Below are 115,343 nucleotides of genomic sequence, written 5' to 3'. Positions count from 1 at the left end.
GGGTTACCAATTCGTAGCACCTGATCCAAGCGACCCTACCGATACTAGCAAATACACCCCAGGTTTAGGGGGTGATAATACGCTAATCGGTTACTACGGCGACCCTCGCACTGTCGCTTTCACCGTAGGTTACCGTTTCTAAATCCTTGTGTGAGAAAGGTTTGCCTGATACTTCCCCTCAGGCAAACCTTGTTTCCAACTGTAAAATCACTTATAACATAACGCATTGGAGAATCGAGGGAATGTCTTTAGCTGTGAACACCATAATCGCCGATGATCATCCGTTATTTAGAAGTGCACTTCGTCAAGCGGCCGCAACATCTGTGCCTGAAGAACACATAAAAGAAACCAGTGATATTGATGGCTTATTTACATTATTAGCCGCTCACCCAGAAATTGAGCTGATTTTTTTAGATCTCACCATTCCTGGTGCAAATGGTCTGCAGGCCCTGTCGCAATTGCGTAATCACTACCCCGATATTTTAGTCATTATGGTCTCAGCCAATGAAACACCCGCCATTATTAAACAAGCAATGAGCCTAGGTGCAGCTGGCTATATTCCTAAGTCATCGTCTCTTGATGTGATCAGCGAAGCAATTAGTCATGTGCTAAATGGCGATACGTGGTTACCTCCTGAAGTTGATTTAACCGATGTGGTAATCAATGATGAGCAGAGTGAGTTTGCTCGTAACCTTGAAAAACTCACCCCACAACAATACCGCGTGCTGGCGATGATTGCCGATGGTTTACTCAATAAACAAATTGCTTTTGAAATGTCGATTCAAGAAACCACCATTAAACAGCATGTATCAGCCATTTTACGCAAACTCAATGTGTATAACCGTACTCAGGCAGGTATTTTATTTAATCAGCTTTCGCAGGTTGGTAAAATAGAAGACAACTAAAATAGAAGACAACGAGTACTGTACTAAACCCACATTAATAAACCACAGCAATAAACGCGACTCCCGTTTTTATTTAAAATTCCCATTAGTGGGAATTTACCTTCCGCATTAAAAACAAAACACTATATATTTTAATAACTTAAATCTTGGCACACTCCTCGCTTATGTGTTCGTAACAAGCATATACCGATAAAAATGAACGCTAAGGATAATCACGTGTACTCAACAAGCAAAAAGCTTAGACAAAAACTCATACTACAAACTATCACCTTTCTTACCATCACATTCAGTGCTTTTTCTGTGCATGCAGACGAACTCGACCAATGGATCGTTGAGTTAATGCAAAAAAGAAATATCCCTGGGTTGCAGCTAGCTGTCGTGCAAAATAATAAAATAACCAAAACTGCCAGCTATGGCACTGCGAATATTGAAGATAATATTGCCGTTGATTCAACTACTTTATTTGCTATTAACTCAGTCACCAAAGCGTTTGTCGGCGTAGCCCTAATGCAACTGGTTGAGCAAAAGAAACTAAACCTTGATGCGCCTATTTCCACTTACCTACCAGACCTCCCTAAACAGTGGCACCCAATCACAACAAGGCAACTAATGAGCCACACGTCTGGTTTACCTGAGATTTTAAAAGATGGCATTGGTAATTTAATCTCCGATCAAGGCCCTGATCACGCGTGGCAACGAGTACAAACTATGCCATTAGAATTTAATACAGGTACTCGTTTTAAATATAACCAAACAAATTACGTTATTGTCGGTCAGCTTATTAACAAACTCTCAGGCATGCCTTTTCAGGAATTTATTCAAAAAAACCAGTTACAACAGGCCGAAATGAACAGAACAATTGAAGCAGGCTTTAACAACCTCAATAACGTCGTAAAACACTCAGCGAGACGATACGAAAACCAAGGCAATGACCTTTTAAACTCTAGAGAAGCGATTTTTTCTCCTCTATTGCAAACAGCCGCGGGCATGGCTTCTACAGCAACTGAGCTGGCACATTGGCTAATTGCATTACAAACAAATCAATTAATGGGGGCTGATAGTGTGCGCAAAATGTGGACCCCTACTCGTTTATTAAATGGCAATACGCAAGGGTTTAACCAACGTTTAAATGGCTATAGCCTCGGCTGGCCTGTAATGGCGAGAGAAGAACACCCTGCGATAGCTGCTGTAGGTGGCGATAGAGCAGGTGTGTTTGTTTACCCTGAAGATAATATGTCAATCGTCATTTTAACCAACTTAATTGGCGCACTTCCCTCGCAGTTTGTTGATGAAATTGCCGGTTTTTATATCCCTGAAATGAAACGTGAGAATGGCTTTGGTTTAAGCAAAAATCTTAAAAAACTATGGCAAGTACTTGAAGTTCAAGGCTATGAAAATGCAATTGAAGCAGCACACATATTGAGCCAAAAAGAGCACATCCAATTTGATGAAAAAAATATTAACCAGTGGGGCTATTCACTTATCAATCAAGATAAGCTCAATGAAGCATTAGCCATTTTTAAACTCAACACACACCTTTTCCCAAATAGCTACAATACCTTTGATAGCTTGGCAGAAGCTTACTGGTATTTGGGTTACCACAAACACGCAATCGCCAACTATAATCATGTGCTTACGCTACAACCTGATAACGCGCATGCGAAAAAGCAACTGGCTAAGCTTGCAAAATTAAATCAATAAACGCCGTTTTTATACGCTGTCCCACTTTTGATTTATTAATCCCGAAAGTGGGAATTTCCGCATTCACAAGAACATAAAAATCAATATAATTCATAAGCTTAAATATTGGCATGTTCCTCGCTATTGTATTTATTAATTAAAAACACAATGAAACATAGCCAATGGATTTAGATAGCACCTTAAAATCTAGCAATAAGCCAAGTCAGCGTAAAAAGTTGATCATTGGCGTCTTAATTATAAGCACGTTGCTTGTAATGTGGTTGGTCAAATCATGGCTCGCCCCCACGACGCTCTTGGCCAAGCAACTGCAAATCGCCACCGTTAAAAAAGCCGATTTTATAGTGAAGATACGCGGTTTTGGTCGTTTAAAACCCAAATTCCAACGCTATTTAACCAATACCGATACTGCCATGGTCGAGGCTATCCATGTTTACCCTGGCACCTTAGTGACTAAAGACACGGTTATACTCAGCTTAATAAACCCGCAACAAGCACAACGTTTATCGGTTGCACGATTAGAACTCGCCCGCCAAAAAGCCAGTGTCAATGAGCAACAAATTAACCAGCAAAGTGAACTACTTGAACGCCAAGCTAACCTCGCGATTTTAAAAAGTGAATTACAAAGTGCAGAGCTTAGAGCCGATGCCGAAAGCAAATTAGTTGAGCAAGGTATTGTTTCAAGCTTAGATTACAAACGCAGCTTACTCAGTGTCGCACAACTAACCGAACGCGTTAACATCGAAAAGCAACGCCTTATGCAACTAAAAGAAATGCACCTACAGCGCGATAAAATTCAGCAAGAGTTATTAAGCCAATTTGAGCTGAATTATCAGGTAGAACAACACGCATTTGATGAACTGCAAATCAAAGCTGGTATCGATGGCATGCTGCAAGAGCTCAATGTAGAACTTGGACAAAACCTCATGCCGGGCACCCGCCTTGCTGTTGTGGGTTCAAATAAAGCACTCAAAGCTGAGCTCAGTGTACAGCAAGCCGATGCAGAAAAAGTGGCACTTAATATGACAGCTAAAGTAAACACCTTTAGCCAAGCGGGTCAGGGAGAAGTAAGCGCTAAAGTGACCCGAATTGACCCTATCGTGACCGACGGTCGCGTGATCATAGAACTTGATTTAGAAGGGACGCTGCCTGCCAATGCTCGACCCGACTTAAGCATCGAAGGCTATGTAGTGAGTAATATCATCCCCGATGCATTAACCATTAATGTACCGCAAAGAGCAACGGCGCACAGCCATGCCACTCTTTTTAAACTCAATCCAAGTACTCAGTTAGCAGCGCCAATTAATATCGAATTTGGTACACTCAGTGACAACCAAATTCAACTTTTGAGCGGCGCCACTGAGGGCGAACAGCTGATCATTTCAGATCTTTCTAAATGGCAGCATTTGGCAACAATAAAAATCGAACAGGACAGTTTATGAAAACCAATACGCTTATCTCATTAAACAATATCGCCAAAGTCTATCGCGGCCAAAATGTTGAAACCTATGCATTAAAAAACATCAGTCTGAACATTAACCAAGGTGACTATATTTGCATTAGCGGCCCCTCAGGCTGTGGTAAATCAACGCTGCTTTCACTACTGGGCTTGCTTGATAGCCCTACAGGTGGCGACTATTTCATTAAAGATGTCGACACTAAAACCCTCGATATGGATAAACAAGCAGAGTTGAGAAATCTACATATTGGCTTTATTTTTCAGTCGTTTAATTTAATTGATGAACTATCTGTATTCGATAACGTTGCACTACCTCTCACCTATAGAGAGCCCGCAATGAGCCAAAACGACATTGAAGCGGCAGTAAAGCAAGCACTCGATGAAGTAGAAATGGGCCACCGTGCTCAGCATAAACCCAATCAATTATCGGGTGGTCAACAGCAGCGCATTGCTATCGCCCGTGCGCTGGCTGGTAAACCCAGCATTCTATTAGTGGATGAGCCAACGGGTAACTTAGACTCAAAAAATGGTGATGCGGTTATGGACTTGCTCGATGAGCTGAATAAAAAAGGCACCACGATTTGCATGGTTACCCACGACTTACGTTACGCAGGACGTGCCAAAACCCAGCTAAAACTACTCGATGGCGAAATTATTTCCTACTCAGAGGCGCGTCAAGCCTCAGATCACTTAGCAGCCACTGAACACAATGAAGAAAGTGCAGAGGTGATCTAACATGAAACTAACCAAAATACGCACTCAATTGAGTTTAGCGTGGGCATCTCTGATGAATGCCCCCGGCTTTGTAACGGCGGTTATCGCAACATTAGCACTCACCCTCGCCACCTTGTTTGTGGTACTCAGTTTAGTAAACAGCTACTTTTTAAAGCCACTGGATGTCTACGATGAAAATCGCATGGTGGTCGTTGAACAATCCCTTACCTATGATGACTACGACGCCACCGGCTTTCAAAGCTATCAGTCGATGGTGCATTGGCTCAAGCATAATCAAAGCTTCGAGCAAAGTATGATGATCAATGCTGGCGAGGAAATCTTTGCCAACCTCGATGGCCAACCAAAAGAACCGGTACTTTATGTGGGCGGCAATTATTTTGACTTGTTGCACACCCCATTCTTACTAGGGCAAGGTTTTGACCTTGGCGAAACACTAGAAACACCCGACGATCGCGTAGTGATTTCAGCCAACTTTTGGCGCAAGCATTACAGCAGCGATCCGAATATTATTGGTAAGACACTCTCAGTAATGGCCGGTAAAACCGATTATGTTCACCGTATCGTGGGGGTTGTTGATGATTCATTTAGCCCACCTTATATGTTTAAAGCAAGTGATGTTGAAGTGTGGTTTCCATCAAGCGCCGACCGTCGTTTTTTTCACAATGAAGACTGGCAAAGCCCGTGGACAAACACCTTTAAAAACTTAAAGCTAATTGCCGTTTTAAAACCCGGCGTAACAATTGAGCAAGTTAAAGTCGACTTAAAACAACAAATTGACACCATAAAATCAGAATGGCTCAACAATGGCGGCATTACCGATGTAAAACCCGAAGTAACCGCCTATCGCGACGTTGAATTAGGCAAAAATGATGACTTAAGCTTAATGATGCTTGCAGGAGCCGTGGGCTTATTAATCATTGCGGTGCTGAACGTCAGTACTTTATTTTTCTCGCGTGCGCTGGCGCAACATAAAACCCTCGCTTTGCAAGCAGTGCTCGGTGCTAAACGAAAAACCTTGTTTAATAGCATATTCTTACAGTCACTGATTCTAATGACTTTGTCGGTCAGTATTGCACTGTTTTTAGCAGTCTGGGGCATTCGCTTATTTAAAGTATTGGCCGAAGGGCGTTTACCCTTGGTTAATAGCCTTGCTGTTGATAGTACACTGGTGATCGTTGCAGTGCTTTTATGTATTGCACTTGCCACTATTTTCTCACTGATAACAGCGCGTTTAGTGAATTACAAAACCCTAAACACGCAAATGCAAAACAGTGGTAAAGGCGGTGTATCACAAGTATCTGGCCGTACGGTACGCATTTTAATTGGCTCACAAATGTTTGTTGCCGCCCTACTCGTTAGCTTTTCGGTAATGGTTGTAAGCAAAGCCCTCGGTACGATTAACCGCCCTTTAGGCAGTGACACTGAGAACCTCTATTTTGCCAACCTGTTCCAGCCAAATAATCAAATGTCATTGGCTGAGCGCTACGAACACATGCTGCAATACAAGCAAGTTTTACTTAATAGCGAAGGCATTGAAGATGTGGCTCTCGGTCACAGCCCGGTGTCGCCAAGACAAAACGCCAATACCCTGACTGATGTTAATGGTAAAAGCTCAATTTTCTTCCCAAGTCAGTGGGTGGGGCCTGATTACTTTGCTTTAGTTAACACGCAAATTCTCGCGGGGCGCACTTTTACTGAGCAAGCAATACGCGGTGAAACCAACGAGATACTGGTGTCACAAAGCGTGGCAGAAAACTTATTACCCGATCAAGATTATCGCAATATTATTGGTAAATCTTATCAAGGCCTGGAAGAAAAAATGTTTGAAGTGGTCGGCGTAACCGAAGACTTTAATCACCCAAAATACTACGACGAATCGTTTGGCCGTCATATTTGGTGGCCGGCCCAGCCGTATAGCTATATGTTCACAATTAAAGCCTCTGAAGGCGTCAAGCTGACCAATAAACAAATACTTAATACACTAAAAGAAAAGAACAGCGACTTAACCATGTGGCAGTTTAATGACTTACAACACGAGTACGACAATTTACTGTATATGAGCCGACTAACTGTGGTTCTGTGTAGTACCTTAGCGCTATTTACTCTATTATTAGCGGCAATCGGTATTTTTGGGGTACTGAGCTACAACCTTGGTCTGCGCCGTTATGAATTCGGTATACGTATGGCTTTAGGTGCTAAAAAAGCACGTTTATTCAAGCTGATGAGTGTTGAAGCGATTATCCCTGTTTTAATTGGTTTTAGTGTCGCGTTGGCTGCTGTGATTGCTGGTTTTTACTTATTACAAGGGCAGCTAATGTCTTGGCTGGTACTTGATGTAAGGCTGCAATTACTCGCTTGGAGCATTACCTTATGTATTGCCCTATTCGCTTGCTTTAGGCCTTTGGTTTTACTGCTTAAAGCAAAACCTATGGCTGCACTGCGTAACGATTAACAGCACAAAACGGTGGCTTAAGTGCTAACTTAAGCCACATCAACAGGACAAAAAGAAAAACATCATGGACAAAATCTTAGTCATTGACGATCAAGCTGATGTGCGTCTGGCTGCAACCGTTGCATTACAACAACTCGGCTTACAATGCCTTGAAGCGGAAGGCCCTGAACACGCTTTTGACGTGTTGAAATCAGAGCATATTAGCTTAATTTTACTCGACATGAACTACAAACTCGACACCACATCGGGTGAGGAAGGACTGCGTTTTTTAAAGCAACTAAATACGTTAGGTTCAACCATTCCCGTGATCGTAATGACGGCGTGGGCAAGCATTGATGTCGCCGTTAAAGCCATGCAATTAGGCGCGGTCGATTTTGTCGAAAAGCCATGGAATAATTTGCGCTTAACAGCGGTGGTGCAACAGCAGTTAAAACTAAAACAAAGCCACCATGATAATGCCTGCTTAAAAGCACTTACCAATAACACACACGCTAGCTATATAGCCCATTCTGAGGTAATGCAACAACTACTCGCCAAAGCAGAGCGCGCCGCAAAAACCGATGCCAGTATTTTAATTACCGGCGAAAATGGCACAGGCAAAAGTTTACTGGCCAATTATATCCACCAGCATTCTATACGCAGTGACAAACGCTATGTAAGCGTAAATATAGGCGCCATTGCGCCATCACTCTTTGAAAGCGAATTATTTGGCCATAAAAAAGGGGCGTTTACTGACGCCAAAGAAGATCGCTTAGGGCGTTTTGAAATTGCCGAAGGGGGCACTTTATTTCTTGATGAGATAGCCACTTTGAGCCTTGAACTACAAAGCAAAATGCTGCGCGTGCTCGAAAGCAAAGAATTTGAGGTATTAGGTTCAAGCCAGACCAGAACAGCCGATGTTCGGATTATTTCGGCAACCAACTCAGAACTTGCAACGGCGATTGAGCAAGGTGAATTCCGCCGTGATTTACTGTTTAGACTCAACACCATTGAGCTACATATTCCTGCGCTTCGCGACAGAAAAGCGGATATTGCCCCCTTAGCGGAGCATTTATTACTCACTCATGGTAAAAAATACCAACGTTCAAATATGTCGCTAAGTAACTCAGCCATCGAGGCATTAGAACAATACAGTTGGCCGGGTAATATTCGTGAACTGAGCCACTGCATTGAACGTGCTGTGATCATGAGTGACAACATCAATATTCAAGCAAGCGATCTCATTTTAGATCAACCTAGCTGCGAGCAACCAAATAACAGTGCAGATAAAACGCTGCCCTTATTGCCCCTTGAAGAGCTTGAAAAACAGATGATTCAAAAAGCATTGCTGCAATTTAATGGCAATGTGATTGCTGCTGGCGAATTTTTAGGGTTAAGTAAATCAGCTATTTATCGTCGCATTGATAAACACCAACTTGACCTAAAAGAAGTAGACCGTTAAATGGGTGCAAAGCAATCGTTAGAGAAGCGTGTAAAACGTTATTATTCTGTGGTGTTAATTGCCCTATTCACATTGGGCATCGCACTCACATTGAGCCTAAAGCTCGACTGGTTCGCCAGCATTAGTCTACTGCTGCCTTTTATTGGCGTAAGCGCATTCGCATTAATTAAAAGCTACCGCCTGATCACCGATGTCGTAGAGCGTTTTGGTTTACAGCTTGACGCACTCGCCAACGACGAGAGCAATAGCTGGCATTTAGCTTTTTATGAAAGTGGCCGGGTTGCCTCACTCAAAAACGACTTTGCTAAGCTGAGCGATAAAATAGCGAAAAACAAACGCCACTATATGCAAACCGAAGAGTTTGTCTTTGAATTTGCGAGCATGCTAGATTTACCCATTGTGATATTAGACCCACATAGCTTGGTATATTTTAGCAACCGTGCTTTTTTAAACAGTATACAAAATAGCAATATAGAAGGTAAAACTGCCAGTGAGCTGGGGTTAACACTTCAAGATGGGCAATGGCAGCAGCAAAAAAGCGCCCCCTTTACACAGCGCTTTCAGATAGCCTCTCAAACTTTTTGGCGGGCTGGCAGAAGCTTTGAATTACTGACCTTTTTTTCTATCGAGAAACAACTTCGCGAAAACGAGCAGCTTGTCTGGCAGCGCCTCATTCGGGTATTAAATCACGAAGTTCGTAACTCCCTCACCCCGATTTATTCAATGAGCCAATCGCTGCAAACCATGAAGCGTCAGGGACAAATAAGCAATCACGATGATCTTGCCCAAGATATGCTGCAAGTCATCGAAAAGCGCGCCCAGCACTTGTTAGACTTTGTGAGCAGTTACAGCGCCTTTGCAAAACTACCACCTGCAAACAAACAACCGATAAGCAACGAGCAATTAAATACGCGTTTAACAGCTATCTTCCCTGAACTCGTTATAAATAGCAGCGAAAAGCTGCATTTTAGTGCCGATTTAGGGCAACTCGAACAAGCCTTAATCAACCTGATAAAAAATGCCTTTGAAGCAGGTAGCAATTCTGCTCCTAGCCTCACTTGGTCAAGACAAGGTGATAACTTAAATATTGAAATTAGCGACCAAGGTTGTGGCATTCAAAACCCCGACAACCTATTTGTGCCATTTTACTCAACCAAAGCTAACGGCACAGGCATAGGACTGATAATCACCCGCGAACTAATACGCAATCAAGGTGGCGAGCTTACTTTAACGTCGCAGCCAGCGCATGGAACGCAAGCAAAAGTGAGCGTGCCCTGCAGCACTATTTAACAAATGTTGCTTTAACACGCTGAGATAAAAGCATATAGGGGCCCCAAATTAAGGCTTGAATAACTCCCCTTATCAGCATAGTTTTCATTTCACTATCAAAAATGGTGACACTCGGCACAAGTAAGCTCACAACAAAAGCATCAAGCACTATAAATGCGAGGCCGCCGAGTAAAATAGCTAAATACCAGCTAACAAATGCTTTTTTATGCTTAAAGAACAACACAATCAAATAAAGTGATGCAAAAAATAATGTAACATTAAAGAGTATCTCAATAATTAAAAGAGGCTCCCACAACGGGTGATACATATCACCAAATTGTGAGGTTAATCTTTGCCACATATCAGTAGTAAAGATAGGTTTAAATGTGTTGATACTTTCATAAAAAACCCGAAGTGGGCTGATAACCACTCCAATAGCAACCAGAATCAGCCAACCTTTTATACCGACTAAATCCTTATCTCCTTGAACATCGGCTGTTTGAGTCGCGCTTTGTTGTTTAACCTCTTCCATGACATCTCCTTTTTATTATTTTTTCACTATACGCCGATTTTTGAAGAATCCTATTTCCACCTCACACTATTTAAACATCATCCACTCTTCATTTTCACCAAATGCCTTTATAACTAAAAAAGAGACAAAAAAGGCTAATTTTGGTTGGCTAATACTGTTTATTTCAGTAATTTGTCATATAAAACTAAACGTAATTAGAAAATAATAATGAAATGGACGCACCTATACCTCACGTTATCATCGCTTTTTTTACTTTTTATAAGCTGCTTGGTAGTTGCTGATGATTACCAGGTTACGCCAGCGGATAGCTGGGTCAAACAGCATGAACTACTAACACCGAATATCCCCAATGAGCATATTAAAGATGGGACCTTCTATCTTATGCTCGATACACAGTTTAAGGTGACTGAACAAGCACCACAGCAACGTTTTACTCGAACGGTTATGCAAGCTGCCAATCAATCTGGAGTAGATTATATTAGTCAACTCAATATTGATTTTGACCCTAGTTATCAATCACTTTCGCTCAATAGTTTAGGGATTATCCGTAATGGTGAATATATAGACAAACTGGGTAGTGCTCAGCGACAGGTTTTACAACGTGAGACCGACCTAGCAAGTCGAATATACAATGGCACATTAAGCCTAAATATCATTATTGATGATATGCGTGTCATGGATATATTAGATTACAGCTATACGATTTCGGGCAGCAATCCGGTTTATCAACACTTTAGTACAGCGAGAACTCTTAATTGGTCTGTGCCCGTTGTGCAGCAATTTATGCGGGTTCTATGGCAAAAGCCAACCCCTTTACACATCAACTTTGTCAATGGCGAATCAACTCTTATCAGTACTCCCCTAAATATAGGATTTGACTACCAAATAAACCAACACAATGAACCTACAATGATCTCAGCAAGTGAAGTACCTTATTGGTACTCACCGTATAAACAAGTTTATTTCTCTGAAGTTAATAACTGGCAAGAGGTCATTGATTGGTCACTGCCACTTTACCAATCAGCCATTGAAATTAGCCCTGCTATTGAAACTATTACTCGTCAAATCAAGTTGCAGCATACTGATTTAGAGTCACAAATAGTTGCAGCACTGCGTTTCAGTCAAGACGAAGTTCGTTACTTGGGGCTCGAAATGGGCACCAACTCGCATCGGCCAACTCCGGCATCAGAAACCCTTGCACTGCGCTATGGTGATTGTAAAGACAAAACAGTACTGCTTATTTCATTGTTAAAAGCACTGGGCGTTGACGCCTATCCAGCATTGGTAAATACAGAAGAAACACAGCGTTTAGCGAGTTTACCTGTCGCCCCAAACTTATTTGATCACGTCATTGTCACCCTAGAGCACCAAGGGAAGCGCTATTGGCTTGATCCTACCACGTCATATCAACGCGGCGACTTAGCGCATTTAGCACAACCAAACTATGGCGTGGCTTTAATCGTTAAAGAAGGTGAAACAGGCTTTACAGACATGCTTACTAAGCCTCTGGTCAAGCGTGTTCAAGTCTTTGATAGCTACTCAATCCCCGAAAAGGTAGATGATGCCACCCACTTTACAACTCGCTATGAATACGGCGATTTTGAAGCGATAAGCCGCCGTAGTTCAATAGCAAAAAATAGCCTTAAAAGCACAGAAGATGATTACAGAGAATATTATCAAGACTCTTTCAAAGGTTTAAAAACAGCTAAACCCATGACCGTAGATACCCTTGATGACACAGGTCAACTAATTACAAATGAATACTACACAATTGATAATTTCTGGAAACCTGACAATAAAGGCTATCGCAACGATTTTTATGCCAGCGAAATTCAAAACAGCGTTTATAAACCAGAACAGCTAGAGCGTAATGCCCCCATGTGGTTTCGGTATCCAAATGATATTGAAACAACAATTCAAATCGCATTCTCAGAGCCTAATTGGGAATTTGAGGAAGAACAACTCAGTATCGACAATCCCTTTTTCCATCTGGAAAAACGCGTTACCTTCAAAGACTCTATACTTACCCTTTACTTTGATTACAGTGCGAAGCAAGACCATATTCCTGCAGACCAAATAGAGCAATACCTCAACGCGAGGAAAAAACTAATTAACGAAACGCAATATGGCATTATCAAATATGGTACTAACACTGCGACTACCATGCAGGTAGATGAAGAAACCAATTGGTATAGCGTTTTTATTTTAAGCTACTTAGCGGCAATCATCTTTTTCATCGCGGCTTGGCGTTTTGAAGTTCGAAAACGTCCAGAATTTGAAGGTACGCAGTTCTACCCTGTCAGTAACAGTAAGTTTGTTATTTACAGCTTATTGAGCTTAGGAATATTCATTAACTACTGGAGCTATCGCAACTGGAAAGCGATAAAAGAGCAACAACAAAGCCATATAATGCCGATTGCCCGAGGTATATTTGCACCACTGTTTTTTATTCCGTTGTTACTTGAGCTTTGCAAGCACAGCGAACAAACCTTTGGCAAAAATAAGATCATGCCCGTTGCGGTTGGGTTCGTGTTATGGCTGGCGATTATCATTTCTGAAGTCGTAAGCTATAACTGGGAATATGGTACCTGGCTGTTTTTAGTTACGCCTATTTTATGGTTGCCTCTAGTTAATTACATTCAAAACCTCAAGCAACCTGAACAAGCTCTTGAGTACCATTCTCAATGGCGAGCGAGGCAGGTTATCATTTCGATATTCATGCTGCCTTGGCTATTTTATGGCTTAATTTATGAGCTATATTTGTTGCCAAATTCAACCATAGTAACCGGCGATAAGCTATGGTCGTATCAAGTTAACTTCTTAAAACGAAAAGAGATCATCCCAGCAAATGAGAATGTGCAATACTTTTATAGTGATGCCTTTGTTGATTTTAAAACTGATGGAAACGGCATAACTGAAAACACCATTTTTAGTTACTGGGAAAATGAGCACGGTGTGCTTGAGAAAGATCAGCGCCGCTTTAGTGACATTAAAAAGCTCAACGTTGATTATGCTAAAAGCGCCCTACTAACCACCACGCTAACGGTCATTGACCACAATGGTGATGAAATGCTGTTATTTTTGAGCCATGAAGATGACTTAGATAAGAAGTTTGTCGCTGAGGTAGAGCGCTTAATTAAAGCCAATACCCCAGCAACTGAGCAAAACGCAGATTAAGTCAGTCGCTTAATCATACGCTTTAATGCGGGCGCTTTCAGTGGCTTATAAAGCAACGGATAGCCCGCATCGAGCACCAGCTCGCGTATACCCTCGTCATGGTTTGCGGTATTTACAATTGCAGGCAGTGTTGTTAAGCCTGCTTGCTCTATGACCTCAAGACCCGTAACACCATCATCAAGTTGATAATCAATGATCAGCAACTGCGGCAAGGGCTGCTCAGCTTTTAATTGTTCCAGCTCAGCTAAGTTAGTTGCCGTAGAGATTTCGCATCCCCAGTTTTCAAGTAACTGCTTTAACGCCTCTAATACATTGCTATCGTTATCCAGCAGCCAAATCCTTAATTGCCCAAGCTCTGTTTCTTGCGATATTTCAGCATGTTGTGCCTGCTTTGGTGCAGTGCTAACTTTGCATGGTAAGGTTAAAGTAAACTGTGTACCTTTGCCCAGCTCAGAGCCCATTACGAGCGGTATTTTTAATAAGTCGCAAATACGTTTTGTAATGGCAAGACCTAACCCAAGTCCTTCAGCACTCGGTTTAACACCCAACTGCTTAAACTCTTGGAATATGGTGTGTTGATCACCGGCAGCAATACCAATCCCTGTATCTTCAACAATAAACGATACATGGTCATCATCGTGATGCATTTTCAGGCGAACTTCGCCGTGCTCGGTATAACGAATTGCATTGCTGAGTAAATTGCGAAGCACACGACGCAATAATGCTTTATCTGTATGCAAACGGACATCACATGTTTCTAAAATGAACTTTAACCCTTTGTCACTTGCTAACGCTTCGTAATCATTGCGCAATGGTTCAACCAAACTACTGATGGCAAATTCACTCATTTGCACTTTAAATGATCCCGAATCAAGTTTAGTTAACTCTAAAATACTCGATAACAATTCTTCAGCACTGCCGAGCGAATTCTTAATATTCATTGCCAGTTCTTTAAGTTCTGTGTCTTGGGCTTTTTCATTCATTAAGGAACAAAATAAGCTCGCAGCATTAAATGGCTGTAATAAATCATGGCTGGCAGCTGCAAAAAAGCGCGTTTTACTGACGGTTGCTTGCTCGGCGACTTGTTTTGCCATTGATAGCTCTTGGTTCGCTTGAGTGAGTGCTAAGGTCCGTGCCGCCACTTTTTCTTCAAGGCTCACATTGGCCTCTGTGAGTGCTTTTTGTTGTTTTACAAATTCAGTAATATCTGTGTAAGTCGTTACAAAGCCACCACCTGGCAGCGGATTACCTTGCATTTCAAACACGCGGCCATCATTGTGTGAGCGCTGATATTTATACGCACTGCCTTGGCGCAAATACGCCAAGCGTTTTTCAACTTCACTGGTCATACTTTCACCGCTAAACAAGCCGCGCTCAGCATTAAAGCGAATAATATCGGCAACCGGACGACCGATATACAAGGCATCATCTGGGTAAGCAAACATGTTTTTGTAGCCTTGATTCCAAGCAACTAAACGCAGTTCACTGTCGACTACACTGATACCTTGTTGAATATTTTCTATGGTTGATTGCAACAAGTCACGATTAAATTTCAATACTTGGCTTGCTTCATCAACAAATTCAGCAACTTGCTCAAGAGGTTGGCGCTGCTCATTTTTGGCAACATCCAAAATAAGCCGTGCTGAAGCGCCCCCGATGACCGCCGACATTTCACGCTCTACGAGTAACTCAAGTTCAACATTTGCGGGCCGCTTCCATTTACTTTTATCTTCAGGAAAATAGTGATTTACCAGCGATTGCCCCGCTTCTTTTTCAGCAAAGCGCTGCAATAAAGCCCCTAAATCGTGATAACTTAAAGGCTGCAAATGGTTACTTACACGAGATTCATTTCCTTGAGCAACAAACTTATTACTTTGTAAACGCTCAGCCAGTGTTGCACGACTAAACAGAGGCACCAAAAAGTACACCAAACAATTCGCACCCAACGATAACAATAAAGCCTGACTGATACTTTCAAGACCCAGCGAAAATAAATCAGTCGGTGCAAGCCAGCTAATGTGCCAAGGGCCATCAACCAACCATTGGCTATCGTTACCTAATCCGCCCGCTAAATTGGGCAGTAATAACGTGTAACCCCAAATAATAAAGCCACTCAAAATACCCAGTTGTGCACCCCGGCAAGACGCTTGTCGCCACCATAAACCAATGATCATGGCCGGTGAAAATTGGGCGACCAACGTAAACGACATCAAACCAACATTAGCTAAGGTAGTGCTTTCGCCTAAAACCCGATGCGTGAAGTAACTTAATAATAAAATCAGTACGATAACGATTTTACGCGCATGCAAAAGGTTATTTTTATCCAAGCCTCGGCTACTCGACGTGAGTTGTGAGCGGCGTAAAATGAATTGGTTAATAAAGTCATTGGTGATCATCACCGAGAGTACAATTGCCGACACAATCACCATACTCGTCGCCGCTGAAAAGCCGCCTAAAAAGGCCAACAATGCAACAAAGGCATCGTCTGCGGCCATGGGTAATGCCAATACAAAGGTATCGTAGCCTACGTCTTGTCCTTGAAAATAAATAAGCCCGGCATACGCAATCGGCAAAATAAACAAGTTGATAAGTAATAAGTAAATAGGAAACAGCCAACGTGCTGAAGCCAGTTCTTTATCGTTATTTTTTTCAATAAAGCTCATATGAAACTGACGTGGTAAGCACAAGGTAGCCAAAATACCCAAGAGAGTATGTGCAACATACACATAGGTCGGACTCTTTGAAGCCGCAACTTGTTGGTCAATATTTAATTGTTGTGCCGTTTCAAAAAGAGCGATGGGACTGTCGAATAAAACGAAGCATACGTATAAACCAACCGCTAAAAATGCCAGAAGTTTCACCACCGACTCAAAGGCAATACTGGCGATTAAACCGGGGTTATGTTCACTGGGTTTTAAGCGTCTTGCACCAAATAAAATTGCAAATAACGCCAACAAGAGCGTGATATAAAAAGTACTGTCGGCCCATACCTCACTGCTTTGTGTCACTGCTCGGTCGGTTAGTAAATTAATACTTTGTGCGGTCGCACTGAGTTGCAACGAAATATACGGTACAATAGCAATCACAGAAATTAGCGATATTAAGCCCGACAAGCTTGATGATTGACCATAACGAGTCGCGATAAAGTCAGCCATGGAAGTGATTTTTTGCTGTCTACAAATATGGGCAATTCGGCAGTAAATCTGCCAGCCAAAAATAAACAGCAGAATCGTGCCAGCGTACGTTGGTGCTAACCACCAGCCGTTATAAGCTGCTTGCGCCGTAGTGCCAAAAAAAGCCCACGACGTACAATACACGCCCAACGACAAACCATAAGTTAAGCCTTTAAAAGGCAACACCTTTCTTTTATCAGCCCAGCCTGCAACAGCAAATAAAATTGCTAAATAAACAATCGCAAGTAGGCTTATTGACCAAATTGAAAACATCGCATGTGATTTTTTTAATTATTATGGCACCAGCATAGTTTTTATTGGCGCTAATTTACAGCCTAACTTTAGTGCTAATGCGTGTAATAGCTATACTTTGAAGAAAATAAAAATTAAATGAGAATTATTTGCAATAGAGTGTTGACAGATATCTAAATCTAATTGATAATCAATATCAACAAGACGAAAAAAGCATTACGGATTGTAATAGCTGTTCGCTTAATTACGTATTTTGGCGAATTGTTATCGGAATAAACTGATTTGTTTCTCGACCCTGAAACACGTGTGGCCCACGATAAAGCTAAGATCGCTTGTTGCTAACCGCAGCGCCCCTTGATGTTGGCAACAGGCGATCGCCCTACTTATTTTACTTGCTACATTGCTCATATCGGTGACGGTAGATATGAAACTAAAAAAGCCCTTACGGGCTTTTTTTATGTCTGCAAATAAAGTGTGATTAACGGCGGTTTTTACGAGCACGCGCTCGGCGCTGTTTTTTCTCTTCTTCTTTTGCTGCTTTTTTAGCTTCTGCCGCAGCGCGAAGCTCTGCCACCATGCGCTCTTCTTCTTCACGCATTGCGGGGGTTTCCATGGTAATTCGACCAATAATGCCATCACGTAATTCATTTATCAGAATTTCTGACATTTTATAGGTATCAATTTGATTCCCACCACGGATACAGCCACGCTTTTTACCGGCCATTTCAACAAATTCCCAGTCAGACTCAGGTAATTCGTCAATCTTATAACGACTTTTTAAAAGCTCAGGGTATGCGTGCAATAAATACTCCGCCGTGTAGCTTGCCACTTCCTCATAATCAATCGCAGTATCACGAATCGCACCTGTTGCACCTAAACGATAACCTGAGTTTTCGTTTTCTACTTTTGGCCACAACATGCCTGGCGTGTCGTACAACATAATGCCATCATCAAGTTTAATGCGTTGCTGGGCTTTGGTTACAGCAGGCTCATTACCCGTTTTTGCAACGATTCGGCCAGCTAAGGTATTGATTAGCGTTGATTTACCTACGTTTGGAATACCCATTATCATGGCTTTTATTTGCTTATCTGCACCCACTTTATGCGGCACTAACTTTTTACAAAGCTCATTAATACGATGCACTTCACCCGCTTTATCATTACCAAAATCAATTGCTTTAACACCGCTTTGTTGTTCAAAGTAGTCTTTCCACGCTTGCGTGAGTTTAGGATCAGCAAGGTCAGCTTTATTCATGATTTTTATAACGGGTTTATCACCGCGAAGCGCTGTAACCATCGGGTTTTCACTACTATAAGGAATACGGGCATCAAGCACCTCAATGATCACATCCATTTGTGGCATGATTTCTTTAATTTCGTTACGGGCTTTGTTCATGTGACCCGGGAACCACTGGATTGCCATGTTTTACTCCTACAAGATAATTTCACGGTATTTTAACTGGCTCAGCAGTTAATTGCGCTATAATGACGCAAATTTTTTCAAGTAAGCAGTTATGGCTCTTAAATCAACCATTATAAAAGCACACATATCGCTGAGCGATATGGACCGACACCTGTATCAAGATTTCAATCTAACCCTTGCACAGCACCCATCAGAGACCGAGCAGCGCCTGATGATCCGCTTGCTGGCATTTGCACTCAATGCCCGTGAAGGGTTGGAGTTTACCAAAGGCTTGTGTGCTGATGATGAACCTGAGCTTTGGCACATAAACTACAGCGAAGAAATTGAGTTATGGATTGAGCTTGGTCTACCTGATGAAAAGCGTTTGAAAAAAGCCTGTAACAAAGCTAAACAGGTTATTTTGTATACTTACGGCGAAAATAACCAAACTATTTGGTGGCAAAAGCATCAACCTAAGTTGTATGATTTTAAAAACTTAAGTATTTTTAGCCTCGATTATGCTGCGACTCAAGCATTAGCCGCACTGGCAGACCGTAATATTAAGCTTACGATTACGATTCAAGACGGTGAGGTATGGGTGAGCTCAGACACAGCAAATATCGAAATTAAACCTCAGCAACTCATGTAAGGAATGCGATGGCAATTAGGCAGGTTGTAGTATTACACGGACTTTATATGTCGGGCTTTGTGATGCGCCCTCTGTGCGCACGTCTTGAGAAATCAGGGCTTAATATACTCAATTTGACCTACAATACGCTGTCGCCAAATAGAACGGCTATTTTTGACAAGATTGACCGCTTTATTAATGGCAAACCCACAGCAATGGTGTGTCATTCAATGGGCGGTTTAGTCGCCCGAGCCTACCTTGAAGCAAACTCTCTACAAAGCAAACATGTTGAAAAAGTTATTACCTTAGGCACGCCTCATAAAGGCAGCCATATTGCTAAGCAAATGCAGCAAAAAGGCTTCGATATGTTACTTAAAAATAGTGTCGAGTTTTTGTTGTCTGAAAATGGCGACTGGCCGTTTAATGCCAAGCTTTATAGTATTGCAGGCGACTTACCCATTGGATTAATGCCGCTCATTGCTAAAGGCAGTGCCTCCGATGGCACAGTGCTTATAGATGAAACCAAACTCAATGGCATGGCAGAGCACAAGGTGTTTCATTTAAGTCACACCAGTATGATCTACTCACGCCAAGTCATGGATTACATTATTAAGCTTATCAATCAACGTTAGCTGTATTTTATTTCTCAGCACTTGCGGCAACTTTGTAAGAAATTAATACAATAATCCCCAGAATCAGCGGCACCGGCGCAGCGATATAACCAAAGGTGTCAAAATTAGCAAAGCTTGCCCCTGCAAGATGACCAACTAAACCGATTACAAACGCAAGTAATGCAATCACAACAACCACTATTTCTGCTTTGTTTTCTTTTACTGTTTTACCGTCCATTTTTGTTCTCCTAGCTAAATGCGGTAAAGGTATTATGCGCTTCTGTTGCGTTGATTTTTTGACCTAAATCAAGTTCTAAATCGGCATGTATATTAGCTAAAGCAAAACTTGTTTTAGATCATATTTTGACCTTCATTAAAAAATAATCACTTTTTATGGTGGTTTTTTGCGTCATTTGCCCCAAGTTTATAAAAGAGTACTTCAAGGTTATGCTGATAGTGGACGACTGATTCAAAATGCGCATTGATAGCTAAAACCTATCACCCTGTTCGAATTAAACCATTTTACAGATTAATAAAAATGGCCAATACTTGATATCACGCACTAGCAAGTAACCTATTCACGATTATTTTTAAGGAGCTAATCTATGTCACAGGTAAATGCAATTGGTTTAAACAGCGCAAAAAGTGAAGATATCGTAAAATCTCTCAATACTTTATTAAGCTGCTACCAAATTCAATATATGAATGCACGTGGCTTTCATTGGAATATTAAAGGTCGTAACTTTTTTGAATTACACCTTAAATTTGAAGAAATTTATAACCTACTTCTTGAAAAAGTAGATGAAATTGCAGAGCGTATTTTGACACTTGGTGGCGCACCTGTTCATGCGTTTTCAGAATACCTCGAAGCAAGTAAGATTAATGAAGCGAAGAACATTACTGAAGGCACCGCAGCCGTTGAAAACCTATTAGCAGGTTACAGCACGCTTATTCAAATGCAGCGCGAAATTTTAACAGAAGCTGGCGATGCTGATGACGAAGGGACTGCATCACTAATGAGTGATTACATTAAAGAACAAGAAAAACTTGTTTGGATGTTAAAAGCTTACTTAGGCTAGGCTCTTACTTTACATCACTTGAAAAGCCCTCTATGAGGGCTTTTTTATTTTAACCACTTTCTCAGGTGACTGTATTCTGGCCTGTCTTCAAAAAAGCTATCAGCATTGTGATGGAAGTTAATATCCATATCGACACCCGACCATATTGTCTCGAGTAAATTGCGCGCAATTATATTTGCTTTGATATAGTCAACGCGTTTGTAACCACGTGCTTTTATAGCTTGAAAATACGCCTTCGCGGTTTCAATACTATCTGCCGTTGCTAATTCAAATTGCGCTAAATTAACAACAGCATACTGAATTGAGTGCTCAGGGTATTTCATTATTTCTTGAGCAACTTCAACACTAAACGAAGCAACAGCTTCCTTATTAAAACTGCCACTTATTTCCACATAAATCACTGGCGGTTCAATAAAGTAACGCCAATCACCGTGGGCTTTAAACATGCTCACCCCTTAAAATACAACTTAAGTTTTGTGCTTATAGGTGTTATCTAAGCTTTAATTCGATAATAAAGCAATAAAAAATGCGATTTCGAGTGCCTTTTCTTCAAGGCTTTTAAAACGACCCGACGCACCACCATGACCTGCATCCATATCTGTTTTAAAGACAAGAATGTTGTCATCTGTTTTCATCTCGCGAAGTTTAGCCACCCATTTCATGGGCTCCCAATACTGTACTTGTGAATCATGAAAGCCCGTCGTCACTAAAATATTAGGGTACGCTTGCGCCTTAATATTGTCATACGGAGAATAGGCCTGAATCACATCATAATACGCGGGGTCGTTCGGGTTTCCCCACTCATCATACTCGTTAGTCGTCAGCGGAATGCTTTCATCTAACATGGTCGTCAAAACATCTAAAAATGGCACATGACAGCCAATGCCTAAATAAAGCTCGGGTGCTTGGTTAACGACGGCGCCCATTAATAGACCTCCAGCACTGCCACCTGACGCACAGACTTTTGCAGGGTGTGCGTACCCTTGCTTGGTTAACGCTCGCGTAATATCGATAAAGTCATTAAAGCTATTTTGCTTGTGCTGTTTTTTGCCTTGTTCGTACCAACTACGCCCCAGCATTTCACCACCGCGAATATGAGCAATCGCATACACGAAGCCACGATCGAGTAAGCTCAATGAGCTACTAGAAAAGCTCGGATCGATAGTAATGCCATACGCACCATACCCATATTGCAGCAATGGATTTGTGCCGTCTTTTTTAAACTTATCGATGCGGTAAACCAGTGATACAGGTACCTGTTCGCCATCTCTTGCCGTCACCATGATACGTTCTGAACGGTACTTTTCTGGTTTAAACTCACCCAACACTTGTTGTTGTTTTAATAAGGTTTTTTGCCCTGTATTTAAATCAACATCATACAGTGATCCCGGTGTCGTCAGACTCGAATAATAAATACGCGCAGAGCGTACGTTGGGTTCTGGATTCATTGCAATTGCAGCGTAATAACAGGGATCATCAAACTCTAAAGTGAGTCGCTCACCGTGCTTATTCACCACAACAAATCGTGTTTGTCCTAGCTCTCGCTCAGTTAAAATTAAATAATCATCAAATATCTCTACACCTTCTAGTAACACATTGTCGCGGTGTGGAGTGTGTTCTTGCCAAAGTGATTTATCTGCGATTGTACTTAACGTAGCCGTCATTAAACGAAAGTTTTTTGCCTGCCAGTTAGTCACGATATAAAACGTATCACCTAGCTTATCTACATCAAACTCATGGCCTTCTTCACGTGGTGTTAACGCACTAAATTCACCACATGGATTGTTGGCATCAAGCACCCATGTATCACTGGTTTCTGTGGTCGCAAGATCAATGATAATAAGGCTTTCATCACGGCTTTTGCCAAGTCCCATAAAAAAGCTTTTATCTTGCTCTTCATACACCAATACATCGTCGGCCTGAGGCGTGCCTAACACATGGCGAAAAACCTGAAAACCAAGCAAGGTTTGCAGATCTTTTTTCACGTAAAATACGGTGTTACTGTCGTTTGCCCACACGACTTGCCCTTCGGTGTTTTCGAGCACATCAGTAAACATGTCACCTGTGGCAAGGTGTTTAAATCGTACCGTATAAACACGTCGGCCTTCAGTATCCTCTGAGTAAGCAAGCAACTGCTCATTTGGACTAATGGCCACTTCGCCCAGCTCGTAAAACTCAAACTCACCGGCTAATTGGTTTACGTCTAATAGTAACTGCTTATCATGGGCGTCAATTGAGCTACTGCGGTAGTGGCGGGCATATTCATCATCGCCACGCACTTCTGAATGATACCAATACGTTCCATCTTTTACGGGTACGGTATTATCGTCTTTTACAATACGCCCTTTTAGCTCATCAAATAGCTGCTCACGAAGTGGCTTTATACCTGCAAGCTGCTTTTCACAATAATCATTCTCGGCATGCAAATGAGTTAATACTTCGGTATTTTGTCGTTCATCATCGCGCATCCAATAGTAATTATCGATGCGAGTAAACTGATGAGTGCTTAAGGAATGAGGCTGTTTTTTAGCAACCGGCGGATGCGCTAATAATGACAATGAATACGAACTTGATGACACAAAGAAACCACAATTAAAAAACGAATTAAACCGAGTTTACCATAGAAGCTTGGCCAATTCGCTTAACAAATGGGTATAAAAAAGCCCACTCAAATTGAGTGGGCTAAGCAATGCTAAAATAGCATTTAGGGGGAAAACGGTTAATGCGATATCTGCTGCCATGCCATGGCCCAACTTTTGCCAACTCCCGGTTCAAACAACGGGTTGTGTGAATCTTTAACACGACAAAATTCACTAAATGGCCAAGGCTTACACATATAAATGTGGCCTGTTTTAGGCTGTAGCACTTTTACACCAGCACTGTAATCACTGCATGCCTGTGGGTAAACATAATCATAATCTTGTGGATTATCGACCGCGCGTTCTTTACATTTCGCGATGCAGTTAAACGCCACTTTTGCATGTGTTATGCCCGAATCTTCAAGGGCATAAATTTGGTTTGAACGGTATGCAACCACCAAACCTTGTTCGGTCATTTTTCCGGCCTCAACCAGTGGAATGTGCACGTTTATATGCTCGGCAACTAAACGTGGCCAATTATGAGGCTCACCTTCATCCGTACTGGTGATCCGGTAATTGAATGATAAATCGACTAGCTCTCCTTGCATGTCATAAAAGGTTACGACCACCGTATCCCCAACAAAAAGCTGAGTATGATGGTTCAAGCAACCAATCGGTAACCACTTTCCAGAGGCCAATGACGAATGCATAAACAAAGTAACACCCTAAGAACAACTAATAGGTACTATCCAACAATAACCGAACAAAATAAATACATTTTTTAGTTTGAGGCAAAAGATCCAAAGCCCGAAGAATATGCGCTTATCGGCGGCCCCGCTATCATAGTTTTGTTAACAAAACCTTAGACCGGAAACTTTGCGTCCTAACTTTTCAGTTAGTTTGCCAAAAACTGAGTTGAGTATAATCGCGACCGGAAAACAAATCAAACAAAAGAATGTAACCAAAACATACATATAACTATTAAGTACTAGCAAATGCAGATACAAAAAAGCCAACCCGGAGGTTGGCTTTTAAACATTATCTTAACTTAATCTCTTACTGGCTTAGCGCTTGGAAATAACTCACGCACCGAGCGAAAGAAACGTAAGAATACGTGCCCAACGTCACTCATCACAATGTATAAGCAAGGGACAAGCACTAAGGTAATCAACGTTGCAAACATCACAGCAAAACCCAGTGCGACCGCCATCGGAATAACAAACTTCGCTTGTAGGCTTGTTTCGAACATGATCGGCAACACACCGGCAAACGTTGTAATAGAGGTTAGGGTTATAGCCCTAAAACGTGCACACCCCGCCTCGATAACGGCTTGACGAGTTGAAATGCCTTCTCGTCTCGCTTGGTTTACAAAATCTGTCATTACTAAGGAGTCATTAATAACCACCCCAGCAGCTGCAATTAAACCAAAGCCCGACATTAAACTAATGTCTAGGCCAAACCAAAAATGACCCCATATAGCGCCTGTTAAGCTAAATGGAATAACTGACATCACAATCAACGGCTGTGAATAGCTCTTAAGTGGGACTGCAAGCAAAATATACACAAGTATCATACCGCCAATGAAGAACATTAATTGCTCGTTTGCTTGCGCTTGTTGCTCTTCAATTGAGCCTCCTAACTCAGTTTTCACTGATGGGTACTCTTCTTTTAATTGTGGTAATAAAGTGTCTTCAACTTGTTTAACAACGGCACCCGGCTCAATGGCTTCTTCATCAATACTGCCGTAAATATAAACCGTACGATAACCGCCTTCGCGGCGAATATAGCTGATGCCCGGTTTTTCGGTTAGTTCAACCACGTCACCTAGCATAACTTCTTTACCCGCAGGGGTTGTGATTACAGCATGCTTTAAAGAGGCAAACGCTTCACGTGTGAGTTTAGGGTAACGCACCATTACACGCACCTCTTCACCACGACGAATAACACGTTGTGCTTCACCACCATAGAAGCTTGCGCCGACTTGATTAGCAATATTTGCTAAGTCTAACCCTAAGTCATACGCCACAGGTTTTAAGCTGAGCTGTACTTCTTTACTGGCTGGGTCGATAGTCGAGCTAATATCAAACAGCCCTTTTTGCTGTTGTAATAACTGAATAAAGCGACGCCCTGCATCATTTAAGGTATCAATATCTGGGCCATAAAGTAGATAACCAAACTCGCCATCACTGCCACCGCCATTCACGTCATCGTAAATTTGCAAAGACTTAACCCCCGCAATGCTTGGCATTTGTTCACGCCAGCGGCGTGATAGCTCAAAGGCATTATATGGACGAAGGTCTTCATCAACCAACGGCGCTAAAATTTGTGCTTCAGTTCGGCCTTGATTAAATACCAAAATATCGCGGATCAGTTTTTGGCCAAACTCACGCTCAGTTTCCTGATCAACTCTTAACACCATGGCTTCAATTTCACGAACCGCATCAATTGTTTGAATGTCCGACGCATTTTCGTTCATCTCTAAACGAATTTGCGGGAAATCATGAGGTACCTTTGGTGTTGGCACCACGCGCACTTGATTAGAAGAAATCAGGCCAAAGGTTAAAATTAATAGGCCAATGAATGAAAACAACACAAACCAGCGCCACTCTACACAACGTACGATAAATGCTTTATATGGGCCGTTTACAAATTTGAAAAAACGCTTATTAAAACGGGCACGCCAGCTATTTGGGTTAATAGGTGGAAACTTCGTGTGCGCAATGTGAGCCGGTAGAATCAGTTTAGATTCAATTAAGCTGAATATTAAACACAGTATAACCACCACTGCGATACCAAAGAAAAACGCACTTTCGGGGCCACTTGATAATGTAAACGGTGCAAACACCGCGATGGTCGTTAATACGCCAAAGGTTGCTGGTGTTGCAACTCGCTTAGCACCATTCACCACATTAATAACGCCTCCCCCTTTTTTCTCAATTTCGGTGTAGGCGCTTTCCCCTATGACGATGGCATCGTCGACCACGATCCCCAGTACCATAATGAAGGCAAATAACGACACAATATTAATACTGATCCCAAAGAGCGGCATCATCATCATCGCCCCTAAGAAACACACGGGTAAACCAATCATTACCCACAATGCTAACTTAAAGCGTAAGAAAATCGACAACATAATGGCAACCAAAATTGCCCCTTGGATCAGGTTGGTTTTCATCATGTCTAAACGCGCATTAAGATAGTAGGTCATATCCATGAGCGGTTCTAGGCGCAAACCAACTGGCAGCTCTTTATTTTTCTTTTCTATAAAGGCTTTAACAGAGTCTGCAACGGGGATCATGTTCTGCTCTTTCGTTGCTTTTACCGATAAATAAACCGCATTCTCGCCATTAAATTTAAAGTAGCGTTCACCTTCGATAAATTGATCTTTAATTACGGCAATATCTTGCAACAGGACTTTCGCACCATTTTCACCAATTTTAACGGGAATTTGGCGGAATTCGTCACCGCTGTAATATTGATTTTCAACACGCACAGAAATAATACCTGCATCTGTGCGTAATTGACCCGCCGAAATGTTAGCCGAGTAACGACGTACCGCATTAGCAACATCGCTTAATGTCAGGTTGTATTGACGCAACGAATCAGGGTCTATTTCAATCGCAATCTCATCAAGTGGCACATCGTTTTGTACCAAGGACACATTCGATAATTGCAGTAGCTCATCTTCAATTTGATTAGCAACCGGTTTTAACTCATTCAGCGGAATATCACCGACCAAGGTCATACCAATGACGTCTTGACGAAACTCGACCTGACTAATAGTAACGGGTTCCATACCTGCAGGAAATGTTGCAATACCGTCAACACGCAGCTTTACTTTATCAAGTACATCTGTGAGTTCTGCATCGGTATTAATCTCTAAACTTGCTCGTCCATTGTTGCGAAACGCACGATACACACCTCGTTTGATTTCGGTGATGTCTTTTAACGATTCTTCTATCTTGATCAGAATACTTTCTTCAATTTCTTGCGGTGATGCACCCGGATAATTGGCTTGTATCTCAATGTAGTTAATTTCGACATTCGGGAACATCTGACGCTGAATCGTAAAATAACTAATAATCCCCATGATAACGATAAAGACCATCATGAGGTTCGCAGCAACCGAGTTATTGGCAAAGTAGGCAATAATGCCAGACTGTTTTTCTGTGTTTTCGTCTGTCATAGCGCCACCTTAAAGCTTTTCAACCGCTGCAGTATTCTCTGCATCGCTCGTCATTTCTTTCATGCCTGCAATTTTCACTTCCATACCCGCTTGCGGGTATTCCGGTAATGTAAGCACCAATTGATCATTAACTTGTAAGCCGTCACTGATATAGAAAAACTCACCTTCTTCACGCACTACCGTGACTTTACGAGGCTCAAGTTTTTGCTCGTCATTTACAACCCAAACCGTTTGATTATTAACAAGTGATTGCGGTAAACGGTAAATATTTTGCAGTGTTTCACCCGCGAAGCTAACTTGCACATAAGCACCAAACTTAATCGGCTGTACGTCATGCTTGAGACCATATGGATCGTTCACTCGTATCACCAAATTACTCATACGCGTCGCATTATCAACAACCCCTAGATCGCGGTCTATCACCGCTTCACGTGTAAAGCTGTTTAAACCTTTATTAATAATCGTCGCCTTAACACCTTTAAGGCGTTTCGGTAAAAACACACTATCAAAACCAGCAATAGGAACAATGATTTCGGCACTTTCAATGTTATTAAGTTCAGCAACTTGGCTTCCCACGTTAATGTATTGACCTACACCAATCTCACGGTTAATGACCAATGCATCGTAAGGTGCTCTCACTTCACAGCGAGCAAGGTCACGCTCAGCGCGTTTCAATGCAGCTTGTGCTGATTTTACAGCCGCTTGGGCACTTAATACTTGCGGTTTACGAAGGAATAAGTCTGTGCGTTCACGCTCTGGGTAACGTTTTGCTTCATCCTGTGCAACCTTTGCTTGTGCTTGCTCTTCAATCAATGCCGCTTGCGCACTTGCAAGCGAAGCCTCTGCTTGTAATACAGCAGCTTCGTAGTTATCTTTTTCAATAGTAAATAACACTTCACCACGCGCGACGATTCCGCCCGCAACAAAATTTGGATGCCAACTGGTCACTTCACCTGCAACTTGCGATGCAATCAGGGTACTTTCAAGTGGTTTCACTTCACCGTAACTGTTAATAATCACTTGGTGATCATCACTAGAAACAGCTTCAACTTTCACGAGAGGACGCACATCTACTTCATCCTTATCTTGTGGCTCTTGGGCAATCGCATTGATCCCCATAAAACCAGCAATACCAATGAATAAAGCGATAATAGGTAACGTCCATTTTAATAAATTCGTGCGCATAACTTACACCTTTAATATTTTAACTGGTCCTATCATACCAAAGCTGACAGAAACATTAATGTGACATTTGTAAGTAACTGTTACAAACAGACATAGAATGATGCCGTTCAGATTAAAGTGACGTATAAAACAATTTGTTACAAAGAAAATCATTTTAATTTCAGCTGGTTAAAAACACAATTTCACATTTGTTAACATATCACCTTTTATCAAGACGTTATTTCATTAAACTGCTCTATGACATAGTTTAAGGACATTCTAACAGTGAAAATAACAAATATTGCGCTAGCGTTAAGCCTAGCATTGACAGTCAATGGTCATGCCATTGCAGCAAAAAAAGAAGAAAAAAAGCCAGAAACACTGGCTGAGATGATCAAAGATAAAACCGAATTTATCGGTATTTTTACACTTTACCAAGATGCCAAAACGGGTAAAAACTTAATGGTCATCAATGAGTCACAGCTTAATACCCCGTTTGTGTATTTTGCACATACCGTTGATGGCGTGACAGATGCAGGCCACTTTCGAGGCTCATACCGAGAGACCAAACTCATAGAGTTTAGAAAGCATTTTGATCGTATTGATATTGTAAGCAAAACACCACGCTATAAGTTTGACGAAAACTCAGCGCTTGCCCGCTCTGCAGATGCCAATATCAGTGAAGCCGTTCTCGCAAGTATCAAAATAGACAAAGAAGAAGACGGCAAAATAGCCTTTGACGTTGATAAGCTATTTTTAAGCGAAGCACTGCATAAAGTGTCTCCATGGGTTAACCCTGACGATAAAAACGCTAAAAAACGCTTCAAGCTAGGTAAACTAGATGACAAAAAATCGCGTATTGTTAACCAGCGCCCTTACGCAAATAACCTAGATGTTATTGTTGATTATGTATTCAGCAACGCCAACCCAAGTGTGCGTGGCTCTGCCGCTATAAGCGACCCTCGTAACGTATCAATAAAAGTACAGCACTCATTTGTTGCTTTGCCTAAAAATGACTACCAACCTCGTCAAGATGATGCGCGAATTGGTTATTTTACTAACCAGTTCGATAATATGACCTCTGCCGACTGGGCCCCTTATGAAGACGTGATCAAACGCTGGGATTTACAAAAGAAAGATCCATCCGCAGCCTTATCTGAACCTGTAAAACCAATTACGTGGTGGATTGAAAATACCACACCGGTTGAGTGGCGCGATACCATCCGCGATGCGGTACTGGCATGGAACACCTCGTTTGAAAAAGCAGGTTTCAAAAATGCGATTGAAGTAAAAATACAACCAGACGATGCAGACTGGGATGCAGGCGACATAAATTACAACGTATTACGTTGGACCGCATCTCCACGTCCACCATTTGGTGGCTATGGTCCTGCACTTGCTAATCCATTAACGGGTGAGATCTTAGGTTCAGACATCATGCTTGAGTATGTCTTCATGAAAAACCGTTGGATGTACGACACCCTATATACACAAGGTGCGGCGACACTCACTGAACATATGAATGACTCAGAACTACACTGCTCTTTGGGCCACAGTATTCAAGAAAACATGTTACTTGCAAAAGGCCTAGGTACTGGTGCAAACATCGAAGACAAAGAAATTTTACGCCAAGGTTTAACGCAACTTGTCTTGCATGAGGTCGGTCATACCTTAGGCTTAAACCACAATATGAAATCTTCTATTTTGTGGAACGAAAAAGACGTACACGACAAGCGTAAAACGCAAGGGATTGTTACAGGCTCTGTTATGGACTATGCGCCGGCAAATATCGCTCCAATTGGCATGCAGCAAGGCGACATTTTCCAAACGAAACCAGGTCCTTATGACGACTGGGCTATTGAATATGGTTACAGTCAAGCTTTGGCAGACGCCGATGCCGAGCAACAACGTTTAGAAAAAATTCTTGCTCGCTCATCTGAGCATGCGCTTGCATTTGGTAACGACGCTGATGATATGCGAGCGCCAGGACGTCACATTGATCCACGTATCATGATTGGTGATATGTCATCAAACCCAGCGGCCTACGCCGCAGACCGTATGGCCTTAATCAATAAACTATTTACTGAACTAAAAGACAAAGCCACGGTTGAAGGTGAGTCATATCAGCAACTAGTTACTTCTGCCAACATCCTATTCGGTAGTTACAGAACACAGGCTGGCGTAGTATCTCGTCAAATTGGTGGGGTGTATGTTGAGCGCAACGTCGTGGGTGATGATAAAAATGGCGCACCGTTTACGCCAGTGCCATTAGAGCGCCAGCAACAGGCTATGCAAATTCTGGCCAAAAATGTGTTTGCACCTGATGTGTTAGTCAGCATGCAACCGCTATATAACTACTTACAACAGCAACGTCGTGGTTTTAATCATTACGGTAAGAACGAAGATCCAAAACCACATAACATGATTTTAGGCATGCAAAAGCTTGTGCTTGCGCAATTGTTGCATCCTGCAGTCATGCTGCGTATTTCAGACAGCGCAATGTACGGTAATGAGTATTCACTAAGCCAATTTATGGATGACCTAACAGCCAGCATTTTTGTCGATAGTAAAAAAGCGAACTCATTAAGTCATAACTTACAAATTGAGTATGTGAACCAGCTGATTGCGATTGCAGGCTTAGGTAAAGCGAGCAAGCACGACAACCTAGCCAAAGCTGCTGCGCTTTATCAGCTAAACAAAATTGCTGATATCAGTACGCCATGGGGTGCCGACACTGCTGCAAAAGCACATAAGCAGTATATCGATCGCTTAATTAGCAAAGCGCTCGAAGCTTAATTAATAAGCACAAAAGGCTGCCAACGAGCAGCCTTTTATTATTTCAACGTTATCATCATGCCATCGCTGGACGTGACTTGTAATATTGAATACAACCAAGTTGGGCGGCATTAGTTAGCAATATCATCACAAAAGTTAGAACATGTGACACACTCGGTGAAGCCATCGCCAGTTCTGCGCCTAAACCACAGGCCCCCGCTACAAACTGTAAACTAAAATAACGTGCACTTAAGTTACTAATATCACCGCTTTTAATTGTTTTGTAGGTTTGCGGCATAACACGGATAGAACTCATCGCTAAGCCAACATATGTCAGCCAATTAAGGACAGTGGCAGTATCAAGTGACGGGCTAAGCAATAACAAAAAAGGCGTCACCGACACAATTAATAGCCCAGCTAATTGCAACCGTTGCTGGCGCGCTGCATTGTAACGCACGAAGTAATAAAGAATTAAACCACTTAACACACCCGTCACGATAAACGGTAAGACCATGTAAATGCGCTGAAAGTACACATTGTAGGTAATGAAATAAAGACTTTGTGCCACCCCAAAGCTCATCATTAGCAACGACACGCCCGACACACTGCGATTTTTACGAATTTTATTTAATAGCGGATAAAAGCTAAACGCCAAAATAAAGCATGAAATAATCGGCAAATAGTGCGCCAAAACAGACCTCTCTCGTTACAATTTAGTTAATACGTTAGCAGTTTATAAACAGCCCATACATAACAAGTAAACCATTGTTTTTTAAGCCATTTAAAAGAGCGCGGCATTCTAATGAGATGCTCATAAAATGCAATGAAGATGAAAAAATAGCCAGCGAGGACTTGGCAAGATTTCCGTACAGTGTGTTTACAGCTTAGAGACAGCATTCATAACTTGAATACAACGAATAACATAGGTACATTGAATAAAAAACAAGCTTAGAGGTAGATGATGAAGCAACTCTTCTGCATCTTACTTATCAGTATGTTACTGCTCGGATGTGCCAGTAAAAGTAACCAACCTGTTATGCCACCTCGTGTTGCAGACCTCCTTAATAGCACACTTTTTCAGCCTGTTACTTTAAAAGACACTGAGCTATTTGCTCTGCCCATCGACGAGCAACAACAATTCCTTGATTACTTTACACAAAGACAAGGTGGCTATCTCAGAGATGATCAAATTCTCTATCACTATTTAGAAAATAAACTCACTAATTTTAACTATTACAGTGAAACACTCACTGCCTCTGAGACAATTCAAAAACAGAAAGGTAATTGTATTAGCCTTGCTATTTTAACTCAGGCGTATGCTCAGTTAGCTGGGCTAAAAACAGGGTTTCAATCAGTGTCGAGTGAACCGGTATACAGCAAAGAAAGTAATATTGTGTATGTATCGGGTCATTTTAGGACCAAAGTCTATGCCCCACTTGATGATGAGGTGACTTACTTAATCACACCGGGAAGTATTATTGATTATTTTCCGAGCCGCGGCAGTTTTTATACCGGCAAAGCCCATTTAAACGATTTAATAAGTCGCTACTACAGTAATTTAGCAGCCGAGGCTTTAGTCGCTAAACAATTTAATTTAAGTTACAGCTATATTCTTAAAGCTGGCGATTACACCCCTTACGATCCTGCACTGTATAATCTTGCAGCGGTATTACACCGTCAAGCTGGTGACTTAGTGGGAGCAAAACATATTTATCAAACCGCATTACAGCACAACATTGAAAACACCAATTTACTTCATAACTACGCTGTGCTGGCCGAACAGCTCGACGACCAAGTACTTCTAACTAAACTCAACTCACAGCTTGCTCTAGCAAAGCAAGATCCGTTCGAATTATTAGCAACGGCAATAAATGCACGCAACAATGGTCAGTATTTTAAAGCCCGAAAGCAGCTCGAAGACGCCATAACCTTAGCACCTTATTTGTCTGAACCCTATCTAGAGTTGGCTATTATTAACTACCAACAAGGCAATGAGCAATCGAGCAAAGAGTGGCTCGAAAAAGCCATTGAGCTTGAAAGGGAAGACGAAAAGCGGGCGCTCTATCACGCCAAACTATTCGCCTTAAATACCAAGCAGTAACCGTTATAAAGAATAGTAAAAACTAAGCCAAGCACGTAAATCGTTTTCAAAGTCGTCGCCTTCAACACGGGCGACGCCCAAATCAATATTCACATCATTCAGCCCGGCAGGCCCTAGGCCAAAGCTAAACTCGCCTTGCCATTTTAGTCCATAGCTTTGTGCATATACTCGGTTATCTACTTGATGCTGTTGATAGTAAAGCCACGGGAGCGAATCTTTATAACTAACCCCGCCGCCATAACCTTTATAGCGGTTACCAAGCTGGCTAATAAACGGTAATTCGGGTGCCACTACTAAACCACTTTGAGTCTCGTTGTTAATTAAGTTAGAAGCAAAACCACCTAACGCAAGCGTATTATTGTCACGATAATGCTGAGCAAAGTTAACATAAACAGGAATATTAAACGCATGCGCACCAAACTCAGTAGCAAAGTCGTAACCTTGCCAATTATGCGTTTTGCTATCACCTTTCAGTAAAGCTATCTTTGCTGACTGAGAAAACCCCACTGTTTGTCTATCATATTGCCACTTTTGTTTTAGCCCCAGCTTTAACCATTGATCATCGCCGTGAACAAAGTCGCTGTAGTTATAACTCACAGAAGGAATGATACTTAATTGTTGAAACTGCATTGGATAACTTGTTGCCAAGTGTATACCCATGTTTTCAATTTTTTCAGCATGGTATCCGTGGTACTGTTTATCTGTATCTAACTGATAATCGAATAACAAAGCTTTAAAGTGTAAATCAAAGGCTGAATATTTGGCAGCGGCAAACGCCCCCTCTAATGCGCTATCTTGTAAATCAATACTGTAGCCTGCTTGCAAATCAAGCTGTTTTAAAAAGTCACTGCTTTTAACACCCATGGTTAATATTGACGATGATGCGGAGTAATACTGAGAACCCAACGATAAAGTCGGCTTTTGCTGTAATACATCATAGTCAGTTTGTCGACCTGTCGCTTGTTGATAAATAGCCGCTTTAGGGAGTACTTCGCTTGCGGTCACGCCACGCGGTGGTGTGGGGTTTACAGCAAGTTCAGTCACTTTTTCGCGCTGAGTTAAGTCTGTAAAGTGCTTAATATTTGGGCCATCCGGTGTGACTGATAAATACAATAACTCACCATTATTCATCGCCATAGGATGAGCAATAACTTCTTGGCCTTGGCTTAGTTGATAAAGTTCATTTTTATCAAAGTTATAGTGGTACAAATCAACTGCTGCATTTTTACCCGCCACAAAATAAAGGCCTTTCCCATCAGCTTGCCAATTAGGTTGCGATACATATTGATACCCTGCAGGCATAGGCACACGATATGATTTTGTCGTGTTTAAATCTTGTATATACAACTGCCAATTCTGATTTAATGTGGTTTTCATATAGGCCAGCCGCGACTTATCAGGGCTTAATACGGGGTAGTCATAAACAGTTTCAAGGCTTTTTGTAAACAAGGGAGTGACGTCACCATGAGTAAGGTCTACTTTCACTAACGCTGAGAAACCATGCTGATTTTGTTCTGCATAAACAGTTTCGCCATTTTCGCTAATGCTAAAACGACGCAAGCCCGCGTGATGCGTCAATGCTGTGACCTCACCCGTTGTAATATCGTAACGGTATAAATCAGAAATCCCAAGGACAGACCCTTTGCCCACGGTGGTTGTTGCTGTAAAAAACAGCGTATTTTCATCCAGCCATTGTGGGTTTTTAATCCCTTGTCTATTTATTTGCTGCAATACATGCTTCTGCTCACGCTTAAATATTACGGGAGCTTTATCGACAATATCCAGAGGATCATCGTTTAAAAGCGCATTTTGCTGTGTTGCAAATTCTTCTGCAGCCTGAGTATTTTGCTCTGTACTGTAAATAACTAAACGTGTATCACCCTCTTGATTACGCTCAACAATAGCCAGTTTAGAGTTGTCTGGACTAAGTGCTGGATTTGATGCGTAGAGATCAAGCTCCAACCAAAGCTTGCTTGTAAGTGGTTGTTCACTTACCTCTTTAGCCATTGCTTTGTATGTATACTCAGCAACAAAGCGGCGATACAACTTGGCTGGAGAATCAGCAAATACACCTGTAAATGCCTCATCGAAATCACGGTCTTTTACTGCCTGCATTCGTGTCCAAACAGCATCAAGCGTTTGTTCTGAATAGTTTTCTTCAAGCCAAGCCAAAAAACGCGAACCGACCAAATACGCCATCGACCCCGCCAAAAAGCCGCCTTTTGTATTGCTTAGTTGCTTATAACCTGGCAATGCACCTTGCTGAGCAAACTCAATTAAAATCGCTTCAGACAAATTGTCAAACACTCGACCACGGCCTGTCATTTTTGATTCTAATAATGTTGCGTAACCCTCTGCGGCCCAGCGTGGCATGTCTTTTTCTGCTAAGTCATACAGATCCCAGCTATTTTTAATTGCTTGACGAAAATCACTGCGAGTCGGCTGAGCTAAATGCACCAAGTGAATATATTCGTGCAAGATCAATAATTGTTGCCAACCATCGGTATTAGAAATCACCGTATCGGATTGCGGTGGCGTGGTAAAAAGTGCCATCAAGGGTTTATTAGAGACAGGTAGAGCAAAGCCATTTGCGGCATTCAGAGGATCAAACACGACTACATCAACGACTTCATCCAAAGCACGATGCTGTTGCTTAAGCACTTTATCACGCACAATTTCAAGCTCTGTGGCAGCCGATTGCGCCCACTGTTGGTTTTCAACGCTAAAGTGCACATTAAAATGCTCAGTATGAATTGTTTGCCATATTTCTTGGCCAGACGCCTCGCCTGCAACAAGCAGCGCAACGCTTAATAGTGCTTTTTTCATCATAATCCTTGATCCCCAGCTTGGGTATATTGATTTTAAATATTCACACTAGTATGCGTTGCTTTTTTGCGCGGGTGTAGTTAAAAAATGTAAGAAATTAATCGATTTTGATAGGTTTTACTAACCCCAAAAGTTGATAAATAATAAAAATAGTCACTGCAAACATCATACTGCTTCTGAGCGCACCAAGGCCTGCGAGCATCATTGCACTGGTTACCAATAACGCGATACAAGTAATTGCGCAACTAATACAAAAGCCTTTACACTCATTTTTAAAGCGCGCGTACCACAGTAAAGCAACTAAGCCTGAAATAGCGATAATTGGAAGTAAATAAATCATCTGAATACCTGCATCCCTCACTTTTGGACAGTATACCCAAAAACGAAACCGAATCAATGATATTGAGAATCATTTTCATTTAAAACCAATTGCGTGGCTCTGATTCTATTTCATAAAGCACAAAATCAATTAACTGCTCTGCATCAACTGATTTTATATACGGCATTGATACAGAACCCGATGCAAGTTGTATATACAGGCTTTTTAAACCTGATTTTCGCATTAAATATGTACTAATAGTCGTGACACTTTGTGCTTTATAAATTTCAAACAAACGATACTGAGTCCCTATCATTCCCGTTCTAAACACGGCAAATGAGCGGCCTTCATGTTGATACAGCGCCATGCCTATTTTTTGATAACGTAAAAATACGGCAGCCATCAATATACTCGCAGGTAATAAACCCCAAAGCATTGATAACGTTTCAAATAGTTGATCAATAACGACAACGCTAATCACACTCGGCAAAAATACATACAACACAGTGTTTTTATACAGCAGTGCCCGTTCGGGTTTAATAAAATTAAGCTCATTTAAATTAATAAACCACGGAAACAACCAACGGCACACTTGCTGAACATGCGCTGCGGTTAACACGGGCATCACCAGTGTTTGTTTGTTTTTATGCGCCGCAACACCTGGGGCTGTATTACCACTGCTCACTTGTGGACATATCAATGTATAACGCTTTAATAATCGTGCAATGATATTTTGCTTAATTTGTACACTTTGTATTTTCTCTGAGCTTATTGATAACTGCTGGCGCTCAAAGAGCCCCGCTACACGTTTAAACTTATTATCTTGAAAATATAAATGAAAATTAAAAAACCTAATTAAAGCCATAGTAACCGACAACAACACAGCGCACAGCACGATAACAACAATGACAGTCACCACAGCCAATGCTGCCGCACTGCCAACAAAGGCAGCCTGCTCGTTAAACATGGCTTCTAGACGCGCAATCAATGAGGTTTCAAGGTAATCAAAAATGGCATTCATAAAAGGGGCAAGCGCCGCTAACGCTAAAATAGCCATATTCGACATCAAACCAAACTTCGCTATTTCGGCGTTACTAAGCGTGAGTGTGTGTTGTGCTGATGGTTGTGCTGCATGTTCCGCTTTTTCAGGCGTGTCACTTTGCTGCAACTGCGCTTTAAATGCCATCACTTGTTCGCGTACATGCTCGGCATAACTGAGCTTTACACCTGGGATCACGGCTTCTTGAGCGCTACTGCCTGCTGCATCAAAAATACAGTTAACCAAATTTACGGGCTGGAAATAAAAGGGCTCAGCGATATTCACATTTTGCACTCTGGCAAACTTCAGTGTTAAACGCTCTTTCTTAAATACCCCTTTGTTTAACAGGATTTCATTTTCGCTACTGATGCGATAAGAGAAATTTCTATAATACGCAAATGCATAAACAACTAACATGACAATAGCGATGCTTGCTGCGACTTGCCCCCAAAACCATTTTTGCTCAACCTGAGTTACAAAAATAACTAAAATAGGCAGTAAATTTAGTAAGCCATCTTTAACAAATCGAATAGCAAAATGCACAATAAAATATAAAAGTGCCCACGGCGACACGCGTTGCCAATCATTGTTATTCATCGACTAGCTCATCAACTGTTGCATGATTGTCATAACCATAGCTTTGTACAAACTGCCTAATGTCATTGCATTGTTTATCTGTTAAACCACTGATATGAAGATCCGCACTCATGCCACCAGCACTGTAGAGTCTGAGTGTTGCTAAGCCAAGTTTCCGCTCAATGGGTCCTCGATGTATCTCAGTATGTTGAACTCGAGAAATAGGTAACAGGGTCACTTGTTGCCAAATTAAACCACGCTTATAAGCAATATCATGCTCACGTAATGCAATCCCTTTTACACGAACACTGTAAAAGTTATACAGCATTGAAAGCACAACGAGCACGGGCAGCAGTAGCAACCAAGGTGCAGATACCGCATCAGCAAACGGTTGATTAAAATACCGAACAGCCACAATGACCGTCATGAGTGGAATATAAAAAAGCAGCCAATTAATTTGTACATGCCAAATAGCGTTATCTGCAAGTGGCTGAAATTTAATAGTATGGTGGCGAGGCAGAGTGTCGATTTGTTGATTACTAAACACGATTATTCCTTGTAAAGGCCAGTGTCACTGGCCTTACGTGCTAACGTTGAGCGTGGTAAATTAAACCCAGCGAAGTGTCGTTGCAAGCGTATGGCTGGCACCTGGCGCAAGCTCTACACTGTCATCAAGTACATTTGCTGCTTCTAAACAGAGCATCACATGATACTCATCGTCGGCAAAGTTCGACAAGCGTTTTGACTTCTCAACCCACGGATTCCACAGCACACATGATGTTGAGTTTTCACGACCTACTTCAATAATGCCGTCTGGGGTAATTATACGCTGTGTAGCCTCTGCTTCGGTGTACACCATGTCGGTTTCGCGCGCAAAAGAAACCAAGTCGTGCTGCTCATAAGGGCCTTCGCCAAACTCAATGTATTTTGCCCCTTGCAAACCATCAACTTTGGTTTCTTCAATCGCAGGTGTTGGGAAATACGTGTGTAGCGCTTGAGTAAAGTGAATGGTTTCATTATCCATGTTCGTGGTCGTTAAGCGTAACTCAAGACTCGACGTTAAAATAAATTCAGCAAGTAGCTTAGTTTTATGAGGCCAATATTTATCATCAACCTGAGTCATCGGTAACGAAAGGCTGATATAGATTGAATCTTCTTGTTCTTTCACTTCTTCAGCGCGCCAAAGACCTGTACGAGCCACACCATGCGCAGGCCAACCTTCATGCTGACTTACACCAAACCATGGCCAACAAATAGGGATACCGCCACGTACACCTTTTCCTTCTTGATAGTCTTCTAACTCAGACACCCACAACAACGGCTTTTTGCCTGCAGGCGTGAACTCAGTAATTTGCGCACCTTGCAGAAAAATAGTTGCTTCACACAACTCACTCGCAACCTTAATAAACTCAAGTCCGGTGTCACTTTGTTCAATCGTAACTGATGGCGATAACTTCATAATTCGTCCCATTTAATGAAAGAAAAATCCACCTTACCCAAAGCGGTGGCAATTAGTAAATAATATTTAGTTATTTGATGAAAATGTTTTACAACCAAATGCTAAGTCACCCCATATTAGCATTTTCAGTGTTAACAACAATTACTCTATCTAAACGACAAAATAGAGCATTTAATTTCTTCTCTAACTAAATACAAATCAAAACCATGCCATTATTAGCTTTAATCTATGGCTTATATAGGTGTAATTTATTTGAACTCAATTTATTAGATGTGTAATATTTCGCGATTGCGGTCGCCAGATACCGCCTTTTTAAAGAGACACAACTATGCAAAAGTATGATGAGCTATTGGTATCGTTACGTAAAGTTATCAGGGCTATCGACCTTCATTCAAAACAGCTCAACAAAACATCGGGATTAACAGGCCCACAATTACTTATAATGAACGAAGTCGCGCACACCGATGGCATTACGGCCAGCCGCATCGCACAAAACGTTAATTTAAGTCCCGCAACTGTCACCAATATTTTAGACCGCATTGAAAACCGTGAGCTAGTTACGCGTGTTCGCAGTCAACTAGATAAGCGTCGTGTCAGTCTATACCTTACCGAGCGCGGCAAAGAAATTTTGAATAAAGCGCCACAGCCTTTACAAGAGCACTTTATTGAAAAGTTTTCAGCCCTTGAAGAGTGGGAACAAAGTCTATTATTGTCATCTATGCAGCGTATTGCAGCCATGATGGATGCAGACCAACTTGATGCCTCCCCCTTACTTGAAGTAGGTGCGCTTACGCGAACCATTGAGTCTCAATAATAAACCCGTTGATTAATATTAAATTTATGTGGCTACCCTTGGGTTCAGTGTGAATATCATCTATGCTAAATAGTACCCATTCTTACATTAGCGATAATTCATGCTTAAACTTTCAAAGTTAGCCCTAGCGATAGCGTTGGGCACTACTTCAAGTCATAGTCAGGCATCAGAAATCGATGACCTTCAAAAGCAGCTGCAATTACTAAAGCAACAGATGCAGCAACTTCAAACTCAGCTCGATAAAGCAGAGCAACAAGCAAAACAACAAGCGGCGCAGCAAGAACAAATTGATGCCCAAGTTGCTAAACAGCAAAAGCAGCTTGAGCAGCAAACGGCTGCTGTTGATTCAGAGCTCGAAAAGAAAGAGTCTGGGATTCGAGTTGGCGGTGCTGTACGTACTAACTTTAGTCACACATCCTATGATGACGGCAATAAGAACCGCGGGGGCGACTTCGATTTTGATATTTTCAGATTGAATTTTGCAGGCGATGTTGGTGACGTGCAATTAAATGCAGAAATTCGTTTTTTCGATTACATGACCGCAGTTAAATATGCCTATGCAGCCTATGACTTTGCCGAAGATTGGCAAGTGCAAGCGGGGATCACCAAAGTCCCCTTTGGTAACTGGCCTTATAACTCTCACAACTACTTTTTTGGCACCACTTATTACGTTGGCTTAGAAGATGACCACGATTTAGGTGTGTTATTTAAGCGTAAAATAGCCGATAACTGGCAAATTGACCTTGGCTTTTTTAAAAATGATGAATTAGGTGGTGTTGACGGTTACGTTGATAATCGCAGCGATCGTTATTCGTATGATGTCGTTGGTTTTCGTGATGCCGACGAAGACGTTTACGCAGAACCCACCAATGCGATAGGTGAATACAATACATTCTCTGGACGTTATGGTTACCACTTCGAGCATGATGGTGGCACCACTGAGTTAGGTGTTTCTGCGTTATCAGGCGGCCTACACGACGGTGAAGACAAAGCAGGCGACTACATGGCTTGGGCTGTGCACCTTAACAGCACCATTGGCCCGTGGAACTTCCAACTGCAACATGGTGAATACGATTACGACATTGATAACGTAAATCGTATGGCTGTCGGCGCCTACTCTTTTTATGACAGTATCGCCGCCGAAGCCACGATGACTAATGCCAACATTGCTTACAGTTTACCTGTTGAGTGGGGGCCAGTAACCAATCTGCAATTTTATAATGACTACGGCATTATTTACGATAAGTCAGATAACAGTGCAGACACGTGGATGAATGTAACGGGTGTGTCGGTCGCCGCAGGTGGCTTATTTACCTACTTTGATCTTGTCAAAGCGAAAAACCAACCGTTTGTTGGTGGCTCAATAGCTGGCGACAGCGACGAGACCGAAACGCGCTTCAATATCAATATCGGTTACTACTTTTAAAACGATTAGCCCAGCTATTGCTGGGCTTTTTTAAACTTTCTATGCACCCATCCCTCGTTTACCTCTAAATAACACAGTAATTTTTTAACCCCCTTAAACGTTCTTCATGCAACATTAGGTAAAAAACGTTAGCTGAGCTACAGTTAAAAGTAACGCAGAATAAATGTATGATTTTGCACAGTATGCATCACCGCATTTTCAGTTTTATCAGGCTTAATTATATTGATGAATGTAAGAACGGTATTTACCGCCTATAAAAATGGCTGCTATCAATTACTTGGATTATTGATGGTTGGCTTAGGTATCATAGGTATTGCACTCCCTGTGATGCCCACAACTATTTTCTTTATTCTTGCTTTGGGCTGTTTTACACGCTCTTCTCCCGCTTTGTCTGCTTGGCTATTAAATCATCCTCGGTATGGCGAATCACTTCGGTATTGGCAGCTCTATAAAGTGGTTCCGCTAAGAGCAAAGTTTTTAGCTGGCCTTGGCATGGCCGTGGGCTATTTCTTCTTACTGCAAAGCGCAGCACCGATTTGGGTTATGTATCTTGTAGCTGTTATCGAGGTGTGCGTGTTGGGCTATTTAATCAATCGTCCCTCAAAGCCTAATCATCCGACGCTGATCCAACTTAACATATCCACTCGGCTGCAATTAATGCTACTTGCTAGCCTGTTTACCTCACAACTCGCCATTATTGCGTACCTCGCTATTCAGTATTAACTGCTCGAATGTAAAGAACGTAAACGCACTTGTTATTAATAATACGAACTATTATCATGTGAGTATCAATAACAAGTACCTTACATTATGTTCTCTTTCAATAAACGCATGTTTTATAGCGTTAGCCGTGCCTTACATATTTATTTATCAACCGCGCTATTTTTTCTACTGATCTTATTTTGTATCAGCGGCATCATCCTCAATCACGTAAGTTGGCTTGAAAATGACAAACATAATGGTCAAACCCACGTGCTCATTTCTGCACAGCTCTTCGAAAAAGCACAGCAGAACCTTAATGCATTACCCACTCTTTACCCTGAAATTGAACGTTATATGGCAGATCAGTTTTCTCTGCAGAATGTAAAAAGCATTGAATGGGAAAAACAAGACGCACTAGTCATGCTCGACTACCCGTTGCCTGCAGGGTTTGCTTATGCCGAAATAGACTTTCAAACGGGAGAGCTCAATCTTGACTACCAAACAGGCGGGGTTATGAGCCTTATTGGTGATTTGCACAAAGGCCGTCATACAGGCGAGGCATGGAGCTGGGTAATTGATATCTCAGCAGTATTAATGATCATCTTCGCTATAACTGGCTTATTTATTTTATTTCAAAACCGTAAAAAGCGTACCTCAGGGCTTTGGCTAACACTGTTTGGTGTCGTCACACCTCTGGTTATTTATCTAGTTTGGGTGCCTCAACTTAAAGGAGTATCTTAATGAAACAAGCCCACTTACTACTTGCTCTACTGTTCAGCTGTTTATTCAGCCCACTTAGCTTTGCCAAAGACGCCAACCTCACCGTTGAGTTCACTTTGCCTGAGCTTGATGTATCCCCTTATCACCGCCCATATGTTGCGCTTTGGCTTGAAACCCCAGAACGTAAACATGTAACCACAGTGGCACTTTGGGTTGAAAAAGCAGAGTGGTTTAAAGACTTACGTCAGTGGTGGCGTAAAGCAGGTCGCAGTAACGATAACTTCGACGGCGTAACAGGTGCCACAAAACGTCCTGGTACTTACACCATTGAGTGGCACGGTAAGGATTTAAAAGGTAACCCCGTTAAACCCGGTAAATATTTACTCAATGTGGAAGTTGTACGTGAAGAAGGTGGTCGTGATTACAGCCGTGTTGAAATCGACTTAACAAAAGATGGCAAAGTCACTCTCGCTGGCGAAAAAGAATTCGCGACTAGCTTCGTTACTATTACTAGCAATTAAGGATAAACAATGAAATTAAAATTATTAAAAACGGCCCTAATCGGTGCCGTTACATTCACCGCACTTGCATCAAGCTACGCACAGGCACACGCACGTTGGTTAATGCCATCGCACACCTCTTTATCGGGTGAAAAAACACATTATGTGATGATTGATGCCAGTATTTCAAACGAGTTGTTTAGCCCAGACAAAGCCTACCGCCCAAATGAACAAGGCGCAGAATATGATGACAACTTATTAATCGCCCTTGCGCCAAACGGTAAGCCTGTAGAAGAGAAGATTCGCGCGTACTACCTAAAACGTAAAAACTCGGCGGCCGTTAGCTTATCGCAAGATGGGACGTACCATATTGCGATGCAGCAAAAGCCTCTGCTAATGACATTCTACAAAGATAAAGACGGCAACCGTGGTCGTGTATTTACAGGTAAAAAAGACGCTGATCTTCCTGCTGGTGCAACCGAAGTACGCACGATTAAGTCAATCGCAACCGTTGACACCTTTGTAAGCCGTAACGGCACTTCTAAACCCACATTACTTGGCCAAGGCTTAGAGATTTCGGGCCCAACGCATCCAAACGATTTATTTGCAGGTGAAGAGGCTAAATTCCAATTATTAATGGATGGAAAACCTGCCGCTAACGTTGAGCTAGCGATTGTACGCGGCAGTGCTCGTTACCGTAATGCGCGTGATGAAGTAAAACTTACTACCGATAGTGAAGGTTTCTTCACCGTGACATTCGAACACGCTGATATGTATCTGATTGAAGCATCTGTTGATCAAAAACCAACAGAAGCAGATATCGATAACGTGCGTTACTCATTATTTACCACCCTTGAAGTCGCGCCTGAATAAGTCACTTAATGAGGCCTTATAAGAGGCCTTATTCGACTTTCGAGGAAGACTGTAGTCAACGGTGTGATCACAGCTGCCGTCTTTCTCGCAATCATTGGCCCATCTCCATCGACATCCCAGCTTGGGTGCATCCCATTTAATGGGCTTTTGATAACGCTAATATCTTCTGTAAATTTACTATGCTCATCACGGCGTGCGGCATTGCGCATCAAAAATACCCAAATCACATAATTGCCATCATCAGGAATTTTAAGCTCAGCATGATCACCTTTTGCCGGGCCAACATACAAAGCGGTTGGGTTACCTTTCGGTAAAATATTAAAGTAGTTACTAGAGTTTGAAGGAGCAAAATCAACCTTTAATGTATTGCCTTTATTAAGGTTTATTTGATATTCCCACATCTCATAACCTTTAATTATGTCTTTAACTTGCCAGCTTTGCTGCACCGCTATATCTGAAACTAATAACTCATAATGACGACTATTGGGTAAGTTTTGATTAGCAAACACCACGCTGCTTGCAGCCATAGAAAAAAAATCCTATTGATAACAATAACTTCACATTGAACCTTCTTTAAAATTCTTTTTTATAGAATAATAAGCGCTAATTTTACAATTTTTAATTCTTTTAAAGTGAATTTATAGTTACTTCATCGCAGACACACAGCTTAACTAAATAGGATACCTACTATGAAACTTTTTACTTTAATCTCAGCTCAACCACAATTACAAAATATTAGCACTTTATTGGCACGTATTGGTTTATCGGCCATCTTTTTACTCACCAGCTTTAGTAAAATCGAGTTTTTCGATGCAACAGCACAGTACATGGCATCCGTTGGTTTACCAGAGTTCTTACTGCCATTTGTCATTGCTTTTGAAATGGTTGGCGGGTTATTTATTTTACTCGGCTTTTTAACACAACTAACCGCTGTCGCTTTTGCTGGTTTCAGCCTGGCCAGTGCTTTGTTATTCCACTTTCAACTTGATGATCAAATGCAATTTTTAATGTTCTACAAAAACATTGCAATGGCAGGTGGCTTTTTAGCATTAGCCAGTGTTGGTGCAGGCAAAATCAGCCTAGATCAACTAATGTTAAAACGTAGTCAGGCATAACATTTCTCCCAGCCAATAACCTAAGTTGTTGGCTGGGTTTGTTTTTAAGGAGCGCAAATATGGCAAAGTTATTAACAGCAACCAGCCACGATATTGGTGGGCTCGATGTAAAACGCATCTTGCCGCATTTTGACAAAAAAATGGTTGGGCCATTTATCTTTTTTGACCACATGGGGCCGAATCACTTTCCTCGCGGTGAAGGCATAAATGTGGGGCCTCATCCTCATATTGGCCTTTCAACGCTCACTTATTTGTTTACTGGCAGTATTTACCATCGCGATTCACTAGGCAATAGCCTGCAAATAGAACCTGGCGATGTTAACTGGATGACCGCAGGTCGCGGTATAGTGCACTCAGAAAGAGAAAGCCTTGAAGTGCGTGCAAGCGAGCACGACATTAATGGTCTGCAATGCTGGGTTGCTTTGCCTGAGAGCATGACCGAAATAGCACCGCGATTTGAACATATCAAAAAACAGCAACTGCCTGAAAAAATAGAAAAAGGAGTGCTGATGCGACTAATCGTGGGTGATGCCTATGGCTTGAGCTCCCCTGTGAAAAGCTACTCACCTATGTTTTATTTAGATACAGTAGCAGAGCAAGGCAGTTATATTACTAAACCGCATCCTCATCATGAAACCGCTGTGTATGTAATTTATGGTGAAGTTAGTATTGGTGATACTCGCTATACTCAAGACAATTTTGTTCTACTCGATGACAGCGAACACGAAATTACGACCCATGTGCATAGCCGCTTTATTTTACTCGGTGGCAGTAAATTCAATAAAGTTCCTTATTTACACTGGAACTTTGTTGCATACAGCAAAGAGCGTATCGAGCAAGCAAAACAAGATTGGCAAGCACAGCGCTTTGCTAAAATCCCCGGTGATGAGCTTGAATATATTGAGTTGCCCTTTGCTAAAAAGTAAACTTTTTTGCAATTTATAGGTACTATCCATTTACAGGCACTAATTAGTAAGTAACCACGTTAGCAAAGGAATACCATGCTAAGAATCACCCTAGAGCAATGGCGCATGTTTCGTGCTGTTGTTGAGTTTGGTGGCTTTAATCAAGCCGCACAAAGCATTCATAAAAGCCAGTCGAGTATTCATAATGCCGTGGGCAAAATTGAATCGGCACTCAATGTAAAATTATTTACTATTCAAGGACGTAAAACGGTGCTCACAGAAGCCGGTGAAATGATGCTACGCCGTGCCAATTATTTACTCGATGAAGCTGCCAAAGTCGAAGCGATTGGCCAAACCCTCGGCGAAGGTATCGAAAGTAAGCTGCGCATTGCAGTTGATGCCATTTTTCCACAGCAATTACTTTATAAAGTGCTTAACGACACGTCTTCGCAATACCCACAACTGCGTATCGAATTGCATGAATCTGTGCTGATGGGTGGCAATGAATTACTTGTAAATGATCAGGTCGATATTGCCATTACAGGTTTTCCGATAGCGGCTGGCTTTCATGAAGAGTTATGCAATATTGAATTTATTGCCGTGGCGCATCCAGATCACCCTTTGCATGCGATTGACCGCGAAATAACATTAGAAGATTTAAAATCACACCGACAAATTGTAGTGCGTGACTCAGCGAATAAACACAAACAAGATGGCGGCTGGCTAGGTGCCGATCAACGTTGGACGGTAACGCATTTACGCACCTCTATTGATATGATCAGTAATGGTCTAGGCTTTGCGTGGTTACCAAAAATAGCGATTGAAAAACAACTCGCAGCAGGGCAAATGAAAGCGCTCAATTTAACGCATAACAGTAGCCGCAGTGCTAAGTTACATTTGCTCTTCAAAGACGGTGACAAACTAGGTCCCGCAGCACGGGCATTTCTTGGCGAATTACGCTACCAAGTAATGGAAAATCTATAGTTTAAGCGGTGTTTCAGCGATGCCTTTAACACCCGGCTTTAAAATAAACACGCCCCCGCTGTGCGGGTAATCAGCAAGTACCGACTCATCCAACCCGACTGCTGCGGTAGTAATTGCCACATGCTCAAGTGCCTCTCCGACAAATGCAACACTGGTAACACGTGGTGCGGGAATACGTAAAAATTGCACTTGCTTGCCGCGTGGCGAAAAACGATAAACACCATAACCATTCCATGCTGCGACCCATAAGTGGTCGTCATTATCAACCGTCATGCCATCTGGGTAACCCATGCTATCGGTAAAACGGATAAACGCATGCTTATTACTAAGCTCGCCCTGTGCACTTAATGAGAAGCGATAGATAGTTTGTTTTTCAGAGTCTGTTGAGTATAAAAACTGCCCGCATTTACTTACGGCCGGTCCATTACTAATGGTGTAGTGTTGGTCAACGACTTCAGGTGCCTTTCCATGACCAACGCGGTATAACTTTCCACTCGGTGCTTGTTCTTGAGAGTCCATCGAGCCAAAAAAACCAAAACCTTGCCGTGATGTTTTACCATCGTTTAATCGGTTTTGCTGTGGCTCATTGTCGATTGAGTAAAGCAGTTCGCGGCTAAAGTCTTCGCTATTAAGTTTATAGATGCCCTTCGCAAACCCAGCAACAAGTTCACCTTGCTCCGTTTCCATTACCCAACAAATGGGTTCTGGCATGGCAAACTGACTTACCCGCATACTTTGGCAGTGCAAACGAAATAAACGCTGACCCAAAATATCAACCCAAAATACACAGTTGTGGGCTTTTGCAAAGTAAACACCTTCGCCTAATTGGCATTGGCTAGAAATAATTATTTTTAGGGTGGCATCGAGCATAAATTTCATTAAATAAACAGCTGAACTTTTACCATTCTATCTGTGTATAAAAATAAGTGCTAGGCCAGATAAGCCTGCGACCAGCAGTATGATGCTGCGAATTGCTCTTTCGTTTAAGTTGTTATTAATTACAAAAGACAGTCCCCAGCCAATTAAGATTGCTGGCAGACAAAAGAAAAACAGTTTTACATCCCCCATATCAGCAGAGCCAGTAAGCATCAGCACAATAATGCCAAATAGGTTAATGAAAACAAAGAATGCACTAAGGTTGGCCTTTATTTTATCTTTATCCTCGGCTTGATAGAGCAGCCCCATCGGCGCGCCCCCAGCGGAGGTGGTGGTTCCTAAAAACCCCGACGACATAGAGGCTAATAAACTCGTTATGGTCGATATTTTAGGTTTCATACCTATGATAGATAATGCGACGACGACTAATATACTCACTCCGAGCAATAACTGGTACTGCTTAGCATTCACATACCACATCACTGCCGCTGCGAATATTACGCCCATTGCACCACCGACTATTGAGATCCCCGTCTGTTTCATATCGATTGACCCTCGGTGCTTTATCATTAACACCGAAGTTAAAAAGAGTGCATTCAAAATCATAGGGCCAGGCACCAGTTCAGGCATTAACCAATATAAAACTGGCACACACAGCATGCCAAGGCCAAAGCCAATAACACTTTGCAAGCAAGCACCAATGATCAGAATTACATACACGAGTACAAAGTCGGTCAAACTTTCTTACCACCTTAGAAAAATAGGGGAGATGGTAACAATACCAACCCATATTTTATTATTATAGTATCATTTGTTTTATTGAAAAAATTTTATCGCAAGTCAGTCATTTTGCAATGTATAAATGCAATTAAGTCCAACCTGCGTCTACGATTAATGATTGTGCTGTCATCATCCGACTATCATCAGCAGCCAGAAATAATGCTGCATTAACAATGTGGTCGGGTTGTATTGTTTCGTTTATACACTGGCTTAAACGAACGTCTTCAACCATCTCTGGGGTTAACCAATGAGTAATTTGACGCTCTGTCATTACCCATCCAGGAACCAAGGTATTAACCCGAATATTGTCTTTGCCATACGAGGCTGCTAAAGAACGCGTCAGCCCTTCAATACCCGCTTTAGCAGTGGTGTAAGCAGGCATTCCTGTTTGCTTAATGCGCCAACTTACCGACCCCATATTGATAATACTTCCCCCACCTAAACGCTGCATATGCGCCACAACAGCCTGTGAAGAAAAGAAACAAGGGCGTAAGTTAACAGCAAACTTGTCTTCCCAATATTTTACATCCATGTTTTCTGCTGCATGGCGAGTGTCATCGGCTGCATTATTAATTAATACCCCAATATCGCCCTGTTGCTGACGGGTTTGCTCTATAGCGGCTTGCAATGCTTCAACATCACGAATATCACAATAGATAAACTGCGGATCAAACTCATATTTACCCGCAAGCTTTGCGCACAAAGCCTCGCTTTGCTGCTTTGCAATATCAACAAAGGTGACTTTTGCGCCTTGCTCACAGAAGCGCGTTACCATTACTTCACCAATTCCCGTCGCTCCGCCTGTAATAAATACACTTTTACCGGCAAGGCTGGCGTAAACTGTTTTAAGCTCATTTGAATTTGGCATGATAACCTTTTGTTTTTACAGTATTTACAACGTTGAGTAGCGAAACTTATTGAGCTGCAGCTTCTTTGTCTGCAATTTCTTTTTCGATAAACGCCATCGCTTCATCAATCATGTACGTCATCATATTTTTCGCACGCTCAGGGTCACCACTGGCAATCGCGTTATACACTTTAAAGTGCTCTTCAGCGATGGCTTGTTTATTACCTTTAGCGGGTGTTGTGTGCTGAATACTGACATGCAATGCAGTACGAATAAAGTCACGTAATTGATAGAAAAAACGGTTACCACTGGCGTGCAAAATTGCCGTGTGGAACGCAAGGTCTGGCTCGTGCATTACGCCTTCAGGTTCATCGGCAGCCGCTTGCATTTTATCGAGCGCCATTTTAATTTCAGCGATCGCAGCTTGGTCACCTTTTCGTGCTGCCAACGCCGCTGCTTGTGGCTCAATAGCTAAGCGTACTTGCAAGAACTCTTTCAGTACGTAAAGTGACGGACTGCTCTCAAGTAACCATTTTAATACGCTGGTGTCGTATAAGTTCCAGTTATCCGCCGGTTCAACACGGATCCCTTGTCGTGGACGAGAAGAAATTAATCCCTTTGCAGCCAACATTTTAACTGCTTCACGAACAGCTGTGCGGCTTATACCATACACTTCGCACAACTGTGCTTCGGTTGGTAACCCCGTCTCAGTATTATAATCACCAACAATAATTGCTTTACCAAGTTCATTGGTAACTTGTTGTGATAAGTTCAAATTCTCTAAACGCGCCATGTGTGTTCCTCTAAAGATCTAGGTAATATAATACATCTATAAAGCTATTCCGTCATCCTGCAAATAGTTGATTAAAATCAATAACAAAACATTAAAAAGACAGAACATCTTATTATAACCGCGCGTAATCGTCACTTTTTTATATATCCAGTGTCACCTTATTTTAACAAATCACTTTCACTCACCCAATTTATAATATAATATTTTTAACCGACAATTAAAAACAACATTCTCTTTCATAATTAGGTGGAACACACAATGGTCGAACTAAGTACCTTAGACTGGGCAGTGCTGGCAGGATTTTTTGTCCTGTTATTAGGCGTTGTCGTCATGTCTATGCGACAAAAAGAAGAAGACACCGCTGACTACTTTTTGGCGGGTCGTAATGCAAGCTGGTTAGTAATTGGTGCCTCTATTTTCGCATCAAACATCGGCTCAGAACATTTAGTCGGATTATCTGGTTCTGGCGCTCAATCAGGTATGGCACTCGCCCATTGGGAAATGCAGTCGTGGATTATTCTATTACTCGGTTGGATTTTTGTGCCTTTCTATTGGAGTAGCAAGGTCTACACCATGCCTGAGTTTCTAGAACGTCGCTTTAATTCTAAGTCGCGAACTTTCTTATCTGTTATCTCATTAATCAGCTACGTATTAACAAAAGTCGCCGTGACCGTGTATGCCGGTGGTATCGCCTTTAAAACCATTTTAGGAATTGAGAGTATTTGGGGTATCGATTTCTTTTGGATTTCTGCCATTGGTTTAGTGGTGATCACCGGGATTTATACTGTTCTAGGGGGCATGAAAGCCATTATGTGGACCTCGGTGCTGCAAACACCAGTGTTGATCATTGGTTCACTGGTCATTTTAGTTGTTGGTCTTGATAAAGTCGGCGGCTGGGCAGAAGTTGAACGCTTAAATGACGTTAATATGCACCTTATTCGCAGCGCGTCAGACACTGAATTCCCTTGGCCTGGGATTATCTTTGGCTCGTTTATTATCGGTTTTTGGTATTGGTGTACCGATCAGTATATTGTGCAACGCGTACTCTCTGCGAAAGGGATTAAAGAAGCACGTCGCGGGACGATGTTTGCGGGTTATTTAAAACTCCTCCCAGTGTTTATTTTCTTAGTGCCGGGCATGATTGCTTACGCTCTGAATGCAAAAGGAATTATTAGTTACGAAAGCGCTGACCAAGCATTTCCTACGTTAGTCGCTGAGCTGTTACCTGCGGGTGTGAAAGGAATTGTGATTGGTGGCTTAGTCGCAGCACTGATGAGCTCGCTCGCTTCGCTATTCAATTCATCAGCCACTTTATTTACGATCGACTTTTATAAAAAGTTTAAGCCAGAATCAAGCGAAAAACACCTTCTAAAAGTAGGCAGAATGGCTACTATCGTTATCGTTGTACTCGGACTGTTGTGGATACCCGTCATGAGCTTAATTGCCGATGTACTTTATGAATATCTCCAGAGTGTTCAATCATTAATTGCACCAGGCATCGCGGCTGTATTCTTACTCGGCTTATGTAGTAAGCGCATAACGCCAACAGCGGGGTTTGTTGGTCTTGTGTCTGGTTTCGTACTGGGTATGATCCGCTTAGTATTATTACCCTTTAAAGATGATTTAACGGGTTCATCGTTTGCATGGATAACGACAATGAACTGGTTGTACTACTGTATCCTGCTGTTTGTTGTGGTTGTCGTAATTATGATTGTGGTGAGTATTTTCACTAAACAAGCAGATGAAGAGCAATTAAAAGGCCTTACTTTCTCAAGCCTAGACAAAGCAACACTCAAAGAGGTCGCCGAGGGTTTAGATAAGTGGGATTACATCCATACAGCGGGCATTTTAGGCATAACTGCCTTTATATATTACCGCTTTTGGTAAACATTTCGTTCCCAAAGTTGTAGGGCGCCAATTGGCGCCCTTTTTTTAAAAATTTTTTAATCAGCTAGCTCTGGTGAAAACACAGGAAACCCATCTTTATCCCATGTAATAATGCGTGCTCGCGCATGGCGATTTGGATCCGTCAATGGCGTGCCTTTCAGCTCTTTATAATCGCGGCTATGGTAAATTAGCAAATCTGTCACGCCATCTTCCGCTTTTACAAAGCTGTTATGACCCGGACCAAAGCGACCAACTTCAGCGTGGGTAGTAAAAACAGGCTCTGGCTTTTTATGCCAACTTTTAGGGTCAAGTAAATCATCATTTACATTTGCCCATAGCAAGCCCATCGCATAACGATGATCGGTGGCACTGGCCGAGTAGGTCACAAAAATTTTATCTCCACGCGTTATTACAGCAGCCCCCTCATTCACTTTATAGCCTTGTACTTCCCACTCAAGAGTCGGCTCAGTAATCGCGATAACAGGCTCTTTAATTGACGTTGGTGAGTCCATTTCTGCTAACCACAAGGCCGAGTTGTATGTGGCAGGCTGGTTTTGCTGTGCCCAAATCATGTAGCGTTTGCCTTTATGAGTAAAACTGGTCGCATCAAGAGAGAAGCTATCTAGGTGACTCATAACCTGCCCCATTTCTTGCCAGTCGCCTTGCATAGGATCAACGTGGTCATTTTTAAGTGCATACATACGAATGCTAAAAGGCTTTTCAATGTCACCGGCCGCAAAGTAAATGTACCAACTGCCATCAATGTGGTGCAGCTCAGGCGCCCAAATGTTAACGCTCATAGGGCCTTTATCATGCTTTTGCCAAATAACTTTTGGCTCGGCTAGTTTTAAGTCATTTAGGCGACATGCTTGGCGTAGTTCAATTTCATCAAACATCGGTGAACTACCAATAAAGGTATAACATCCGGTTTTTTCATCACGCACTAACCAAGGATCGGCACGCTTAAGTACAATAGGGTTATCAATTGGCGCGACGGTCTTGCTACTATTAGCATCAGCAAAGGCTGGCACTGACGAAGTGCTTAACACGGTAAGTAACGTAAACCGAGATAATTTTTTGAGCATAATGTGTCCTGTATTTCACTTTTATTTTATTGTTAATATTGTATTACATATTATATAGTAGACGAATGAACAGAAAAGTTAAAACAACAAAAAGGTATTCGATCATGAGACCCGCACACAAACTGACACGAGCAATGAAGTGGCTTTCAACTGGACTACTTATCTCAGCAGCTGCAGTGTCTGCAAAACAGGTAGAAGTACACGATCCAGTTATGGCCAAAGAAGGCGACACGTATTATGTATTTAGTACAGGCCCTGGCATTACCTATTATGAATCAAAAGATTTAACTAACTGGAAACTCACTGGCCGCGTCTTTAAAGACGAGCCTAGCTGGGCAAAACGCGTGTCACCTAATTTCGGTGGCCATCTGTGGGCACCGGATGTGTACGAGAAAAATGGCAAGTTTTATCTGTATTACTCTGTTTCTGCATTTGGTAAAAACACCTCAGCAATTGGTGTAACGGTAAACGACACTCTTGACCCATCATCACCTGACTACAAGTGGATCGATTACGGTATTGTGGTTGAGTCAGTGCCTGAGCGTGATGATTGGAACGCTATCGACCCAGCTATTATCGAAGATGACAATGGCACACCTTGGATGAGCTTTGGTTCGTTTTGGGGGGGGTTAAAATTAGTGCAACTAGATGATGACATGGTGCGCTTAGCACAGCCTGAAAAGTGGCATCACATTGCCAGCCGTCCAAACACGGAGCATGGCCCAATTGAAGCGCCTTATATCTTTAAAAAGAATGGCTATTACTATCTGTTTGTGTCATTTGATAAATGCTGTCAAGGTATTGAAAGTACTTACAATGTTCGCGTTGGTCGCAGTAAAAACGTTGAAGGTCCTTATTTAGATCAGCAAGGTCGCTCGCTGGTTGATGGTGGTGGTAGCTTAGTGATTGAAGGTAACAAAGAGTGGGCAGCCCTTGGTCACAATGCCGCTTACACGTTTGATGGTAAAGACTACCTCGTGTTGCACGCCTATGAAACAGCCGATAACGGCGTACAAAAGCTACGAATTTTACCGATGAGCTGGAAAAACGATTGGCCGGTTGTAAACCCAGCCGACCTAAACAAGCTTAAAACCACGCTTATAAAGTAATTATTCAAACACAAAAAACCTGCAATTTTGCAGGTTTTTTATTTACTCAAGTGATCTATTTTGAGATTTGAAGTTGGTATTATTAATTAAAATCAAGCAGGGTGATATCAACTCGCATCGGGCTTTGGCAATCCTGTTCATGCTTTGTAGCAATAAATGTACTGTACACATCTCGCGCAAGATGAGGGGGTATTAATACTTCAAAACGACTGCCTTTACTCATCAGTTGCAATGCTTCTTGCAAGCCCACAATCGCCTCGGCAATTTCATACTCAACAGGTACACCCTCTGCACGGGTGTCAAATAACACCCGACCGTTATTAAGTACTACACGTTGATGCACAGTGACTGTTGCATCCCAGTGGGGCTTATCACCTGCTCCCTGCTCAATAACACGATAACCAAGGCCCGTAGGAGTTTGGTAAACGCTTTGCTGCTCTTTTAAGCATGACGAAAATACCGGCTTCACCGCTTTATCAAACATATTATTGCTTAACATAGCCCACTCTTTATTGCTCGTTGATCAATCGAATGCCATAGATACCACCCGCAACAGAATCTGGGTTGGCTGTGAAACGCAAGGTCAGCATTTCTGACTGCTTCATCGCCTCTGTTAATGGGTAATCAATGGTGTAAAACTCATCGCTTGGGTTGCCAACAGGCAAACTTACCGCGGCCAGTTTCTCCCCATTAAGGGTGATTGAGAAATGACGATTCACATCACCGATAAAATAACGAATACGTACTGCTGCAGCGTTTTTATTGGGGTTACGAAGCTGATATTCAAACCAACCTGTTGCATCGCGCCAATGGTGGCCATTATTGACACCTGCACGGGTTCCTTCACCTTTAAAGCTATGCTCTACTTCTGGTTGCTGTTCACCCGGCGTAATGTGATCAACGGTTAATAATCGAAGCTGCTCTTTCGCTTGCTCAGCCACTTTGGCGTCAGCTACAAATTGTGTGAATTCAGCTTTGCTTTGCTGTGGCCAATACACTTGATAGCGGCTGTCGTGTAAGCGGAAAAATGGGATAAGTTCCGTGCGTTCAGTCTGTCCAATGCCTTGCTTTGCAATCGCCACATTTTTGTCTGCGATAAATGCCAACGCTTGGCCCGGTTTACGAGTTAAATCAGCAACAAATTGCGCAGGTTCACTGAGCATAATGGGTAATGCTTCTGGGGGGCACGTCGGTCCAGCAGCAATGTGACCCATACGGCTGTTATCAGCAACAAAGCTTAACTGCTCATTCGCAAAAGCCTGTACTTTGGTGGCCATAACCACGGGGCCATACATGACAGAATAATAATCTTGGCCATCCGGTAACTGCTCGGTATAAAGCTTAGGCGCTAATTCAAAGGCAAGCTTATCGCCACTTTGCCATGCATGGCTGATACTGTAGTAACCGTCTTTTTCGCTCGCGGTCACGGCTTTTCCATTTAACGTAAAGCGCAGTTCACCTTGTTGCCAAGACGGTTTTCGAATATGGATGACAGACTCTGAGCTTTGTCCCCCAGACAACCGGTTCACCGTGAGTGAAACCTTGGTATCATCAGGGAATTGGCTGTCTTGGGTGATCTGTAAGCCTTGCTGTTGCCAATTTAACGTACTGGGAATAAATAAGTTCACCCATAGCTCTTTACCCGTATTGCTATAAATTAACTCACCATACTTGCTGTGATTCTCAATACCCGAGCCCACACAACACCACATAGAGTCTTGCACTGACGAGTACATACGGTAATGTCCTGGGCGCATTGAGGTAAAGTAAACAAGGCCACCATGTTCTGGGTGTTGTGACGATAAAATATGGTTATATGTGGCGCGCTCATAATAGTCTAAATAACGCGTATCAGCGGTTTTCAAAAACAGTAACTTGCTGAGTTTCATCATATTGTAGGTATTGCAAGTTTCTGGGCCTTCAACATCTTCAACCATTGGCGTAAAGTCACTTTTATCATGAAAATGTTCACGTACTGAATTACCACCAATGGACACTGAACGCTCTTGGCTCACTGTTTTCCAGAAAAAGTCAGCGCCTTGCTGCCATGCTTTATCATCGCTGGCATTCGCCACTTTCAACATACCAATAATTTTGGGAATTTGCGTATTGGCATGCAGGCCTGTTAACTTATCTTCTTTGTGTAATAGTGGTTCAATAATGATGTTATGAGAGAACTGGCGCGCTAGTTTTAAGTAACGCTCATCGTCACTAATAACATACATATCCGCAAACACATCATTTAAGCCACCATGCTCTGAGTACAGCATCTGCTGAACTTGTTCATCAGTTAACTTCGCTGTGGTTGCTAAGAACCATTCGCCTAGCTTAAATAACATGTGCTTTGCTTGGCTACTTCCTGCAACGTTGTAGGCATCACGAAGGCCATGGAAGATTTTATCTATATTGTAAAGTGGTACCCAACGGTCGTTTAAACTGAATAAATCAGCCTTAATTTCACCGTTTTCAATCTGCTGCCACATTTCATCGCCATTAGGAATACCGCCTAAGTAACCACCTGTGGCTTGTTGAGCTCGATTAAGCTCGCTTAGCATGTAATCTAAACGCTGCTTTAATTCTTCATCCCCTGTTGCTGCCCAAGCAAGGCTCAATGCTGATAAATAATGACCCCCAATATGACCATCAAGACCGGTATTTTCCCAGTTACCATAATTGGGCGCTTTTGGTGTCAGGCCCGCCTCACGCAGGTAAGGAGCAAGCAGCTGATCAGGATGAAGTGCTAATAAATAACGCACATTAGTTTGCTGCGCATGTAAAAACGGGCTGGCGCTTAAGCTTACTTGGTTTAGCGCAAATAAATGTTGTTCGCTGGCATGTTCAGCATGCGCAACAGAGGCGACTTGTTTGCTGTCAATTGGCAACTCACTGCATGCAGTCACCGTTAATATTGCAGCACACAGACTTGCTAAATAACTCACTTTGAATGTGTTCATGCTTGTTGTCTCCCAGCGAACCGTTATTTTAAAGAGCAAAGCGCACACTGTGTTAGCGTGCGCGTTTTAAGAGGAGGTTACTTTGGTAGGCGTTTTTGAATGACCATGTCCGTATAGTATTGATCGGTAATCTTGTATTTTTTAAGAATAAGACCAAGTAACGCGTGGAATACACCGGGGATAATAGTAAGCATGAGTGCTAAGCCCATTAAGGTAAACTCCGTTTGCTCAACGTTGGGTTTGTACTCGAAAAATGCCAGTAATAATCCCCCTGCTAAACCAGCTAAACCACCTCCAGCTTTTTGGCAGAATGAAATACCACCAAATGATAAGCCCGATGCACGCACACCGTCTTTAATTTCACCGTAATCCACAGCTTCTGCAATCGCAGACCAGAACACAGGCGCATGTAAATCAACCACAAATGACAAGATGATATAAAGCACGAATGCCATCATTACATCACCCGGTTGGACCACAAAATACATAAGCAATGAAATAAATAACACCGCAATTTGTGATTGACGGAACAGTTTCATTTTACAGTAACGCTGCGTGATCCACGTACTTGCCACCATCGATACGATTGACGCCGCAATACCCGCACTGGTGAATGCCCCCGCTAAATCGGGCACGCCTAAATAATAGGTTGCATAGTACATTGCCACACTACCGCGAATTGCATACCCTAAGGTACCAAGTACACACGCTGCACACAGTAACAACCACTGGTCATTTTTAAGCAGCACTTTTAATTGCGTAAGCACGCCTTCGGTTTGTGGCTCATGAGTAATACGTTCGCGGGTAGTAAAGAAGCAGAATAAAAACAACGCAACAGCACACGCAGAAACCAGTGCCATTGCGAGTTTATAACCGTAAGACAAGCTGCCATTTCCCCAGTAAGACGCAAGTAACGGTACTGAGAATACAATCACTACATTGGCAATTTTTGCGAAAAACATACGGTAACCATTAGCAGATAAACGCTCTTTAGGATCCGCAGTGAGTACACCAATATAAGAGATATAAGGGATTGCTACACCGGTAAACATCAACGTAGCAAACAGGTAAGTTGCATAGGCCCATGCTAGCTTCATGTTGTAATCAAGATCTGGCGTAGTAAATAGTAATATAACCGACAAACCATACGGTACAGACAAGAATAAGAACCAGTGGCGAAACTGACCCCAGCGGGTTTTCACTTTATCGGTGATGACCCCCATTAATGGATCGGTAAAGGCATCAACAAAACGCGCCACTAAAAACAACACACCCATATCAACCGGATCCAGTCCGTAGATATCGGTGTAGAAAAAAGACATAAAATAAAATAACGCTGCAACCATGACATTCACTGCCATGTCGCCGGCACCAAAGCCAACTTTTTCTACAACGGATAACTTTTGAGATTCCATACCACACCCTAATTGGAAAATATTAAGCCAATACTCAATATTTTAAGCAATGAACACCTTTCAATACTGTGTATCAACTATGTGATACTACACAGCTTGGCCACTGCATTCGTTATTTTTGTAAATTTAATGCTAACTCAAATGATAGTATTATCATACTAATTAATTCGCAACTCTTTTCGTTTAATAACAAACACGCCCACTTTCTAGCAAATCTGAAAAATAAAAAACCCCAGCAAAGCCGGGGTTTTGGGTCTATTCAAGAATTTTAGAAAGAATAACGTGCACCAAGCGCGAATGTACGTGAGTAGATACCGTTACCGAAATTAAATAAGTTATCATTACCTTTACCGTAGTAGTTCTGATACACATCATCTAGGATATTCGTTGCATCAAATGTCACAACAAAGTCATCATTTACATTGTAACTAAACTGGAAGTCTAAACTTTGCTCTGGGCGGCTCCAGAACTGAATCGGATTAGCAAAGCTAGCTGCTTCGTTACCGGTGTAAAACTCTGAACGCCACACGTAAGATAAACGCATGTCAAATGAATCACGCTCGTAAATACCGACGATGCTGTAAGACTCATCAGATACGCCAGCCATTTGCGACTTAACATATTCTGTAATCTCTCCAGCACGATTAAAGTCAGGAGTTTCTTGTGATGAATCAAGTAGTGTGAAACTTGCTTGTACACCAAAACCATTTAACATTTCTGGCAAGTTTTCAGGAAAATAGACAGCCCCCAGTTCAAAGCCCGAAAGCTCCCCGTTTGACGCATTCACTGATGTACTAATCACATAAGGTCTAGTTACACCATCATTACCTTCAAGAATCTCAGTCTTACGTCCAGGTAACACTAAGCCTTCAATTTCGCGGTTAAAGTAAGCAGCGTAAATTGAGCTTGTATCAGCAAAGTACCACTCAAGTGATAAGTCATAGTTTTTTGACTCTGTCGGTTGTAAATTAGAATTACCACCCGTTCCCGTACCATAAGGTATATCAGTTAGTGGGTCTTGTAATCTTACAACCGTGTTCAGGTCAGCAAAATTAGGCATACGCAGTGTTTCTGTATATGCTACACGTCCTACCACGTCATCAGTGATGTTCCAGTTAAGTACTAGACTTGGTAAAATTTTATCTGTTTTATTTTTACCTGTTGTTAGCTCACCATTGTTATCTGTATCATAAAACTTCATGTCTTGTTCATAGTTCACATAACGTAAACCAAATTCACCACTAATATCTTCCGTTAAGAAGAAATTAGTGGTTGCATAAAATGCATAAGAAGTTTCATCAATATCAAAAGATTTAGCTATACCTTCAACTTGAGCATCATATACTTGGCGAACCGCATCGGCATTTTTCAGTAAATAACTACCATCTGCAGTAATGAAACTATCAAATACATCCGCACGACCATCAAAATAATCATCTACTTTAAAAATTAAGCCACTTCCATCTCCTGATGCGCCTGCAGCGACTAGCTGTTCCATTAGGCTTGCAACTGAAGTATTGCCAATAACTTTATTATCATCTCTAGTAAATTCTTGTGCTGAACGGTTTTCGAAACGCCCACCAAATCGAACTTTATCTATGTAAGTACCGCCAAAAAGATACTCACCGTCAATTGTGAAAGTGATGGCATCACCGCTATTACCAGCAGCACTGTCATAAATAGTACTAGCATTCCAATTTTCTATCGCAGCCATATCAGCTTCGTTTACTGCGGTGTTTGGATCATCCCAAAATGAGATACTTGGCACACCATCATTGTCATTAAAGTCAACATCTAAACCATACGAAGTGCGATCAAAACGCATTGCAAAAAAGTCCGACTTATATTCACTGTCTTGATAAACCACTTCAGATTTAATAGTTAGATAATCGCTTGCTTGCCACTCGGCACCTAATGCATATAAGTAGCTATCTGTTGTTTCAGAGTTATAGTCACCACTTTGGAAGCCACCAGCACCGATTGCTTGTTTTTCTTTAACGACGTTAGTGCCATCAAATACTGTGGGGGTTTCAATAAAGCCGTTACCAGTTTCAAAGGTATTTGAAAACCATAACGCATTTTGAGATTGATTCTCGTAACCCGTGTAGAAACCTTCCGCCGTAATTTCAAGTGTTTCATTTGGTGCCCACTGCAAAGATATTGATGCTGCAGGGCGCTTACGCAAACCTGTAAATGAAGTACCGAAAATAGCATCTCGCGCTAATAAATACTCAGTTGGTTCACCTTCTACATTCAACGTAGAACCCTCTGATGATGGTAGACCATTTTCTAAACCACCTTGCCAAATTAGATTATCTTGAGAGTCACGGTCAGGGATTCGAGAATACGGTGAATAATTATGATGCGGTTTGTCAGTAAAAAATGGAAATGCTGCACCTGCTGTAATTGTATCATCGCGATAATGTGTTTCAGCGTATGAAATATTAACTAAAGCACCAAACTCACCTGCACCATCGATGTCCCAACGGTTAGATAATAATGCACTGATATTTGGATCAACTTTATCTGGCTGATCAGCATAAATAGCACGTGCCGCTAAAACGACTTTTTCACCGTCAAAGTTGAATGGGCGATGCGTTTTAATGTCGATCGCCCCTGCGATACCACGCTCAATTTGATCTGCCGAACGAGTTTTATAAACTGTAACACCTGATAGTAAGCTTGCTGGAATGTCTTGCAGCGCCACATCACGACCCGCGCCTGTAAAGATGGCACGACCATTAATAGTCGTATTGACGTCAGTAAGGCCACGGATTGAAACCGCACTTACTTCACCTGCACCACGGCCCGTTGTTTGTACACCCGTCACACGTTGAAGCGCTTCAACTACGTTGTTATCAGGGAATTTACCAATATCTTCTGCAACAATAGCATCCACGATTTGAACGCTTGCACGTTTTTCATCAAGTGCTTTGTTTAAACTGCCGCGAATACCTGATACCTGAATAACTTCCATTTCATCGACGTTCTTTTCAGGAGTATTTGGTGCTTGCTCTTGAGCGAAAGCAAATTGACAGGTAAATGCCATAACTACAGCACTGGCTATGTGTGTTCTTTTAAACATAAGCGGTGTTCTCCAAATTATAGTTATATCGGCCCGCTGAACTTTCCCCATTCAGTTACCGAAGAGTGACCACTTTATTGTGCAACGTGTGTTGTCAAAACGGTGCGCAAGTGAGTCTATATTTTATTATGTTAATACATTGCTGTCTGAACTTTAATCATATTGTATGACTATTTAACAGTCAACTCAAAAAGCCAAATTAAAATAACTGCCATTATGTTTACAAAAAACGTCGCAATTATAACATGTTACAAACTTAAAGCGTGCTGCGTTTATGTTTTGGTTATTCATTAATACCTATTATTATCATAAACTTAGCATGCAATCATTTGCTTGTTTAATTTGTCTTTAGTTCACCTAGAGCGACAAAAAAGGGCTAACAAGTTATTTACCCAGCGAATTTTGATGCTACTATGATTAAAATACAATAATACAATACAGAATCAATTTTTGCTGCACTTTTGCTGATTTGTTTCGATGTAAACAATCAGTTACTCAGTATAATCAGGCGTACACTGTGTATTATCTGGTCATTTAGAATGAGTTTTAAGCACTAAAGCAGCAGTTCGTACAACAATCATTAGTCACAGAGGACACTCATGAAGAAATTGAAAGCGTTAGCACTGCCATTGCTTTTTTCGAGCAGCTTAGCCGTTGCACAAAACCCATTATTTACCGATGTTTTTACAGCAGATCCCGCAGCACTTGTTCACAACGACACCGTATACCTTTATACAGGCCATGATGAAGCACCTAATAACGATGTATTTTTCGAAATGCATGACTGGCTTGCCTTTTCGTCTACCGACATGGTGAATTGGAAAAAGCATGGCCCAATTATGAAAGCCACTGACTTTAAGTGGGCAAAAGGCGAAGCGTGGGCTTCACACATGATTGAGCGTGATGGCACCTTTTACTTCTTTACCACAGTTCGCCACAACGATACAAAACCGGGCTTTGCTATTGGTGTTGCAACGTCTAAGTCACCGACAGGCCCATTTAAAGACGCCATAGGCCATGCGCTTGTTACAGACGATATGACCAAGCACACACCGAATGATTGGGATGATATTGATCCTGCTATTTATACCGAAGAAAACGGCGATACATACATGTTCTTTGGTAACTTAGTGCCAAAATATGTAAAGCTGAGCGATGACTTACTTTCGCTTGATGGGGAAATAAAAACAATCGATTTGCCAAACTTTACAGAAGCATTATGGGTGCATAAAAAAAATGATAACTACTATGTATCGTACGCCTGTGAGTTCCCTGAGAAGATCTGTTATGCAATGAGTAAAAGTATTCATGGACCGTGGGAATATAAAGGTATCTTGAATGAAATCGCGGGCAACAGTGAAACAAACCACCAATCAATTATCGAATACAAAGGTAAAGATTATTTTATTTACCATACAGGTGCAGTACCACCAATTGATGGCAAACCAAGTGGTGGGCGTTTTCGTCGTTCCGTGGCTATCGAACCACTTTACTACAATGAAGACGGCACACTTAAACGTATTATCATGACCACTGAAGGTCTCAGTAAACAAGACAAGTAATCTCAAAAAGGGCTCTTAAAGAGCCCTTTTTAGTGCTCAAATGTAATACAAATAAACATATTTACTGGAAAATCCTCACTTTCAGATAAGTAAAAACTTCCCTAAAAGAGTAAAAACAGCGAAAAAAACGCCAAAATTGGCAGCTTGAAAAAATTAAAATCACGCTGTACATATTGTAAACACTGACACTTCATGTTTACATATCAATTACCTTTGCAAAAGTATTTGCACATTTTAAATCGTACTATAAAATTACAATACTACGTTCTTATTAGTTTGATATAGGCACGCGGCAATTTTATTGACAACAATCGAATAAAAAATGAATCCCAGTTTCAAGAGGACACATAAAATGAAATTAAATAAATTAGCCATGGTCATAGCCTGCTCTTTGGCTGTGACAGGTTGTGGCAAAGAAGAGGGTACTAAGCTTAACTCGTCTCTTGCAGTTACCGAACCCCAAAGCGCAAAACCGACTGTAAGCAGCAGTGTTGAATACACTGAATCAGGGAGCGTAATGGTTACTAATGTCAGTGTACATGACCCTTCTGTTGTTAAAGTTGACGACACTTATTATATTTTTGGTTCACACCTTGCTGCCGCTAAATCAACTGATCTCTTGAACTGGGAAATGATTTCTAGCCTTTCAGCTAACGCAGCCGTTAATGAAAGCCCCCTATTTGATTACAACTACACAGGTGAAATTGCCGAGGGTATTGAATGGACAGATGGCTTTACTGGCAACTGGGCTGCTGATGTAATCAAAGCGCCAAATGGCAAGTTTTGGTTTTACTATAACCACTGTGCACAAGATAACCCAGATACACCGGATGTTGTTGATGAAGTGTGTTGGAACCGCTCTTACCTTGGTTTAGCTGAAGCTGACAACATTGAAGGCCCCTATAAAAATAAAGGCATTTTCTTACGCAGTGGCTACCGCAATGAGGCGGAATTTACAGCCTACCCACTCGATAACGGCCAAACAACATGGAATGGCGCCGTTGATCCAAACGTCATTGACCCTGCAGCATTCTATGATGCAAACGGCAAGCTTTGGATGGTTTACGGCTCTTACTCCGGCGGTATTTTCGTTTTAGCAATGGACGAAGAGACCGGTATGCCAGAAGCCGGTCAAGGATACGGTAAAAAACTAGTCGGTGGTGACTTTCGTGCGATAGAAGGCGCCTTTGCAATGTATAGCCCAGAGAGCGAGTACTATTACCTATTCTTCTCCGTCGCAGGCTATGATTTAAACGGTGGCTATAACATTCGTGTTGCTCGTTCAAAAACACCTGATGGTCCGTACCTAGATAACGCGGGTAATGACATTGCAGCAATAGGGGGCCTAGAAGTCGGTGAAAAAATAATGGGCGGCTTTGAGTACACCCAAGAACTTGGCGAAACAGCACCTGCTTGGGGCTATCAATCACCGGGGCATAACTCGGCTTACTACGATGAAGCAACAGGTCGTCATTTATTAGTAACACACACCCGTTTTCCACAAACATCAACTGAGTTCCCTGACAATACTGAAGCACACCAAGTTCGTGTGCATGAAATGTTTATTAACTCATTAGGTTGGCCGATGGCTTCACCACAACGTTATGTGCCGCTTGAGGGCGACAACATGGTGGTTGCTGATGAGCTTTACGGTTACTACAAATTTATCAATCACGGCACTGATGTAAATACTGATGCAATTCGTTCAATGCATATTGCATTAAATCAAGATCACTCTGTAACAGGTGATGATCCCGGTATCTGGTACATGATTGATGATTCTAATATCAAACTAGAGCTTGATTCTGGTACTTACTTCGGCGTGGCTAAATGGCAATGGGATGACGCCACCAAAGCGATGGCCGTCACTGTATCTGCAACATCAAGCGAAGGCGCTACCATTTGGGCAAGTAAACGTGATGAAATTACGGATACTGCAAACGTGCTGGGCACTGTTCAAGAAGCACTTGATATAAAAACTGAATTATCAATTGCAGACGAAGGCTATTCATTACCAACTAAAGGTAAAGATGGTGCAGCGATTAACTGGCAAAGTAGTGATGAATACTACATCACCAGCGAAGGGTCTGTGTTTATCCCTACGCCAGACCGTGGTGATAAATCCGTTACTTTAACGGCTAATATCTCTTTAAATGGCGAGAGCACAACCAAGACATTTAATGTAAACCTTGAAGCGCGTCCAGAATTTAAAAATGCGATTGCACACTACAAATTCGAAGAATCACTAAGCGATGGTTTAGGCAATCTAGGTGATGCAGGGGTGACAGACAACAACCTATTAAATGTGGGTGCAGGCACAGCCGCTTTCGCTGAAGGTCAAACAGGCAAAGCGTTTAACTTTGACGGTTCAACGGGTGTTCGTTTACCTGATGACTTAGTGACAAGCGATGAGTACACAATCTCATATTGGTTTAAACCGACTGTGTTGACCGACTTCACGCCAACATTTTTTGCTGCATCATCAGATGCGCGTTGGATGAGCTTGATTCCGGGTAGCACGCACTTTACAACAACACCAATGCTGTGGAGCCGTTACCTTGCTGAAGATGGCACAGAAATGTGGAACCAAATCATTTCTGGTTCTCCTGCGGTAATGGACTGGAATCACATTGCAATTACGTATGCTAACGGGACTACTACGCTTTATCGAGATGGTATCAGAGCAGGGTCAATGCCACGTCCGGATTTCTTCAGCACGCAAACAGGCAATTTTGCTCTCGGTGTTAACTACGGGTGGGATTTACCTTTCCAAGGTCAAATTGACGAATTTATCGTGTATGACTACGCCTTAAACAGCTTAGACATCAATGGTGCAGCAATCAACAACCTAACAGATCCGACTAAGTTCGAAAGTTTCATCACTGATGCGCTTGATTTAGGTGATGTCTCTGCAGTACGTGAAAGCTTCGAGTTACCACGTGTCGGTCCATTTGTGTCAGGTATTAGCTGGACGTCAAACAACGAAGAGTATTTAAAACCAGTTAACGGCACGGCTGTTGTGACTCAACCAAGTGCCTCTGCTGGCGACCAAGTAGTGACATTAACTGCAACTATTAAGTACAAAGACTTTACTGATACTAAGTCATTCGATGTAACCTTAAAATCACTTGCACCAGCTGAATACAGCTTCGAAGGTGACTTAAGCGCGCTTAATGGTGCCTACGCAACAGCTAAACCAACAGGTGGGTTAATCAATAATACTGGCGGTAATGTTACATACGTTGACGGTATCATTGGTCAAGCCGTATTCCTTGACGGTTCAGGTGTCCGCTTACCAGATAACCTTATTACAACCAATGATTACTCTGTATCTATGTGGTTAAAACCAGAAAGCTTTTCAGATTACACAACCGCATTCTTTGCAGGTGCAAATGCAGATACTTGGTTGAGTTATGTGCCTTCGATGGCTGGCTCTAGTCTAACTCGTTTGTGGGCAAATAATGGCGCATTCTTTGATAATGCAGAGCTAGATAGCCGCATCCCTCTCAAAGAGTGGACACATGTTGCCTTCACGGTTGATGGCACCAACGGCGATACGATAAAAATGTACGTCAATGGTGAACTTCAGCTAGAAGCGGGCGGTTTCCCTCGCGTGTTCACTGTACCTGGTGAAACCAATGAATTTGCATTGGGTGTTAATTACTGGGATACCCCTTATAACGGGGCTATTGATGAACTGAAAATTTTCAACGGTGCGATTAGTGCTGAAGAAATAAAAGCACTCTTTGACGCAGCTTCTGCACAAGAAGAGTAATAAGTAAGGTGAGCTGTCTCACCTTCCTTATTCGTTGTCGTAAAAAGCCAGACTCTGTCTGGCTTTTTTATGCACAAAGCGCTTTTAAACAAGGCAAACACATTGTATTGTAATATTTATAATACAATTAAGGAGTTCTCAATATGCTGCGTTTTCTCATCGTCTCAATGTGTTTTCTATCCTCTGTATGTACAGCAAAAATAATCGATTCAAAAGTCTTAGATAATGGCGGGAATGGCCCTTTCAATGCTGTTGCAACTACCGATTCATCACTTGAAAACTATGTAATTTACCGCCCCAAAGACTTTTTAACTACCGTCAAAAACTCATCAAAATTACCCGTTGTTGTGTTTGCAAATGGTGGATGTATGGATACCTCATACCCTTTTGAAAATATGCTCAGCAATATTGCGTCGCATGGTTATTTAGTCATCGCACTGGGGAAGATGCAATACAGCCTCGATGATAGACAACTTAATAAAGCCAGCAATTCGATGATCCCTCTTGCTATCGATTGGGTAACCGCTCAAGCAGCTAACCCCCTGAGTGACTTTTTTCAAATGGTCGATTTAAAGAACATTGCCATTGCTGGCCAGTCTTGTGGTGGTGCACAACTCCTTGCCACAGCGGCAGATAAAAGAGTAAGCAGTTATTTAATGTTTAATTCGGGCATTGGCGATATGACGATGGCCGATGCAGATAAACAATCACTAAAAAACGTGCATGCGCCGATAATTTACCTCGTAGGTGGGCCTACAGATATTGCAACTAACAATGCTCAACTTGACTATCAACGTATTAACCACGTGCCCATTGTGTTTGCAAATCATCGGACAGCCGGTCATTCAGGTACGTTTGAGCAACCTTATGGGGGCTCATTTTCAACCCTGGCTATCAAGTGGCTCGATTGGCAGCTAAAGAATATTGACACCAATGCCTCACTTTTTTTGAGTTCACAAGATACCTCGTTTCCGCGCTGGAACATCAAAGCTAAACAATTTTAAAAAGGAATAACATGAACACATCAGCACGACTCAAAAATTTAATACTAATCATATTTTTAACAACAATATCGCATGTCGCTAATGCGTCAGCACTGACGCAAGTTAATGTTGAACAAGGTACGCTAAAAGGCGTTGTTGAAGCTAATTTAACAGTATTTAAAGGCGTGCCTTTTGCCAAACCTCCTGTTGGCGAGTTGCGCTGGAAAGCGCCACAACCACCGGCAAACTGGCAAGGTATACGCGAAGCCAAAGAGTATGCCCCCGCCCCCATGCAAGCAGGTAACCCGGTTTCAGGTATCAGTGAAGATAGCTTGTATTTAAATATTTGGACACCCGCGAAATCAGCAGACGAGCAACTTCCTGTCTTTGTATGGATTTACGGTGGCGGGTTTAGTTTTGGCAGTTCATCAGATCCTATCTTTGATGGCACTCAACTCGCGAATAAAGGCGTCATTGTCGTTTCAATCGCGTATCGAGTAGGGCAATTAGGCTTTTTAGCGCACCCTGAGTTAAATAAAGAAAGTAAAGCCGGGGTGTCAGGTAATTATGGCTTACTTGATCAAATAGCGGCTTTAAAGTGGTTGAAAAAAAATATTAGTGCCTTTGGTGGAGATGCCAATAACCTGACTATCGCTGGCGAATCAGCTGGGGGAATTTCGGTCAGTATGCTTGCAGCATCCCCTTTAGCAAAAGGCTTAATTAACAAGGTGATATCACAAAGTGGTGGGTCATTTGGCCCCACTCGTACTAACAATTACCCTGGAGAAAACATGTCAACACTACAGCAAGCACAGGCTGAGGGGGTCGACTATGTTAAACAATTTGGTGCAACATCAATTGCAGAGCTTCGAGAAATGGATGCCACTAAATTTATTCCTAAAGGCTGGTCATTACCTGGGGGGTGGCCAATTGTTGATGGTTACGTGATTAAAGACGATCAATATACACTTTATCAACAAGGGCAATTCAATGATGTACCTGCTCTTATTGGTTATAACTCTGATGAAGGATTGAGTTTTGTATGGGATCCTGATGTAAATAAATTTGTAGCTGGAATCAAAAAGCGCTACGGCCCTTTTGCTGAAAGATTATTAGACGCCTACCCAGTAGCTAAAAACAGTATACCTCGCAGTGCCCGTAACCTAGTTCGTGATGCGGCTTTTGGTTGGCACACATGGAGCTGGGCAAAGTTACAAACACAATATGGTAATGCGCCTGTGTACCTGTACTACTTCGATCATCACCCTGCCCGAAAGAGTGGTGCAAAAGATGAAGATCACGGCTCTGCTCACGGTCATGAAATTGCGTACGTGTTTAAAAACTTGAATAAGTCAGATCCCAATGTCACACCAAACGACTTAAAAATGTCAGAGGTTATGGCAACGTATTGGACTAACTTCGCTAAAAACGGGAATCCCAATAATGACGCACTACCAAACTGGCCAGCTTTTGATGATGAAAAGCCGAGTACAATGTACTTCCAACAACAGCCAAAAATAGGGCCTGTGCCAGACATCAAAGCACTCGAAACGTTAGATCAGTATTTTCAGTGGCGTCGAACAGCAGAAGGCGAAAAATGGGCAAATAAAGCAGCTAATTAAACATTAATCTTATAGAGCAGTGCAGGTTTAACTTTTAAAAAACCTGCGCCATGCTCCCGTGTTAACTTACTTTATTGGGTCGTTGAACGTGTCTTAATAAGGTGACTAGTGCGCAGTTTTACTCACTTTTCCAAAACTGCCACCACTTTTTGTTACTCGCGGTATCTGTTTTACTCAACGCTGAGCTTGCTGTTTCATGGGGATACCTTATACGATAAGACGGATCACTAAAGGCAGGGTTAAGTGCCGTTGAGTTATTCATTCTATCATAGTCATCTAAGTGGGGATTAGAATAAAACTCTTCGACTGGATACGGTAAATAAGCCTCGTCATACCCTGAATATTCAAAAATAAAACGTTTCGCTTTTTCATTTCTAAGGAATGCATTCCGAAACAAATGCCATTCAGCATCATCAATATTCATATAAAAATATTCACTCGCATCCAGAATGAGATACTCGTACTCTAGCTCATCAAAAAGCGCGATTGTCTTATCTAAATACCCTATCGCTATTTCAGGCTCTTGAAATAACTCAGTAAAAAACCGATGTGAGTTTTCTATATTTTCTTTCGCTTTTTTGACCGTCGTACACGGTAAAGAGATCGTATCGTAGTGTAAATTACCCTCTCCATCCATGTATTCAATTTTAGACTCGATGAAATCATCTTCATTGAAAAACATTAACCAGACTATTGGTATTTGATAACCTGCTTCAGCTAACTCAATGTACTGACCACCTTCACTTTGCAGCTGATGCACACTTGAAATTGGTTTACTTGAATTAATTAAATAAGACATTTACAACTCCTACTCCCTGAGAAAGCAACCAGCGCATTCCCTTAAACTGTATAATTATACCTTCACGTTATATTAACAGGAACAAAAAAAGCCACTCATAAATGAAGTGGCTTTGGTTTGAGTCGATTCTTTACTTATGACTTAATGTGGTTCACGCAGGTGGAACACTTGGCACTTGTTACCTAAATCGGGTTGTTGTGCAAAGTTAGTGTTTTCAGCCAAGCCACAGTTACTTAAGCCTAATGCTTGTTTTGTGTAACGGTTGATAAGCATGATGCCACCGCCTTCAACTGGGGCAATGCGCCACTGTGCTGTTTTCGCGGCACACGAAGCCATCTCTACATTGGCACCCGGCACGAGTGCATTATCGGCTACTGCAGCACAGAACTCGCTGTCAGCGCTTTGTTTAAGGCTTACATAACCCGTATCTGTTGGTGTGAAGAACCATTGCTGTGCGTCTTTATGCGTATAAGCGTGTTGCTCAACATTAGTACCAGCTTTAACTGTACCAGCTACGCTCAACGCTTTACCACTTTGTTGGCTTAATACCACAACACTGCCCATAGGGCGTAATTGCCAGTCGCCACACGCTGTTGTGTCGCTTTGCTGTAAAACCGCTTGATTTTGCGCAGCCGAACACCCTGCAACCGCTAAAGGTTTGCCTGTGTAACGGTTAGTAATAGACACATTACCGTCTGTGCTTGGTGCTACTTTCCATTGCTGGCAGAAGTTATTGCGCCATGCCGCAGATTGTACTTTAGCGTTGTCAGCCTCGTTACAGCTTTCAAGTTCAAGGAACTTGCTGTCTTCGCGGTTGGCTAAACGAACAAAACCGTCTGTTGTTGCATCAATAACCCACTGACCATTGGTGCTTGCACACTGGCGCTGCACTGCGCGCGCATCTTGTGGGTCTGCAGCGATGTCTAAACATAGGCCACTTGTGGCATTCACTAATTGGTAGCGTTGACCTTGTACACGTGTTACCAGCGGGCCATATTCACCTGATGGTGGGGCGACTTCAACACCCGGCGTTAATGGTTTACCAAAGTTTGGTGTTCCATCGTTGTTCCAAGTGAATTTTTGCGCACGTAAAGAACGCGTTGCGCTACAACCGTGCTCTACTGAATCATTACCATGGTAAACCAGCCAATCTTCAGTGCCATCTGGCGACGTGAAGAAACCATTATGACCTGGGCCAAATACGTCTTCTGTGCGCTCAAATACCGGCTTGTCGTATTTTTTCCAGCTGCTGGCTTTAAGTGGATCATCACCTACAAGCTCAAGCATACCCAGCTTGTAGTCAGGGGTATTACAGAAGCTTGCTGAGTACGTCATAAACGTACGCCCATTGTGCTGTATAATTTCAGCGCCTTCCGTTACTTTACGACCACTAATTTCCCAGTCTAGCTCAGGACGCGTGATCACCGTGTGTGGAGAGTTCTTTTTCAGTGTCCATGGGTTTTCCATTTCAGCAATAATGTTTAACTGTTGATCGCCCTGCCACTGTGAGTAAATCACATACAGTTTATCGTTGTATGTTAGGTAGTTACCGTCGATATTCCATACGTTTGGCATTAATGCCCCTTTGTATTCGTATGGACCCATAGGGTCATCACCGGCACTTTCTAAAACATTTAAGTGTTGGTTATCTAGCGTGCCATCGGTACCGGCTGTGTACATCATGTACCAACGATAGCCATTTGGCCCTTTTAGACGATGGAATTCAAACGCCCAGAAGTTACAACAACGTTCAGGGTTTGAATCAGACCACACATTGACAGGTGTTGCATCTGCAAGACCAGCAAGTGTGGGCGATTTTCGCATCACTAATTCAGAAGTCCATGTTGTTGTGGTTAAGTAATAGTTACCATCCCAATACTCAAGCCATGGATCGGCGCCATTAGGAAACAGCGGATTGGTAAATATGCCATTATCTTGAATGGGCGCTTTTTCTGTGGCTGCTACATCAGTTTTTTTAGCTGTGTTGTCTTCAGCCGTTGTCTGACAGCCAGTCAGCGCGCCAAACGACAAGGCAAATAGGCTGGCTAAACCGGCCTTTTGCATTGCGCTTTTAAGCTTTGTTGTTTTCACGTTTGTGTTCCTTTATTTTGTACCAAATTCGTACACGATGCGTGTTGAGTACACGTCACCCGGTAATAATGTTGTGCTTGGGAACGTTGGCTGATTGGGTGCATCTGGGAAGTGTTGTGGCTCTAAACAAAAACCACTTCTGAAGTTATGCACTAAGCCAGACGCTTGCTTGCTACTACCGTCTAAGAAGTTACCTGAATAAAACTGTACGGCAGGCTCTTCGGTGTATACGGTTAATGTACGACCTGAGTTTGCTTCGTAAACCGTGGCCGCCTCAATGAGCTCTTTGCTTGGTGTGTCTTTTAGTACAAAGTTATGGTCGTAGCCTTTACCAAGCTGAAGCTGTTCATTGCTTACTTTTATATCTTGACCAATTGCTTTAGCAGTACGGAAGTCAAACGGTGTGTCTGCTACATCCATTAACTCTCCCGTTGGGATTAAGCCACCATCTACAGGCGTAATCGCTTTGGCGTTAATTTGCATTTGGTGATCAAGAATGTCGCCTTTACCCGCTAAGTTAAAGTAGCTGTGCTGCGTCATATTGATAATGGTAGGCTTGTTCGTTGTAGCAATAAACTGCATGTCTAGCGTGTTGTTATTGGTTAACGTGTAAGTCACTTCAGTGGTTACTTCACCTGGGTATCCTTGGTCACCATCGGGGCTAACAAGGCTTAGGGTCACGCCTGCACTGTTTTGCGTAGTGAACGGTGTCATGTTCCATACTTTTTTGTCGAAACCTTGCACACCCCCGTGTAAATGATTGTCGCCGTCGTTAGTGGCAAGCTGATATTCGGTGCCATTTAACGTGAATTTACCGTTCGCAATACGGTTACCAAAACGACCAATAATAGCGCCAAAGTAAGTCGTTGCTTTTGTGTAAGCGTCTAGGTTATCTAAACCCAGTACAATATTACCCATTTCGCCTTTTGCATCTGGCGTTTCAATGCGCGTGATAATACCGCCGTAGTTGATTACATCAACACTAATGCCATTGCTGTTAGTGAGTGTTACTTGATTTACAGGGGTTTGATCTGCAAGCACGCCGTAAGCCGTCATAGATGCTGAAGGGGAAGTTGTCATATTGTCTCCTTGATGAGCACACGCTGGTGTAAGGGCAATCCCACATGTCACCAACAATGCATAAAGCCCGCGCGACTTTTTCGTGTTCGAACCGGCTGTTTGATGAGTTGTTTTTAAACCTTGGAAAACACATTGCAATGACATATGAATAACCTTTTTTTAATTGTATTTATAGTTTTATAATACAAATAAGGGGTTCATTGCAAATTTAATCGCTAAAATTGGATTTTGCCGTCTTTTACCATAATGCAGTCCATGCCCGCACTTTTTGCTGCTTGATAGCCAATTTGTGTATCTTCAAACACCACGCATTTACTGGGTTCAACACCTAATTGCTCAGCCACTTTTAAAAACGTTTCTGGGTCTGGCTTACCTTTACTCACATCACTTGCGGTAACTAAGGCGCCTATTTTATTAATTAAATTAGTATCTGTTAGGTGATCAATTGCATGCTCGCGGTCAGCCCCTGTACCCACTCCCATTGGCAGTACGCCATGGTATTTCTCAAGTACAGCGACGGTTTCGTCAATTACCAATGGATGGTGCTGTAAATCAACCCAAAATTGGTGCTTGTCTTTAGCAACAACGAGAGGGTCGTGATCTAAACCAAATTTTTCATTGAGCATTTCAATGGTTTTAACGGTCGGTATGCCACCCAAGCTATACATGTAGTCGTAATCGAACGGATAACCATACGCTTCACAGGCTTTCTGCCATGCTTGCAAATGACTGCCCATTGAGTCAATTAAGGTGCCGTCCATATCAAAAATAATGCCTTGGTAGGCGCTTAAGTCGATCATATCTACTCCTAAAAAGTGTTACTTCACAATAGCATAAGCCAGCGAGGAGCGAGGCTCATCACTGGCTTAATCGACAACAAAATTTGACTGAACATGCTAAAAGCATGCCCTAGTACTTTATGTACTCGTTTTTACAGGCCACGTTTTAGCATGTAATAAGCTGCGTTATGACGAAGCTCTGTTTTGAAACCACGAATTGTCGTATCGTTATCGATGATCATTGTTTCAACGCCTGCCATTTCAGCAAAATCAACGATCATATCAGTTGTGACTGCTTGGCTGTATGCAGTGTGGTGTGCACCACCAGCGTGGATCCATGCAGCAGATGCAACAGATAGATTTGGTTTTGGTTCCCACAGTGCTGAAGCCACTGGTAAGTGAGGTAAATCAGCTGGCGGAGCCACTGTATCTACTTCGTTGATTAGAATGCGGAAACGGTTACCCATATCAATTGGTGATACGTTAATTGCAGCGCCTGGTTTTGCAGTAAACAATAAACGGCCTACATCACACTTCACACCGATCGTGTGTTGGTGAACTTCTAAGCGTGGTTTTTGTGCTGCAATTGAAGGACATACTTCTAACATGTGCGCGCCAAGTACTTGGTCAGTCTCACCCATGTTGTAAGTGTAATCTTCCATGAATGAACAACCGCCTTCACGGCCTTCACCCATTACTTTCATGATGCGAACCATCGCAGCTGTTTTCCAGTCACCCTCACCACCGTAGCCATAGCCTTTCGACATTAGGCGCTGTGTAGCAAGACCCGGAAGACCCGAAAGACCTGATAAGTCTTCAAAACAGTTTGTGAATGCTTTAAAGCCGCCTTTCTCTAAGAAACGCTCCATACCAAGCTCTAAACGTGCTTCGTTGCGCAGCATTTTCACGGCGTAATCGTCTTGTAGAGTTTCGTCAGCAATTACATAGTCTTGCTTATAAAGTGCTAACTGTGCATCGATTTCGTCTTCAGTGATTGTATCAACCACTTTTACAAGCTCAGCGACACCAAACGCGTGTACTTCATAACCAAAGGTGATTTGTGCTGAAACTTTGTTACCTTCTGTTACCGCTACTTGACGCATGTTGTCGCCAAAACGCGCTACTTTAAGTGTTTGGCTTTCTGCCCAGCCTTTCGCCGCACGACACCAGTCATCTAACTGCTTTTGTACGTCAGCACGTTGCCAGTGACCCGCAACCACTTTGCGCTCTTTACGCATTACTGTACCGATGAAACCGAACTCACGGTCACCGTGCGCACTTTGGTGCGTATTCATGTAGTTCATGTTGATGTCAGACCAAGGAAGGGCTGCATTGAACTGAGTATGAAGGTGTAACCAAGGCTTACGTAATTCGCTTAGGCCAGCAATCCACATTTTCGCAGGTGAGAAAGTGTGCATCCATAATACTAAACCAACACAGTTAGGATCGGTATTTGCCGCTTGGCAAACAGCGTGAATTTCTTCAGGTGACTTAACGGTAGGCTTACATACCAAGTTTACTGGTAGGTTCGCTTCGCTGTTTAAGCCCGCTACAATTGCTTCGCTGTCTTTGGCGACCGTTTCTAACACCTTAGGACCATAAAGATGTTGTGAGCCGGTAACAAACCAGACTTCTTTCGTCATCGTCGTCATGTTAATAATCCTCTAAATTCTTGCTATTTGCTCTGACCGTAATACGCGTTTTTACCGTGCTTACGTAGATAATGTTTATCCATCACTGCTTTTTTAAGTTCAGCTGCGTGTGGATCTAAAGTGCGTGTTAAATACGCCATGCGAGCAATCTCTTCGAGTAGCGCGGCATGGTATACAGACTGAGCGGCATCTTTACCCCACGTGAAAGGCGCATGACCCGCAACAATCACCATAGGTGCAGCTTTCGGATCGCGGTCTTTATACGCATCAGTAATTTGAATACCGGTTTCTAACTCATAATCGCCATTCACTTGCTCATCAGTTAGTTCACGCGTACAGGTGATGTCACCGTGTACATAGTCAGCGTGAGTTGTGCCAAGGCAAGGAATGCTTTGTTTTGCTTGTGCCCATGCAGTTGCATAGGTCGAATGCGTGTGTGTTACACCGCCAATCTCATCGAAGTGGCGATATAAATGAACATGTGTTTTGGTGTCAGAAGACGGACGCATAGCACCTTCAACAATGGTGTTTTCAAGGTCGACGATCACCATGTCGTCGGCTTTCATTTGGTCGTACGATACACCACTTGGTTTAATCGCAATCACGCCTTTGTCGCGGTCGATTTGCGATACGTTACCAAAAGTATAAATTACTAAGCCACGACGTTGAAGCTCCATATTCGCTTCATAAACTTCACGTTTTAGTTCAGTAAAACTCATGCTTTGTCTCCGTTTACATAGCTTGCAAGTGCTTGGTAGTTGGCATAAAGCGCGTCATACACCGCTACACGCTCAGGGTTTGGTAAGTACTGATGACAGACTGATGACGCCATCACTTTTTGCGCATCAGCCACGGTTGCGTGCTCACCCGCAGCAACCGCAGCCATAATTGCCGCACCCAATGCACAACTTTGCTCACTCTCTAAAACGTCGATTGGACAGTTCCAAACATCAGCACAGGTTTGCATTACGTAGTCTGATTTTTTAGAAATACCGCCGATAACAACCACTGACTCAATTGGCACGCCTTCACTTTGAAAACGCTCAGTGATAGCACGTGCGCCAAACGCCGTTGCTTCAACAAGTGCTTTAAAGAATTTAGGTGCATCGGTGCCCATTTTTAAGCCCGTTAATGCCATTGCAACGCTTTGATCAGCATCTGGCGTACGACGACCATTTACCCAATCAAGCGCAGTTACATCGCTGCTTGTTACAGGGAGTGCTGCTGCCGCGTTTGATAAATCAACTAAGATTGAGTCTTCTAGCTTGTTAACTAACGCCTGCTCAGCGTCAGATAGATTTGTTAGTTGGCGAGTTGGCCAAAGTACTAGATTTTTAAACCATGCGTATAAGTCACCAAAAGCAGACTGACCGGCTTCTAAGCCAATTAATCCTGGGATCACTGAGCCATCAACTTGACCACAAATACCTTTAACGCAGGTATCACCTAGTTGCTCTTTAGACGTTACCGTGATGTCACAGGTTGAGGTACCCATTACCTTAGTTAGAACGCCTGGGCGAACATTGGCAGCTACTGCCCCCATGTGACAGTCAAATGCACCGTAACCAATCACGATGCCTTGTGGTAAACCTAGCTTCTCGGCCCACTCAGCGGTTAAGTTGCCAGCAACTTGGTCGCTTGGCTCTGTGGTTGCATTTAAAGTATCAACAACACCATCTAATAGTGGATCGATACTTGTAAAGAAACTGTTTGGTGGGAAACCGCCCCACTGCTCGTTCCACATTTGTTTGTGGCCCGTAGCACAACGCCCTAGCTTTAATGCTTCAGGGTGAGTTGTGCCGCACATGAGCGCGGTCATCCAATCGCAGTGTTCAACCCATGAATAAGTGGCTGCTTTAACACTGCTATCAACGCGGAAAATATGTAATGCTTTAGCCCAGTACCACTCAGAAGAGTAAATACCGCCCATGTGTGAAAGGTAGTTCACATCGTTGTTAGTTGCAGCTTGAGTGATTTCATTTGCTTCTTTAATAGACGTATGGTCTTTCCACAAAATGAACATTGCATTTGGGTTTTCTGCAAACTCTTCAGTTAATGCCAGTGGTGTACCTTGGCTATTAATAGCCACAGGCGTTGAGCCTGTCGTATCAAAGCTCATACCCACTACTTTGTCTGCGGTACCTGCTGGAACATGCGACCAAAGACCATTCACTACTTCAACAAGGCTATCAATGTAGTCTTGTGGATGCTGACGAAACTGATCTTTACTTGGGTCACAATATAAACCTTGTGCCCAGCGCGGGTAGTTCACTAAATGGCTGGCTAGTTCTTCACCAGTTGCAACATCAACGAGTAATGCTCTTACAGAGTCTGACCCGTAGTCTAATCCCAACGTATAACGAGACATAATTACCTTTCACTAATTGCTTACTAACATTGTTAGTCATTATCTTTATTTGTATGATAATATCAACAATACCAGATTGTAAAGGTATTATAAAAATATTATTAACAGGATTATTTGCTGCTGGCGGGCGATTTATTGCGCAGTTTTTCTGGAAGATTAGATTGTTTTTTCAGCACAAATAACAGGTTAAAGCCACTAAATTAACTTTTGTATGATAAGAATGGGATAATTATGTCTAACCAACTAGAACAACTTAAAGCAATGACAACCGTTGTTGCTGACACGGGTGATTTTGAAGCAATCAACGAATACAAACCGCAAGATGCAACAACGAACCCATCACTCATCTTAAATGCGATTCAAATTGAGAAATACCGTCCACTTGCTGCAGAAGCCGTTTCATGGGCTAAAGCACAAAGTAACGATGCAAATGAAGTAATAAGCAAAGCAGCTGATAAACTAGCAGTATTAATTGGCTCTAAATTAATGGAGCAAGTACCGGGTTTAGTGTCAACTGAAGTTGATGCGCGTTTATCATTTGATACCCAAGCAACCGTTGATAAAGCTCTTGAGCTTGTTGCTCTTTATAAAGAGCAAGGTATCGACACATCGCGCGTGTTAATCAAAATTGCTTCTACATGGGAAGGTATTCAAGCCGCTAAAGTACTTGAAGCACAAGGCATTCGTTGTAACCTAACACTGGTGTTTGCATTTGCTCAAGCGCGTGCTTGTGCCGAAGTAGGTGCATACCTAATCTCTCCATTCGTAGGGCGTATTCTTGATTGGTATAAAGCACAAGATGCAAGCGCAGATTTCGATGGTGCAAACGATCCGGGCGTTAAGTCAGTGACTCACATCTATAACTATTTCAAAAAACATGGTTTTGAAACAATCGTTATGGGTGCAAGCTTCCGTAACATTGGTGAAATTCAAGAACTAGCAGGCTGTGACCGCTTAACTATCAGCCCTAAACTTCTTGCAGAACTTGCAGCAACGCAAGCGCCTTTGACACAAAAGCTACAACCTGCGACTGAAAAAGCAGACGCGCCAGCAGCGATGACAGAGCACGCATTCCGCTGGGAAATGAATGAAGATGCAATGGCCACTGAAAAGCTAAGCCAAGGTATTCGCCAGTTCGCCATTGACCAAGAGAAACTAGAGTCAATCTTAAGCGAATTAGTTTAAACCTGATTGTTTAAGCAGAAAAAAGCCCGCAAACTAGGTTTGCGGGCTTTTTTTGTGCCTTATAATCGTGAAGGCAGGCTTATCGTGTTGCGATTACGATAAATTTTTAGCTAACAACATTATTCAGCAAGTAATGCGTTTGCTTTAGCGACGAGGTTAGCAACCGTGAAACCAAAGTGCTCTAGCAATACAGCACCAGGCGCTGATTCACCAAATGTATCCATACCGAGTACGTCACCATCTTGGCCAACATACTTGAACCAGAAGTCACGGTGCGCAGCTTCAACTGCAATTTTTGGAGTACCCGCTGGTAGTACGCTTTGACGGTATGCTTTGTCTTGGCTATCAAACTGATTAGTCGACGGCATAGATACCACGCGAACTTGCTTGCCTTGTGCTGTCAGTTCAGCGGCAGCATTAACCGCCAGTTCAACCTCTGAACCTGTTGCAATTAGGATAAGTTCAGCTGTTTGTTCGCTATCAACAAGTACGTAACCACCTTTAGCGATATCAGCTACTTGCTGCTCATCGCGCGCCATCGCTTTCGTGCCTTGGCGGCTGAAAATGAGTGAGCTTGGGCCTGTTTCTTTTAATAACGCTTGACGCCAAGCAACCGCTGTTTCTGTTTCATCACACGGACGCCACGCAGTCATATTCGGGGTCATGCGTAGGTTTGCAATTTGCTCGATTGGTTGGTGAGTTGGACCATCTTCACCTTGACCAATTGAATCATGAGTATACACAAAGATGCTTTGTGCTTTCATTAATGCAGCCATACGCACAGCATTTCGCGCGTATTCCATAAACATTAAGAAAGTCGCACCGAATGGGATAAAGCCACCGTGTAGTGCAATACCATTCATGATAGCGCTCATACCAAATTCACGTACACCGTAAAAAACATAGTTACCATCAGCGGCATCTTGTAAGCCTTTAGCGTCTGGCCACAATGTTAAGTTTGAACCGGCAAGGTCAGCAGAGCCACCCATTAGTTCTGGAAGCTGCTTTGCAAAGAAAGTAATTGCGTTTTGTGAAGCTTTACGCGTTGCAATGTTTTGCATATCAGCTTGGCATTTAGCAATGTACTCATCAGCTAATTCTGCGAAGTTAGCAGGGAGTGTTTTTTCAAGTACGCGACGAGTATATTCTTTAGCTAGTTCAGGGTGTGCTTTGCTATAGGCAGCGAACGTTTGTTGCCATGCACTTTCTAACTCTTGACCTTTCGCTTGAGTATTCCACTCGTTGTACACGTCTTGCGGTACTTCGAATGCAGGGTGTGGCCAGTTTAATTGCTCACGTACCGCAGCGATTTCATCGTGACCAAGTGGCGCACCATGACAGTCGTGGCTACCCGATTTGTTTGGCGAACCAAAACCAATCACGGTTTTACAGCAAATCAGTGTAGGTTGCGTGGTATTGCTTTGCGCCGCCTCGATTGCGCCCGCAATTGCATTCATATCGTGACCATCAACATCACGAATAACCTGCCAGCCATACGACTCAAAACGCGCAGGTGTATCATCAGTGAACCAACCTTCTACTTCACCATCGATTGAGATACCGTTGTCATCCCAAAATGCAATGAGTTTTCCTAGGCCTAACGTACCTGCCAACGAACATGCTTCGTGCGAGATACCTTCCATTAGACAGCCGTCACCCATAAAGCAGTATGTAAAGTGATCAACAATATCAAAGTTCGGTTTATTGAATTGCGCCGCTAAGGTTTTTTCAGCGATAGCCATACCGACTGCGTTAGCAATCCCCGAACCTAATGGGCCTGTTGTTGTTTCAACACCCGGTGTGTAACCGTATTCAGGATGACCCGGTGTTTTAGAATGAAGCTGACGGAATTGCTTAATATCTTCGATGCTAACGTCGTAGCCGCTTAGGTGTAACAATGCATATTGCAACATTGAGCCATGCCCATTTGATAACACAAAACGGTCACGGTTAGACCAGTCTGGGTTTAATGGATTATGACGATGAAAGTTTTGCCACAATACTGCGGCAATATCAGCCATCCCCATAGGCGCACCTGGGTGACCTGAGTTAGCTTGTTGAACAGCATCGACAGCAAGTATGCGAATAGCATTTGCAGATTGAGAACTAGGCAGAGTCATCTTATTAGCTTCCTGTTAATATTATAATATAATTAATATCGCAAAAACTCAGTCAAATAGCAACTTAATAAAGTGTCATGTCAGTAATGACGTGCCCCTAACGCGGTTTTAAAGTGTTAAATGAGCGAGAGTGTGCACCGTTTAATACTTTGCAATACTCTGTTTCTGTTGCTCACGCTTTTTTTAGCGACCTCAGCAACACAAGCACATTAATTATTAATTCATGCGCTTACATTATTTAGTTTACAAAAACCAACCAATGCTACAATTTGGTACATTATTTCATTGTTCAAGTTAACAAGAACACCTTAGTGTTAACACGTTTTTTCGCTGAGGTTTTTTATTTGTGACAGTTAACAGTGGTTGCTCTATTGGGCTTCGCATTATTTTACTCTTAAGCACGCTTTACTTGTCTCCTCAGGCTCACAGTACCGCGCCTGCCTATTTAGCAGATGAAGGGTTGAGCCTTGGCATTAGCTTAGGGTATGGGCAGCTAGATAATCCGGTCTATAATAAAGGGGATATTCCACTTTATGTGCTGCCGCGTGTAGAACTGTTTATCGGTGATTTCTCGTTCGCAAATACGCAACTAACCTGGACACCAATAACACGTGAAAACTATCAACTCTCGGTGTTCACTCAACTCAACGAAGACGGGCTTTACTTTGCTAAGCATTCCGCTGCATTCGCGGCAATAAGAACCACCACCGGACGCCCTTCAATGGGGTCAATTCCACCGGCAATGGGTGACATGCCGCCCACGACCCAAAAAAGACGCGGCGATATAGGCAAAATTAGTAACCGTAAACTCTCTATTATGACTGGCGCAGAAGCGCTATACGATTGGCAAAACTGGCGCTTTAGCATGAGCTGGGCTATGGAGCTAACCAACTATCATAAGGGTTTACAAGGCGCACTTTCTGCACAGCGCTTATATAAAATTGATCAGCATCTACTTTTATTGGGTATCGAAGTACAGCATTTAAACAGAGGGTTAGTCGATTACTATTATGGCACTAGCCAACAAGACGTGCAGGTGGGGTTTAGCCGCTTTGAAGGTCGCTCAAGTCAAAAGTATGGCCTTAAGGCAACCTACCAATACCACTTTAGTCAGCAATGGCAATTTATTAGTGATGTAAAGTACCAGCGCTTATCTTCGGGCATCGCCGACAGTCCACTCATAAACGATAGCAACTTGCTTTCTTTTTATGCTGGCATTGCATGGAATTACTAAACAATGCTGCGAACTAACTCATTTTTACTCTTGATGCTTATCTTCAGCTTCACCCTTAGTAAACTTGCCTTTGCTGAGTCGAGTCATATTGAAGCAACACCCAGTAACTGTGTAACTATTGAGCAAGATTGTGTGATGAATATTAAGGTAGATTGGTTCACGGAGGCCACCAGCACGGTGTGCATTCGTGTTACCGATCAGCAAGTCAGGCTATTTTGTCAAAAGCCAAAACAAGGGGACAACTTCTTTATCGCTGTACGAAACAATCAAAATATTGTTCTAGAGCTATTAACAGAGCAACTTATCCCGTTAGAAAGCACTGAAATAAACGTTTTTTATCAACATATTAAAAAACGTCGCCGTGATATCGCATGGAGTATTTTTTAATGACCAAGCATAATAAGATTTTGTATATTGAAGATGACCTAAAACTGGCTCAACTAGTCGCAAATTACCTGACGAGTAATGGGTATGAGGTTGATCATTTTGATAATGGCTGTCATGCGTGCTACCAAGCAAGTATGAAGAAGTTCGACTTGATTTTACTCGATATCGGCCTTGGTAACGAAGATGGTTTTGACGTATTCAAAGAGCTAAAGCGCTATCAAGACAGTCCGATTATTTTTATGACTGCCAGACAAAGTCAGGTTGATCATATAACAGGGCTAGAATTAGGAGCCGATGACTACCTTACCAAGCCTGTATCACCGTCTATTTTATTAGCAAAAATTAACAACACAATTCGCCGCACTCAACAGGTTAAGCCTCAAAGTACTGTACACAACGCCCATAACATACGGTTTGGCTCACTGAGTATAAATACCATTCAGCGCGAAGCTTATTTGCATAGCCAACCTCTTGAATTAACCAGTGCAGAGTTTGAATTACTAATACAGTTAGCCAAGGCTCCAGGGCAACTTATCAGTCGCGATCAGCTTTTTGATAGTGCAATTGGTCGTAAATATGATGGTCAAAGCCGTACTGTTGATGGCCGTATAAGTCGGCTCCGTAAAAAGCTCGGAGACGAGTCTGTGCCACCCCAAAAAATAGTCACCGTTTGGGGCAAAGGGTATATTTTTTCACCTCAAGCTTGGAGCTAACTTGCCTTGTTCAGGCTGTATTTTTACCTCTATTTAACCCTCGCTGTTTGCCTAAGTAGCGCAGCGTGGGTACTAGAGACTTATTTTCCTTCTCCTCCCGCTCACTCGCTAGAACAGCAACTCGCACACCACCTGCTAAGTGTAGAAAGCCAAGTCGATAATGCGTTAATAAAAAAATCGCCCCTTGCCAGTTTCTACTTAGGCGATGCTTTAAAACAGCCTCTGTTACGAGGCGAAGTGATCAGTGTTAAGGACCCTGAAGGGAATGTGTATTTTCATCGACTTGCTGTCGATGGTGACACCATTTTAAGCGCTGGCCCTTACGTACAAACAGAAGAAACAGCATCACAATCCCTAGTGAGTCTGGTTTTTTATAGCAGTGTTGCATTAGCGGTGGTTATTTTTACCGGCCCATTACTGATTGATCTAAGTAAATTACGCAGAGCAAGTAGCAAAATTTCAAATGCTGACTTTAGCCCGCAAGTTCAATTTAGCCGCTTTAGTTTACTAAAAAGCATAGGCGATACATTTGACAATATGGCACAGGCACTTTATAACCGAAATCAAAGTCAGCGCGAGCTTATCAACGCCGTTTCACATGACTTTTTAACCCCGATTTCACGCGCTAAGTTTGCCCTCGAAGCCGTTGACGATAACAACCATTATCGCCACAGTATTTTGCAAGACATTATTGAGTTAGAGCTATTAGTTGAAGAGTTTTTAACTTACGCAGAGCTTGAACAGTGTGAGCCACGCATATTAATTAAAGACTACAGCCCTGATGAATTACTCCAGCCCTGTATTGCTAAGTTTATGAGTTATTGTCAGCTTGAAATTCGTATTAATTGCCAACTAGAAAAAATAAGTGTTGATAAACAAAGCTTTCAGCGCTTACTGCAAAACTTACTTGGTAACGCTGTACGGTTTGCTAAACAACATATTGAGATCACCTTAAGACACACTAAAAAAGGCACGTTACTCATCATCGAAGATGACGGGCCTGGTATTCCAGAAGCGATGCGCGCAACCTTAATGCAGCCTTTTTCTAAAACGGCCTCTGTGCATCAACGTGGCTATAAGGGAGTCGGCTTAGGCTTGTCAATCGTGAAGCAACTCTGTATTTGGAATAACGCACAGTTTAGTTTAGACAATAGCAGCCAGCTCACTGGCGCCAAGGCAAGTATTCATTTTTTGCGTTGATACCCCCTCCCCGAAAATGTACCAAGATGTATCAGTGTGTGCCATTTATTTACATTATATTGATGTTAGATACACAACTGAACACTATCCCTAGTGATTAAAATCGTTCGCAACAAATAGCGAGCTCATAATTAAAAAATCCTTCTAGGGAACTAAAGCACATGTTCAATATGAAAAAAGTATCAGTGATGGTCGCTTCTGCACTGTATATCAGTGCTGGCACTTCACATGCTGCACTGAATCAAGCACAAGAATGGGCTGAACAACCCGCTGATTATGCGCCAAAACCAATGGTTTCTGCTGAAACTAATTGGGATGGTAAAATCAACCAAACGGTGAAGAAACAAAGCCGCATTTTCACGCCAGAAAAAGACATCACTGGTGTTCAAACTTATATTGTTCAATTAATTGATGCACCTATTTCAGCTTATGATGGCAGCCTAAAAGGCCTAGCAAGTACACGTGAAACAGTGGCGACAGCTAGACAAACAACCGCAAAGCCACTTGATTTAAATAAACCTGAAATTGCAAGCTACTCAAATCACCTCGCTAGCAAGCGTCAAAATGTTGTGAACTCTGCACTGACACTTCAAGGTCTGCAATTAAAAGTAGATCGTGAATTTAGCGTCACTTTAAACGGCTTCACAACCCGAATGACCCAAGAAGAAGCTGCGCGTTTAGCAAAAGTGCCAGGCATTAAGCATATCGCACGCTCTAAGATATACCCACTAACTACGTTTAACACGATTGAGCAAACAGGTGCAAAAGCACTGTGGAGCAACAGTCAAAGTGGCCTAACAAGTAACAAAGGTGAAGGCGTTGTTGTCGGTATTATCGACACGGGTATTAATACTGATCACCCATCATTTGCTGCCGTAGGCGATGATGGCTATACACACACCAATCCACTGGGTGATACTTACTTAGGTGATTGTGCTAAAGCTGAATTCGCAGATCGCTGTAACGATAAGCTCATTGGTGTGTATTCATACCCAGAAATCACAGTAGCGTATTCTGATCCTGTATTTGAAGAATCGCGTCCAGCGTATGGTGAAGATTATAACTCTCATGGTTCTCACGTTGCAGGCACCGCAGCGGGTAACGTACTTTATGATATTACTTATAAAGAACCTGGTTACGGTAGCCAAAACTCAGGCACTGAAACGAACCTTATCTTCCCGCAAGTGTCAGGTATGGCACCGCATGCAAATATCATTTCTTACCAAGTTTGTTGGCCTGGCGCTGCTGGCGACCCATATGCGGGCTGTCCGGGTAGTGCAATTATTGCCGCTATCGAGCAATCAGCTATTGATAACGTTGATGTACTCAATGCCTCACTCGGTGGTTTTGAAGAAGATCCTTGGGTTGAGCCTGTTGAGCAAGCATTTTTCAATGCGGCAAACTCAGGTGTATTCGTTGCTGTTGCAGCCGGTAACAGCGGCCCTTACTTACAATCGGCTGATCACTCATCTCCTTGGGTAACAACAGTTGCTGCGCATACTCCATCTTCGCAAGTTGTGTTTAGCGATAAAACTCTTGAGAACTTGTCAGGTGGCGACACTGACGCACCAACAGACATGATTGCTGCAGGCATTACCTTTGACGAGCTAACGGGTTTAATTGTTTCTGCGTCTGATTACCCTAATCCGAATGAGCCAGTGTCACGCTACCAAACAGACTGTGATCAGCCTTATCCAGCGGGCACTTTTGACTTTAACGATGACCCTAACACGCCGGATATCGACGAAAGCCAAGAAGACGTTATTGTTGTGTGTAAGCGAAGCAGTAAACCGCTTTACGCTAAAGCAAATAACGTATTAGCCGGTGGCGCTGAGGGTGTCATTATTTACAACCTATCGCCATATCAAGACCGTAGCCCAGCACCTCAACTGCCTTACCCTGCGCCTACAGCACATGTAACCAATGCAGAGGGTGTTAAATTACTTAATTGGTTAAGCACAGGCTCAGGTCATAAAGGAACCATTACAGCAAACTCAGCTAGCACCGAAGAAGTAGATGAAGAGCGCATTGCGTACTTCTCAAGTCGCGGTCCATCATACTTTGGTTTTGATACCTTGTTAGTTGATATTGCTGCACCAGGTGTTGATGTATTCGCAGCGAGTTCAGACGACCAACCGTTTTCTAAAAACCCATCATCAACAGACTGGCAAACGATGTCGGGTACATCAATGGCAAGCCCGCACGTTGCTGGTGCTGCCGCATTGCTTAAACAGTCTCATCCTGAATGGTCACCAATGGAGATTCAATCAGCGCTGATGTTAACGGCAAACAACAACCTTAAAAATGCACAGTATCTTAATAACTATAAAGATGAAGGCTTTGATTCATCTTTACAAGATATGGGTGCGGGTCGTATGCATGTTGACCTTGCTGATAAAGCCGGTTTAGTGATGCATGAAAGCATCGAAAATATGAAAACGGCTAATCCTAATTTAGGCGGTCGCTTAAAAGCACTCAACACGGCTTACATGGTTGATAATAACTGTGGCCTAGAATGTAGCTTTATGCGTACAGTGACAGCAACAGAAGATGCAACGTGGAGCGTATCAGCTGAAGAGTGGATTGGTAACAGCACAATCACAGTAACACCACGTGAGTTTTCACTAAAAGCGGGTGAAACACAAAACATTGTTGTTGAAGTGAAAATGAACCAAGTTGCTCAAGCAATTGATAATATTGAGGTATCAGGAAACCAAGGTCAAATAAAATTGGTTTCGAGCAACCCTAATTCACCCGTTCTAGAAATGCCAGTATGGACATTTAACGGTGATACAGGATTACCGAGCTTTGTTAAAGTAGATGCGCATCGTCGTTCTTCAACAATTAATGTGGGTCCTTTCAACACCGATGAAGTGAGTGATTTCACATCGCGCTCTTTTGGGTTAGTGGAAGGTCAACAAAATACCGTTAAATTATTCACAGACACCACAAATGACGACCCATTCGATTTAGTCGACGTTGATGGTGAAATGGTTAACCCTAACCATATTGAGTGGACTACCGTTCCACAAGACGCAAAAATGCTAAGCGCAAGCCCAGTAGGCGAAGCCTCTCGCGTGCTTATGTTTATGGGTAAAGACAGCAATAACGATGGTTTACCAAGCATGGATGAAACTATCTGTATGTCTACCAGCTTTAATGTTACCAACTTCTGTAACATCGTGGACCCAGAAGCTGGTGAATATTTCACCGTTTACATGAGCTTAGCAAATATTCCTTGGGGTGAAGAAGACCAAGGCCGAGATATCACCTTTGCAACAGCAGTGGTTCAAGAAGGTCAAAGCAACCTAACAGTCAGTGCTCCAGAGAAAATTGCAGGTTACAAAGACTACGAACTAACACTGTCGTACAACTTACCTGACATGGAAGTAGGCGATATATATTTCGGTGGTTTTGACTTAGGTAGCAACCCTGAAGACGCTGGTAACCTTGGTTTTGTTCCTGTCATTATCAATCAAATTGATAAAGACATGCGCTTTACAGCAAATAAAGAACAAGCGACTGTGGGTGAATTAGTTGATTTCAAAATTGAAGTAATCGCAAATAATGAACAAGCGGCTCGTAATTTCACAATTGATACTGCTTTCCCAGAAGGCATCGAAATTATTGAAGACAGCATTGTTGCGACAGCATCAACGCCAGCAACACCTGAATTGGTAGACAACGTCTTATCACTTCAAGGTACGCAAGAGACGACCAAAGATGTGGCTCGTAACTATAAAATTACCACGAATCTAACAGATGAAATGTGTTCTCTTGGAGCAGCTAAATCTCCGTACCCTAACTATTTAGACTTGCGTGAACTTGGCTGGCGTACACTTGAAGGAGTTCAAGGCCAATACTGGAACGAGTTTGAGTATTCATTTAAAGAGTTAATGGCAACAGATCTCGATGTTTCTTTCCCATTCTTTAATAAATACCATTTTGATTCAATCAAACTTAACCCAGCTGGTTTAGTGACGTTTGGCTCTAACGGCCGCACAACACCATTCCATGTAGAACTTCCATCAGGCGGCGGTTTCCCACCACCACCTCCGTATCTTATTGCGCCTTTCTGGGTTGGTGATAACACAATCCCTGAGCGTGTAGATGGTACTTATGGTAACTATGAAGCTAACGCGGGTATTACACCAACTTATACTCAAGCACGTGATTGGCTAGTCCTTGAGTGGGATAACATCCAACGCTCTCAAGTAGAAGGGCAATCAGTTGACGTTGAATTGTTCATGCGTATGAATATTGCTTATGAGCCAGGCGAATATGAAATGATGTTTGCTTATGACAACGTTAACCTCGCTGATAACCAAGGTTCTATTGGTTTCAAAGCTGCTGACGGTCGTATTATTGTTAATGGTGATATGCCTGTAGATCTTAACATTGGTGATGGTTTTGCATACGACAATCTTGATGAAGTTGTTCATGATGAGCTTGTAGTATGTATGGATTATGTAGGCCCTGAAGTGTCTAAGTTTGACGTTCAGTTCCAAGCGTATATTGGCGAAGCAGCTGCAGCACAAATGCATACGCTGACGGTTAATAACGGCTTAGAAGGCGCTGATGACGAAGTGTTAACCTTAGAGTTTAACGTACTGGGTAATATTTCATTATCTGACTTCCCTGATATGCAAGTTGAAGAAAACAACGCTATCAGCTTCGATGTACTTTACGCGGATGAAAACAACGTAAGTAACCAAATCGATGTACTAGGCAATAACTTTAGCTATGAAGTTAGCGGTAATACATCGGGCAGTACTGTAACTGTTACGCCAAATGAAAACTTCCATGGCGATATCGATGTTACTGTCAAAGTAAGTGACAAAGTAAACCCTGCAGATGCGGCAACAAGCTCATTTTTATTATCGGTTATTTCAGATGGTATTGAGTTAGGTTGTACAGACTCTGAAGCTATTAACTTTGACGAAAATGCAAACAAAGATGATGGTAGCTGTGTTTACTCATTAGCGGAGCTTAGCATCGTTGAATTACCTGATATGACGGTAATGGAAAACGGCAAACTAGGTAACATCGCAGTAGAGCTTTCTCGCGAAGTAGACGCAGAGTTTACTCTTGCGGTCGCAGCTGACAATGCAGATGTAACTATCGACGGTACGATGTTTAGCATTACTCCAAATGCTAACTTCTATGGCGTTATTCCTGTCACAGTAACCATGACTTCAGGTGAAACTGTATTAGCAACTGACTTTGAGTTATCGGTTATTTCAGATGGTATTGAGCTTGGCTGTACTGATACAGCTGCAACCAACTTCAACCCAGAAGCGAATACTGATGATGGAAGTTGTGAATACCCTGAAGAAATTGAAGAAGATGACGACAGTGGCTCATTTGGCTGGTTATTACTAGCGTTTGCACCACTTCTGACGCTTCGTCGTAAGAAATCTCAAATTAACTAAGGATGAGTTAATTAGGATAGTTAAGAAGTAATGCCGATATGCTTGCATATCGGCATTTTTCATTTTACAAATACTTAAGCCACGGTTTTTTAGTTTTACGTTTGTATTCACTAAACTTTTTGGTTGGCCAATAGAGTCCAATTATTAAGAGTAAAGTAATTAACCAAACACTTGATATATCACTTACCCCAAAATAGTGCCCTTGATTTGCCCCCCATATCAACATACCGACTTGATACATGGCGAGCAGCACATACAGGTGTAATATATAAAAAAACATAGGCACAGAACCATAAACGCGCAGCGCATTGGTCACGCGGTTAAGGGGTCGCTCAAACGCCCATAAACCGAGAAACATCCCCGCCAAGGTTATCAATAAAAAGTTTAATGATGGCGGATACTTCGTTACATTGAATACCGACATGATCGTTTCTGTGGTGGTGCTAAATGTTTGCCAAGGCAGCGTTTCACCATAAATATTAAAACCACGCAGTACCGCGAATAATCCTACACATAATAGTGCTAACAGCAGCAATGCTCGTTTACGCGACTGCGCTTTTTGCGTATGTGCATATAGTGGCCCTGCGCAATAACCCAGTAAAATCACACCAATCCACGGCAATACAGGGTAGCTAATTTTTACGTCAATTAAGCCACCTTGTGATAAATAACCTCGATCATGCAAAATCGTCCACAGCGAATAACCAAACTCATCGGGCGTGAAACTAATTGGAGTGAGTAAGTTATGGCCGAATACAATCACTAAACCAAGGACGAGCAATACCCTCTGAGGTAACTTTATAAGTAAAGCAAGCACCAACATACACAAGCCAATAGCCCACATCACTTGAAGCCAAATCGTGTGGTAATACCCCATCCACGAAAAGCAAATCAACGTTACTTCAAGCGCAATTAAAAACAGCCCTCGTTTAACTAAAAAGCCGCGAGCAGAGCGTGCGACACCCGTTGCTGGGTGACTGTACAACCACGCCGACAGCCCCGTTAAAAAGATAAAGGTTGGTGCACAAAAGTGGGCCGCAAAACGACTCCAAAATAAGCTGGGTGAAGTAACATCAACGTCCATCGGATCAGAGACTTGCATATGCAAAAAGAAGCGTTCTCTGACATGATCTAGGAGCATAATTAAAATAACGACCCCCCGCATAATGTCGATACTATGAATACGACTTTTAAGCTGTTCAGAAGTCATAGCTCACCCCCAGTTTAAATTGCGTTGGCGCTCCAGGATAAGCCCACAGTGCGTTGTAGCTACTGGCAATATATTTTTCGTTAAAGATATTATCGACATTTAGTGACACGGTTGTTTGCTCTGTTGCACGCCATTTTGCGAATAAACCCACTAATTGATAGCGTGGGATGCGAAAAGTTAAATCGGCAGGGTCCCCTAAACGATCTGACACATATTGATAATGCCCCCCGACCTTAAGCTCTTGAGAAAATAGTGTCAGATCATGATTAAAACTTGCAGAAAAGTTATTCTTTGGCACGTTAACAAGCGGGCTGCCCTTTGGAATAGGCACTATCCACTCAACATTTAAACTGTCTGTTGCTGTCTCAGCGTCAACATAGGCATAAGATAGGTTGTACTCAGTGTTCGCGCCCAGTGAGCCTGTTAAATCAAGCTCAACACCTTTACTTTTGGCTTTGCCTATTGGGGCTGAATACCCCACATTAACAGGATCGGCCACCAGCATATTGCTCTTAGTCGCATCAAATATTGCCACTGTACCAGTGATTTTTTCGCTGCTAAATTTCACACCGACTTCGAACGAGTCACTCTCTTCAAAGCCAAATGGCTTGCCCTGTGCATCCGTGCCACTTAACGGTAAAAAACCCTCTGAGTAACTTGAGTACAGATTAATGTTATCGTTTAGCACGTACACCATACCAAAACGTGGGCTAATACGATTTTTTTTACTGTGTGATGCAACGCCCGACTTCGTTTCGAAAATATCTTGTTCTATTTCATCAAAACGTAACCCAACCATCACTTTTAGGTTGTCAGTTATATCTAACTGATCTTGTATATAAAGACCGTAAGCACGTTGTTCCTCATTGTTCTCATATTGCATACCCATTTCAGGTCCTTCGATAGGCGTGTAATCTGGCTCATGGATATCAATTGTATAAGTGCCATAACCACCGCGGTAACGATATAACCCTGTACGTAACTCGTATTCATATGCATCAGCACCGAGTAAAACATGATTAGTAATCCTTGCAATATCAAACTGACCGCTCAGCTCAAAACGCACGGAAACATCCTCAGATTCATAATCTCGATAGCGGTGCTGGCGCGTTAAGGTTGTCCCATCATCAAATAATGATTGGCGCGATGGCGATAATTCCGCATCTGAAGACTCACCAGTTAAAGTGGCTGCACGATAATTAGCACCAGCAAGTAATGACCAATCATTATTAAAATTATAGTTATAGTTGAGTTGATGGCCTCTGGAGTGAACTTTTGTTGGCGCATCATTTGGGTTACCTAAAAAGCGTGACTCCGGCACAGTCTCAATATTGCCATTAAGAATCACAACACCTCGGTCGTACATTTGTTGTTGGTCAACATATTCAAACTCATAGGTGAGCGATGAGTTATCAGTCACTTGATAGTAAAGCGAAGGTGTAATCACTAATTTATCGTGGTGCACATAATCACGAAAACTATCGCTGTCTTGCCACGCACCATTAATGCGAAACGCTAAATCATCAGTCACACCATTGGTATAATCACCTTGAACTCGCTTATGTTCATCACTGCCCAGTTCAGCCTTAAACTGGCCTTGTTGGTAAAACTGTGGCTTTTTAGTAATAATATTAATAGTACCACCCGGTTCAGAACGACCATAAAGCGCAGAGCCAGGCCCTTTTAACACCTCAATGTATTCAATATTCGACACATCTCTTGGCCCTGCAAAGCCTTTTCCACCACTAAAGCCATTAATTAAATACCCCGAAGGCATGTTTTCATTACCAGACAAACCGCGAATAGAGTAGCTATCCCACAAGCCCCCTCCATTATTTTTACGGCTGATACTCGCCGAAAAATCGAGCGCATCACGAAACTTAGTTATGCCATTATCAGTGAGCATATCTTTACTTAAGGTCGTGATCGATTGCGGTAGCTCTTTGGCGGGTATATCCCCCCGAAACGCTTGCTTGTGTTCAATAGTAATAGTTTCTATATCACTGTTATAAGTCGCATTCACAGCCGTGCTTATTACAACAGCTAAACTAAGGGGAAGGGTTGAAAACGTCATAGGTCGGTACTTCAAAAAGATTAAACGATTATTTGTTATAAAATAACACAAACAATCTTATTGATATAGTATAACAAATCATTTTGTTGCTGTTTTATACCCACACCACTTATTTACATCCGGCTTTTTTATCTTTAGTGTTTATTGGTGAACAAAAAACAAACATGTTACGGATGACTATGTACAAATCGCTATTCGCACTATCACTGGCTTGCACATCTGTAAGCGCATACGCCAACCCAGACTTATCACGTAAAGTATCGTTTGTGGATATTCAAGCACAGGTACTTGATACCTCAGCCGGTGAGCTAGCATGGCAGCGACTGCAGCATATTCCAAGTGTTCAATACCCTCGTGAGCTTTTAAATAAGCAAGGCAGTGGCTGCGCGATTGTTAATTTTAAAGTCACACCACAAGGCCAAGTAAAAGCGATAAATATTGAAAAATCTGCACCTAAGCGATACAGCAAAGAAGTCAGAAAAGCAGCAAGGAAAATCGTCAGAGACTGGCGCTGGCCAGAGCGCACCGATGAGCAGGTAGTTGATTTAACCATGCGTTTTGACTACTGCCTAACTCATGATTTCGATAAAAAGAGTGATGCCATTGCACAATGTATAGATCATTCAGCGCAAGCGTGTGAGTAAACAACAAATTTGCACCACTGATACTTGAGCGAATGCGCGGTATTGCCTACAATGGCGCACAATTTATTCAATGCAGATCGCAACTATGACCGATACAACAAAACCAGCACTACCTGATCAACTTTCTATCAACCCACGTAGCAAATTTTATGTAGAAGAAGTATTCGAACATGAAATTGGTGTAAAACTAAACGGTAAAGAGCGTTTTGACGTAGAAGAATACTGCATCAGCGAAGGCTGGATCAAAATTGCAGCACCTAAAGCACTAGACCGTCGCGGCCAGCCATTACTTATGAAAGTAAAAGGCACTGTTGAAGCGTTCTACAAGTAATTCAGTTTTGCTGAATTAGTTTGTTGGCCAATTCAATGGTTGGCCAACAAGTATATATCTTTACAAGCTTAGGCACTCAGCCCCTCGTTTTTTCCCACACAAGCGAAAGTTAAACCAATGCCCGGTGACGACAAAAAGCGACCCCAATAAAGTAAGTACTTTTTCGCCAGCCTCACCAATAACATTTTCACCAATAACATTTTCACCAAGCAGCACTACACCACCTAGCATCAATGATTGATAACGTTTATGTTGAAGGCATGAACTTCAGCATGACTGTGTCACAAAATAGTGAGTTTGCTTACGTTGCTGACCCTATCGCTCAGCACGTACTAAAAGTACATATCGAAGATCTTGAAATTGAAGGTGATCTTGAACTGACTTTTGCACTAAGCGCCATCACTTGGTTAGGTATTGCAGAAGAAAGTGACGATCACACGCATTAATTTTGCGAGCGTTTAACATCTAACGTTGATGGTTAACGCTTTAAAATATAAACCCGTAATTAGGCAAATCATTACGGGTTTTTTATGTCTGTAAAAATATTTTTTTGAATAACTCCAATCAAATAAAAGTAGCAAATTATAATTTGCCATTAAACTTGACAAAAAATAATTTGCTAACTAACTTAACAGAATATAATTTGTCACTAGGTGTGTTATGAAAAATATTGTTGGGCAAGCTGCAAGAAGTACGAACTTTTGGAATAGACCCTATGAGCTCGCAGACATTTGGGAGGCAATAGACAACGGCAGTCATATTCTTTTATGCGCTCCTCGCCGCGTAGGTAAAACATCAATAATGTATAAAATAGTTGATGAGCCTAAAGCAGGTTATATCCCTATTTACATCGATACAGAGTCAGCTGATTCTGAGGCTGAATTCTGGTCAAAAGTATTTAATGCACTAATGGAAGAAGACTTTATTGCTAGCCTAAAAACAAAAGCTAAAAACTTTTGGGATCAAATTAAAAATATCAACGTTAAATCTATTACTATGGATGGCGTTGAATTTGGTGATGGCGATAAACTAAATCATAAACAAGCTTTTCAAAGACTTATTAAAGACTTAGATCATGATAAAAAACTCATTATTATGATTGATGAGTTTGCTCAAACCATTGAAAACATCATAAAGTACGAGGAGCCTAAAAATGCTATTAGCTTACTAAAAGCCCATAGAGAGTTAAGGCAAGATCAAAAGTTTTCACAAAAGGTGACTTTTATCTACGCAGGCTCAATCGGTTTAGAAAGCGTTGTGTCCAAAATTGACGCCATTAAACACATTAACGATTTGAACAATATAAAAGTACCCCCTTTAACTTTTCCCGAGGCAGAACAGTTTACTATTGCACTATTCCAAAGTGCAGAGATTGAAATTAATCAAACAGATATTGATTATTTACTCAAAACCATACACTGGCTAATCCCGTTTTATATTCAACTCATTACACAAGAAATAAAAAAGATATACCGGAGAGAGCAAAAGCTTGATAAAACTGTTATTGATCAAGCAATTAATAATGCATTAGATAACCGTAATCACTTTGAGAGCTGGCAAAGTAAGCTTAAAACCGCATTAGGTAATAATGAGTACTTATTTAGTAAAGAGATACTGAATAGAATTGCAAACGAAAAAGTGACTAGCTTTCTCGATATAATGAATATTGCCAACAAGCACCACTTAGACGCCAATGAAGCAAAAGATTGCCTGCACTCATTAATCTACGACGGCTACATAAATAATGATGACGAAAATAAAACATATCAATTTAACTCTCCAATCTTAAGAATGTGGTGGAATAAAAATGTCGCAAACTAATTACTCACGATATAAATACTCGCCAGATGAAATTGATGAAAAAGAATTTTTAGCTAAGTTTGTTGTGCGCAATCATGACTTTGACGATATTTTTGATGATATTAAAAACAGTGATTACGCAGTTCCGAGCCAACACTTTATAATTGTTGGCCAGCGAGGTCAGGGCAAAACAACCCTCTTAAGAAAAATAAAACTAGCAGTACAAGCAGAATCAACATTAGCGGATTTTTTAATCCCAATAAAATTTTCAGAGGAACAATATCAAATTCGTTCTCTTAGTCGCTTGTGGGAAGAAATTGCTGATTACTTACAATGCACAGCTGAAAATGATTTTGCCACCATACTTGATGATATGGAAAGCCATTTTGACGATGACGATTACGAACTAAAAAGCTTTTCATATTTAGAGAAAGCGGTAAAAGCAAAAAATAAAAAACTATTATTGCTGATAGACAACATTGACGAGCTACTAGGTAAATTAAAAGAAAAAGAGCAACGCAGACTCAGAGAGATACTGCTAACATCGTCAACACTCAAAATTGTTGGTGGTTCAACCAAAATGCTAGAGCAGCATTTTGACTACGGAAAACCTTTTTACGAATTTTTTAAAATAATTAAACTCATCGGCTTAAATAAACAAGAGTGTTTTGATTTTCTTGCCAGTATGGGCGATGAGCAACAAAAGAAGAAAATAGCCCATATTATTAAGAATACACCCGAACGCATCGAAACTTTACGACGTTTAACGGGTGGGGTACCTAGAACAATGGTTATGCTATTTGATATTTTTGTAGACGATGGCGGCAATGCTTTTGATGATTTATTAAAAATATTAGATGATGCCACCCCCTTATATAAGCACCGCATGGATGACCTACCTGAGACGTTACAAGACATAACACATACAATTGCGATGAATTGGGATGGTATCGGCACTAAAGAGATTGCAAAAAAAACTCGCTTAGAAAGTAAAACCGTATCAGCCCAGCTTAAACAACTAGAAACTAAATATGGCATCGTAGAATCAATTTCGGTCGGTAAAAATAAGATTTATAAAATTGAGGAGCGATTTTTTAATATTTGGTATTTAATGCGCTTTGGTCGTAAAAAAGATCGCCAAAAAGTCGAGTGGTTAGTTAACTTTTTAACATCATGGTGTAACCCTGCAGATCTTGAACGTAGAGCCAAAAATTTTATGACAGCTATTCGCAGTGGAAAAATGCAAGAGTCCTATGTTTACCATATGTGTGAAGCGCTCAGCTATGCTGGTTTAGATATAAACACCGAGCATGAAATGAAAGAAAGCACTAAAGCCTATTTAACTTCAAGAAATTCTAGTTTCGTTAATGACCTTTCTGCGTCAGATAAAGAAATTATTATCAAGGCACAGCAACTATATGATGAAAAAAAGATTGATGAAGCAATTAAACTACTAATAACCTCTCAAAAAAATAGCGCTGAAATTTTATTTTTTACGGGGTACTTATATGCAAACAATGGGAAAATTAATGAAGCTGAAGATTGTTATTTACAATCTATCGAACGTGGGGCCAGCCATGCTGCGTTTGGCTTAGCCGTGCTATACCATATAGAAGAACGACTTGATGAGGCTGAGAAGTACTATTTGATAGCAGCTAAAAGTAACGATAGATACGCTTTATTTAATTTAGGGCTTATGTACAAGCAGCAAGGGAGAGCAAAAAAATCAGAAAGCTACTTAATTGAAGCCAGCAAACTTGGTGAGAGTGAAGCGTACCTAATTTTAGGCGAACTTTATCGTGAAAATGGCTCAATTGAGAAAGCCAAAGCTTGCTACCTAAAGGCCTATGAGGAAGGCCATTCAATAGCCCTACCCACTTTAGGATATTTATATCAAACTCAAGGCATGATCGACCAAGCTGTAGATTGCTTTCTAAAAGCAGTTGAAAATGGTGATAGAAACGCATTACTTAGTTTAGGTAATGCCTATCGAGAGCAAGGTAACCTTGATAAAGCTGAGAGTTATTATTTACAAGCATCTGAAAATGGAGATGTAGATGCACTGTTTAATATGGGCAACCTTTATATAATTCAAAACAAACCTGAAAAAGCAGAAGAGTACTATACAAAAGCAGCTGAAAGTGGTGATCATGAAGCGTTATTTAATATAGGTGCGTTATATAAAGAGCAAGGTAAACTTAATAAAGCCAAAGCAATTTACCTTAAAGCTGTTGAAGCTAAGATCCCCGAAGCTGCAAACCAATTAGCTTGGCTTTATTTTGAACTTGGCAGCAATTTGAAAGAGGCGTTACAGCTAATTAGGACCGATTATGAACAAAAGCCTGATTATTATAACACACATACTCTCACTACTATCTTGCTTTGGGAGGAAAACCTATCACAAAGTTATGAGATGTTTTTAAAGTGGTTAGATATTGGTGACGAACACAACGATTATGATATTACTATATATCTAACGTTGCTGATGGCAAAAAAGCAGCTTTATAAAGCAAAAGAATTACTAGAATTACCCGGCTACTCCTTAAAAGATAAATGTAAGCCTGTTTGGTATGCCTTAATGACATTGATGCAGGATGACTTTCCTAATGAACTCACAAAAATGGGCAGTGAGTTACAAGAAAGCGTTGATGAAGTTTTACAGCAAGTAGCAATTTTTGAGGAAAAATATGCTTTGACTAAAAACTCATAAAAGCCATCACTTGGTTAGGTATTGCAGAAGAAAGTGACGATCACGACCACTAAGAAGTTATGTTTTATGGTATGACATAGCTCGCAAAGGTTGGCATTTAATGCCAACCTTTTTTTATTCATATTTTGTAACGACTTTCATCGCAACTGCATCGCTATTTAAAACTGAATAGTTATGATGTAACAGTTCCCAAAATAGGATGTAATCCCATGAAAAAACTAACAACGTTGGCACTGGCCATGGCTGCGACACTGGCACCTTGGGCATCAGCTTACGAAACTAAAGACACGCGCTTATTGCGCTTTCCAGATATTCATAATCAACATGTTACCTTTGTGTACGGTGGTGATATTTACATTGCCGATACGCAAACAGGCGAGAGCAAACGCTTAACCGACCATATTGGCTTTGAAACTTTTCCTAAGTTTTCACCTGACGGTAAACGCATTGCCTTTGCAGCCGAGTACAATGGCAGCCGCCAAATTTATGTAATTAACAGCGATGGTTCTGGCTTAAAACAACTCACTTACTACAACGATGTTGGCCCAATGCCACCACGCGGTGGTTTTGATTATCGTGTTCTCGATTGGACACCTGATGGCAAAAATGTGGTATTTCGTGCTAACCGCACACCGTGGGGTAAACGTATGGGTCGTCCGTATATGGTGCCTGCTGACGGCGGCCTTGAGCAGCCTCTTGCTATCCCAGAAACGGGCGGCGGTATGCTTTCGCCAGATGGTAGCAAATATGTTTACACGCCAATTGACCGTGAATTTCGTACATGGAAGCGCACCCGTGGCGGTCGCGCACAAGATGTCTGGGTTTACGATTTAAAAAGCAATACCTCAGAGCAACTAACCAGTAACCGCGCTACTGATCAGCAACCAACCTGGGTTGGCGACAACATTTACTTTGTCTCTGACCGTGATTACACCCTAAACCTGTATCAATACCAAAAAGGCGCTGAGCCGAAAAAGCTAACCAATCATAAAGACTTTGACGTACTGTGGCCATCAGCTGGCCCAAATGCTGTTGTCTATGAAAATGGTGGTTACCTTTATCGCTTTGATCCAAAAACTCAAAAAAGCACTAAGCTGAGCATTAACATTGCCGGTGTGCGTCAATACGCAATGCCTTACACCAAAAATGTGAGTGGCTTTATCGACTCAATGTCGATTTCTCATGATGGTAAGCGTGCACTCTTTACTGCCCGTGGTGAGCTATTTAGCGTGCCAGTTAAGCAAGGCCCAACACGTAACTTATCTTACACAGCTAAAGGCCGCGAAATTGACGCAAGTTGGTCGCCAAATGGCCGTTATATTGCTTACATGAGCGATGAAAGCGGCGAATACGAAATTTACTTAAAAGATCGCAGCGACAACAATGCCACCAAGCAGCTAACCAGCAATGGTACTATTTGGCGCTTTACACCAATTTGGTCACCAGATAGCTCAAAACTGTTATTTGCAGATAAAAACCACACACTTTGGTGGATAGATGCAAAATCGGGTAAACAACATAAAATCGATACCAGCATCTACGATGAAGAAGGCATTCGCCAATATACTTGGTCGCCAAATAGCGAAGACATTGTGTATGTGAAAAACAATGAAAACCGCTATGCCTCACTGTGGCACTACAATATTGATAAAAAGAAAGTGACTCGCTTAACAGATGAAATGACCAATGAGCAAAACCCAACTTTCTCTCCTGATGGTCAATACCTGTACTTCAGCTCTGAGCGCGACTTTAACTTAGCCTTTAGCAGCTACGAGTTTGACTACATGTTTAATCGTGCAACGCGTATTTATGCCGCTGCCGTAAATGACAGTATCAAACCACTTATCGCACTACAAAGTGATGAAACAGCGATCGTCAGCGATAAACAAAAAGATGACGATAAGAAAAACAGTAATACCCTGCAAAGCAGCGACTTTATGCAGCGTGTAACCGCTTTAAATGCACCGGCTGGGGATTATCGCAGTTTAACGGCTGTAAAAGATGGCGTGCTAACACTGGCTAATGGCGGCCTACAATTAATAGGCACAGCTCACGACAGCGAGCTTGAAACCGTGGCTAAAGGGGTAAGCAGCTATACTATTTCGAGCAACGGTGAACACTTGTTAGTGCATGCGGGTAACGATTACAGCTTAATTGAACCAAAAGCAAAACAAGACCTAGCAGCGAATAAGCTAGATCTTAGTAACATGACCTTAAAAATTGAGCCACAAATCGAATGGCAGCAAATGTATGTTGAAGGCTGGCGTACATTACGTGATTGGTTCTACGACGAAAACCATCACGGCCAAGATTGGGACGCAATTTTAGCCAAGTATCAACCTATGGCTGATGCTATCTCACACCGTAGTGACCTAGATTACATTCTCAGTGAAATCGCAGGTGAAATTAACTCAGGCCACATTTATGTGCAGTCGGGTGATATGCCTAAAGCAGAGCGTAAAAAGCACGGTTTATTAGGTGCAAAACTTGCCAGCGATCCATCTGGATACGTAAAAATTGAGCAAATCTTCCAAGGTGAAAACTGGCATGAAGACTTCCGCTCACCACTTGGTACAACAGGGGTAAAAGCACATAACGGCGACTACATCATTGCCGTAAATGGCCGCTCAGTAAAAGACGTAGCTAACTTCTACGAATTACTAGAGAACACCCAAGGCGAGCAAGTTGAGCTAGTCCTTAACAGTAAACCGCGAAGCAAAGGTGCATGGCAAGTTACCGTTAAGCCTGTAGCCAGCGAGCAAGGTTTGCGTTATTTAGACTGGGTTAATTCTCGTGCAGCCTACGTTGACAAGCTATCAAATGGCCGTATTGGTTATGTTCACTTACCAAATACAGCCTACGAAGGTAACCGCGCCATGTTCAAAAACTACATGCCGCAAACCACCAAAGACGCCATGATTATTGATGACCGATACAATGGCGGCGGCTTTATTCCTGAGCACATGATCACCTGGCTTGCCCGTAAACCGCTTAATTATTGGAAGCGCCGTGGTGTTGAGCCAACGAAAACACCACAATTTGCTCATGATGGTCCAAAAGCCATGCTGATCAATGGTTACTCAAGTTCAGGCGGTGACGCTATTCCTTACTACTTCCGCCAAGCAGGGTTAGGTAAGCTCATTGGTACCCGCACTTGGGGTGGATTAATTGGTATTTCAGGTAATCCAAGCCTTGTCGATGGCGGCCAAGTTATCGCGGCCACATTCCGCATTTTAGATAACGATGGCAACTGGATCATCGAAAACGAAGGTGTCACCCCTGATATCAAGGTTGTTGATCGCCCAGAGCTAATCTATCAAGGTAAAGATCCATCGATAGAAAGTGCCGTAGAAGAGCTTTTAAAAGAGCTAAAAGACAACCCTAAAAAGCCACTCAACGTGCCACCAGCACCGACTGACTTTTAATACTTAACTGGTTGTTAAAAACAAAAAACCCCGCAGCAATGCGGGGTTTCTTTTAAGGCTATTAAGGTTTCTTCCAGCCACTCCAGACATCGTCTTGTTGGTTAGTTTTATTTTTCTTCTTTTTCTTACCTGTTCCCGCAGGTTTCGCTACGGGCTTATCGTTTTTAAGCGCCTGTGCAGCATCAAGGTTTGCTTTATTCACTTCAAAACCTCCCACTTGCTCTCGCTCCAAGCGTAACTTATTTTTCTTTTCGATGATTCTAAAGTGATGAAAGTCTTCATAATCAATCAGTGATAACGCTAAACCCACTTCACCAGCACGGCCACTTCGACCAATGCGATGCATGTAATCAGCGGGGCTGCGCGGTAAATTAAAGTTAATCACCACTGGCAGTTTTTCAATATCTAAACCACGGGCAGCAATATCAGTGGCAATTAGTACGTCAATTTCACCCGCTTTGAATTTCTCGATTACGCGTGTACGCTCGCTTTGGCCTTTATCGCCATGGAATACTTGTGCGCTAATACCGCGTTTTTCTAGTTTATTGGCTAAGTGCTCACAGTCTTTTTTGGCGTTCACAAAAATAAGTGCTTGGCGCCATTGCTGCTGTTTAATTAAATGCGCTAAAACGGTGGTTTTCTCGCCTTTATTTACCGTGAATACACGCTGCACCAAGGTGCTTTCATCTTTGTTTTGTAACTGAATCTCTAGCGGATTTTTTAACAGCTCTTGCGTTAATAGCATTACTTGCTCAGGGAACGTAGCTGAAAACAACATCGTTTGCTTTTTAGCAGGCATTAACGCCAACAACTCAGCAAGCTCTTCTGTAAAACCAAGGCTCAATAGTCGGTCAGCTTCATCTAGCACTAAGGTGTTTACTTTATCTAGCTTAATGGCATTGCTTGAAATTAAGTCGAGCAAACGCCCAGGGGTTGCCACAATAATATCGGCACCGCCGCGTAGTGCCTGCATTTGTGTATTAACCGACACCCCACCAAATACAGCCATCGTTTTAATCGCGCCATTAAAATAAGCAGAATACGATTTAACATTATCAGCCACTTGCGTTGCAAGCTCACGCGTAGGCACCAAAATAAGCGCCGATACATAGTTACCTTTAGCATCTCGCTTTAATGCACCCTGTGATATTTTTTGCAATATAGGTAGTGCAAACGCCGCTGTTTTACCTGAGCCCGTATTCGCTCCTGCAATTAAGTCATGTCCCGCCAAGATACTTGGAATTGCTTTTGCCTGAATAGGTGTAGGCTGGGTATATTCAAGATCAGACAATCGAGCAACTAGCTCTGGAATAAGGCCAAGTGCATTGAAATTACTAGGGTTTGAGGTCGAGGTCATAAAGGTGCGGGCTCATTACTAAAATAGCCTGCAATTTTAACGTATTTATCAGCTGTTAAGTAGAGGTGACCGCAATTTCATATGAAAGCTTTTTGTGTTTGTTAGTTACGACATCAGCTCTTTTCATTTTTAAACTGCTTATGTACCGTGTCGTAGTGTTTATTTATACAAGTTAACGATTTAATTTATCTTGTACACTGGCCAATGTGGGTCGTATGGCTAATGTTGCGTTTACATCCACCACAGGCAAATCGTAGCGCAGGGTTGACATATTTTGGCTTTCCATTCGAGTGTGTAAGCTAGCGGCTACATTCTCGTTTTCAACATTAAAATAATGCGGTTCAATGCCTTGCTTTTTCAAGCCTTGTAGTAGTTTTTGAGTATAACCACATGTGTCTCGGCTACATAGGGCTTATTATACAAAGGGGCAAGATAGGCTTTGGGCCGAAATCTTGCCAGCCCTTATAAACACAGAAACCTAGTAATATTAACAAAAGTAGTTGCTTCATCACTCATACCACCGAAGTGTTTTGTTCTGACTTTATTTTTTACTGATATCAGCAAACCAAGGCTTTATTGGCTTTTTCACTTTAGGCAATAAATCACTCAGTTTTTGGTTACATTCTTTTAAGGCGGCATCGAATGCCTCTTGCAAAGGAACAAACTTGCCCCCTTTTATCCCATGTTTCTCTAACTGCGCCTTCGCCTTCGCCGAAAACACCATATATGCCGATAAATAGGATACATTTATTATTTGAAATACATCGTACTGGCTGGCAAGGGAGGTAAGGGCAATAAACCCCGTTGGCAGTTTCACACCATCCCTGTCAAGTTGGTGTGTTGAACGATCGACATCGTAAAAAATGTGGTTGGGGTCTTGCTGAACCCCTTTTACCCACTGGCCTCGGTCAAACGCCAGATAAAAGTAGTCACGCGATGTTGGTTTTCCTTCCATATACACGTTCAAACGCATCTTGTAATGGGGTGCCAGTTTTAACCCGTCAAGTAATGCCGCTATTTTAGAAGAAAGTATATGCCCTTTGTACTCGTGATAATCAAATAATAACGGTTCTACTTTATCGAAGTTCCAAAATATTTCACTTTGACTTATCTCTTTAACATCATAAGGAAAACTAAACCGACCGGGTCTAACAGGAAGCTTAGTATCCGGCTCCAGCGCTAAAATACCAAAAGGGCAAGTCGATTGATACGGGCTCGCATAATCATTCATTAATACATAATATGTTGCTGACATTAATTTAATCTCCCACAACCATCAGAAAAACTCCCTTTCCAAATTTCATTTTTAGCTTTATTGTTTCTTTTTACTACCTATATTTTCAAGAGTATAAGTTCAATTTTTTCTCGATCATTTACTTAATACAATAGCCACATTAAAATTGGTGATCTGCTATTTTATCTTTTTAATTTACGATCAAATACACAACTATCTGATAACTCCTAGTAAATTATTAAAAAGTCACAGGCAGTACATATTACTTAAATATAAATACTATTTTCAGTCTTAATATTAGTAACTTTCCTAGATATAATATACCGCTATAAAAGGTTAAAATTCGAGCATAGCGAAAGACTTACCGTATAATCAATCAGCAATATCAGATAAAAATGAAAAAGGCAGTGTATAAAAACAAAAGTTAAGAACTTCACTGTTACTTTATGAGAAAGACAGCACCTTGTGTTCATCTTGCAAAGGGTAAATCCATTCAACATTCGCTTTAACGACTTTTGGGATCTCTCGCTCTGAAACTATCTACCAGGGGATCTGTTTTTCGTGCCAAAAACGTTTCTCGAGTTCGAGTATCTCTATTTTTCGCTGCTCTTCAAAAGTGCTGTCATAATTGGCTTATAGCGCAAAATAGGGGAGATCTCGCGAGGTTGTTTCAACAAGAAAGTCGCTTGATAGGTAATGGTTTACACCTCGAACGTTTGGGTGTTTGATACCTGCGGAAACTGCTCTTTGACTTGTAGCACATCTTGTCGCCACTCTAGCAAGTAGAACATGGATAGTTCAAGATCGGATAATAAATGGTGTGTTCGTTTGGACTTATAACCAAAAACTCGATGTACACGGCCATCGGATGGCGCATCATAAACCGTTAACCAAGGCTTGTAACTCAGATACTCGCCAGTACCGCGCCCCTCTTTAATCCACTTACGATATTGCGCCTCAGTATGGCCAATCTTCCTAGACATAATATACCGCTATAACTGATTGAAATTTCAGCATAGCGTAAGATATGTCAATAGTTCAACTCAGTCTCTATATGAAGAATGTGTTCAAGGTGATTAGATAAATATTGATTTTAACCAGAAACCAGTAACTTAGCATAAGCAAATGATTTCTTTCTTTGCTCTTGAAATAGCTCTCCTATTGACTGAGGGTCGTAAGACTCAGTGGTAATTGCCTGCACAACTTTATAGCCCTCTGAAGCACTCAATGATTTTACTGGAATATCACTAACTTTAAGAGTTGGTGTTTCAACTTTCTTATCAGACATCATCATCACCTTCTATTAGATTACCATTATGAGCTCGAAACGCTTCAACTGCCGCAAGGTATATTGCAAAAAATTTTACAACGATATTCAAAAATTGTAGATCTCTAATGTCCTCAAATTGCTCACTAGTCGCACTAGTTAAGACCAATACACCAAATGGAAGTTCACCATTACCAACATCGCCATTGTCTTTACAGCGTAATATTGGAATAGAGAAAAAACTTTTATATTTTGTCTCACCACCAGACGCATCAGAGTAATTCATCAGTTCGTTGCTTTTTGTTATATCTGGACAGATTTTAATTCGTTTGTGCAAGAATGCTAAACCAACATGACCATGTCCAGGACCCCATTCTCGATTCCTTTTCTGAAGCCTATTATCACAATCTCGCACTAAAACTTTTAACTTTTCATCACTCTTATCGTAGTGATACAACGCTATATTGTAAAGGCTTTCAGATGTATACCCGAATAGAGCTTCACGCTCCAAAGACAATAGACGAATCATCTGCTCATACCGTGATTTTATTATGTCATCGAATTTATCGACACTACAACGCGTTTTACTCAACTCCATTTCGTGTAATTCACCAACTGCTGTGTCTACAATGTTAGCTAGACAAAATATTGTAGTTGTTTGATTTGCATGTAAGTTTGATACATCTTTCAAGGCATGCAGGTGCTTTGCTAGATTATCTCGCGTCTTCTGAACTTCATTCTCTAACCCCAGTACCTCAGACACTAATGAGTATTTACGGCTATTCAAATGCTGCAAGAATGCGACTGCAAAGTGAACTGTCGCAAACATAATAAGTAAAATCCAAAATACCCAAGAAATGTTTTCATCTTTATCCAGTGTGTATAAATAAGAAATACCTATACCTATAAGAGCAGGAGCAAAGAAAGTTGTCCATATATTGGAAAAAAACAACACTCTGTTGATTAAGTCATCAGATATACTATTATTTTTCCTAGCTTTTTTTATAAACTCTTCAAAGACCATCTCTATATCTACACTTCCATGTTTCTTATTTCACGGCTTAATTAATAAACGACTTCTTTTGTGCCATAAAGAATGATCAATTGCTAGATTTTATTTAGTATGAAACTTTATTGTATGGGGTGAAACTTTATTGTTCACCCACATTTTTAAAATTCAACTAATTGATTTTACTCAACTGTCACCGATTTCGCTAGGTTGCGTGGTTGGTCTACGTCGGTGCCTTTAATCACCGCTACGTAGTATGAAAGTAACTGCAATGGAATTGTATATACAACTGGCGCAATCACGTCATCAACATGGTTTACGTTGATCACACGCATTGTTTCGTCAGATTCGAAGTGTGAATCTTTATCTGCGAATACATAAATAATACCGCCACGAGCACGTACTTCTTCTACGTTTGATTTAAGCTTTTCAAGTAGCTCGTTGTTGGGTGCTACAACAATAATTGGCATGTCGGCATCAATTAAAGCTAGCGGGCCATGTTTAAGCTCACCTGCTGCGTATGCTTCCGCGTGAATGTATGAAATTTCTTTCAGCTTAAGCGCACCTTCCATCGCGATTGGGTATTGTGAGCCACGACCTAAGAATAGTGAGTGATGCTTGTCGGCAAATTCTTCTGCTAACTCTTCAATGCCATCCGCTAATAACAATGCTTCTTCAAGCTTGTTAGGGAGTGTTTTAATTGCATTGACAATCGCACGTTGGTCAAGGCCTTTTTCTTGCGCAATAGACGCTGTTAGCATTAGTAAGCCAACAAGTTGTGTTGTGAAGGCTTTCGTTGATGCAACGCCAATTTCGGCACCCGCTTTCGTCATAAAGGCTAAATCAGATTCACGTACTAAAGATGAACCTGGTACGTTACAGATGGTCATCGATGCCATGTAACCTTGCTGTTTAGCTAATCGCAATGCAGCTAGGGTATCAGCTGTTTCACCTGACTGAGAAATTGTGACTAATAAGCTATTTTCATGCACAAATGATTCGCGGTAACGGAACTCAGATGCAATCTCAACGTTACAACTCACACCCGCAAACTGTTCAAGCCAGTAACGAGCCACCATTCCTGAGTGATAAGACGTACCACAGGCAATAATTTGCACGTGTTTTACATCTTTAAAGATTTGCTGGGCACTGTCGCCAAAGGCATCAATCGCTACAGTGTCATTAACAAGGCGGCCTTCAAGTGTATTACGAACCGCAAGTGGCTGTTCGTAAATTTCTTTCAGCATGTAATGGCGATATTCGCCTTTACCTGATGCATCTTGGGTGATGTTTGATTCAATCACTTCACGCTCTACAGCTTCGCCATTCGCATCAAAAATTTCCACGCTATCACGGGTAATACGCGCTACATCACCTTCTTCAAGGTAAATAAAGCTGCGTGTAACAGGTAGTAAGGCAAGTTGGTCAGATGCAATAAAGTTCTCACCAAGACCTAAACCAATCACCAGTGGGCTACCTGAGCGCGCTACGATGATTTCGTTGTCGTTCGCTTTATCGAAAACAACAGTACCAAATGCACCTTCAAACTGCTTAACTGCAGCTTGTACTGCTGCTAATAGCGTGTCATGTTGCTGACGTAACTGGTGAATAAGGTGCACCATTACTTCGGTATCAGTTTCTGATAAAAACTCATACCCATCGCCTTTTAACGCTTCACGCAGGCTGGCATGGTTTTCAATAATACCATTATGAACAAGGGCAATTTCGCTTTTTGAAATATGCGGGTGCGCATTGGCCTCTGTTACACCACCATGCGTTGCCCAACGCGTATGTGCAATACCGGTAGTGCCATTAACAGCGGCATCATTAAGTGCAGCTTCTAAGTTTGCAACCTTACCCACTGCTTTAACTGTGTTTAGTTCATTACCTTTAAGTAAAGCCACACCTGCTGAGTCATAGCCACGGTATTCAAGGCGCTTTAAGCCTTCAACAAGAATTTTATTTACTGGGCGTTCTGCAACAGCCCCAACGATTCCACACATAATCTCTCCTTTTGCACATGCCAAAGTGTCTCACTTTGGGCAGTATGTGTTGTCATAAAATTTATGTAATAAGGTGTTGTCGGTCTTATTACGGGTTATTCAATGTCTGCACAAATCAGCTGTACACCACATTTTCTTATCGCCTCGCGTTTCTCTTCGCTAAGGTTGTTGTCTGTGATAAGTGTGGTAATTTGCTGCCAAGGCAGTTCTAAATTCGGTATTTTTCGGCCTATTTTATCTGACTCAACAAGAACAACGACTTCACGAGCCGATTCAGCCATTACCTGGCTAAGGCCCACTAATTCATTAAAGGTCGTTGTGCCTCTATCTACATCAATGCCATCGGCACCAATAAACAGTTGGTCAAAGTCATAAGAGCGCAAAACGTTCTCTGCAACTTGGCCTTGAAACGATTCTGAATGTGGATCCCAAGTGCCGCCGGTCATCAATAATGTCGGTTCGTTTTCCAGCGCTAATAAACGGTTAGCGACTTTAATGGCGTTTGTCATTACTACTAGGCCACGTTTACTTGCAAGCTCAGGGATCATGGCAGCCGTTGTGCGACCACTGTCTATGATCACTCTGTTATGATCTTTAATAAGGCCCGCAGCCGCTTTAGCGATTGCTATTTTACGTACTGAGTCTACTTCATCACTCACAATCTCTTGCGGTAATGCAATAGCCCCACCATAGCGGCGCAGTAATAAGCCACTTTTCTCAAGCGCTGTTAAATCTTTACGAATGGTCACTTCGGAGGTTTGAAACTGCTCAGCCAGCGCTTCAACGGCTACTTCGCCAAGTTCATTAACCTGACTTAATATTGTATGACGACGTTGTTGAGTGTTTCGTTTTGTCATTAACCTGATCACATAAGTTTCGTTTCGAAAGTTACGGGATTTTAAACGAAACAATATAAATGGCAAGTGAATGTTTTATAACCCCACTAAGTTTATTTTGATCTCTGACTTTTACGCGATAAGCTATCTTTAGAATTTACTAAGACTGATCACCATGAAAGAGTTTAATAGCCTAGATAACCCCCTGATTGAACAGCGTAAAAACGCACATGAGATTTGCCGTTTATTTGCCAAAAGTCCCAGTAAAGGCAATTTAAAACGACTAAAAGGCATGTTTGCTCAGTGTGGTGAACAGGTCGTTATTGAAGCGGGTTTTCATTGTGATTATGGCAGTGGTATTAAAATAGGAGATCGAACCTTCATAAATATTAACTGTACAATACTTGATGCGCCGCTATCTGATGCGCAAATTACCATAGGCAATGACTGCTTAATTGGCCCTAATGTGCAAATTCTTGCAGTATCGCATGCAGTAACCCCTACTGAGCGTTTAGCTAAAGCTAATTTTGCAGCCCCGATTTGCATTGGCAACAATGTATGGATTGGTGCTGGCGCGATTATACTTGCAGGTATTAAAGTTGCTGATAATGCCGTAGTTGGCGCAGGGGCAATAGTAACTAAAGATGTCGCGGCAAATACCCTAGTAGCAGGTAACCCCGCAGTGAAGATTAAAGACCTTTAAAAATTACAATATAGCGATATTAAATTGAGCACACATTGTCGGCTAACCTGCCAATTTAGAACATTTTCTTACAATTAGAACTCACCAAGATTGATATTATTGTACCCATTACAGTTAATGGATTAAATTCAATATGAAATATCTCGGCTTAGCACTTTTTGCACCACTTGCCTTAATTCCTTCTACAAGCTTTGCAGGGGTTTATGACAACCCTAATATAAACCTGTTTGTGAAGTCAGAACGTAATAGCACTGATTCAATCACCTCGGCAGGTGTCGAATTTATGGCTAAAAATAACAACAGCAATTTTGGCGCAGCATTGACAACAGCGCTTGGGTCAGCTGAAGTGTTTACTAAAAAAGGTGATCGGGAGACATTTTTAACCCTCGACACTGGCATAAAATTTGGCTATTTCAGTGACTTTTTTGTCTATGGCGAAGTGGGCTTAGATTTAATTGAGCTTGCTTTCTACGACGACCGAAAAGACCATGACTATAACGACCGCTTCGATGACGATAACAATAGTATCGATGGCTATGTGGGTGTTGGTATAGGCGTGGACTCTAAGCCATTCAGAATAGAGATCTATGCCAGAGCCCGAGAAATAGACAGCCGCTATTGGGAGGCACAAAACCATGGTTATGCTGGGTTACAAGTTAGTATTTCGTTTTAATTTCAATTGGGTGAGTGAGTTAGCACGTTGTTAATCTAATGGTCATTTTTAGCTCACCCTATGTTAAGCTTAGGCGCTTTAGTTTACCCGCACCTAAGTTAACGGAGTATTTTAATACGTGTTTTTAAATCGATTTTTAGGCCTTGTTGTTTGTCTTATTGTAACAGGCTGTCAGACTGCCCCTGAGTCTCTTACTGAAAAGAAGCCCATAATTAAGGCAAATCCAGATACTGTGGTTACAGAATCTAAAACAGAACAAGTAGATGCGGTGCCACCGCTAAAACCAAGTGAACTTGAAGATGTGTGGCAGCGTATTCGCGTTCAACTGCAGTTTAGCGATTCAAGTCATCCTGATGTACAAAAGCGCATTGCTTGGTACCTTACTCATCCGAATTATATGGAAGAAATAAGCCGCCGTGCAGCGCCGTATTTGTATCATATCGTCACAGAAGTAGAAAACCGTGAATTACCCATAGAACTTGCCCTAATGCCGCTTATAGAGAGCGATTTTGATGCCAGTGCCTATTCGCACAAGCATGCATCGGGTTTATGGCAACTTACTCCTTCAATCGCCAAATACTTTAAAGTAAAAATTACCCCTTGGTATGATGGTCGCCAAGATGTGATTGACAGCACACGTGCAGCTCTCGATTTTATGGAGTATCTTTATAAACGCTTTGATGGCGATTGGTATCATGCTATTGCTGCCTACAATATCGGTGAGGGGCGAGTGTTACAAGCCATTGCTCGTAATCAGAAGCAAGGGAAACCAACCGATTTTTTCAGCTTAAAACTGCCATCACAAACTCGTCAATATGTGCCCAAGTTGCTCGCTGCGGCACAGTTGCTTAAACATCAAAAAATGGTCTTTCCGTCGATTAAAAATGAAGAAGCAATTAGCATCTTGCCTGTGTCAGGGGCTGTGATCTTAGCTGACAAAGCAAAATGGCAAGAACTCGAAGAGTTAAACCATGGCGTAATTCGCTACCCTGCAGTAATAGATGCGCCACATATTGTGGTACCAAAAGATCAACAGTCGACTTTTAAAACACTGTTAGCAAATCAGAAAAGTAATGATTACAGCCAGTGGCAACATTACACCGTAAAACGCGGCGATAGCTTAAGCGTAATAGCAAAACGTTATAAAGTGACTGTCAGCCAGCTTAAAACCTTTAATAGCTTAAAAACGAACACTATTCGCGTAGGTCAAAAACTCATATTACCGCAATTAGCTGATCAACAAATTGAGTACAAAGTAAGATCTGGCGACAGCTTATGGAAAATAGCAAAGCAATACAAAGTCAGCATAACAAAACTAAAGCAATGGAATAACCTTTCTAGGGATAGTCTAAGAGTAGGCGAAAAGCTCACCGTATTTATCTCAAATAGTTAATACCAAATCAGGGAGTTTTACTCCCTGTCTCTTTTATATATCCAATTAAAGTTGTATCTTTAGTAGTCTATAAAAATAACAATGACAAAGTCATGGATAATCAACAAAAGGACGTCACCGAATCAACTCTTGAGACACATCAGCAAGAGGCAAGCGATGAACACCAACCAAAATCAACCACGGTAAGTACTAAACCCGACGACTCTAAACAGCCTAAAGCCTGGTTTACCAATGAGCGCCTAAACCTCTTTCTCGCACTGTGTGCCATTATTATTTCAGCAGCGTCTTTTTATGCCACATACCTGCAAGCAAATGCCGCAGAACGACAAGTAAAAGCCGCCACATGGCCTTGGCTTGAAGTTATGACGGGGAATTTTGATGAAGAAAAAAATCTACCTAAAATCACCTTTGCACTCACTAATTCAGGATCAGGACCTGCGATAGTAAAGTATGTGAAGTATCACTATAACGACCAATCATATTTAGATATCTATAAAGTAATTTCTGCATGCTGTTTTGATACACAAGCATATGAAACACAGCTACAAACTCTGCAAGATGATTCTCCCGACATAAATATTTTCGAAGCATTTGGCTGGATTATGACGAGTGCCAGTGATAACCGGTTGCTGGCATCTGGCAGCAAACTTAAACTTTTTGGTTTCAAGCGAACGGGATTTAATGAAACTCAATGGGACAAAGTAAACAAGCAACGTAATAGCATCAAAACCGAGATCTGCTATTGCTCTTTACTAGAACAATGCTACCTAAGCGATGGCCGCGCAGATGTAAAAGAAATAGAACAGTGTGATATATCAAGTAATTCGCCAGAGACAGCGCTGTGAATGTCAGGGGTTATGTATGAAGGGCATATCAGACACTTTCGGCACTAATACCATTCCGCTTAAATATCTGATCTAATATAGGCTATATAAAATCACCGGTTAATAACATTGAACCCAAATATATCTGAACAACTTTTGGC

87 protein-coding genes, 1 pseudogene and 1 riboswitch (1 of these 89 running past the window's edge) are annotated in these 115,343 nt (G+C 42.0%); of the genes and pseudogenes, 45 read left to right on the top strand and 43 right to left on the bottom strand.

Features of this window, described 5'->3' with window-relative positions; translation table 11 throughout:
- The 8 genes from ACSSVW_RS14415 to ACSSVW_RS14380 form a co-directional block, all read left to right on the top strand.
- Positions 1-142, top strand: partial view of a TonB-dependent receptor gene (locus ACSSVW_RS14415; RefSeq protein ID WP_036973565.1) — the 3' portion only. Its footprint begins 2,150 nt before the window's first position; only the last 142 of its 2,292 coding nucleotides appear in the window; its start codon lies beyond the left edge, outside the window; its stop codon occupies positions 140-142.
- A gap of 100 nt (positions 143-242) precedes the next feature.
- Positions 243-905 carry a response regulator transcription factor gene (locus ACSSVW_RS14410; protein WP_036973567.1) on the top strand — a complete coding sequence of 221 codons (663 nt, stop codon included), beginning with the start codon at positions 243-245 and terminating at the stop codon, positions 903-905.
- A gap of 216 nt (positions 906-1,121) precedes the next feature.
- Complete coding sequence (locus ACSSVW_RS14405; protein WP_454179553.1) at positions 1,122-2,606, top strand: serine hydrolase; 1,485 nt, start codon at positions 1,122-1,124, stop codon at positions 2,604-2,606.
- A gap of 161 nt (positions 2,607-2,767) precedes the next feature.
- On the top strand, positions 2,768-4,045 hold the full coding sequence (locus ACSSVW_RS14400) for an HlyD family secretion protein (RefSeq protein ID WP_454179552.1): 1,278 nt from the start codon (positions 2,768-2,770) through the stop codon (positions 4,043-4,045).
- A complete protein-coding gene (locus ACSSVW_RS14395) occupies positions 4,042-4,797 on the top strand; it encodes an ABC transporter ATP-binding protein (RefSeq protein WP_036973573.1) in 756 nt (251 codons plus the stop codon). The genes ACSSVW_RS14400 and ACSSVW_RS14395 overlap by 4 nt, the downstream gene beginning before the upstream one ends.
- Position 4,798: 1 nt before the next feature.
- The gene (locus ACSSVW_RS14390; RefSeq protein ID WP_065979465.1) at positions 4,799-7,249 is read left to right on the top strand and encodes an ABC transporter permease; all 2,451 of its coding nucleotides are present in this window, start codon (positions 4,799-4,801) and stop codon (positions 7,247-7,249) included.
- A 64-nt stretch (positions 7,250-7,313) separates the two neighbouring features.
- Positions 7,314-8,690 (top strand): sigma-54-dependent transcriptional regulator, encoded by a 1,377-nt coding sequence (locus ACSSVW_RS14385; protein WP_199524488.1) that lies wholly within the window; start codon positions 7,314-7,316, stop codon positions 8,688-8,690.
- A complete protein-coding gene (locus ACSSVW_RS14380; RefSeq protein WP_199524489.1) occupies positions 8,691-9,980 on the top strand; it encodes a sensor histidine kinase in 1,290 nt (429 codons plus the stop codon).
- On the opposite strand, the gene ACSSVW_RS14375 is transcribed toward ACSSVW_RS14380, so the two are convergent.
- Complete coding sequence (locus ACSSVW_RS14375; RefSeq protein WP_075594217.1) at positions 9,973-10,491, bottom strand: DUF2569 domain-containing protein; 519 nt, start codon at positions 10,489-10,491, stop codon at positions 9,973-9,975. The genes ACSSVW_RS14380 and ACSSVW_RS14375 overlap by 8 nt on opposite strands.
- Positions 10,492-10,698: 207 nt before the next feature.
- Between ACSSVW_RS14375 and ACSSVW_RS14370 the strand changes: the two genes are divergently transcribed.
- Positions 10,699-13,668 (top strand): DUF3857 domain-containing transglutaminase family protein, encoded by a 2,970-nt coding sequence (locus ACSSVW_RS14370; RefSeq protein WP_454179551.1) that lies wholly within the window; start codon positions 10,699-10,701, stop codon positions 13,666-13,668.
- Here ACSSVW_RS14370 and ACSSVW_RS14365 read toward each other — a convergent pair.
- Positions 13,665-17,114 (bottom strand): PAS domain-containing hybrid sensor histidine kinase/response regulator, encoded by a 3,450-nt coding sequence (locus tag ACSSVW_RS14365; protein WP_075594219.1) that lies wholly within the window; start codon positions 17,112-17,114, stop codon positions 13,665-13,667. The genes ACSSVW_RS14370 and ACSSVW_RS14365 overlap by 4 nt on opposite strands.
- Positions 17,115-17,571: 457 nt before the next feature.
- Entirely contained in the window at positions 17,572-18,516 is a 945-nt protein-coding gene (gene ylqF, locus ACSSVW_RS14360) for a ribosome biogenesis GTPase YlqF (protein WP_065979469.1), read from the bottom strand.
- 91 nt (positions 18,517-18,607) lie between these two features.
- On the opposite strand from ylqF, the gene ACSSVW_RS14355 reads away from it, so the two are divergent.
- Entirely contained in the window at positions 18,608-19,144 is a 537-nt protein-coding gene (locus ACSSVW_RS14355) for a YaeQ family protein (protein ID WP_036973580.1), read from the top strand.
- Positions 19,145-19,152: 8 nt separating this feature from the next.
- The gene (locus tag ACSSVW_RS14350; RefSeq protein WP_065979470.1) at positions 19,153-19,755 is read left to right on the top strand and encodes a PGAP1-like alpha/beta domain-containing protein; all 603 of its coding nucleotides are present in this window, start codon (positions 19,153-19,155) and stop codon (positions 19,753-19,755) included.
- A gap of 7 nt (positions 19,756-19,762) precedes the next feature.
- Here ACSSVW_RS14350 and ACSSVW_RS14345 read toward each other — a convergent pair whose 3' ends face one another.
- Complete coding sequence (locus tag ACSSVW_RS14345; protein ID WP_036973582.1) at positions 19,763-19,972, bottom strand: hypothetical protein; 210 nt, start codon at positions 19,970-19,972, stop codon at positions 19,763-19,765.
- Between the two features lie 367 nt (positions 19,973-20,339).
- Here ACSSVW_RS14345 and ACSSVW_RS14340 point away from each other — a divergent pair, with 367 nt between their 5' ends.
- Positions 20,340-20,813 (top strand): Dps family protein, encoded by a 474-nt coding sequence (locus ACSSVW_RS14340; RefSeq protein ID WP_065979471.1) that lies wholly within the window; start codon positions 20,340-20,342, stop codon positions 20,811-20,813.
- Between the two features lie 44 nt (positions 20,814-20,857).
- Here the strand turns inward: ACSSVW_RS14340 and ACSSVW_RS14335 are convergent, their stop codons facing one another.
- The 5 genes from ACSSVW_RS14335 to ACSSVW_RS14315 all read right to left on the bottom strand — a co-directional run bounded on the left by ACSSVW_RS14335 (position 20,858) and on the right by ACSSVW_RS14315 (position 28,763).
- Positions 20,858-21,259, bottom strand: a complete 402-nt coding sequence (locus tag ACSSVW_RS14335; RefSeq protein ID WP_421419078.1) for a hypothetical protein — start codon at positions 21,257-21,259, stop codon at positions 20,858-20,860.
- A 54-nt stretch (positions 21,260-21,313) separates the two neighbouring features.
- Positions 21,314-23,392: a S9 family peptidase gene (locus ACSSVW_RS14330; RefSeq protein ID WP_036973585.1), complete on the bottom strand. Its 2,079-nt coding sequence runs from the start codon at positions 23,390-23,392 to the stop codon at positions 21,314-21,316.
- 140 nt (positions 23,393-23,532) lie between these two features.
- Positions 23,533-24,102 (bottom strand): chitin-binding protein, encoded by a 570-nt coding sequence (locus tag ACSSVW_RS14325; RefSeq protein ID WP_421419081.1) that lies wholly within the window; start codon positions 24,100-24,102, stop codon positions 23,533-23,535.
- A gap of 114 nt (positions 24,103-24,216) precedes the next feature.
- A riboswitch (cyclic di-GMP riboswitch) is annotated at positions 24,217-24,307 on the bottom strand.
- 133 nt (positions 24,308-24,440) lie between these two features.
- Positions 24,441-27,578: an efflux RND transporter permease subunit gene (locus ACSSVW_RS14320; RefSeq protein ID WP_454179550.1), complete on the bottom strand. Its 3,138-nt coding sequence runs from the start codon at positions 27,576-27,578 to the stop codon at positions 24,441-24,443.
- 9 nt (positions 27,579-27,587) lie between these two features.
- On the bottom strand, positions 27,588-28,763 hold the full coding sequence (locus tag ACSSVW_RS14315; RefSeq protein ID WP_036973588.1) for an efflux RND transporter periplasmic adaptor subunit: 1,176 nt from the start codon (positions 28,761-28,763) through the stop codon (positions 27,588-27,590).
- A 264-nt stretch (positions 28,764-29,027) separates the two neighbouring features.
- Here ACSSVW_RS14315 and ACSSVW_RS14310 point away from each other — a divergent pair, with 264 nt between their 5' ends.
- Positions 29,028-31,538: a zinc-dependent metalloprotease gene (locus ACSSVW_RS14310; protein ID WP_454179549.1), complete on the top strand. Its 2,511-nt coding sequence runs from the start codon at positions 29,028-29,030 to the stop codon at positions 31,536-31,538.
- Between the two features lie 55 nt (positions 31,539-31,593).
- On the opposite strand, the gene ACSSVW_RS14305 is transcribed toward ACSSVW_RS14310, so the two are convergent.
- Positions 31,594-32,208, bottom strand: coding sequence for a membrane protein (locus tag ACSSVW_RS14305; RefSeq protein WP_036973591.1), 615 nt, complete (start codon positions 32,206-32,208; stop codon positions 31,594-31,596).
- Between the two features lie 267 nt (positions 32,209-32,475).
- Between ACSSVW_RS14305 and ACSSVW_RS14300 the strand changes: the two genes are divergently transcribed.
- A complete protein-coding gene (locus ACSSVW_RS14300) occupies positions 32,476-33,618 on the top strand; it encodes a tetratricopeptide repeat protein (RefSeq protein WP_454179548.1) in 1,143 nt (380 codons plus the stop codon).
- A gap of 3 nt (positions 33,619-33,621) precedes the next feature.
- On the opposite strand, the gene ACSSVW_RS14295 is transcribed toward ACSSVW_RS14300, so the two are convergent.
- The 5 genes from ACSSVW_RS14295 to ACSSVW_RS14275 form a co-directional block, all read right to left on the bottom strand.
- Positions 33,622-36,444, bottom strand: coding sequence for a TolB family protein (locus ACSSVW_RS14295; RefSeq protein ID WP_454179566.1), 2,823 nt, complete (start codon positions 36,442-36,444; stop codon positions 33,622-33,624).
- Between the two features lie 97 nt (positions 36,445-36,541).
- Entirely contained in the window at positions 36,542-36,784 is a 243-nt protein-coding gene (locus ACSSVW_RS14290; RefSeq protein ID WP_036973594.1) for a hypothetical protein, read from the bottom strand.
- A gap of 79 nt (positions 36,785-36,863) precedes the next feature.
- On the bottom strand, positions 36,864-38,399 hold the full coding sequence (locus ACSSVW_RS14285; protein ID WP_454179547.1) for a PH domain-containing protein: 1,536 nt from the start codon (positions 38,397-38,399) through the stop codon (positions 36,864-36,866).
- Entirely contained in the window at positions 38,392-38,925 is a 534-nt protein-coding gene (locus ACSSVW_RS14280) for a PH domain-containing protein (RefSeq protein ID WP_065979478.1), read from the bottom strand. Before ACSSVW_RS14280 ends, ACSSVW_RS14285 begins: the two co-directional genes overlap by 8 nt.
- A 60-nt stretch (positions 38,926-38,985) precedes the next feature.
- Positions 38,986-39,837, bottom strand: coding sequence for a D-hexose-6-phosphate mutarotase (locus ACSSVW_RS14275; protein ID WP_075594252.1), 852 nt, complete (start codon positions 39,835-39,837; stop codon positions 38,986-38,988).
- Between the two features lie 328 nt (positions 39,838-40,165).
- On the opposite strand from ACSSVW_RS14275, the gene ACSSVW_RS14270 reads away from it, so the two are divergent.
- The 6 genes and pseudogenes from ACSSVW_RS14270 to ACSSVW_RS14245 all read left to right on the top strand — a co-directional run bounded on the left by ACSSVW_RS14270 (position 40,166) and on the right by ACSSVW_RS14245 (position 44,872).
- Positions 40,166-40,651, top strand: coding sequence for a MarR family winged helix-turn-helix transcriptional regulator (locus ACSSVW_RS14270; RefSeq protein ID WP_036973598.1), 486 nt, complete (start codon positions 40,166-40,168; stop codon positions 40,649-40,651).
- Positions 40,652-40,751: 100 nt separating this feature from the next.
- The gene (locus ACSSVW_RS14265; protein WP_454179546.1) at positions 40,752-42,077 is read left to right on the top strand and encodes a porin; all 1,326 of its coding nucleotides are present in this window, start codon (positions 40,752-40,754) and stop codon (positions 42,075-42,077) included.
- A gap of 225 nt (positions 42,078-42,302) precedes the next feature.
- A pseudogene (locus ACSSVW_RS14260) lies at positions 42,303-42,686 on the top strand (YbaN family protein); the annotation flags it as partial.
- A 201-nt stretch (positions 42,687-42,887) separates the two neighbouring features.
- Positions 42,888-43,520, top strand: coding sequence for a PepSY-associated TM helix domain-containing protein (locus tag ACSSVW_RS14255; RefSeq protein WP_065979485.1), 633 nt, complete (start codon positions 42,888-42,890; stop codon positions 43,518-43,520).
- A complete protein-coding gene (locus tag ACSSVW_RS14250; RefSeq protein ID WP_036973601.1) occupies positions 43,520-44,020 on the top strand; it encodes a DUF2271 domain-containing protein in 501 nt (166 codons plus the stop codon). The genes ACSSVW_RS14255 and ACSSVW_RS14250 overlap by 1 nt, the downstream gene beginning before the upstream one ends.
- Before the next feature lie 9 nt (positions 44,021-44,029).
- On the top strand, positions 44,030-44,872 hold the full coding sequence (locus ACSSVW_RS14245; protein ID WP_036973602.1) for a DUF4198 domain-containing protein: 843 nt from the start codon (positions 44,030-44,032) through the stop codon (positions 44,870-44,872).
- A 5-nt stretch (positions 44,873-44,877) separates the two neighbouring features.
- Here the strand turns inward: ACSSVW_RS14245 and ACSSVW_RS14240 are convergent, their stop codons facing one another.
- On the bottom strand, positions 44,878-45,399 hold the full coding sequence (locus tag ACSSVW_RS14240; protein WP_454179545.1) for a hypothetical protein: 522 nt from the start codon (positions 45,397-45,399) through the stop codon (positions 44,878-44,880).
- Positions 45,400-45,561: 162 nt separating this feature from the next.
- Here ACSSVW_RS14240 and ACSSVW_RS14235 point away from each other — a divergent pair, with 162 nt between their 5' ends.
- The 3 genes from ACSSVW_RS14235 (at position 45,562) to ACSSVW_RS14225 (ending at position 47,876) form a co-directional block, all read left to right on the top strand.
- A complete protein-coding gene (locus ACSSVW_RS14235) occupies positions 45,562-45,987 on the top strand; it encodes a DoxX family protein (RefSeq protein ID WP_036973603.1) in 426 nt (141 codons plus the stop codon).
- A 59-nt stretch (positions 45,988-46,046) separates the two neighbouring features.
- Positions 46,047-46,913 carry a pirin family protein gene (locus ACSSVW_RS14230; protein WP_036973604.1) on the top strand — a complete coding sequence of 289 codons (867 nt, stop codon included), beginning with the start codon at positions 46,047-46,049 and terminating at the stop codon, positions 46,911-46,913.
- A gap of 75 nt (positions 46,914-46,988) precedes the next feature.
- A complete protein-coding gene (locus ACSSVW_RS14225) occupies positions 46,989-47,876 on the top strand; it encodes a LysR family transcriptional regulator (RefSeq protein ID WP_036973605.1) in 888 nt (295 codons plus the stop codon).
- Here ACSSVW_RS14225 and ACSSVW_RS14220 read toward each other — a convergent pair.
- The 4 genes from ACSSVW_RS14220 to ACSSVW_RS14205 form a co-directional block, all read right to left on the bottom strand.
- The gene (locus ACSSVW_RS14220) at positions 47,871-48,755 is read right to left on the bottom strand and encodes an SMP-30/gluconolactonase/LRE family protein (protein ID WP_454179544.1); all 885 of its coding nucleotides are present in this window, start codon (positions 48,753-48,755) and stop codon (positions 47,871-47,873) included. The genes ACSSVW_RS14225 and ACSSVW_RS14220 overlap by 6 nt on opposite strands.
- 27 nt (positions 48,756-48,782) lie before the next feature.
- Positions 48,783-49,490: a sulfite exporter TauE/SafE family protein gene (locus ACSSVW_RS14215; RefSeq protein WP_074989520.1), complete on the bottom strand. Its 708-nt coding sequence runs from the start codon at positions 49,488-49,490 to the stop codon at positions 48,783-48,785.
- Between the two features lie 130 nt (positions 49,491-49,620).
- Positions 49,621-50,400 carry an SDR family NAD(P)-dependent oxidoreductase gene (locus ACSSVW_RS14210; RefSeq protein ID WP_036973609.1) on the bottom strand — a complete coding sequence of 260 codons (780 nt, stop codon included), beginning with the start codon at positions 50,398-50,400 and terminating at the stop codon, positions 49,621-49,623.
- 46 nt (positions 50,401-50,446) lie between these two features.
- Positions 50,447-51,172, bottom strand: a complete 726-nt coding sequence (locus ACSSVW_RS14205) for a FadR/GntR family transcriptional regulator (protein ID WP_036973611.1) — start codon at positions 51,170-51,172, stop codon at positions 50,447-50,449.
- A 258-nt stretch (positions 51,173-51,430) separates the two neighbouring features.
- Between ACSSVW_RS14205 and ACSSVW_RS14200 the strand changes: the two genes are divergently transcribed.
- On the top strand, positions 51,431-53,059 hold the full coding sequence (locus ACSSVW_RS14200) for a sodium:solute symporter (protein ID WP_036973612.1): 1,629 nt from the start codon (positions 51,431-51,433) through the stop codon (positions 53,057-53,059).
- Positions 53,060-53,115: 56 nt separating this feature from the next.
- Here ACSSVW_RS14200 and ACSSVW_RS14195 read toward each other — a convergent pair whose 3' ends face one another.
- On the bottom strand, positions 53,116-54,144 hold the full coding sequence (locus ACSSVW_RS14195; RefSeq protein WP_454179543.1) for a glycoside hydrolase family 43 protein: 1,029 nt from the start codon (positions 54,142-54,144) through the stop codon (positions 53,116-53,118).
- 104 nt (positions 54,145-54,248) lie between these two features.
- On the opposite strand from ACSSVW_RS14195, the gene ACSSVW_RS14190 reads away from it, so the two are divergent.
- Positions 54,249-55,253: an arabinan endo-1,5-alpha-L-arabinosidase gene (locus ACSSVW_RS14190; protein WP_065979491.1), complete on the top strand. Its 1,005-nt coding sequence runs from the start codon at positions 54,249-54,251 to the stop codon at positions 55,251-55,253.
- An 82-nt stretch (positions 55,254-55,335) separates the two neighbouring features.
- Here the strand turns inward: ACSSVW_RS14190 and ACSSVW_RS14185 are convergent, their stop codons facing one another.
- From ACSSVW_RS14185 to ACSSVW_RS14170, 4 genes are all read right to left on the bottom strand, one after another.
- Positions 55,336-55,752, bottom strand: coding sequence for an FKBP-type peptidyl-prolyl cis-trans isomerase (locus tag ACSSVW_RS14185; RefSeq protein WP_454179542.1), 417 nt, complete (start codon positions 55,750-55,752; stop codon positions 55,336-55,338).
- Between the two features lie 10 nt (positions 55,753-55,762).
- The gene (locus tag ACSSVW_RS14180; protein ID WP_454179541.1) at positions 55,763-58,207 is read right to left on the bottom strand and encodes a beta-L-arabinofuranosidase domain-containing protein; all 2,445 of its coding nucleotides are present in this window, start codon (positions 58,205-58,207) and stop codon (positions 55,763-55,765) included.
- A 77-nt stretch (positions 58,208-58,284) separates the two neighbouring features.
- The gene (locus tag ACSSVW_RS14175) at positions 58,285-59,622 is read right to left on the bottom strand and encodes an MFS transporter (RefSeq protein ID WP_065979494.1); all 1,338 of its coding nucleotides are present in this window, start codon (positions 59,620-59,622) and stop codon (positions 58,285-58,287) included.
- 268 nt (positions 59,623-59,890) lie between these two features.
- Entirely contained in the window at positions 59,891-62,707 is a 2,817-nt protein-coding gene (locus ACSSVW_RS14170; protein WP_454179540.1) for a TonB-dependent receptor, read from the bottom strand.
- 599 nt (positions 62,708-63,306) lie between these two features.
- Here ACSSVW_RS14170 and ACSSVW_RS14165 point away from each other — a divergent pair.
- From ACSSVW_RS14165 to ACSSVW_RS14150, 4 genes are all read left to right on the top strand, one after another.
- Positions 63,307-64,269: a glycoside hydrolase family 43 protein gene (locus tag ACSSVW_RS14165; RefSeq protein ID WP_036973618.1), complete on the top strand. Its 963-nt coding sequence runs from the start codon at positions 63,307-63,309 to the stop codon at positions 64,267-64,269.
- 352 nt (positions 64,270-64,621) lie between these two features.
- Positions 64,622-68,044, top strand: coding sequence for a LamG-like jellyroll fold domain-containing protein (locus tag ACSSVW_RS14160; RefSeq protein ID WP_454179539.1), 3,423 nt, complete (start codon positions 64,622-64,624; stop codon positions 68,042-68,044).
- Positions 68,045-68,187: 143 nt separating this feature from the next.
- Entirely contained in the window at positions 68,188-69,048 is an 861-nt protein-coding gene (locus ACSSVW_RS14155; RefSeq protein WP_454179538.1) for an alpha/beta fold hydrolase, read from the top strand.
- 11 nt (positions 69,049-69,059) lie between these two features.
- A complete protein-coding gene (locus tag ACSSVW_RS14150; protein ID WP_454179537.1) occupies positions 69,060-70,649 on the top strand; it encodes a carboxylesterase/lipase family protein in 1,590 nt (529 codons plus the stop codon).
- A 118-nt stretch (positions 70,650-70,767) separates the two neighbouring features.
- Here ACSSVW_RS14150 and ACSSVW_RS14145 read toward each other — a convergent pair whose 3' ends face one another.
- From ACSSVW_RS14145 to ACSSVW_RS14115, 7 genes are all read right to left on the bottom strand, one after another.
- Positions 70,768-71,448, bottom strand: a complete 681-nt coding sequence (locus tag ACSSVW_RS14145) for a hypothetical protein (protein WP_036973621.1) — start codon at positions 71,446-71,448, stop codon at positions 70,768-70,770.
- A 141-nt stretch (positions 71,449-71,589) separates the two neighbouring features.
- Positions 71,590-73,539, bottom strand: coding sequence for an RICIN domain-containing protein (locus ACSSVW_RS14140; RefSeq protein ID WP_230236565.1), 1,950 nt, complete (start codon positions 73,537-73,539; stop codon positions 71,590-71,592).
- Positions 73,540-73,551: 12 nt separating this feature from the next.
- A complete protein-coding gene (locus ACSSVW_RS14135; protein ID WP_259369866.1) occupies positions 73,552-74,619 on the bottom strand; it encodes an aldose epimerase family protein in 1,068 nt (355 codons plus the stop codon).
- A 215-nt stretch (positions 74,620-74,834) separates the two neighbouring features.
- Positions 74,835-75,419 (bottom strand): HAD family hydrolase, encoded by a 585-nt coding sequence (locus tag ACSSVW_RS14130; RefSeq protein ID WP_036973623.1) that lies wholly within the window; start codon positions 75,417-75,419, stop codon positions 74,835-74,837.
- A gap of 131 nt (positions 75,420-75,550) precedes the next feature.
- Complete coding sequence (araA, locus tag ACSSVW_RS14125; RefSeq protein ID WP_074989529.1) at positions 75,551-77,050, bottom strand: L-arabinose isomerase; 1,500 nt, start codon at positions 77,048-77,050, stop codon at positions 75,551-75,553.
- Positions 77,051-77,073: 23 nt separating this feature from the next.
- Positions 77,074-77,769 (bottom strand): L-ribulose-5-phosphate 4-epimerase, encoded by a 696-nt coding sequence (locus tag ACSSVW_RS14120; RefSeq protein WP_036973625.1) that lies wholly within the window; start codon positions 77,767-77,769, stop codon positions 77,074-77,076.
- Entirely contained in the window at positions 77,766-79,418 is a 1,653-nt protein-coding gene (locus ACSSVW_RS14115) for a ribulokinase (protein ID WP_036973626.1), read from the bottom strand. Before ACSSVW_RS14115 ends, ACSSVW_RS14120 begins: the two co-directional genes overlap by 4 nt.
- A 231-nt stretch (positions 79,419-79,649) precedes the next feature.
- On the opposite strand from ACSSVW_RS14115, the gene tal reads away from it, so the two are divergent.
- Positions 79,650-80,603, top strand: a complete 954-nt coding sequence (tal, locus tag ACSSVW_RS14110) for a transaldolase (RefSeq protein WP_036973627.1) — start codon at positions 79,650-79,652, stop codon at positions 80,601-80,603.
- 119 nt (positions 80,604-80,722) lie between these two features.
- On the opposite strand, the gene tkt is transcribed toward tal, so the two are convergent.
- Positions 80,723-82,723 (bottom strand): transketolase, encoded by a 2,001-nt coding sequence (gene tkt, locus ACSSVW_RS14105; RefSeq protein ID WP_036973628.1) that lies wholly within the window; start codon positions 82,721-82,723, stop codon positions 80,723-80,725.
- 346 nt (positions 82,724-83,069) lie between these two features.
- Here tkt and ACSSVW_RS14100 point away from each other — a divergent pair, with 346 nt between their 5' ends.
- The 5 genes from ACSSVW_RS14100 (at position 83,070) to ACSSVW_RS14080 (ending at position 91,689) form a co-directional block, all read left to right on the top strand.
- A complete protein-coding gene (locus ACSSVW_RS14100; protein WP_454179536.1) occupies positions 83,070-83,957 on the top strand; it encodes a MipA/OmpV family protein in 888 nt (295 codons plus the stop codon).
- Positions 83,958-83,960: 3 nt separating this feature from the next.
- A complete protein-coding gene (locus ACSSVW_RS14095) occupies positions 83,961-84,344 on the top strand; it encodes a DUF3019 domain-containing protein (protein ID WP_421419108.1) in 384 nt (127 codons plus the stop codon).
- Positions 84,344-85,057: a response regulator transcription factor gene (locus ACSSVW_RS14090; RefSeq protein ID WP_421419109.1), complete on the top strand. Its 714-nt coding sequence runs from the start codon at positions 84,344-84,346 to the stop codon at positions 85,055-85,057. Before ACSSVW_RS14095 ends, ACSSVW_RS14090 begins: the two co-directional genes overlap by 1 nt.
- Before the next feature lie 6 nt (positions 85,058-85,063).
- Complete coding sequence (locus tag ACSSVW_RS14085; protein ID WP_454179535.1) at positions 85,064-86,257, top strand: ATP-binding protein; 1,194 nt, start codon at positions 85,064-85,066, stop codon at positions 86,255-86,257.
- Between the two features lie 161 nt (positions 86,258-86,418).
- Positions 86,419-91,689: a S8 family serine peptidase gene (locus tag ACSSVW_RS14080; RefSeq protein ID WP_454179534.1), complete on the top strand. Its 5,271-nt coding sequence runs from the start codon at positions 86,419-86,421 to the stop codon at positions 91,687-91,689.
- Between the two features lie 64 nt (positions 91,690-91,753).
- Here ACSSVW_RS14080 and ACSSVW_RS14075 read toward each other — a convergent pair whose 3' ends face one another.
- Both ACSSVW_RS14075 and ACSSVW_RS14070 read right to left on the bottom strand, forming a co-directional pair.
- On the bottom strand, positions 91,754-92,899 hold the full coding sequence (locus ACSSVW_RS14075) for a DUF1624 domain-containing protein (protein ID WP_036973634.1): 1,146 nt from the start codon (positions 92,897-92,899) through the stop codon (positions 91,754-91,756).
- Positions 92,889-94,973: a TonB-dependent siderophore receptor gene (locus tag ACSSVW_RS14070; RefSeq protein WP_454179533.1), complete on the bottom strand. Its 2,085-nt coding sequence runs from the start codon at positions 94,971-94,973 to the stop codon at positions 92,889-92,891. The genes ACSSVW_RS14075 and ACSSVW_RS14070 overlap by 11 nt, the downstream gene beginning before the upstream one ends.
- Before the next feature lie 179 nt (positions 94,974-95,152).
- Here ACSSVW_RS14070 and ACSSVW_RS14065 point away from each other — a divergent pair, with 179 nt between their 5' ends.
- Entirely contained in the window at positions 95,153-95,617 is a 465-nt protein-coding gene (locus tag ACSSVW_RS14065) for an energy transducer TonB (RefSeq protein WP_454179532.1), read from the top strand.
- 85 nt (positions 95,618-95,702) lie between these two features.
- On the top strand, positions 95,703-95,948 hold the full coding sequence (locus tag ACSSVW_RS14060) for a DUF3297 family protein (protein ID WP_454179565.1): 246 nt from the start codon (positions 95,703-95,705) through the stop codon (positions 95,946-95,948).
- 60 nt (positions 95,949-96,008) lie between these two features.
- Here the strand turns inward: ACSSVW_RS14060 and ACSSVW_RS14055 are convergent, their stop codons facing one another.
- Positions 96,009-96,164, bottom strand: coding sequence for a hypothetical protein (locus ACSSVW_RS14055; RefSeq protein WP_454179531.1), 156 nt, complete (start codon positions 96,162-96,164; stop codon positions 96,009-96,011).
- Between the two features lie 17 nt (positions 96,165-96,181).
- On the opposite strand from ACSSVW_RS14055, the gene ACSSVW_RS14050 reads away from it, so the two are divergent.
- The 4 genes from ACSSVW_RS14050 to ACSSVW_RS14035 all read left to right on the top strand — a co-directional run bounded on the left by ACSSVW_RS14050 (position 96,182) and on the right by ACSSVW_RS14035 (position 103,883).
- Positions 96,182-96,394, top strand: coding sequence for a hypothetical protein (locus ACSSVW_RS14050; protein ID WP_454179530.1), 213 nt, complete (start codon positions 96,182-96,184; stop codon positions 96,392-96,394).
- 214 nt (positions 96,395-96,608) lie between these two features.
- On the top strand, positions 96,609-97,769 hold the full coding sequence (locus ACSSVW_RS14045; RefSeq protein WP_454179529.1) for an ATP-binding protein: 1,161 nt from the start codon (positions 96,609-96,611) through the stop codon (positions 97,767-97,769).
- Entirely contained in the window at positions 97,756-100,458 is a 2,703-nt protein-coding gene (locus ACSSVW_RS14040; protein WP_454179528.1) for a tetratricopeptide repeat protein, read from the top strand. Before ACSSVW_RS14045 ends, ACSSVW_RS14040 begins: the two co-directional genes overlap by 14 nt.
- Positions 100,459-100,667: 209 nt before the next feature.
- The gene (locus tag ACSSVW_RS14035) at positions 100,668-103,883 is read left to right on the top strand and encodes a S41 family peptidase (RefSeq protein WP_454179527.1); all 3,216 of its coding nucleotides are present in this window, start codon (positions 100,668-100,670) and stop codon (positions 103,881-103,883) included.
- Between the two features lie 61 nt (positions 103,884-103,944).
- On the opposite strand, the gene ACSSVW_RS14030 is transcribed toward ACSSVW_RS14035, so the two are convergent.
- The 7 genes from ACSSVW_RS14030 to ACSSVW_RS14000 form a co-directional block, all read right to left on the bottom strand.
- The gene (locus ACSSVW_RS14030; RefSeq protein WP_454179526.1) at positions 103,945-105,240 is read right to left on the bottom strand and encodes a DEAD/DEAH box helicase; all 1,296 of its coding nucleotides are present in this window, start codon (positions 105,238-105,240) and stop codon (positions 103,945-103,947) included.
- Positions 105,241-105,781: 541 nt separating this feature from the next.
- On the bottom strand, positions 105,782-106,495 hold the full coding sequence (locus tag ACSSVW_RS14025; RefSeq protein WP_454179525.1) for an Imm43 family immunity protein: 714 nt from the start codon (positions 106,493-106,495) through the stop codon (positions 105,782-105,784).
- Positions 106,496-107,175: 680 nt separating this feature from the next.
- Positions 107,176-107,457, bottom strand: coding sequence for a hypothetical protein (locus tag ACSSVW_RS14020; protein WP_454179524.1), 282 nt, complete (start codon positions 107,455-107,457; stop codon positions 107,176-107,178).
- A 110-nt stretch (positions 107,458-107,567) separates the two neighbouring features.
- Positions 107,568-107,762, bottom strand: a complete 195-nt coding sequence (locus tag ACSSVW_RS14015) for a hypothetical protein (RefSeq protein WP_064666659.1) — start codon at positions 107,760-107,762, stop codon at positions 107,568-107,570.
- On the bottom strand, positions 107,755-108,765 hold the full coding sequence (locus ACSSVW_RS14010) for a hypothetical protein (protein WP_454179523.1): 1,011 nt from the start codon (positions 108,763-108,765) through the stop codon (positions 107,755-107,757). Before ACSSVW_RS14010 ends, ACSSVW_RS14015 begins: the two co-directional genes overlap by 8 nt.
- 167 nt (positions 108,766-108,932) lie before the next feature.
- A complete protein-coding gene (gene glmS / locus ACSSVW_RS14005) occupies positions 108,933-110,753 on the bottom strand; it encodes a glutamine--fructose-6-phosphate transaminase (isomerizing) (protein WP_182395886.1) in 1,821 nt (606 codons plus the stop codon).
- A 95-nt stretch (positions 110,754-110,848) separates the two neighbouring features.
- Positions 110,849-111,610, bottom strand: a complete 762-nt coding sequence (locus tag ACSSVW_RS14000) for a DeoR/GlpR family DNA-binding transcription regulator (protein WP_065979512.1) — start codon at positions 111,608-111,610, stop codon at positions 110,849-110,851.
- Positions 111,611-111,764: 154 nt separating this feature from the next.
- Between ACSSVW_RS14000 and ACSSVW_RS13995 the strand changes: the two genes are divergently transcribed.
- The 4 genes from ACSSVW_RS13995 to ACSSVW_RS13980 all read left to right on the top strand — a co-directional run bounded on the left by ACSSVW_RS13995 (position 111,765) and on the right by ACSSVW_RS13980 (position 115,203).
- Positions 111,765-112,292 (top strand): sugar O-acetyltransferase, encoded by a 528-nt coding sequence (locus tag ACSSVW_RS13995; RefSeq protein ID WP_454179522.1) that lies wholly within the window; start codon positions 111,765-111,767, stop codon positions 112,290-112,292.
- A 133-nt stretch (positions 112,293-112,425) separates the two neighbouring features.
- Positions 112,426-112,965, top strand: a complete 540-nt coding sequence (locus tag ACSSVW_RS13990; protein WP_036973642.1) for a hypothetical protein — start codon at positions 112,426-112,428, stop codon at positions 112,963-112,965.
- A gap of 118 nt (positions 112,966-113,083) precedes the next feature.
- Positions 113,084-114,358 (top strand): LysM peptidoglycan-binding domain-containing protein, encoded by a 1,275-nt coding sequence (locus ACSSVW_RS13985; RefSeq protein ID WP_454179521.1) that lies wholly within the window; start codon positions 113,084-113,086, stop codon positions 114,356-114,358.
- Between the two features lie 92 nt (positions 114,359-114,450).
- Entirely contained in the window at positions 114,451-115,203 is a 753-nt protein-coding gene (locus ACSSVW_RS13980) for a hypothetical protein (RefSeq protein WP_454179520.1), read from the top strand.
- Positions 115,204-115,343: the final 140 nt, after the last annotated feature.

This window comes from Pseudoalteromonas sp. MBR-15, from assembly GCF_053628915.1.
Note: the sequence above shows the minus strand (reverse complement) of the source record. Positions and strands in the feature narration are given on the sequence as shown.

Excerpts from the sequence above, each read along its gene's own strand:
- ACSSVW_RS14035 (WP_454179527.1), top strand. The coding sequence starts at position 100,668 with ATGAAAAAACTAACAACGTTGGCACTGGCCATGGCTGCGACACTGGCA.
- ACSSVW_RS14270 (WP_036973598.1), top strand. The coding sequence starts at position 40,166 with ATGCAAAAGTATGATGAGCTATTGGTATCGTTACGTAAAGTTATCAGG.
- ACSSVW_RS14210 (WP_036973609.1), bottom strand. The coding sequence starts at position 50,400 with ATGCCAAATTCAAATGAGCTTAAAACAGTTTACGCCAGCCTTGCCGGT.
- ACSSVW_RS14170 (WP_454179540.1), bottom strand. The coding sequence starts at position 62,707 with ATGTTTAAAAGAACACACATAGCCAGTGCTGTAGTTATGGCATTTACC.
- ACSSVW_RS14065 (WP_454179532.1), top strand. The coding sequence starts at position 95,153 with ATGTACAAATCGCTATTCGCACTATCACTGGCTTGCACATCTGTAAGC.
- ACSSVW_RS14115 (WP_036973626.1), bottom strand. The coding sequence starts at position 79,418 with ATGTCTCGTTATACGTTGGGATTAGACTACGGGTCAGACTCTGTAAGA.
- ACSSVW_RS14195 (WP_454179543.1), bottom strand. The coding sequence starts at position 54,144 with ATGCTCAAAAAATTATCTCGGTTTACGTTACTTACCGTGTTAAGCACT.
- ACSSVW_RS14175 (WP_065979494.1), bottom strand. The coding sequence starts at position 59,622 with ATGGAATCTCAAAAGTTATCCGTTGTAGAAAAAGTTGGCTTTGGTGCC.
- ACSSVW_RS14080 (WP_454179534.1), top strand. The coding sequence starts at position 86,419 with ATGTTCAATATGAAAAAAGTATCAGTGATGGTCGCTTCTGCACTGTAT.
- ACSSVW_RS14025 (WP_454179525.1), bottom strand. The coding sequence starts at position 106,495 with ATGTCAGCAACATATTATGTATTAATGAATGATTATGCGAGCCCGTAT.
- glmS (WP_182395886.1), bottom strand. The coding sequence starts at position 110,753 with ATGTGTGGAATCGTTGGGGCTGTTGCAGAACGCCCAGTAAATAAAATT.
- ACSSVW_RS14030 (WP_454179526.1), bottom strand. The coding sequence starts at position 105,240 with ATGACCTCGACCTCAAACCCTAGTAATTTCAATGCACTTGGCCTTATT.
- ACSSVW_RS14070 (WP_454179533.1), bottom strand. The coding sequence starts at position 94,973 with ATGACGTTTTCAACCCTTCCCCTTAGTTTAGCTGTTGTAATAAGCACG.
- ACSSVW_RS13980 (WP_454179520.1), top strand. The coding sequence starts at position 114,451 with ATGGATAATCAACAAAAGGACGTCACCGAATCAACTCTTGAGACACAT.
- ACSSVW_RS14240 (WP_454179545.1), bottom strand. The coding sequence starts at position 45,399 with ATGGCTGCAAGCAGCGTGGTGTTTGCTAATCAAAACTTACCCAATAGT.
- ACSSVW_RS14365 (WP_075594219.1), bottom strand. The coding sequence starts at position 17,114 with ATGTTTTCAATTTGGTCAATAAGCCTACTTGCGATTGTTTATTTAGCA.
- araA (WP_074989529.1), bottom strand. The coding sequence starts at position 77,050 with ATGACGACGATGACGAAAGAAGTCTGGTTTGTTACCGGCTCACAACAT.
- ACSSVW_RS14345 (WP_036973582.1), bottom strand. The coding sequence starts at position 19,972 with ATGGACGGTAAAACAGTAAAAGAAAACAAAGCAGAAATAGTGGTTGTT.
- ACSSVW_RS14320 (WP_454179550.1), bottom strand. The coding sequence starts at position 27,578 with ATGACAGACGAAAACACAGAAAAACAGTCTGGCATTATTGCCTACTTT.
- ACSSVW_RS14300 (WP_454179548.1), top strand. The coding sequence starts at position 32,476 with ATGATGAAGCAACTCTTCTGCATCTTACTTATCAGTATGTTACTGCTC.
- ACSSVW_RS14375 (WP_075594217.1), bottom strand. The coding sequence starts at position 10,491 with ATGGAAGAGGTTAAACAACAAAGCGCGACTCAAACAGCCGATGTTCAA.
- tkt (WP_036973628.1), bottom strand. The coding sequence starts at position 82,723 with ATGACTCTGCCTAGTTCTCAATCTGCAAATGCTATTCGCATACTTGCT.
- ACSSVW_RS14090 (WP_421419109.1), top strand. The coding sequence starts at position 84,344 with ATGACCAAGCATAATAAGATTTTGTATATTGAAGATGACCTAAAACTG.
- ylqF (WP_065979469.1), bottom strand. The coding sequence starts at position 18,516 with ATGGCAATCCAGTGGTTCCCGGGTCACATGAACAAAGCCCGTAACGAA.
- ACSSVW_RS14045 (WP_454179529.1), top strand. The coding sequence starts at position 96,609 with ATGAAAAATATTGTTGGGCAAGCTGCAAGAAGTACGAACTTTTGGAAT.
- ACSSVW_RS14190 (WP_065979491.1), top strand. The coding sequence starts at position 54,249 with ATGAGACCCGCACACAAACTGACACGAGCAATGAAGTGGCTTTCAACT.
- ACSSVW_RS14000 (WP_065979512.1), bottom strand. The coding sequence starts at position 111,610 with ATGACAAAACGAAACACTCAACAACGTCGTCATACAATATTAAGTCAG.
- ACSSVW_RS13990 (WP_036973642.1), top strand. The coding sequence starts at position 112,426 with ATGAAATATCTCGGCTTAGCACTTTTTGCACCACTTGCCTTAATTCCT.
- ACSSVW_RS14235 (WP_036973603.1), top strand. The coding sequence starts at position 45,562 with ATGAAACTTTTTACTTTAATCTCAGCTCAACCACAATTACAAAATATT.
- ACSSVW_RS14380 (WP_199524489.1), top strand. The coding sequence starts at position 8,691 with ATGGGTGCAAAGCAATCGTTAGAGAAGCGTGTAAAACGTTATTATTCT.
- ACSSVW_RS13995 (WP_454179522.1), top strand. The coding sequence starts at position 111,765 with ATGAAAGAGTTTAATAGCCTAGATAACCCCCTGATTGAACAGCGTAAA.
- ACSSVW_RS14315 (WP_036973588.1), bottom strand. The coding sequence starts at position 28,763 with ATGCGCACGAATTTATTAAAATGGACGTTACCTATTATCGCTTTATTC.
- ACSSVW_RS14225 (WP_036973605.1), top strand. The coding sequence starts at position 46,989 with ATGCTAAGAATCACCCTAGAGCAATGGCGCATGTTTCGTGCTGTTGTT.
- ACSSVW_RS14265 (WP_454179546.1), top strand. The coding sequence starts at position 40,752 with ATGCTTAAACTTTCAAAGTTAGCCCTAGCGATAGCGTTGGGCACTACT.
- ACSSVW_RS14340 (WP_065979471.1), top strand. The coding sequence starts at position 20,340 with ATGTCACAGGTAAATGCAATTGGTTTAAACAGCGCAAAAAGTGAAGAT.
- ACSSVW_RS14325 (WP_421419081.1), bottom strand. The coding sequence starts at position 24,102 with ATGCATTCGTCATTGGCCTCTGGAAAGTGGTTACCGATTGGTTGCTTG.
- ACSSVW_RS14040 (WP_454179528.1), top strand. The coding sequence starts at position 97,756 with ATGTCGCAAACTAATTACTCACGATATAAATACTCGCCAGATGAAATT.
- ACSSVW_RS14180 (WP_454179541.1), bottom strand. The coding sequence starts at position 58,207 with ATGAACACATTCAAAGTGAGTTATTTAGCAAGTCTGTGTGCTGCAATA.
- ACSSVW_RS14335 (WP_421419078.1), bottom strand. The coding sequence starts at position 21,259 with ATGTTTAAAGCCCACGGTGATTGGCGTTACTTTATTGAACCGCCAGTG.
- ACSSVW_RS14020 (WP_454179524.1), bottom strand. The coding sequence starts at position 107,457 with ATGTCTAGGAAGATTGGCCATACTGAGGCGCAATATCGTAAGTGGATT.
- ACSSVW_RS14370 (WP_454179551.1), top strand. The coding sequence starts at position 10,699 with ATGAAATGGACGCACCTATACCTCACGTTATCATCGCTTTTTTTACTT.
- ACSSVW_RS14050 (WP_454179530.1), top strand. The coding sequence starts at position 96,182 with ATGATTGATAACGTTTATGTTGAAGGCATGAACTTCAGCATGACTGTG.
- ACSSVW_RS14250 (WP_036973601.1), top strand. The coding sequence starts at position 43,520 with ATGAAACAAGCCCACTTACTACTTGCTCTACTGTTCAGCTGTTTATTC.
- ACSSVW_RS14145 (WP_036973621.1), bottom strand. The coding sequence starts at position 71,448 with ATGTCTTATTTAATTAATTCAAGTAAACCAATTTCAAGTGTGCATCAG.
- ACSSVW_RS14150 (WP_454179537.1), top strand. The coding sequence starts at position 69,060 with ATGAACACATCAGCACGACTCAAAAATTTAATACTAATCATATTTTTA.
- ACSSVW_RS14130 (WP_036973623.1), bottom strand. The coding sequence starts at position 75,419 with ATGATCGACTTAAGCGCCTACCAAGGCATTATTTTTGATATGGACGGC.
- ACSSVW_RS14355 (WP_036973580.1), top strand. The coding sequence starts at position 18,608 with ATGGCTCTTAAATCAACCATTATAAAAGCACACATATCGCTGAGCGAT.
- ACSSVW_RS14410 (WP_036973567.1), top strand. The coding sequence starts at position 243 with ATGTCTTTAGCTGTGAACACCATAATCGCCGATGATCATCCGTTATTT.
- ACSSVW_RS14155 (WP_454179538.1), top strand. The coding sequence starts at position 68,188 with ATGCTGCGTTTTCTCATCGTCTCAATGTGTTTTCTATCCTCTGTATGT.
- ACSSVW_RS14060 (WP_454179565.1), top strand. The coding sequence starts at position 95,703 with ATGACCGATACAACAAAACCAGCACTACCTGATCAACTTTCTATCAAC.
- ACSSVW_RS14245 (WP_036973602.1), top strand. The coding sequence starts at position 44,030 with ATGAAATTAAAATTATTAAAAACGGCCCTAATCGGTGCCGTTACATTC.
- ACSSVW_RS14385 (WP_199524488.1), top strand. The coding sequence starts at position 7,314 with ATGGACAAAATCTTAGTCATTGACGATCAAGCTGATGTGCGTCTGGCT.
- ACSSVW_RS14205 (WP_036973611.1), bottom strand. The coding sequence starts at position 51,172 with ATGGCGCGTTTAGAGAATTTGAACTTATCACAACAAGTTACCAATGAA.
- ACSSVW_RS14160 (WP_454179539.1), top strand. The coding sequence starts at position 64,622 with ATGAAATTAAATAAATTAGCCATGGTCATAGCCTGCTCTTTGGCTGTG.
- ACSSVW_RS14185 (WP_454179542.1), bottom strand. The coding sequence starts at position 55,752 with ATGTTAAGCAATAATATGTTTGATAAAGCGGTGAAGCCGGTATTTTCG.
- ACSSVW_RS14295 (WP_454179566.1), bottom strand. The coding sequence starts at position 36,444 with ATGAAAAAAGCACTATTAAGCGTTGCGCTGCTTGTTGCAGGCGAGGCG.
- tal (WP_036973627.1), top strand. The coding sequence starts at position 79,650 with ATGTCTAACCAACTAGAACAACTTAAAGCAATGACAACCGTTGTTGCT.
- ACSSVW_RS14290 (WP_036973594.1), bottom strand. The coding sequence starts at position 36,784 with ATGATTTATTTACTTCCAATTATCGCTATTTCAGGCTTAGTTGCTTTA.
- ACSSVW_RS14275 (WP_075594252.1), bottom strand. The coding sequence starts at position 39,837 with ATGAAGTTATCGCCATCAGTTACGATTGAACAAAGTGACACCGGACTT.
- ACSSVW_RS14165 (WP_036973618.1), top strand. The coding sequence starts at position 63,307 with ATGAAGAAATTGAAAGCGTTAGCACTGCCATTGCTTTTTTCGAGCAGC.
- ACSSVW_RS14015 (WP_064666659.1), bottom strand. The coding sequence starts at position 107,762 with ATGTCTGATAAGAAAGTTGAAACACCAACTCTTAAAGTTAGTGATATT.
- ACSSVW_RS14220 (WP_454179544.1), bottom strand. The coding sequence starts at position 48,755 with ATGAAATTTATGCTCGATGCCACCCTAAAAATAATTATTTCTAGCCAA.
- ACSSVW_RS14120 (WP_036973625.1), bottom strand. The coding sequence starts at position 77,769 with ATGAGTTTTACTGAACTAAAACGTGAAGTTTATGAAGCGAATATGGAG.
- ACSSVW_RS14255 (WP_065979485.1), top strand. The coding sequence starts at position 42,888 with ATGTTCTCTTTCAATAAACGCATGTTTTATAGCGTTAGCCGTGCCTTA.
- ACSSVW_RS14230 (WP_036973604.1), top strand. The coding sequence starts at position 46,047 with ATGGCAAAGTTATTAACAGCAACCAGCCACGATATTGGTGGGCTCGAT.
- ACSSVW_RS14075 (WP_036973634.1), bottom strand. The coding sequence starts at position 92,899 with ATGACTTCTGAACAGCTTAAAAGTCGTATTCATAGTATCGACATTATG.
- ACSSVW_RS14135 (WP_259369866.1), bottom strand. The coding sequence starts at position 74,619 with ATGACAACTTCCCCTTCAGCATCTATGACGGCTTACGGCGTGCTTGCA.
- ACSSVW_RS14400 (WP_454179552.1), top strand. The coding sequence starts at position 2,768 with ATGGATTTAGATAGCACCTTAAAATCTAGCAATAAGCCAAGTCAGCGT.
- ACSSVW_RS14200 (WP_036973612.1), top strand. The coding sequence starts at position 51,431 with ATGGTCGAACTAAGTACCTTAGACTGGGCAGTGCTGGCAGGATTTTTT.
- ACSSVW_RS14390 (WP_065979465.1), top strand. The coding sequence starts at position 4,799 with ATGAAACTAACCAAAATACGCACTCAATTGAGTTTAGCGTGGGCATCT.
- ACSSVW_RS14010 (WP_454179523.1), bottom strand. The coding sequence starts at position 108,765 with ATGGTCTTTGAAGAGTTTATAAAAAAAGCTAGGAAAAATAATAGTATA.
- ACSSVW_RS14095 (WP_421419108.1), top strand. The coding sequence starts at position 83,961 with ATGCTGCGAACTAACTCATTTTTACTCTTGATGCTTATCTTCAGCTTC.
- ACSSVW_RS14395 (WP_036973573.1), top strand. The coding sequence starts at position 4,042 with ATGAAAACCAATACGCTTATCTCATTAAACAATATCGCCAAAGTCTAT.
- ACSSVW_RS14285 (WP_454179547.1), bottom strand. The coding sequence starts at position 38,399 with ATGAATAACAATGATTGGCAACGCGTGTCGCCGTGGGCACTTTTATAT.
- ACSSVW_RS14350 (WP_065979470.1), top strand. The coding sequence starts at position 19,153 with ATGGCAATTAGGCAGGTTGTAGTATTACACGGACTTTATATGTCGGGC.